The following is a 113,564-nucleotide window of genomic DNA, read 5'->3' as shown; positions in this document are numbered from 1 at the left end:
ACGCGTACGCCGAGGACGAGGCGCCCAACGCGAAGGGCAAGCTGGAGAAGCGCGTCGTGATGCGCCTCGACCCGCGCCTGGCCCCCGTCAAGGCCGCCGTCCTGCCGCTCTCGCGCAACTCGGACCTCTCGCCGAAGGCCAAGAGCCTCGCGGCCGCGCTCCGTCAGCACTGGAACATCGACTTCGACGACGCCGGCGCCATCGGCCGCCGCTACCGCCGCCAGGACGAGATCGGCACGCCGTTCTGCGTCACCGTCGACTTCGACACGCTCGACGACAACGCGGTCACCGTGCGTGAGCGCGACACGATGAAGCAGGAGCGGGTCTCGCTCGACCAGATCGAGAGCTACCTCGCGGCGCGCCTCATCGGCTGCTGAGCCCCGCGGTCAGGGCCGCGCCTCTCCCCCCGCGTACGGGAGAGGCGCGGCCCGCCGTCGTTCGTACGCCCTCCGGAAGGCAGCCCGTGCCCGGCGAACCCCCGCCCCTGACCCCCGACTGCGGCTCCTGCGCGGGGCTGTGCTGCGTCGCGCTCCCGTTCGCGAAGTCGGCTGACTTCGCCGCGAGCAAACCGGCCGGTACCCCGTGCACGCACCTCGCCGCCGACTTCCGCTGCGAGATCCACGAGCACCTGCGTCCCTCGGGCTGGACCGGCTGCACGGTCTTCGACTGCCACGGCGCGGGCCAGCACCTCACGCAGCACACCTTCGGCGGCCGCGACTGGCGCACCGAACCCGCCCTGCGCGCCCCCATGTTCCGCGCCTTCCCGGTCCTCCTCCACCTCCACGAACTCCTCCGCTACCTGACGGAGGCGGCCGAGCGCGCCCCGAAGAGCCTGCACGAGGACACGGAGGCGGCCCGCGCGCGCGTGGCAGCCCTGACCACCTCCACCCCCGACGCGCTCGCCGCCGTCGACGTGGCGGCCGAACGCGCCCGCGCCAACCCGGCCCTGACCCGCGTGAGCGAGGCCGTCCGCGCGACCCTCCCAGGGCCCCGCCCCGACCACCGCGGCGCCGCCCTCCTGGGCGCCCGCCTTCGCGGAGCGGACCTCCGCGCGGCCAGCCTGCGGGGAGCCCTCCTGATCGGCGCGGACCTCCGCGGGGCCGACCTCCGCGGAGCGGACGTCACGGGAGCGGACTTCAGGGGAGCGGACCTGCGGGGGGCGGACGTGCGGGGCGCGCTCTTCCTGCTGCCCGGACAGCTGAAGGCGGCCCGCACGGACCTCGCCACGCGGCTCAGCCCCGCCGGAGCCTGAGGAACCCGGACACGCGGCCGCCCTTCAGGCCCCGTGCTCCCCGGCCCGCACCTCCTGCTCCTCGCGCGGCCGCGCCACCGTGGGCGCACCGGGCAGCGCGCCGCCCGCGTGGGCCGCCGGGGCCGGGGTGCGTGCGGCGAGGGGGAGAGGAGCGGGGACCCGCTCCTCGCCGAGGAAGAGCCTGCGCACGACGCGTTCGGCCGCGTGCCCGTCGTCGTAGGGGCAGAAGCGCCGGCGGAAGGCGGCGCGGAGGGCGTGGGCCTCGGCGCGAGGGACAGGTCCCAGCGGTCCACGCGGGCGAGGAGGTTGGGGAAGCTCAGCGCGCTGCCGACCTCGGGGGCGCGGGTGATGTCCGCCTCGCGGACGACCCACACCCCCGCGCACCTCGGGCGCCAGCCCTGCCGTGCGACGGCACCTGATCAGCCGATCATCGTTTCTTCAGGGTCGCGCTTCTTCGGGCGGGGGACCTTGAGGAGCGACACCCGGGGGCGGAGGTCCTGGAGCGCGGGGGGCGCGCCGTGGGCGCAGGCCGCCTTCGCCGGGCGGGTCACCTCGTCCAGTACGGCGTAGTACGCCGAAGGGCGTGCCGCGAGAGCGTGCCGATCGGCCGGGCCGGCGGGGACGGTGCCGCGTACGAGGTCCGCCGAGGTGTGCGTGAAGACGTGGAGGGCGTTGCCGTCCACCGTGGCGAGGACCTCCCGGAGGTGGCGCTTCGCCGCCGACCGCGTCCGCGGGTCCACGCCTCCGGGCGCGGCCGTCACGGTCGCGAAGACGTCCGGGGTGAGCCGCGCCGCCACGTCGGCGGCCCAGGCGACCGCGCCGCCCGCCTTCGGGCCCGCCGCGACCAGCACCCGCAGGGCGCCGAGCAGAGCGGCCGGCTCCGCGCCGGGGCGGTCCCCCTCCAGCCGTACCACCGCCCGCGCGCAGGCCCGCGCGGTGACCGGGGCGAGCGCGGTGAGCACCTCGGCGCCCGCCGCCGGGTCGAGCCCGGCGAGCCCCCCGGGCGTCCGCGCGACCGCCTCCCGTACGTCGTCGGCGGAGAGGAGCCCTGCGGCGTGCAGCGCCTCGGCGTGCGGGAAGCTCTGTGCGGGTACGGAGCGGAGCACGGCCCGTACGGCCTCCTCGTGCAGCGGGGCCCAGGCCGTGCGGACGGCGGCCGTCGCGCGTTCGTGGTCGGCGAGCAGCCGTGCGGCGGCGGTCGCCAGGTCCCGTGCGCGGCGCAGCGTGCGCTGGCTCAGCCGCCGCGCCGCGTTCACCGCGGCCCAGACGAGACCGGTGAGGGTCACAGCGAGGGAGACGAGCAGCACCTTGTCGCTCGCGTCGGTGAGCGGGCCGCCCTCCAGGAGGTCGTCGGGGGGAATGAGTTCGCCCCTGTGGCCGCTGCCGGCGTAGACCCAGGCGTAGTCCGTGCCGTACGGGCTGACGCCGTCCTTCGCGTGCGGCTTCAGGCTCGCGTCGCGGTCCGGGTCGCACCGGTAGTGGCCCGAGCGGTACTCGTTCGTGAAGGGGTCCGTCCAGCGGACGTCGCAGGCGCCGTCCTTCTTCTCGCTGAAGACGGTCAACTCCACCTGCTGGGAAGGCGACTCGTCCGGTGCCACCGCGTACAGCACGGCCGACAGCGCGAACAGCGCCACCCCCACAACGATCAGCCAGCGCGCCGCGAGCCGTCCACGCACTCCACCCACCCCTTCCACGATTTCCCCACAGCATCCCTTACGGGTACGGGCCAAGAGAGGGCGGGCCCCACCCCCTGACCAGGGACCTCACGCACCGCTCGCGCAGGGGGCGCCCGGCTCCCGAGCCGCCCGGAGGCGGCGCCACGGGCCGGGGCCCGAGCCCTCAGCCGCTCTCGCGCCCCCTCCGGAGGAGCAGCACCTCTTCCCCCGCCCGGAACCGCCCCCACCCGCCCTCCCAGCCCAGTACGAGGACGAGGGCGGCGACTTTGACGAAGGCGGCGCTCAGCCCGGGGACGCGGAGGGGGAGTCCGGGCCGACGCAGGACCAGTCGTTCGCTTCCATGAACGAGACGTTAGGGAAACGAGGTTGAGGTGGCGTAGGCTGTTTTCCCAGTTTTTCTCGGGTGCTTGTGTATATGGCTCGCTTTTTCGCGTGAAAGTGGGCGGAGTTCGTGGTGCAGCCGTCACAGCTGGGCAGGGCTGAGGCTGTCAGCTTCGGCGAAAGGATCTGCGATGGCCCGACGACTGCGGTTCAACGGGACGGGAAGCGGCGGGGTTCGTGCCCAGCCGTACACGAGGACCTCGACACGGGTGAGGTCATCGTGCACGGCCCGCGTCTCACCGACCCGGAAACCCTCGCGCAGCTCCAGCACCTCGGCGAGGACGAGGTCCCGATCGTGGTGCCGCGCAACACGTTGATCGACTTCGGTCCGAAGGACCGCGACACCGAGCCCCGCATCCTCGCCCCGGAGACGTTCGCGGGGATGTTCCAGAACTTCCGGCACAGTGCCTGGCACTTGGAGATGCGCCGGGGATACGCGGTCGACCAGAAGGAGAGCACCTACGCCCAGTTCCTGCGTGGCGAGACGCCCACGTGGAACATGGACTCCTCCTGGGCCCGCACGATCAGCGCCAAGACCCGTGACGGAGCCTATGTGGGACGCGTCCGGATCGTTGACAACCCGCCGACGGAGGGGCAGCGCTACCTTCTCGCGCACGCGGAGCACAACGCTGCGCTGGGCGAGGAAGTGCGCAACATGTGGCGTGGGGACGCCGAACGCATCAACCTGCCGGACGAGGACTTCTGGATCTTCGACTCGCACATCGTTGTTTTGTGCCTGTTCGACGACGACGATGTCCTGACGGGAGCCGAGTTGATCACCGAGCCGGCCCGTGTCAACCAGTACAACCGCGTCAGGGACGTGGCCCAGCACTACGCCACGCCGTTCAGGGAGTTCGTGGCGGAGCTGGCCGCGAAGGAGTAACGCAGGGATGTGCCGGTGAGTACCGACTACCAGCAGGCCCGCGAAGCGCTCGGGACACGGCTCCGGGAACTTCGTCTGTCCTGCCCCGACGGCCGGCTCACCGGCACCGCGCTGGCCCGCAGACTCGGGTGGTCCAACTCCAAGGTCTCGAAGCTGGAGCTGGGGAAGCAGACCGCGACACCGGAGGATCTGCACGCGTGGGCGCAGGCGTGCGGGCAGGCCGGAGCAGCCGATGAACTCCGTTCCCGGCTGGCCGGGTTCGAGTCGCACATCCGCTCGTGGCGGAGACAGCTCGTAGGCGGCCACAAGCCTGTGCAGGACGCGCACAACGAGGCGCAGACGCGGGCGAGGGTGCTCCGGTCCTGGGAATCGTCGTGGATCGTAGGGGTGCTCCAGACTCCCGACTACGCGCGCGCCATGCTGAGCGGGGCGGCGGCGCTGCACAGGTCCCCGCGTGATGTGGACGCGGCCGTGCGAGCCCGGATGAAGCGTCAGGAGCTGCTGTACGGCGGAGGCAGGCGCTACCACATCATCCTCTGGGAGCCCGTACTGCGCTCCCTTGTCTGTCCGCCCTCGGTTCTCGCGGCCCAGCTCGAACGCCTCATGGGCGTGGTCGGTATGGACACGGTCGAGCTGGGGATCGTACCCGTCAAGGCCCGGCTCAAGGTGCCGCCCGGCCTCGGCTTCTGGATCTACGGCGACGAGCAGGTCGTCACGGAGACATGGCACGCCGAACTCTGGCTCGACGACGCCGACACCGTCGCCCTCTACCTGCGCACCTGGCAGACCCTCCGCGAGTCCGCCGTCCACGGCCCCGAGGCCCACCGCCTCATCCGCGCCGCCCGCCGCGCGCTCGACGCGGGGTGACGGGGGGCCCGGTCCGTGCGTACGCGGGCGGGGCCCGCTCTCCCGAGGGAGAGCGGGCCCCGCCGCTGAGCGTTCCTGATCACTCAGGGAACGATGTTGATCTTGAAGGTCGATGTCGTGTTCCTGATGTCCTGCGCGTTGCCCGACATCTTGAGGTTCTTGAAGGTCGCCTCGCCCACAGCCGGGCCCTGGCCCGGTTCGGGGAGTTCGTTGGCCCAGATGCCCCAGCCGGACTTCGCGTCGAACTCGTCGCCGCTCTTCTTCGATCCGGAGATGCTGATGTCGGTGAAGATCGTGTCCTTGACCGGGAACTCGGGCTGTCCGCCCACGTAGTTGGTCTGGAACATCACGCCGCCGTACGTCGAGTCGCTGATGTCGACGTTGTTGACCCGGATGCCCTGGAAGACCTTCGACGCGGAGAACATCCAGATCGCCGGGAAGACCTGCGAGCCCCAGAAGTGGCCACCGGTGCGTTCCAGCGTCACGTTCTCGACGGTCGTGGGCTCGGTCCCGAAGCCGTTCATCGGGTAGCCGAAGTCGAGCGAGGAGATCGTGATCCCGGAGTACACGAGGGTGTCGGCGATCCGGATGTTGCGGAAGGTGTTGTCGTAGCCGCCGTAGACCGCGAGGCCCGCCGCACGCCAGGTGAGCGTGGAGGTCAGGTTCTCGTAGACGTTGTTCTTCTCGTCGGCCCCGCCCGCGTCGATCGCCGAGAACAGCGCGAAGCTGTCGTCGCCGGTGGCCCGGGCGTCGTTGTTGACGACGTGGTTGTCGGTCGATCCGTTGGTCATGTTGATGCCGTCGGCGAACATGTCACGGATGCGGGAGTTCTTGATGGTCATGTTGTCGGTGTTCGCGCCCCAGTAGAGGCACACCATGTGCTCGACCCAGATGTTGTCGATGGTGATGTCGGAGACGTTCGAGAAGTCGAACACCTTGCCGGGGCCGTCGATCCGGGACGTGTAGTTGCCGAAGTAGGCGAACCCGGCGAACGAGGAGCCCTTGGCGCTCGCCTCGGCGCGGAAGCCGATGTCGGTGTTCTCCTGCGAGGAGGGCGCGTGGAAGCGGGTGAACCAGGGCCCGGCGCCGATGACCTGGACGGCCTTGCCGTAGACCTGGAACTTGCTCGACGTCTCGTAGTCACCGGCCGGCAGGTAGACGCCGACGAGCGTGCCCGTCGTGTCCATGCGCACCTTGTCGAGCGCGTTCTGCACGTCCTGGTGCGAGAAGCCGGCGGGGACGGTGTACGCGGCCGGGTCCGGGTTGGCGGCCGCGGTCGCCAGCTCGGTGTTGATGAAGTCGATCGCGTACTTCGAGGTGTTCGCCGCGTCCTTCTGGAGGCGGATCTTGGCACCGGCCGGCACGGTCTTGCCGAGCTGGAGGTTCGCCTCGTCGTAGATGTGGCGCGGAGCCCCGGAGCCCGAGTCGTTGCCCGGCGCGGTCTCGTTGCCGTACAGCCACGCGTACTTGGCGGTGAGGTCGATGGCCTTGAGGAACTGGCCGTCGACGTACACGTTGAGGGTGGTGTTGGTGCCGTCCGGGATCGAGAAGCGGGTCACGAGGGTGTTGGTCGCCGCGCGCGTCGTCCACTCGACGTACTCACCGGTGTTGTTGAGGGTCACGGCCTTGCGGCCGCTCGCCTCCCCCGCGAGGTCGCCGATGGTGCGGTTGGGGCCGACGACCTTCGCGCCGCCGCCGACGGTGCCGTCCTCGGCCTCGTACATGTCGTACGGCATGTTCGCGCCGCGCCCGATGAAGAGCGCCTGCTCGGTGGTGTTGTTGTCCCGCTTGACCGGCAGCTCGTTGGCGTCGGCGGCGATGACGGTCTTGACGGTGAACTTGCCGTTCGCCGCCGTCCAGGAGCCGAGGTCCACCGCTGAGGTCGTGGACCCGGCGGCGATCGAGCCGTTGTAGGCGCCGGTGAGCGTCTTGACGGTGTCGCCGGAGGCGTCCTGGATCGTCAGCGTCACGTTGTGGGCGCCCGAAGCAGAGGCCTCGGTGCCCTGGTTCTTGATCGCGACGCTGAAGTTGACGTTCTGCCCCGCGGTGGCGCTGGAGGGCGACCATGAGACGGGCGAGGCGACGAGGTCGGAGCTGGCGACCGGCTTGACCACGAGCGCGTCGGCACGCGTGAAGGTGTTGTTCGACTCGTTCTGCTCGATGACCTTGTTCGACGGGTCGACCTCGGCGCTCAGCGGGTAACTGCCCGCGTCCCGGGCGCCGATGCTCGCCGTGACCGTCTTCGACTCACCGGCCGCGAGCGCGGGGACGTCCGCGGTGCCCGCCTTGGTCCCGCCGAGCGAGAAGTCCAGGTCGGTCGCCTTGGCGTCCTTCGTGCCGCTGTTGGTGACGGTCGCGCTCAGGCTGATCGCGTCCGACTCGACAGGCGCGGCGGGCGAGTTGGTGATCCCGGTGACCTGGAGGTCGGGGTTGGCCGCCGGGGCGCCGATGACCTGGAACTCGGCGACCTGCGCGCCCGGGGCGCCCGTGTTCTTGGTGAACTTGAGCTGCACGTCGGCGGCGGAGCCGGTCACGGGGATGGTGACGGTGTTGCCGCTGCCCGGGTCGAAGGTGTAGTCCTTCGCGGCCGCGAGGCTCGTGAAGGAGGTGGCGTCCTGGTCGCGGCCGAGCACCTGGATGTTCTGGGTGCGCGAGGACCAGGACGAGTCGGGGTTGAGCTTCACGACGACCTCGTTGAGGTCGGCGTTCGCGCCGAGCTTCGTGGTCAGCGTCGCCGGGTACGAGCCGCCCGCGCTCTCCCAGTAGGTGCTGGTGAGCCCGTCGTTGGCGTTCGCGGCGACGAAGGTGAAGGTGCTCGACGAAGCCTCGATGGGCTTGCCCTGGGCCAGGTTCGAGCCGGGGCCGTTCGTGGAGCCGGGGCGCGTGACGCTGTTGCTCGCGGTGGAGACGTTGCCCGCCGCGTCCTTCGCCTTGACGTAGTACGTGACGGTCGCGGCGGCCGAGGGCGTGTCGGTGTACGTGAGGACGTCACCGGCGACCGTCTTGACGAGCTTGTCGTTCGCGTAGACGTCGTACCCGGTGACCTTGACGTTGTCGCTCGCGGCCTGCCACGTGAGCTTCACGTCGGAACCTGACTGCGTCCAGGCGAGGTTGCCGGGCGCGGTAGGGGCCTGGGTGTCGCCGCCCTGTCCCTTGCGCGTGACGCTGTCGCTGTTCGCGGAGACGTTGCCCGCCGCGTCCTTGGCGCGCACGTAGTACGTGACGTCCGTCGCCGCGGGCTGCGTGTCGGTGTACGTCAGGACGTTGCCCGCGACGCTCGCGCGGAGCTGGCCGTTGGCGTAGATGTCGTAGCCGGTGACCCCGGTGTCGTCGCTCGCGGCCTTCCAGTCGAGCTTGATCTGCCCGGAGGCGGGCTCGGTGTAGGCGAGGCCCGAGGGGGCGGTGGGCGCTTGCGTGTCGCCGGTGGCGGGACCGTATACCTCGACCTCGGAGAACTGGGCCGCCGGCCACTCGGAGTTGGCGGTGACGAGGACCCGTACGTATCGCGTCGTCGTCGAGTCGAACGCGATGTCCACCGACTGGTCGTTGCCCGCGTCGAAGGTGTACGCCTTCGACGCGGACAGGTCGGTGAAGTTCTGGTTGTCCGTCGAACCCTGGATCTTCAGCGTCTGCGAACGGCTCGGCCAGCCGCTCGGCAGCCGCAGGGTCACCTGGTTGACCTTGACGGAGGAGCCGAGGTCGACCTGCACCCACTGCGGGAAGGCGTTGTTCCCGCTCTCCCAGTAGGTGTTCCGGTTGCCGTCGCCGGCGTTGGCGGCGCCGTAGACGTCGGAGTGGCCCGATGCGGTGAAGGTCCTGCCCTGCGCGAGGTTGGGGCTCGCGGCGGCGGTCGTGAGGACCTGCATCTCGGCGAGCTGGCCGGTCCCGGTCACCGAGTTGCCGCTGAACTCGGCCCGTACGTACCGGGCGAGCGTCGCGGGCACGGAGACCTTGACGGTGTTGCCGTTGGCCGGGCCGAAGGCGTACTCGGCGGAGGTCTTGAGCGTCGCCCAGCTCGTGCCGTCCGCGCTGCCCTGGAGGGCGAGCGTCTGCGTGCGGCTCTCCCACCCTGCGGGGAGTTTCAGCACGACCTGCTTGACGCGCTTGGCCTTGCCGAGGTCGGTCTGCACCCACTGTGCCGACTTCTTGCCGGCCTGCCAGTAGGTCGAGGTGTCGCCGTCGGTCACGGCGGACGCGGAGTGCTTGCCGAAGGTGCTGCCTGCCTTGGTCGTGGCGTTCGCGGCGGCGTCGGGTCCTCCGGCCGCCTGGGCGCCGAGGGCGGGCAGCCCGAGCACCATGACGCCGGAGGCGAGTACGGCGGCAGCCGTACGGCGTCTCCAGCGCCTGGACGCGGATCTGGACATGCGGGGGTCCCTCTCTGCGGGGGCCTCGCACGCGGGGGCGCGCGAGGGCGGCTCATGGAACAGGGGCAGAGCGGCGGCCACCGGTCCCGAGGGAGGGAACAGCGGCCCCCGAGCGCGCAAACTCATGTTCTTGCGCTCGATTATTGGAATATTGCAGAGAGTTGTAAGACGGTCTACGGGTCGGGACGAAGAATTTTCCCTGACCGGTCGTCAAGAGGGCCTGGGCGTACGGAGGTCGCTCCCCGTCGGTAACACTCCTGGGCCGTTCTTTTGCACACGGCATTGACAAATTCACGCCCCGCTGGCGACGATTCCGAAGCTGTTAACACCACGTGAAACCCTTGTGGAATCACGGCAGTTGATGACCAGGAAGCGCGGCCGGCGCGCGCCTTGCCTGACGACCCCCACTTCGGTCAGGAAGGAACTCCCTCCTCATGTCACCCCACTCACGCTCCGGGCCCCGCAGACGCGGACTCCGGGTGCTCACGACTCTCGCGCTGCTCCTCGCGCCCACCGCCGCGCTCGGCACGGCGACAAGCGCGGGCGCGGCGGCGCAGGACATCCCCGCAGGGGACTACCAGCAGGTCGCACTCGCGCGTGGAGCGGCCGAGATCGGCGGCGAGGGCATGTCGCTCTCGGTCCTGCCTGACAAGTCCGTGCTGCACACCTCGCGGGACGGCACGGTCCGTATCACCGACGCGAACGGCACGACGAAGCAGGCCGCCAAGCTCGACGTGTACGACCACGACGAGGAAGGGCTTCAAGGCGTCGCCGCCGACCCGGACTTCGCGCAGAACCGGTGGGTCTACCTCTACTACTCGCCGAAGCTCGACACCGCCCCGGGCGACGCCCCGACGACGGGTACCGAGGCCGACTTCGACAAGTTCAAGGGCCACCTGAACCTCTCGCGCTTCACGCTCAAGACGGACAACACCCTCGACCTCGCGAGCGAGAAGGTCGTCCTGGAGGTCGACAACGACCGCGGCCAGTGCTGCCACGTCGGCGGCGACCTCGCCTTCGACAGCAAGGGCAACCTGCTCCTGACGACCGGGGACGACACCAACCCCTTCGAGTCGGACGCCTACAGCCCGGCCGACGAACGCACCGACCGCAACCCGCAGTTCGACGCCCAGCGCTCGGCGGGCAACACCAACGACCTGCGCGGCAAGCTGCTCCGCATCACGCCGCAGGACGACGGCAGCTACACGATCCCCGACGGCAACCTCTTCCCGCCCGGGACCGACAAGACCCGCCCCGAGATCTACGGCATGGGCTTCCGCAATCCCTTCCGGATGAGCGTCGACAAGGCGACCGACACCGTCTGGCTCGGCGACTACGGCCCCGACGCGGGCGTCACCGACCCCAACAGGGGACCGGGCGGGCAGGTCGAGTTCAACCGCATCACGAAGGCGGGCAACTTCGGCTGGCCCTACTGCACGGGCACCAACACCGAGACCGAGTCGTACAACGCGTACACCTTCCCCGACGGACCCTCGGGCCCCAAGGCGGACTGCGCGAACGGTCCCACCAACAACTCCCCGCGCAACACCGGCCTCGCCAAGCTCCCCCCGGCGCAGCCCGCGTGGATCAAGTACGGCGGTGACGAGGGCAGCCCGCCCGAGTTCGGCGGCGGCTCCGAGTCCCCGATGGGCGGCCCCGTCTACCGCTACGACGCGAACCTCGACTCGCCCGTGAAGTTCCCCGAGAGCCTCGACGGGCGCTTCTTCGCCGGGGAGTACGGCCGCCAGTGGATCAAGGCCATCGAGGTCGAGGACGACGGCTCCCCGGGTGCCATCGAGGACTTCCCGTGGAGCGGCACGCAGGTCATGGACATGGAGTTCGGCCCCGACGGCGCGCTCTACGTGCTCGACTACGGCACCGGCAGCGACAACCAGGCGCTCTACCGCATCGAGTACCTGGCGGGCAGCAACCGCAGCCCCGTCGCCAAGGTGAGCGCCGACAAGACCTCGGGCGCCCTCCCGCTCGACGTGACGTTCTCCTCGGAGGGCAGCAGCGATCCCGAGGGCGGCGCGATCACGTACCAGTGGGACTTCGGTGACGGCGCCACATCGACCGACGCCAACCCGAGCCACACCTACACCGAGGCAGGGACCTACTCGCCGACCCTCACCGTCACCGACCCCGAGGGCCTGACCGGCACGGCGAGCACCGTCGTCACCGCGGGCAACACCGCGCCGACCGTCGATCTGACGGCTCCCACCGACGGCCAGCTCTTCTCCTTCGGCGACACCGTGCCCTTCACCGTCACCGGGTCCGACCCCGAGGACGGCCCGCTCGACTGCGCGAAGGTCAAGGTCACGTACTCGCTCGGCCACGACAGCCACACCCACTCGATCACCTCCAAGAACGGTTGCTCGGGCGAGATCAACGTCCCCACCGACGGTGAGCACGACGCGGCGGCGAACCTCTTCGGGGTCTTCGACGCCGAGTACACCGACAGCGCCGGCCTCACGACGCACAGCATCCGCAAGCTCCAGCCGCGCCACCGCCAGGCCGAGCACTACAGCGACATGTCCGGCGTCGAGAAGGCCAACCACGGCAGCGCCGAGGGCGGTTCCACGGTCGGCTTCACCGACGACGGCGACTGGATCGCGTTCACGCCGTACACGCTGTCCACCGCCACGACCCTGACGGCGCGCGTCTCCTCCGCGGGTCCCGGCGGCAGCCTGGAGGTACGGGCGGGGTCCGAGACCGGCACCCTGCTCGGCACGGCGGACGTGAGCCCCACCGGCGACTGGGAGACCTTCGTGGACGTGGAGGCCGAGCTGTCCAACGCCCCCGCGGGGACGACGCAGCTCTACCTCGTCTTCACCGGGCCCACCGGGCAGGGCAACCTGTTCGACCTCGACTCCTTCACCCTCGGGGAGTGAGCGCGATGCGCAAGCACACCGGCAGACTCGCGGCCCTCGCCGCCCTCGTCCTGGGCGGCGCCCTCCTCACGGGCCCCGTCGCCCAGGCGGGCGCGGCCGAACCGTACGACGTGCTCGTCTTCTCGAAGACCGCCGGGTTCCGGCACGACTCGATCCCCACCGGGATCGCGACCTTCCAGGAACTCGGCACCGAGCACGGCTTCACCGTCACGGCCACCGAGGACGCGAGCGCCTTCACCCCGGCGAACCTCGCCGGGTACGACGCCGTCGTCTTCCTCAGCACGACGGGCGACGTGCTCGACGACACCCAGCAGGACGCCCTCCAGGAGTACGTCGACGAAGGCGGCGGCTTCATGGGCGTCCACGCCGCCGCCGACACCGAGTACGACTGGCCCTACTACCAGCAGCTCGTCGGCGCGTGGTTCAAGAGCCACCCCGCCATCCAGGACGCCGTGGTCGAGACCGAGGACCACGAGCACCCGGCCACCGCGCACTTCGGCCCGACCTGGCTCCACAACGACGAGCTGTACAACTACCGCACCGACCCACGCGGTCAGGTCCACGTCCTCCAGACCCTGGACGAGTCCAGCTACACGGGCGGCGAGATGGGCGACGACCACCCGATCACGTGGTGCCACCCGCAGGAGACGGGCCGGTCCTTCTACACGGGGCTCGGGCACACCGACGAGTCCTACGCCGACCCCGACTTCCGCCAGTTGCTCCTCGGGGGACTGGAGTACGCGGCCGGGCAGAAGGACGCCGACTGCACGCCGAGCGGGGTGCCGGGCGGCACGCCCGTCGAGGCCGAGTCCTACACGGACGGGCAGGGCGTGGAGCCCGCGGGGCACGGCGCGGCGAGCGGCGGCCAGACCCTCGGCTTCATCGAGGACGGCGACTGGGCGGGCTACGCGCACGTCCCCGTCGACGGCGCGAGCACCTTCACCGCGCAGGTCTCCTCGGCGGGGGCGCGCGGCACGATCCACGTGCGCGCCGGAGCACCCGACGGCCCCGAACTCGGCACGGCCGACGTCCCGAACACGGGCTCCTGGGAGACCTTCCAGTCCGTGACCACGCCGCTCACGGCAGGCGGCACGGGCCCGCTCTACCTGAGCTTCACGGGCGGCGCGGGCTCCCTCTTCGACATCGACAGCTTCACGCTGACGGGGGCGGGGGAGGAGGACTGACGGACGCGTGAACGGGCGGGCGGCCCCCTGAGCGGGGCCGCCCGCCCCGCCGTCCCACCCGGAATGAGCACGCGGCCCGGGGACGTTCCCCCTGGCATGAAGGCCATGTCACTACCGCAGTACGGAACCGCCGACGACCTGCGCGCGACCGACCTCCCCGAACCCAGGGTCGCCCCGGGCGAGGTCCTGATCCGCGTCCGCGCCGCCGGGGTCAACCCCGTCGACTGGAAACACGCGGCGGGCGGGCTCGACGCGATCTTCGAGACGCGCTTCCCGCTCGTCCCCGGCTGGGACGTCGCGGGCGTCGTCGAGCGCGTCGGCTTCGACGTCCCCGAGTACGCCCCGGGCGACGAGGTCTTCGGGTACGTCCGCAAGGACTGGGTGCAGAACGGCGCCTACGCGGAGTACGTCTCCGCGTCCGTCCGCATGCTCGCGCCCAAGCCGGCGGCGCTGAGCTTCACCGAGGCGGCGGGCGTGCCGCTCGCGGGACTCACCGCGTACCAGAGCCTCCAGCGCATCGGCGCCGGCGCGGGCGACACCGTCCTCGTGCACGCGGCGGCGGGCGGCGTCGGCGCCTTCGCCGTGCAGATCGCCGTCGCGCACGGCGCCCGCGTGATCGGTACGGCGAGCGAACGCAACCACGACTTCCTGCGCTCCCTCGGCGCCGAGCCCGTCCGTTACGGCGAAGGGCTCACCGACCGGGTACGGGCCCTCGCCCCCGAAGGCGTCGACGCGGCGCTCGACTGCGTGGGCGGCGACGCGGTGGACGCCTCGTTCGCCCTCGTCCCGAAGCCGGAACGCGTCGCGTCGATCACTTCCGACGAGGCGGCGGCGCGCGGCGGCCACACGGTCTGGGTGCGCCCCGACGCCGCCGACCTCCGGGCACTCGCCGACCTCGCCGAAGCGGGCGGGCTTCGCGTCCACGTCGCCGCCGAGTTCCCCCTCGACCGGGCACCGGAGGCCTGGCGGCTGAGCGCGGAGGGGCGCACACGCGGAAAGATCGTCCTGACGGTGTGAGCGGAGGCACGGGGCGGGGCGGCCGCGTGCCCCGTCGCGCCCGTACGGCCGCCCCGCCCCGTGCCCCGTCGCGCCCGTACGGCCGCCCCGCCCCGTGCCCCGTCGCGCCCGTACGGTCGCCCCGCCCCGTGCCCCGTCGCGCCCGTACGGTCGCCCCGCCCCGTGCCCCGTCGCGCCCGTACGGTCGCCCCGCCCCGTGCCCCGTCGCGCCCGTACGGTCGCCCCGCGTACCGCCGCCCCCGCGCGCCTCAGCGCAGCGCCGACACCCCCGTCAGCGCCTGCCCGATCATGAGGGTGTGCATCTCTGCCGTGCCCTCGTAGGTGAGGACCGACTCCAGGTTCGCCATGTGGCGCATGACCGGGAATTCGAGCGAGATGCCGTTCGCGCCGAGGATCGTGCGGGCCGAACGGGCGATCTCCAGCGCCTTGTTGACGTTGTTGAGCTTGCCGATGCTCACCTGCTCGGGGCGCAGGCCCACCGCGTCCTTGCGGCGGCCCAGGTGCAGGGCGAGCAGGGTTCCGTTGGTCAACTCGACGGCCATGTCGGCGAGTTTGGCCTGCGTGAGCTGGAATCCGGCGAGGGGCCTGCCGAACTGCTCGCGCTCCTTCGCGTACGAGAGCGCGGTGCGGAAGCAGCTGCGCGCCGCGCCCAGGGCGCCCCAGAGAATCCCGTACCGCGCCTCGTTGAGGCATGACAACGGGCCCCGCAGTCCCGTCACTTCGGGCAGTACCGCGTCCCCGGGCAGCCGCACTCCGTCGAGCAGCAGTTCACTCGTCACCGAGGCCCGCAACGAGCCCTTGTGCGTGATGAGCGGCGCGGAGAAACCGGGCGTGTCCGTCGGTACGACGAAGCCGCGCACCCCCTCGTCCGTCCGCGCCCACACGACGGCGACCGAGGCGACCGAACCGTTCGTGATCCACATCTTGCGCCCGTCCAGCACCCAGTCCCCGCCCTCGCGACGCGCCCGCGTGCGCATCCCGCCCGGGTCGGAGCCGTGGTCGGGCTCGGTGAGGCCGAAGCAGCCGATCGCCTCGCCCGAGGCCATTCGCGGCAGCCACTCCCGCTTCTGCTCCTCGCTCCCGAAGCGGTGGATCGCGTACATCGCGAGCGAGCCCTGCACGCTCACGAGCGAGCGGAGGCCCGAGTCCGTCGCCTCCAGCTCCAGACACGCGAGCCCGTACGCGACGGCGCTCGTCCCGGCGCAGCCGTAGCCCTCCAGGTGCATCCCGAGCAGCCCCAAGGACCCCAGCTCCTTGGCGAGTTCGCGCACGGAGGGCAGCTCGCCGCTCTCGTACCACCCGGCGATGTACGGCTCCACGGAGGCGTCGCACACCTGCCGCACCGCCTGCCGCACCGCCTTCTCCTCGGGGCTCAGCAGGTCGTCGATCCCGGCGAGATCCAGCGGGTCGGACTTCGGGGCGGTCCTCTTGCTCATACGTCGTCCTCCTGATCCGGATACGTGCGTCCGCCATCCTCGCGCGCCGGGCCGCCGCGGGGCAGGCCCGGGAAACGTGGTGCGCGGCACGCCCCGGGTCCGCTACCGTCTTCCCCATGTTCTTCATGACGCCGATCTACGAGTGAGCGCGCGCGGGTCACGCCCGCCCCCCACCCCACCTTCCACACGATCGGAGTCGAGTCATGGCCAAGAGCCGTAACAATCTGCTGGGCGTAGGCGGTCAGCGCGGTCACCTGCCGAGGAACGGCGGCCCGGGTTCGGGCGGCCCGCACGGCGCGGGCGACCGGCAGGCCGCCGAGACCCGCAAGCAGGAGCTGGCCCGCCGGATGCGCGAGCGCCTGACGGGCACGGAACAGGAAACGCGCACGGAACAGGAAGCGGGCACGGAGCGGGAAGCGGGCGAGTCCTCGGCGGCCGGTACGGACCGGGGTGCCGCGGAGCCGCGCGCCTGACCCGCGCCCCACCCCCGCACGCACGCCCGAGGCGCCCCGCACCCTGTGCGGGGCGCCTCGCCGCGTGCTCAGCCCTCGTGCAGCGGCTGATCACCCTGCGGGGTGAAGACCTGCATCCCGTAGCCCTCCAGGAGCAGCCCGTGGTTCAGCTCCGCCACCACCGCCTTGCGGAAGGGCTGGGTCAGCAGGTGCCGTGTGAAGCGGCGGGTCGTGACCGGCTTGGCGAGGAACTTCTCGGCGAGCGCGTACGCGCGCGGCAGAACCTCCTCGCGCGCGACGACCTCGTTGACCGCGCCCCACTCGCGCGCCTCCCGTGCCGTGAGGACGTGGTCGGTCGTGAGGAGGTACCTCGCCCGGTTCTGCCCGACGACCAGCGGCCACACCACGTGCACGCCGTCCCCGGGGACGACCCCCTGCGTGAAGTGTGCGCGGTCCCTGATCGTGGCGTCCTCGGAGGCGATCACGACATCGCACAGCAGGGCGAGTTCGGAGTGCACCTCGATCGGCCCGTTGACGGCGGCGACGCACGGGACCTGGATGTCGAGGAAGTTGCTGATGAGCTGGTAGCCGGACCAGCCGAGCCGTTCCAGGAAGGCGGGCGGGACCGGCTCGCCGCTGTCCCCGTAGCTGTAGTCCGCGATGAAGTCGGCGCCCGCGCCCGTCAGGACGAAGACCTCCACCTCCGGATCGCCCGCGACGTCCGCGAAGGCGAAGGCCACCTCGTCGTGCGCGGTCCCCGGCGCCCACACGATGCTGTCGCCGTGCGTGTGCAGCGTCATCGTGACGACGCCGGACGGGGTGCGGTCGAACCGCACGTTCTCGTATCGGTCCCGGTAGTCCTCGAAGCGGGTGAGTCGCGCCATCGCGGGTGCTCTCCGATCGTTGTGCTGGGGGCGTGGGGCGTGGGGCGTGGGGCGTGGGGCGTGGGGCGTGGGGCGTGTGGACGGGTGCGGGGGCGGGCCGGTGGGCTCGCGGGGGCCAGTCGTCCGCGGGGTCAGCCGAAGCCGAGGACGAAGCGGCCCCGGACGCCGCCCGCCGCGAGCGCCTCGTGGGCGCGGGGGACGTCCTCGGGGGTGATGACCTCGGCGATCCTGGGCGTCAGCCGCCCGGCCCCGGCGGCCTCGGCGAGGCGGCCGAGCGCGGCGGTGGGGTCGGCGATCTCGTAGAACTGGAGGGACCGGTACGCGAGGCCGCGCGGCGCCGGGTCGGGGAGCGGGCGGGTGCCGGGCTCGCCGGGGGTGCGCAGGCTCGTGTACGTACCGCCGTCGGCCACCGCGTCGAGGACCGGGGTGCCGAGGAGCGCGCCGTCCGCGAGGCCGTAGACGCCGCCGGGGGCCGCGTCGAGGACGTCGGCGACGTAGGCCGCGCCGCGCCGTGCGACGACGTCGGCGCCGAGCGCCCGGACAAGGGCCTCGTCGGCGGGTGCGGCGTCGGCGACGACGCGGATGCCCGCGAGGACGCACAGCTCGGTGAAGTAGCCGCCGAAGGCCCCGGCGGCGCCCGTGACGGCGGCCGTCGTCCCGGCTCCGAGGCCGAGGACCTCGATCGCGCGCAGCGCGGTGAGCCCGTTCATCGGGAGCGTCGCCGCCTCGGTGAGGGTGAGCCCCGCCGGGGCGCGCACCGCGTGGGGCTCGGGGAGGACGACGTACTCGGCGTAGCCGCCGCGGTGCGGGCGCAGCGGGAGCGTCAGCGCCATGACGGGGTCCCCGGCGGCGAGGCGCGTCACGCCCTCGCCGGTCGCGTCCACGACCCCGGCGACCTCCAGGCCCGGCACGTGCGGGCCCGGCAACCCGCGCGGACCGGCGGCCCCGGCCCGTACGAGCGTGTCGGCCGGGTTGACGGTCGCGCCGTGCACCCGGACCCTGACCTCGCCTGGACCCGGCTCGGGGACGGGCAGGTCGAGCACCCGCAGGACCCCGGGACCTCCCGGGGCGTCGAAACCGACGGCTTTCATGACTCTCTCCCGTATGCGTGAGGTTCTCCCGCGCGCCGGACGGCCGCGGGGTTCCGGCCGCGACATCACGCGGCTTTCGCCGCGCGGGCGCTCTTCTTCGGAGCCCGCCACAAACGGCCCGTGAGAAGCGCGTTGATACCGAGACCTTTCCGGCCGGGAAGCACGACGACTTCGGGGGATTTGCGGGCGCGCGCGAATTCCCAGGCGATATCCGCGATACGGTCGGGATCGAGCAGGAACTTCGCGTCGGCCGCGCCCGCTTCGGCCATCGCACCGTGAATGTCGCTGTTCCGGATGAGACCGCCGATCACGAGCGCCCCCGCGAAGACGCCCTCCTTGGCGAGCGCCGCGTGCAGGGTCACGGCGTAGCCCCGGGAAGCGGCGGCCGGGACGGCCATCGCGCCCAGTTCCGGCACCGGCAGGAGTGCGCTGATCGCGCTCGCGAAGAGCAGCGTCCCGGTGCCGCGCTCCCGCATCCCCGGCAGCACCTTCGCGACCACGTCCACCGCCGGGTACACGGAGCCCATCGCGTCCGCGACCTCGGTGCCCGTGATCTCCGTGACGGGCGCCGCCCGCTCGGACGCCTGGTGCGGCGACGGCCCGTAATAGACGAAGTCGGCGGGCCCGAACGCCCGCTCCGCCGCGTCGAGCGCTTCGCCGAGGGCCCGCGGGTCCCGTACGTCGGCGGCGAAGGCGGCGGCCTTGATCCCGGCGGCCTTCAGCTCCTCCAGGTACGGGGCGTGGCGCCCGGGATTCCGGGAGACGAGTGCCACGTCGTAGTTCTCCCGGCCCAGACGCCGCGCCATCGAAAGGCCGAGACCGGGACCGGCGCCGATGATGACAGCAGAGGGCATTTCTTTTTCCTTTTCGGGTGGGGTTTCGCCTGACCGGCGCGGCTACAGTAAGCAGACGGATTCCGGAAAAGCGGTCCTGTGCCGGGAAGTGAGAGCAGCGGGTGTGAACGGGTCTCGGAAAGGCGGCGGGGGGAATGCGGCGGGGGACTCCGCCGAAGTGCCGCTGCGCGCCGACGCCCGGGAGAACCGGCGGCGCATTCTCGACGTCGCCCGGGTGCTCTTCGCTGAGCGCGGCATCGACGTACCGCTCAAGGTCGTCGCGCGCCGCGCGGGGGTCGCCCCCGCGACCCTCTTCCGTCGTTTCCCCACCCGCCAGGACCTCTTGGCCGAGGTCTTCGCCGACCAGTTCGCGCGGTGCGCGGCGCTCGTCGAGACGGCCCTCGCCGAGCCCGACCCGTGGACGGGCCTGAGCACGGCGGTGCACGGGCTCGCGGAGCTACAGGCGGCGGACCACGGCTTCGGCGCGGCCTTCGTCAGCGAACTCCCGGACGCGGGAACGGTCGAGGCCAAGTTCCGGCAGGGCATGGAGGGGTTCGGGGAACTGCTGCGCCGGGCGAAGGCGGCGGGCCAGGTCCGTGAGGAGGTGGTCCTCGCCGACCTGGCCCTGGCCCTCCTGGCCAACAGCGGCGTCCTCGCGGTCGGCGGTGAGGCGGCGTCCCCGGCCTCCCGCCGCCTCACCGCCCTCCTCCTCGACTCCTTCCGCCCCCGCCCCGGGGCCCCCGGCCCCCCTCTGCCGCCCCCGGCCCCGTTGAGCATCCCGCGAGTGGTCTTCCCGGCGGGCGGGGACGGCTGACGGGCGGGGACGGCTGACGGGCGGGTGTGCCTGGCGGGGACCGGGGCGCCTGAAGGGGCGTGCGGTCGCGGGGCGGAGCGGGGCGGGGCCTCGGCAGGCGCCCGTACGTGCCGCCGTGCCGCTTCGTACGTGCCGCCCCGCCGCTTCGTACGTGCCGCCCCGCCGCTTCGTACGTGCCGCCCTGCCGCCCCGTGCGTGCCGCCCTGCCGCCCCGTACGTGCCGCCCCGTACCGCCGTCCCGCTCAGTCCAGTTGGCGCGGCAGGCGCAGGCTCGCCGCCGCCATCACCACGACCAGGCCCAGCTGCGCGAGGAGGGCCACACCGAAGGCGTCGCCCGTGCCGAGGTGCGGGGTCAGGGAGAGGAAGAGGGTGCCCAGCGTCGCGACGCCGAGGGACATGAAGGTCTGCTGCGTCGTCGTCATCACCCCGCCGCCGACCCCGGCCCGCTCGGCGGGGACGTCCGTGAGGATCGTCCTGAGCAGGACGGGGAGCTGGAGCGACTGGCCGAAGCCGCCGAGGATCATGCCGGGCGCGAGCCGCCACACGTCGAGGCCGGGCCAGCCGCGGAAGACCGCCACCGCGAGGAGGGTGAGCCCGAGACCCTGGATCAGCGACCCGGCCGTCACGACCCGCCCGCCCCAGCGCCGTACCAGGCGCGGACCTGCGAGGGCCCCGGCGAAGAAGGCCACCGCCATCGGTGCCAGGGCCAGGCCCGCGGCGACGGGCGACAGGCGCAGCCCCTCCTGGAGGGCGATCGCCACGACGAACATGAAGCCGCCGAAGCCGACGCAGAACGGCAGGAGCAGCGGCAGCCCGCGCCGCATCGACGGCAGCCGCAGCAGGCTCGGCGGCACGAGCGGCACCCCGCCCCGCGACTCCTTGGACCGCTCCACGGCGACGAACGCGGCGAGCGCGAAGGGGAAGACGCCGAGCAGCAGCCACGTCCACAGCGGCCAGCCCGCCGCCCTGCCCTCCGTGAGCGGCAGGAGGAGCGTCGTGAGGGTCAGCGCGAGCAGGCCCGTACCGGTGCCGTCGACCGGGGCGGGGGCCGTCGCACGGGTCTCGGGCAGCGCGCGTCCCGCGCACACGAGGCCGATGACGACGACCGGCACGTTGACGAGGAAGACGGTCCGCCAGCCGAGCCCGGCCACGTCCGCGGTGACGAGGACACCGCCCAGAATCTGGCCCGCGACCATCGACAGGCCCGCCGTGGCCCCGTACAGGCTCATCGCGCGTGCCCTGCGCGGCCCCTTCGTCGTCGCCTGGATCGTCGCGAGCACCTGCGGCAGCATGAGCGCCGCCGCCGCGCCCTGCGCGACCCGCGCGGCGACGAGCGCGCCCGCGCCGGGGGCGAGCCCGCAGAGCAGCGAGGTGACGCCGAAGGCCGCCATGCCCCACAGGAAGAGCCTGCGGCGCCCGAAGAGATCGCCGAGCCGCCCGCCGAGCACGAGCAGCACCGCGTACGCGACGCCGTAGCCCGCGACGACGAGTTCGAGCATCGCCTCGCTCGCGCGCAGGTCGCGGCCCATGTCGGGCAGGGCGACGTTGACGATGAAGAAGTCCACGAGCGGGAGCGCGGCGCCGAGGAGCACCGAGAACAGCCCGAACGCGCCGAGCACCGCGCCGTGCGGGTGGAGCCGGCCGTGGGGCGCGGGGGTGGTGGGGGAGAGGGTGGGCGGAGTCATGCGAGGTGTCACGCTGTCTGTCACGTTTCCTACCGTGCGGGTACTCCCAGACAGGTACCAGAGCCTGTTTATACGGGTACTGGGCGCACCAGGCTCCGGATGCGGGTGCCCTGGCGGTACGTCCCCCGGCTGCGGCACCCTTGCGGTATGCGGACGGTCGAGACGATGAGCACCAGGGCGACGGGGCGCGACGCGGGCACCGGAGCCGCGGGCACGGCGGGTGGCGGCCCGGGCGCGGCGGGTGGCGGCGCGGGTACGGCGGGTGGCGGCGCGGGTACGACGCGTGGCGCGGCGCCGGGGAGCGCCCCCGCGGGTGACGCGCTCGCCGGGCGCGATGCCGCCGCCGAGCGCCGCCGCGAACTCGCCGCCTTCCTGCGCAGCCGCCGCGAGCGCATCACGCCCGAACAGGTCGGCCTCGCGCGCGGCCCCAGGCGCCGCACCCCCGGGCTGCGCCGCGAGGAGGTCGCCTCCCTCGCCGCCGTCGGCGTCACCTGGTACACGTGGCTGGAGCAGGCCCGCGACATCCAGGTCTCCGCGCAGGTGCTCGACGCGGTCGCCCGCGCCCTCCTCCTCGACCCGCACGAGCGCCGCCACGTCTTCGGCCTCGCGCACGTCACGGACCCCGCCCCCGGTACCGCCTGCCCGGTCGTCACCGACGCGGTCCGCGCCATGCTCGACCAGCTCGAACCCATCGCCGCCTGCGTGCAGAACAGCCGGTACGACATCCTGGCCCACAACCGCGTCTACGGGCTCATGCTGTGCGACCTCGAAGAAGTGGCCCCCGAGGACCGCAACTGCATGGTGCTGTCCTGCCTGAACGAGGAGTGGCGCGACTCCTTCGCCGACGGCGAGGGCTCCCTGCGCATCATGGCCGCCAAGTTCCGCTCCGCGATGGCCGATCACCTCGACGAGCCCGCCTACCGCGCCCTGCACGCCCGGCTCATGCGGCACCCGCAGTTCCGCGCGCACTGGGAGCGGCAGGAGATCATCGACTCCACCTCGCGCACCAAGCACTTCCGCAACCGGCACGTCGGCCTGCTCACCGTCGTCCACACCGATCTGTGGCTCGGTCCCCTGCGCGGGCCCCGGCTCGTCACGTACACCCCGGCGGACGCGGAGACGCGGCGGCGCATGGAGCGGCTGCGGGAGAGGGCGGTGGAGCGGGAGGAACGGCGCGCCGCCGCACGGGCGGCGTGAGGCGCGGGCGGTGACGTGAGCGCCTGCCAGGACCCGCCCCGCCCGCTCTCAGGGGCAGCGCACGTCCCGCGCGGGCCGCTCGCCCGTCACCAGGAACCGTGACACCAGCGCGTCCCCGCACGCGTTGCCCGTTCCGAGGTACGAGCCGTGCCCGCCGCTGTCCACGGACACGAGCCGCGCCTTGCGGCCCAGCGCCGCGCGCATCCGCAGGGCGCCCGAGTACGGCGTCGCGGGGTCCCGCAGGTTCTGCACCATGAGGATGTTCGCCGGACCCTCGTCGGTGATCCGCGTGGGCGGCTCGGCGGGCTCCGTCTTCCAGTACGAGCACGGCGTGATGTTCACCGGCATGCCCCCGGTGAGCGGATGGCGGACGCGGTCCTTCGCGACGGCGCGCGCGTGCGCGGCGACCGAGCCGGGCCACTCCACGTCGTTGCAGATCACGCCGATCGTGACGGCCGCGTCCTGCTGGGACATGGGCTGTGCGAGCGCGGGAGGGAGGACGACCGGCCCCGGCGCGGTGCCGCCCGCCGCCGCGCCGCCCCGCACCGCCTCGTCGGCCGCCAGGACGAGCCGCGCGAACTCGGGGAAGGCGGCGTCGTCGTAGAGCGCGGTCTGGAGTGCCTGGAGCAGCATGCCCCCGGTGAGGGGGAGCCCCGGGGTCGTGGTGGGGCGCGGGCGCGCGTCGAGTTCCCTGGCGAGGGCGAGGACGCGGGGACGGACCTGGGCGGGCCGCTCGGCGAGCCGCTCCGCTCCGCGCGCCGGGTCCGCCGCCCAGGCGGCGAAATCGGGGAAGCGGTCATCGGCGCCGCGCGCCATGTTCGCGAGCCAGCCGCGCTCGACGCGCGCGGGGTCGGGGTCGCCGTTGCTGTCGAGGACGAGGCGGGCGGTGCGTTCCGGGTGCAGCTGGGCGTACACGGCGGTCACGTACGTGCCGTACGACGTCGCCCACACGGACAGCTTCTCCGTGCCGAGCGCGGCCCGGAAGCGGTCGAGGTCGCGGACCTCGTTGGCGGTCGTGAAGCTCGCGAGCGTCGCGCCGCCGTTCCCGGCACAGGCTTCGGCGGTACGGCGCGAGCGCGCCGCGTTCTCCGCGATGTCGCCCCCGGCCCCCGGCCAGGACCTGACCGTCGCGAGCCGCCGGTCCGCCTCGGGCAGCGCGCACTCGGCCGTCGTGCTGCCGCCGACTCCGCGCGGGTCGAAGCTCACGAGGTCGTACCGGCCCCCGGTCGCCGCCATGAGCGCGGGCCCCTTGCTCGTGAGCCGCTGCACCCCGGAGCTGCCCGGCCCGCCGGGGATCACGGCGAGGGTCCCGCTTCTCCTCCCCTCGGCGCGGATGCGGCTGACGGCGAGGCGGACGCTGGGGCCGTTCGGGCGGGCGTAGTCGAGCGGGACGGTGAGGGTGGCGCACTCCTGGCGGGCGGTACCGCAGGGGGTCCAGCCGAGGGAACCCGCGGCGGGCGGGGGAGAGGCGTGGGCGACGGCCGGGAGGGCGAGAGCGGTGGCGGCTGTCGCCAGGGTCAGGGCGAGGGCGCGGCGGCGGGTACGGGGCCGAGCGGTGCGTGTCTGCGTCATGGCCCCGAGTTTTCCGCGCCCGAAGGCCCGCGCCCATGTGGCGGGCGGGCCTCCCCGGGGTGGGGAAGTCCCCCTGGGTGAGGGGTGGTTGACCGGACGCCGGGGGCTGACCGGACGCCAGGGGGGGGCGGGCGCCGGGTGGTGGGCCGGACGTCGGGGTGGGCCGGGCGCCGGGTGCCGGGTGCCCGGGGGCGCCGGTGGTGGGCCGGGCGCCGGAGGTGGGCCCGTACCGCTGTCCCTGCTCAGCCGACCGCCGCGCCCTTGCCGCTCCGTGTCGCCGCCGTCGCCTCTTCGAGCCGCGCGGCGGTGCGCCGCGCACTCTCCGCGGCGCGCCGCCCCGACGTCACGATGCCCAGGACCAGCACGGCGGCCCCGCACCCGGTCAGGACCCACCACGCGGGTCGTGCCGCCCCCGTGAAGGTCGCCTCGTACCGCTCCGGTGTGATGCCCGAGGCGAGGATCGCGCCGAGGAGCGCGACACCGAGGGCCGAGCCCGTCTGGCGGCTCGTCGAGGCGACGGCGGCGGCGACCCCGGCCTGGGCACGGGGCATCCCCGAGACGGCCGTGTTGGTGATGGGCGCGTTGACGAAGCCGAAGCCGAGGCCGAAGAGGACGAAGGCGATGACCAGGGTCACGGTGTGCGTCTGTCCGTCGAAGCCCGCGAAGATCACCCCGCTCGCGGTCATCCCGACCCCGGCGATCAGCAGCGGGACCCGCGTGCCGCGTGCGCCGACCAGCCGCCCCGACAGCGGCGCGCACACGAAGGTGACGGCGGCCATCGGGAGCATCCACAGCCCGGCGTGCAGGGCGCTGTAGTGGCGCACGTTCTGGAGGTAGAGCGTGGACAGGAAGAGGAAGCCGCCGAGCCCGGCGAAGCCGCACACGGCGATCGCGGTCGCGCCGCTGAAGGGCAGGCTGCGGAAGAAGCGCGGGTCGATGAGCGGTTCGGGCCTGCGCAGCTCGTACGGGACGAGCAGCGCGACAGCGGCGACGGCGAGCACCGCGCAGCCGAGCACGAGCGGCGAGGCCAGGCCCGCGTCGGGTGCCTCGATGATGCCGAACGTGAGCGCGGCGAGCAGCACGATCACGAGGACCTGGCCGACCGGGTCGGGGCGGCGCCCGTGCGGGGCGCGCGACTCGGGCACGTACAGCGTCATGAGGATCAGCGCGGCGATGCCGATGGGGAGGTTGAGCCAGAAGATCGAGCGCCAGCCGACGGAGTCGACGAGCAGCCCGCCGACGAGCGGCCCCGCCGCCATCGACAGGCCCACGACGCCGCCCCACACGCCGATCGCGCGGGCGCGCTCGCGCGGGTCGGTGAAGGTGTTCGTGATGATCGACATCGCGACCGGGTTGAGCATCGAGCCGCCGACCGCCTGCACCATGCGGAAGACGACGAGCAGCCCCAGGTTCGGGGCGATGGAGCACAGCGCCGAACCGACCGTGAAGATGATCAGGCCGATGCGGAAGACACGACGGCGGCCCACGCGGTCCGCCGTCGAACCCGAGAGCATGAGCAGCGAGGCGATGACGAGCGTGTACGCGTCGATCGTCCACTGAAGCCCCGAGACGCTCGCGTCGAACTCTTTTTGCAGGTCGGGAAGGGCGACATTCAGGACGGTGTTGTCCAGGGAGACGATCAGCAGGCTCATGCAGCAGATGGCGAGGACGGCCATGCGCCGCCGGTGACTCAACTCGGGCATGAGCGATATCGTAAATCATTAGTACGCTTTACTAACTAATGACCGAGCCTGTGGACAACCGGCTTGGCCTCTTCGCGCGGTACGTGACAATGGAGCCATGTCCTCCGCAGTCCCCCTCGCCACCGCGCCCGCCTCCGCCGCAGCGCCGACCGTTCCCGCCGGGTCCCCGGCGGCCGCGCCCCTCGCCATCGGCCCGCACACGGTCACCCCACCCGTCGTGCTCGCCCCGATGGCCGGGATCACCAACGCGCCCTTCCGCACCCTGTGCAGGGAGTTCAGCGGCGGCAAGGGCCTCTTCGTGAGCGAGATGATCACGACCCGCGCCCTCGTCGAGCGCAACGAGAAGACGATGCGGCTCGTCCGGTTCGGCCCCACCGAGACGCCCCGCTCGATCCAGCTCTACGGAGTCGACCCGGCCACTGTCGGCAAGGCGGCCCGCATGATCCGCGAGGAGGACCTCGCCGACCACATCGACCTCAATTTCGGCTGCCCCGTGCCGAAGGTCACCCGCAAGGGCGGCGGCTCGGCCCTCCCGTACAAGCGGCACCTGCTGCGCGCGATCCTGCGCGAGGCCGTCGCGGGAGCGGACGGCCTCCCGGTCACGATGAAGATGCGCAAGGGCATCGACGAGGACCACCTCACCGCGCTCGACGCGGGCCGCATCGCCGTCGACGAGGGCATCACCGCGATCGCCCTGCACGGCCGCACCACGGCCCAGCACTACGGCGGCACCGCCGACTGGGACGCCATCGCCCGCCTCAAGGAGCACGTCCCCGAGCTGCCCGTCCTCGGCAACGGCGACATCTGGACCGCCCAGGACGCCCTGCGCATGGTCCGCGAGACCGGCTGCGACGGCGTCGTCGTCGGGCGCGGCTGCCTCGGCCGCCCGTGGCTCTTCGCCGACCTCGTCGCCGCCTTCGACGGCGCCCCGCGCCCGACCCCGCCGGGCCTGCGCGAGGTCGCCGCCGTCATGCTGCGCCACGCGACGCTGCTCGGCGAGTGGCTGGAGGACGAGGAGCGCGGCGTGATCGACTTCCGCAAGCACGTCGCCTGGTACCTCAAGGGCTTCTCGGTCGGCTCCGAGAAGCGCCGTGCCCTCGCCACGACCTCGACCCTCGCCGAGCTGGAGGAGGGGCTGCACGGCCTCGACCTCGACCAGCCCTGGCCCGCGGCGGCCGAGGGCCCGCGCGGTCGCACCTCGGGCAACAACAGGGTCGCCCTCCCCGACGGCTGGCTCGACGATCCCTGGGACTGCGCGGCACTCGGCGAGGACGCCGAGTCGGAGACCTCGGGGGGCTGAGCGGGGACTTCGGCGGCCGAAAGGGCGCCGCGCCTGCCCGAACAGGTGCGATCATGAAGTGACACGGGATCAACGCGACCTCGTGGGACTTGAGTTGCAGAGGAAGGCACGCCGATGAGTTCTCCCCTCGACGACCGTATGCAGCGCCTTGAACAGGAACTCAACACGAGCGTGCCCCACTCCGCACGCATGTGGAACTACTGGCTCGGCGGCAAGGACAACTACGAGGCCGACCGCAAGCTCGGCCAGTACATGGCCGAGACGTACCCGCAGATCAAGGAGATAGCCCGGGCCTCGCGCGCCTTCCAGGCCAGGGCCGTGCGCCACCTCGCGGGCGAGGCCGGTATCCGCCAGTTCCTCGACCTCGGCACCGGCCTGCCCACGGCCAACGCGACGCACGAGGTCGCCCAGTCCGTCGCCCCCACCGCGCGGGTCGTCTACGTCGACCACGACCCGATCGTCCTCGCCCACGCCCGCGCCCTGCTCACGAGCGGCCCCGAGGGCGCGACCGACTACGTGCACGGCGACCTCGCCGACGCCCCCGCCGTACTCGCCGAGGCGGCGAAGACCCTCGACCTGAGCCGGCCCGTCGCCGTCCTCATCCTCTCCACCCTCGGCCACGTCCCCGACAGCGAGGCGGCCCTGGCGCTGCTCCGCTCCTATCTCGACGCCCTCCCCTCCGGCAGCTACCTCGTCCAGTGCGACACCATCGAGACGCCCGAGTCGAAGGCGGCGTCCGAGGACTACGAGGAGGGCGGCGCGATGGCGTACCGCTCCCGGCCGCGCGAGGAGATGGAGCGCTTCTCGGAGGGCCTGGAGGTCCTGGAGCCCGGCTTCGGCTCCATCGACCTGTGGCAGCCCGAGGTCCCGCTCGACCGCGAGCCCATCGAGCAGTGGGGCTTCGTGGCGCGCAAGCCCTGAGCGGGGGCGCCGGGCGGGCGGCCGCCGTGGGTGGTCCGTGGCACGCTGGCGGAATGAGCACCGCACCGCGAACGGCCGGAGGGGACGGCGGGGCCGGGGCGCGCAGGCTGCGCGACCTCGCCGTCCTGCGCCGGGTCAGGGACCGCATCGACCGCGAGTACGCCCGCCCGCTCGACGTCGAGGCACTGGCCCGGGGCGCCCACATGTCGGCCGGGCACCTGAGCCGGCAGTTCCGCCTCGCGTACGGGGAGCCCCCGTACGCGTACCTCATGACGCGCCGCGTCGAGCGCGCGATGGCGCTCCTGCGCCGTGGCGACCTCAGCGTGACCGAGGTGTGCTTCGCGGTCGGCTGCGCCTCGCTGGGCACCTTCAGCACCCGGTTCACCGAGCTGGTCGGGATGCCGCCGAGCGTCTACAAGGAGCGGGCCGCAGGACCGGGCGAGGGCGTCCCCGCCTGCCTCGCGAAGCAGGTCACCCGACCGGTCAGGATTCGAGAAGCGCCCGGCGCGGGGCCCGCCTAACGTCGGGTGCATGGACCTCACCCTGCACACCACCGTTCTCCCGCACACCGACCCCGAGGCGTCCCTGCGCTTCTACCGCGACATCCTCGGCTTCGAGGTGCGCACCGACGTCGGCCGGGGCACGATGCGCTGGCTCACGGTCGGACCCGTGGGCCAGGACAGCATCTCCCTCCTCCTCGCCCCGCCCGCCGTGGACCCGGGCATCACGGAGGAGGAGCGCCGCACCGTCACCGAGATGATGGCGAAGGGCACGTACGGCTGGCTCCTGCTCGCGACGAAGAACCTCGACGACACCTTCGCGCAGCTCGAAGCGGCGGGCGCCGAGGTCGTCCAGGAACCGGTCGAGCAGCCCTACGGCATCCGCGACTGCGCCTTCCGCGACCCGGCGGGCAACCTGATCCGCGTCCAGGAGGTGGCCTGACACCCGCCCGGCCGGGCCGGCCACGGCGACGGGGCCCCGGCGGCCGGGCTGACCGGCCACGGCGACGGGGCCCCGCGGCGACCGCGGGCCAGGAAAGCAGGACCGGGCACGAGCGCGAGAGCCTGGCGCCGACGGCCTCCGGACGGCTGCGTTTCTGGAAGCGGACATTCCGCACGGAGCTTCCGGGGCTCCGCACCCGCAGGCGTCATCCTGGCCCACAGCCTGCCCCACAGCGTGAACGAGCAGGGAGTGGGCGTCGTCCTGACCCGCTACCCGGCCGAGGACCCGGCCGCGCGCGGCATCCGCGTCGAGGCCGTGGCCCGGGGGCGGCGCGCCCCCGTTCCGCCGGTGCGGCCTTCGCCAAGAACCCCGGGATCGGCCCGGAACCGGCCGAGACCTTCGCGCGGGGACGTATCGGCGAGCCCGCTGACACCGGCATGATCGTCGCCGTCCTCGCCCGGAGCGGCGAGCGGCTCGCCCCGGAGGAGCGGCTCGCCCCGGAGGAGCGGCTCTGCGCGTATGACCCCGGCGAGTACCTCGTCCCGTCCGTCGGCCTCCCCCTCACCGGCGACGCCCTCGACAGGGGAGCACCCACGTCCGGCATCGGGATGACCCGCGATCCCGCCGAGATCGCGGCGCTCCTCCCCAAGGCCGAGTCCGCGGCCTGCCCGCCCTGCCGCGCCCCGCCCCGCCCGGTATCGCGGTCACGCGGGCCCCGGTGGGACTCCTGGACGCCCTCTGCGGCTCCTGCGGCTCCTCGGCCCGCCCGCCGACCGCGAGATCCTCGCCCCGATGGCCGAACGGGAGGCCCCGTGGCACCTCCTGCGCGGCGAACAGGGCCCCGCCGTCCGAGGAGCACTACGCGGAGTCCTTCCGCGTCGAGGACCTCGCTTCCCTCGCGGGCATGAGCGGCTGGGCGTTCCACCGCGACGTCCTCGTGGTGACCGGCACGAGCCCCGTCCGGTTCCGGAAGAACCATCCGCCTTCGGAAGGCCATCCGTCCCCAGGAAGCGGGACTCCTGCTCGTGTCCCGCACCCCGGACATCACCGGCGTCGGCCGGGCCGTCGGCTACGAGGGCCCCTCGCCGTTCGGCCGCGCGTACCGCCGCCTCTTCGGCACCCCGCCCGGCACGGACACGAAGGCCCGGCCCGGGCGGGGCAGCGTGCCACGCTCTTGTGGTCCCCTAGCGCCCCGAACTCCGCGCCAGTTCCGCCTCGATGAGGTCGGCGGCCCGCGAAGTCCCGCCCTCCGTACGGCACCCCTCCCGAATACGGGCCGAACGCACCGCGACCTCCGGGTCGTTGACGAGCGCGAGCAGCGCTTCCCGCAGCCGTTCGGCCGTCGCCTCCGCCGTGTCGATCCGGCGGGCGATGCCGAGTTCGACGAGGCGGTCCGCGTTCGCGAACTGGTCGACGGCCTGCGGGACGGCGATCATCGGAACGCCCGCGAGCAGCGCTTCGCCGCAGCCGCCCATGCCCGCATGCGTCACGAAGGCGTCCGACCGGGCGAGGATCGCGCGCTGCGGGACCCAGGAGTGGACCTCGACGTTCCCTGGTACGGGGCCGAGTTCGGCCGGATCGACGTACGTGCCGATCTGGAGGACCACGTGCCACCCCGGCAGCTCGCCGAAGGCCCCGACGCACGCACGGTAGAAGGCGGGCTGCCGCGTGTACGCGGAGCCGAGCGAGACGAGCAGGACGCGCTCGGCGTCCGCGGGCCGCTCCCACGTCTCCTCGGCCGCGTCGAAACACGGCCCCACGAACGTCACGACATCCGTGTCCACCCGGTCCGCGTGCGGCTGCATCACGCGCGGCACGAGGGCCAGCGACCGCGCGGGCGGCCCCATGAACGCGTCGACGTCCCCCGTCGTCGCCCCGCACTCCGCGAGCCACTCGGAGAAGCGCGCCTGGTACGCGTCCGCACCGGGCAACGCCTTGATGTGCGCGCCGACTTCCTCCGCGTACCCCTCCCACCCGACGAACGCGGGCGAGAGCTGCACGAGCGGCCTACCCTGCGCCTCGGCGAGCGCGCGGGCGTGGTAGGCGCCGATGTCGTAGAGGTACAGATCGGCCGGATCGCTCTCGTACGCGGCGCGGAGCTGCGGCAGCGACTGGACGCCGTCGTCCAGGAAGAGCCCCATCGCGCCGATGGGGTCCTCGGGCCACTCGTGGTCGGTGTGCGGCAACACCGTGGTGACGGGCACGAGTTGGGCCCCGGTCGGCTCGACGAGATGAGCGACGGCGGGATCGGTCGCGTACGTCACCCGATGACCGCGGGCGACCAGCTCGCGGACGATGTCGAGGCTCGGCCGCATATGGCTGACGAGCGGCGCGCACACCATCGCGATGTGGGAAGGGGTAACTGGCATGCGCATCAGCGTAGTTCGTGTGCTGCCGAGCAGCCCTGACCGCGGGGCGGGTGGGGGCTATTCCTGCCGCAGGACCGCCAGGGCGAACGCCAGCCGACGATCCAGCCAACTCGCCCGCGGCACATAGATCCTGAGGCCCTGCGTGTGCCCGGCTGTCAAAGCGACCTCGTCGTCCGCACGCCAGGTGACGGGCTTCGCCGGGGCCGCGGAGCTGTCCCTGGGGCCCGCCGAGTCTCCGTAGACCAGGGAGTCGACGAAACTGCCCGCGAGCGAGCCCGCACCCCGCACCGCGGCGTCCGCCCCGCGGCCCGCGATCTCCCGGGCGGTGCCCTTGGCCCAGTGGTAGCGGGCTATGACGTCGGGATGCCCCGGCTGCCGCAGCCACCAGCCGTGCTGCACCGCGCGCTTGGCCGCCGGGGTGCGGAACACCGTTCCCAGTTCCTGCCCGGCCCGGTCCCGCACCTGATAGCGCTCGCCGCCCCTGCCACCGCTCGCGGGCTCGACGGTGCACAGCGGTCCTTCGGCCTCCGTGGCGTCGTGCAGCTCGTACGAGCGGGCCTCCGGGTCCCGCTGTACGACGAACGCGGCGGGGGCGAAGTAGCGCTCCCCGTCGAGGGTCACCGGCATACGCACCGCACGGCGCCCGACCAGCCCCTTCTTCCGGCGGGCGGACAGGCGCACCACCTCGCCGACCACGAAACCGCCCTCGGTGTCCCAGCGCACCGGGACGACCGGCGGGTCCGTCTTCTTCTTGCCGAACACTCTGGTCTCCTCCCCGGCCCCGCACCAGCGGAGCGCTCAGTTCACAGCCCCGTGGAGCAGGGCGATACCGGCGAGCACCCCGACGGCCACCAGCGTGACAAGACCGGCGTACAGCGCGCACACCCAGCCCGTCACGATCGAGGCGAGTGCCCCCCACCGGCCGGGCAGCCGCTCGCGCGTGGCCCGTCGTCGGGCCACGTGGCCCGAGACGATCGCGGTCAGCGAGACCGACTCCACCAGCACGAACCAGCCGATCGTCGCGGGCGTGTAGAAAGCCACTGGCGTCGCCCACAGACTGCCGCTCGCCACGATGGCCGCCGTCAGCGCGGCGCCCATGCTGATCACGGCGGCCCGATTCTCCGGCTGCGTCCGTACCTGCTCTCCCCTGTCAGTCACGGCGGGAATCCTAGCCGCGATGACGGAACACGCGCCGGGAACGCTGCCCCCCGCTCAGCCCGGGGAGGTGCGCGGCGGGCGCACTCCCGCCGGCCGGGGGACTCCCGCGCGCGCCCTCCCGCACACCCGCAACTCCCGTCCCCCGCAGCCCCCTTCCCCCGTAGCCCACATCCCCCGCAGCCCCCTTCCCCGGCTCCTCGCTACCCCCCGCTCACCGCCGTCAGGAGCGCCAGCGGGGTCGCCGCCGAGCGGGACTCGCGCACGCACGCGTACGGTGCCGCCACCGGCAGCGGGTGCCGGGCGCGCTCGTAGCCCGCGAGGACCTCCGGAAGGCGGTGGTCCTCGGGGGAGGCGGCCTCGGTGAGGGCGTGGGCGATGCGGAGGGCCTCGTCATGGAGGCCGTAGCGGGCGAGGCCGAGCGTGAGCAGGGCGTTGTCGTGCGGCCAGACCGCGCCGCGGTGGTAGGCGAGCGGGTGGTAGGCGGGCTGCCCGGCGGCCAGGGTGCGGACGCCCCAGCCGGAGAAGAAGTCGGGGGCGAGCAGGCGGCGGCCCACCGACTCGCCCCACTCCTTGTCGAGCAGCCCCGACCACAGCAGGTGCCCCGCGTCCGAAGCGAGCGCGTCGAGACGGCGGCCGTCCTCGTCGAGCGCGAGCGCGGGGAAGGAGTGCTCGGGCATCCAGAAGTCGCGCTGGAAGCGGTCGCGCAGGTCGGTCGCCGCCTGGTCGAGCAGGTCCGCGTACACCTGGTCGTCCCACACCTGCCGGGACAGCTGCGCGGTACGGCGCAGGGCGTCGTACGCGTACCCCTGCGTGCCCGCCGTCAGGACCGGGCCGCTCGGGCGTGTCCCGTCGGCGGCGCAGAGGGCGCCCGGCGTGTCGCGCCAGTTCTGGTGCGCGAGCCCGCCCTCATCGGCGCGGTGCACGAGGTAGCCGCGCGAGGTGAGCCCGCCGTGGTCGAGCATCCACGTCACGGCGGCGCGCGCGTGCTTCTCCAGGCGCCGCGCGGGCGTCTTGTCGCCGGTCCGCTCGGTGTACGCGCCGAGCAGGACGAGGAAGAGCGGCGTCGCGTCGACCGAGCCGTAGTAGCGGCCGAAGGGGACCTGCCCGAAGTGGGCGAGTTCGCCGTCCCGCACCTCGTGGACGATCTTCCCCGGCTGCGCGACGCGCGCCGCCGTCTCCTCGGTGGCCTGCGCGGCGGCGAGCGCGGCGAGCGTCGCGGCGGCCGGTTCGGGGCGGTACGGGAGGAGGAAGAGCGAGGTGAAGAGCGCGTCGCGGCCCAGCAGCGTCTGGAACCAGGGGGCTCCTGCGGCCGGGACCCGCAACGGCTCCCCGTCCGGGCCTGCCGCCGGGACCCGGAGCGCGGCGAGATCGGCGAGCCCCCGCGTGCACGCGGCGCCCAGCTCGGGCCAGCCCGCGGCGAGCGCCACGCCCTCCGCGTAGTCCGCCGCCTCCTCGGCGAGCAGCCGCGCCGCCTCGCGCGGCGAATCGGGCACGACGAGCGGCGCGGGGCCACCGTTCCCCAAGGCCCGTACGATCAAGGTCACTTCGCTGCCGCCGCCCGGCTCGCACTCCAGCTGCCACACGAGCCGCCGCGCCCCCGTGCCCGTCTCCTCGACGGCGTCGGGGGCCGGTTCGGCGGTCACGGCGGTACGGGCCTGCCAGTCGCCGCGCCGGTACCGGAACTCCAGCGCCCCGTCCTCGGTCAGCTCCCTGCCCCGTACCGCCCCGGGTTTGCTGTACGTGCGGTGGTCGGCGCGCAGCTCGAACTGGTCGCTGAAATCCGCGTCCACGGTGAGCGCGAGCCGCACAGTGAGCGGGCCCTGGCGGTTGCTCAGGACCCGTACCGTCTCCACGAACGAGCCGTCCACGACGGCCTGTTCGCGAAAGAGCGTGCACGCGGGCGGCTCGGTGCGGCTCCCGTGCGGGCTCAGCACACTGCGCAGCGTCCCGCTGCCCGCGGCCGGGGCGAGCACCTGCGGCACCCGCCCGTCCACCGTGAGCTGCCAGCGGCTCAGGTGCCGGGCGTCCCGTACGAAGAGCCCGTCGGGCGCCGTGCCCCGCGCCCCCGTGATGTCCCCCGCCGCGTCGACGGCGGCGAAGCTCGCCCCGTGCACGAGCGTCCGCCTGCCGGTGTCTTCCCTGGTCACTCCCCAACCCCTTCCTCGGCCAGCAGGTCGAGGCAGAGCGCGGCCGTCCAGCCGAACTCGCGCGCCCCGAGCCCCCGCCCCGTGGCCGGATCGACGTACTCGGCGAACGCCGTCGCCCCCGCCGTCCGGAGGAACGCGTCCCGCAGCGCCGCCGCACCGCTCGGGTCGCCGTGCTGCCTGAGCCCGCGCAGCAGCAGCCAGTTGACGTTGAACCAGGCGGGCCCACGCCAGTAACGACGCGGGTCGTGCACGGGTGACGTCAGGTCGTGGCTCGGTACGAGCAGGCTGCGTGTGCCGAGTCCGAAGCGCGGCCCGCGCAGCGTCGCCCGCAGTGCCCAGGCGATGCCCTCGGGCAGCCAGGGCAGCAGCAGCGGGAGCAGCCCCGCGGCTCCGTGCTCGGGCGGCTCCGCCCCCTTTCCCTCCAGGTCGCGGCTCAGGAACAGCCCGGCCCCCGGCTCCCACAGCCGCTCGACCAGGGCCTCCGTGAGCCGCCGCGCCCGCCGGGTGCGCGGGCCCGGGTCCTCGCCCAGCTCCGCCCCGATCGCGGCGAGCGCGTACTCCGAGGCGATGAGGAGCGCGTTGAAGCCCGGGTCCTCGACCGCGAACCGCGCCCCGTCGGGCCGCTCCGCCCGGTCGGCGTAACCGCTGTCCCTGTAGGCCGCGGCGAGCCGCACGTACCGCCCGTAGTCCAGGTCCGTCGGCCGGTCCTCCGGGCTGCCGTGGTCGAGGTCGGCGCGCCGGTACGCGTCGGGCGGGGCCGGGACGACGCGTGCGAGGGGCGCGTCCCAGCACGGGCTGTTGTCCATGCCCGATTCCCACGGATGGAGGAGCGCGGCGAGTCCCGCGCCGCCCAGGTCGCGGGACCCGGCGAGGTAGTCGTGCCAGGCCACGAGGCGCGGGTACATCCGCGCGAGGAAGGCCAGGGAGGCGGGCTCGCGCGGGGCCGCGCGGTGCACGAGCCACACCGCGAGCGCGTGCACGGGAGGCTGCACGATCCCCGAGGTCTCCGGGGCCCGGGGCGCCTGCCGCGCGCGCGAGGAGCGCCAGAAGTCCGGGCTCGGGAAGTACGCGTCGAGCGGGACCGCCGGGTTGAAGACGATGTGCGGCACGCGCCCGTCCGCCCACTGCGCGGCGAACAGGGTCTCGATCTCGCGGCGCGCTCGGGCCGGGTCGAGCCGCCGCAGGCCGATCGCGATGAAGGCCGAGTCCCAGGACCACTGGTGCGGGTACAGCGCGCGCGAGGGCACGGTCGACGCGCCCGTCCGGTTCGCTTCGAGCACGGCGGCCGCGCCGCGCCACAGGTGGCGCAGCTCACGCGGACGAAGCGGGGATTCACCCGTACGAGGACGCGGATGGGATGCGATCCGCGGCGCGGGCACGAGGGGCGCGGCGGAGTGCGCGGGAGGGGCGGAACCCGGGGGAGCGGCCGTCGTGGGACCGGGCGCACCCTGGTGGGGAAGCTCAACGGGCCCTGCCTGCCGCGTGATACGGCCGGGACGGCTGGTGACTCGGGATGTGGGTTCCACGTAGCGCTCCCCGGGGAGGTCCTGGGACAGTCCGGGCACACGACGGCCCGGGCCCGCGGTACCGGGTACCGTAGGGTTACGTCTATTTAACACGCAGAACTTACTGTGTAATGCGAACTCGGCGAACGCAAGGGGGTAGGGCACGGTGGCTAACCAGGCGAGCGCGGGGGATCTGCTCCAGTTGGTGCGTACGGGCTCCGCCACGACCCGTGGGGACCTCCAGCGCGTCACCGGGCTCTCGCGCGCGACCGTCGGGCAACGCCTCGACCGGCTCTTCCGCGCCGGATGGCTCCGCGAGGGCGACGCCGCGCCGAGCGCGCCCTCACCGCAGGGGGGACGCCCCTCGGTCCGTCTGGAGTTCGACGACAGGCACGCGATCGTCCTCGCCGCCGACCTGGAGACCCGTCACTCCCGCGCCGCCGTGCTCAGCCTCACGGGGGACGTCCTCGCCGAGACAAGCTGGCCGCTCCTCCTCTCGGACGGACCCGAACACGTCCTCGGCGAACTCGGCGCCCGCTTCGCCCGCCTCCTCAAGGACGCGGGACTCGCACCCGCCTCGGTGTGCGGCATCGGCCTCGCCGTGCCGGGGCCCGTGGACAGCGCGAGCGGCACCCTCGTCGACCCGCCGATCATGCCCGGCTGGGGCGGCTTCGACCTCGGCGGCCGCCTCGCCCGCGCCTTCGCCGAGGCGGGCGGGGACGCGGGGGGCACCGGCGCGCCCGTCCCCGTACTCGTCGAGAACGACGCCAACCTCATGGCGTACGGGGAACAGCGCACCGGCTGGCCGGAGTGCCGCGCCTTCGCCCTCGTCAAGGTGTCCACGGGGATAGGCGCCGGGGTCGTCGTGGACGGCACCGTGTACCGGGGCGTGGACGGGGGCGCGGGTGACATCGGGCACATCAGGGTGCCCGCGGGCGAAGGGCTCGACTGCATGTGCGGCGCGCAGGGCTGCCTCGCCGCCGTCGCGAGCGGCCGCGCCCTGGCCGCGAGACTCCGGGCAGCCGGCGTCCCCGCCGCCTCGGGGTCCGACGTGCGCGCCCTCCTCGCCGACGGCCACCCCGAGGCCGCCGGGCTGGCCCGCCAGGCGGGCCGCCAGGTCGGCGAGGTCCTCGCGACCGTCGTGACCCTCCTCAACCCCGGCGTCCTCATGATCGCCGGAGACCTCGCCGGCACCCCCTTCCTCACCGGCGTCCGCGAACTCCTCTACCAGCGCGCCCTGCCCCGCTGCACCGCGCACCTCGACGTCGTCACCTCACGCCTCGGCGACCGCGCGGCCCTCGTCGGCGCGGCCCACCTCGTGGTGGAACACCTCTACGCCCCGGGAAGGGCGGAGGAACGCCTGACGGCACTGGGCGTGTAGGACGTACGCGCGGCGGAGGCCGTCCGTACGGGCCCCGGCGGCCCGCCCGCCCGCGCCCCGCTCACTCCCCGCGCCCCTCCCACGACCCCTCCCTGTCCCGCCGTGCCAAGTGCCGCTGGAGGCGGCTCAGGACCTTGGGCGGGAAGTGCCCCCGCACCGCGGCGCGTGCCGCGTTCGCGCCGGGCGCGCCGTGGACACCGCCGCCGGGGTGCGCGGAGGCCGAGGCGAGATAGAGGCCCTTGACCGGGGTCTCGGGGCGCCCGCTGCCCGGCAGCGGGCGGAAGAAGAGTTCCTGGTGGAGCGCCGCCGTACCGCCGTTGATCGCGCCGCCCCGCAGGTTCGCGTCGAGCGCCTGGAGCGTGGGCGGGGCGAGGACGCGGCGGGCCCTGATCCGCGCGCGAAAGCCCGGCGCCCAGCGCTCCACCTCGCGCTCGATCCTGTCCGCCATCTCCTCGGCCTGCCCCGGCGTCCACCGGCCGTCCAGGCCCGCTTCGCCCGCGTCGCCCTTCACCGTGTGCGGGACATGCGTATAGGCCCAGGCCGACTGCGTACCCGCGGGGGAGCGCGCGGGGTCGGCCGTGGTCATCTGGCCGAAGAGGAGGAAGGGGTGGTCGGGCACGTGCCCCGTGGCGAGCTGCGCCGCGAAGCGCGTGAGCCCGTCCACGCCGTCCGCCAGGTGCACCGTGCCCGCACCCCCCGCCGCTTCGCCCGCGCTCCACGGCACCGGCCCGCCGAGCGCCCAGTCGACCTTGAACGTCGCGAAGTCCCACTGGAAGCTCTCCAGATCGGCGAGGACCCGGCCAGGCAGGTCCCGCGCCCCGACCAGCTCCCCGTACAGCGCGGGTGCCGACACGTCCGCGAGGACGGCCCGCCCGGCGGGGACCGTCTCGCCACCCGCCGTGCCCACCCCCACGGCCCGCCCGGCGCGCACGAGCACCCGTGTCACGCGCTCCCCGCAGCGCACCGCGCCCCCGCGCTCCTCCAGGCGCCGCACCAGCGCCGCCGTGAGCGCGCCCGCCCCGCCCACGGGGACGGGGAAGCCGTAGGTCTGCCCGAGCATCGACATGAGCCAGCCGTAGCCGCCGCTGCCCGCCGCCTCGGGGGCGAGGTCGGCGTGCAGCGCGTTGCCGGCGAGCAGCACCCGGCCCGCCTCGCCCCGGAACTCCTCCGCACCCAGCCGCCGCACCGGCAGGACGAGCGAGCGCGCGAGCCTGAGCCCGCCGCCCGCGCGCACCATGCGCGCGAGCCGCAGGCCCTCGCGCACCGGCGGGAACGGGGTGAACAGCGCGCCGACGAGCCCGGGCCCGACCCGCTCCCACGTCCGGTACAGGCCGAGCCACGCCTCGCCGTCGCCCGGGGCCGCCGCCTCCAGCCGGGCCGCCGTGTCCTCGGGCCGCCGCTCCAGGACGGCGCAGCTCCCGTCGGGGAAGGGGTGCGCGAGCACGCGCGGGGCGTGGCTCCAGCGCAGCCCGTACCGCTCCAGGCGCAGCCCGGCGAGGACGGGCGAAGCGGCGGCCAGCGGGTAGAAGGAGCTGCCGAGGTCGGAGACGAAGGCGGGATCGACCGCGCGGTCGGAGCGCACGGCGCCGCCCGGCTCCGCGTTCGCCTCCAGGACCTCCACGCTCCACCCGGCGTCGGCGAGCACGTTCGCGGCGACGAGCCCGTTGGGCCCGGCGCCGATCACCACCGCGTCCGGCATCAGCCCGCTCCTTGCGCGCGCGGGTACGCGGCCGCGACGGTCTTCGCGAGCCGCGACAGCATGAGGCGGTTGCGCAGCTGGCTCAGCGCGTCCGCGAGCGGGTTGTGCAGCAGCCCGGCCGCCCCGCGCAGGGGGTGCTCGTCGAGGACGACGAGCGTGTCCGCGCCCCACTCCCGTACGTCGAGCGCGATGCGGGCGGTCCCGAGGCGGCCGCTGTCCACCTCCAGCTCCAGGATCGCGGGGGGCTCGCAGCGCCGTACGTACGTGCGCCCCGACAGCGCCCAGACGCCGAGCACCACGGTGTACCCGATGCTCGATCCCGCCTCGGGCCAGTCCCCCTCCTCGGCCCACGACCTGTCGGTGCCCACGACCCAGTCGCCGTAGCGCGCGCCGTCCGCGAGGACCGCCCACACCTCGTCCCTGGGGCGCTCGATGAGTTTGTGCCTGACCGCCATGAGGGGCTCCCGTCGTCTCGGTTCCGGCGTCCGTCCTCGTACGGTTCGTCAGCGCGCGCCCGGGACGTCCCTGAGCGCCGAACGGCCCTCGCGCCACGCCCCCAGCAGGTGCGCCGCCAGGTGGTCCTCCAGCAGGACCGTCGCCTCCGCGCCGAGGGCCACGTCGGCCGCGAGGTGCGGTTCCTCGGCGAGGAGGCCGCCGATCACCTCGCGCCGCACGACCTGCTCGTGCACCGCGTCCGCCTCGACGTGCTCGGTGTAGAAGCGCACGGCGGCGGGCCCCGCCCCGGTGCGCCGCATCGCCGCGGCGATACGGCGCGAGCTGGGCGACGACGTGACCTCGACGCCCGCGAAGTGGCCGACGAGCGCGCCGCGCAGGGAACGGCGCAGGCCGAAGAGCGTCATCATGTTGACGAGGGCGAGCGCGGGGGCGGGAGCGGCGTCCACGTAGTGCCCGTAGCGCGTCTCCAGCCCCAGGTCCTTCATGAGGCCGGCGAAGAGCCGCGCGTGCATGTCCTCGGCGCGCCCGGCCCCGTACTCGTCGTACTGGACCGCGACCATGCCCGCTTTGGCGCGCCCGGTCAGCCGCGGGATCACCCACGTGTGCGGGTCGCCCTCCTTGAGGTGGTAGAGCGAGCGCAGTATCGCGTACTCGCGCAACTGCTCGCAGGTGCCCGCGTGTTCGAGGTGGTACGCGACGCTGCCCGTGTGGTCGGCGGGCTCGACGAGCAGTTCGGCGAAGGTCTCGTCCACGGTGCGCCCGACGGGCACGTCGGCGCGCAGGGCGCCGAGGAAGCGTTCCTCCAGGGCCTGCCGCAGCGGCATCAGGGCGGGGTCCCACTCGCGCTCGTCGGGCACCCCCGCGAAGCCCCGGTAGTGCAGCTCGTGGAGCGTGTGGAGCGCGAGGTGCAGGTCCTCGCCGTACGGGTCGGCCGCCGCGACGCCCGCCGTGTCCAGGACCGTCGCCGCGGGCGCGGCGAGCGCGGCGCGGACCCGTGCCGAGAGGGGGCCGCGGGCGAGCGGGAGCGGGGGGCCCGTACGGGTGGCGCGGTCGGCGAGCGCGGTCATGTCCCTCCCGCCTCCTTCGCGTGCTTCTTCGTGGCGTCGCCCTTGTCGTCCTCGTCGCTCCCGGCCCCCGGGTCCTCCGGGGCCGCGGGCCCGGTCCCGCGGCGCGCGGGGCGGCGGTGTGCCCGGTGGCTCGTGTCGCACCACGGGTACGTACGGCTGCGGCGGCACGTGCAGACCGCGACGACGAAGCGGTCCGAGACCGACACCGTGCCGTCGTCCGCGACCACTTCCACGGGACCTTCGACCAGCAGCGGTCCCTCACGGTCCACGACGATCCTGCGGGGCCGCCCGGACTCGTTCCCCGGCCGCTGCTCACGCGCGTGCGGCACGGTGCACCACCCGTCCCTCCGTCCTCGCCCCCGCGCCGAGGAGCGGTCCTCCCGCGCGCGGGAGGACCGCCGCGCGCGGCCATGCGCGCCGGGCGCGGGTCGCCGGGCCGGGCCGCACGCCGCACCGCTCGGTGACCTTCCCGCGCGGCGGGAGGACGTCGCCCGCGCGGGCGCTGCCCCAGTGCCCGGTGCCTACCGCGTCGACCCGTGCGGCGACCACCGCCCGCCAGGGCGTGCCCGTCCCAGGGACCCGCGCACCGCGTCGCGCGGCGAGCAGGGCGGGCGCCCCGCCGCCTGGGGGGAGGCCGAGCCGGTCGGGGAAGGCGAGCCGGTCGGGGAAGGCGAGCCGGTCGGGGAAGGGAGGAGCAACCGCCATCACGCGTACCTCCGGGGAGTGGACCTTCGCCACCACCGCTCCAGCCTCCGTGCCCCGGCAGCTTCCCGCCACCCGGCCCGCAGATCGCGACTCTCCGTGATCGGCGACGCCTCCGGGGCCGTCCGCGGTCCGTTTCCCGGCACTCGATGTCGTTCACGGCCCGCCGCGCCACTCGCGACCCGCACCGCCGCCCTCTTCTTTCGTACATCCGTCCGCATGAGGGCCCTCCGAGCCCCGTATTCCGCGTGATTCGCGCCACGCTTGAGAGGGGTTTAACTCAAATGAGCGTCAGAGGGGGGTTTTCGGCTCCCGAAGAATGGCACCCTGTGCCAGGAGAGATGGCTTCAGGAGGTGAACGCATATGACGACAGCCCCCGCTCACTTGAGCGGAATTTACCGGAATTACATCTTCCGTTTTCAGGGCTTGAAGTGCGTGCCGTCCCGCCCCTGCCCCCGCCGACACTTTCGATCTCCTGGCAGGCGGCGCGTTGTGCCCGCATGACCCCCAGGTCCAGGTGCCGGACCGCCTTGGATCTGGGTATGTTCCTCGCCGTCAGGGCAGTCAGCCGCGAGGAGTCAGTCCCGTGTCGTCCACACAGCAGCAGCACCCCGAGGCCGCAGGCCGTTCCGGTGCGGGCACGTCCGTCGCGTCCGCCCCCGAGACGCCGCGCGTGCCGCAGGAGACGCCGAAATTCGTCTACGACTTCACGGAGGGCAACCGCCACCTGAAGGACCTCCTCGGCGGCAAGGGCGCGAACCTCGCCGAGATGACGAACCTGGGCCTGCCCGTGCCGCCCGGATTCACCATCACCACGGAGGCGTGCAAGACGTACCTGGAGAGCGGCAAGGAGCCCGCGGCCCTGCGCGAGGAGGTCAGTGCGCATCTCGAAGCCCTTGAGGCCGCGATGGGCAAGAAGCTCGGCCAGGCCGATGACCCGCTGCTCGTCTCCGTCCGCTCCGGCGCGAAGTTCTCGATGCCCGGGATGATGGACACCGTCCTGAACATCGGCCTCTCGGACGCCTCCGTGCCCGGACTCGCCGCGCAGGCGGGCGACGAGCGCTTCGCCTGGGACTCGTACCGGCGCCTGATCCAGATGTTCGGCAAGACGGTCCTCGGCGTCGACGGCGAACTCTTCGAAGAGGCCCTGGAGTCGGCGAAGAGGGCGAAGAAGGCCGCGACCGACGTCGACCTCGACGCCGCCGACCTCAAGAAGCTCGTCAAGAGCTACAAGAAGCTCGTCGAGCGCGAGGCGGGCCGCCCCTTCCCGCAGGACCCGCGCGAGCAGATGGACCTGGCCATCCACGCCGTCTTCGACTCGTGGAACACGGACCGTGCCAAGCTCTACCGCCGCCAGGAGCGCATCCCGCACGACCTCGGCACGGCCGTCAACGTCTGCTCGATGGTCTTCGGCAACCTCGGCCCCGACTCCGGCACCGGCGTCGCCTTCACGCGTGACCCCGCCAGCGGCCACCAGGGCGTCTACGGCGACTACTTGCAGAACGCGCAGGGCGAGGACGTCGTCGCCGGCATCCGCAACACCGTGCCGCTCGCCGACCTGGAGGGCATCGACAAGCCCTCGTACGACGCGCTGATGCGCATCATGGAGACCCTGGAGAACCACTACAGGGACCTGTGCGACATCGAGTTCACGATCGAGCGCGGCAAGCTGTGGATGCTCCAGACCCGCGTCGGCAAGCGCACGGCGGCCGCCGCCTTCCGCATCGCGACGCAGCTCGTCGACCAGGGCCTCATCAGCGAGGCCGAGGCCCTCCAGCGCGTCAACGGCAACCAGCTCGCGCAGCTCATGTTCCCGCGCTTCGACGAGAAGGCGAGCGCCGAGGCCGTCGCGTGCGGCATCGCCGCCTCGCCGGGCGCCGCCGTCGGCAAGGCCGTCTTCGACTCGTACACCGCCGTCAAGTGGTCCCGCTCGGGCGAGAAGGTCATCCTCATCCGCCGCGAGACCAACCCCGACGACCTCGACGGCATGATCGCCGCCGAAGGCATCCTCACCTCGCGCGGCGGCAAGACCTCGCACGCCGCCGTCGTCGCGCGCGGCATGGGCAAGACCTGTGTGTGCGGCGCCGAGGAACTGGAGGTCGACACCAAGCGGCGCCGTCTCACGACGAGCGGGGGCACGGTCGTCGAGGAGGGCGACCTCGTCTCGATCGACGGCTCGAACGGGCGCGTGTACCTCGGCGAAGTACCCGTCGTACCGTCCCCCGTCGTCGAGTACTTCGAGGGCCGCATGCACGCGGGCGCCGACGAGGCCGACGAACTCGTCGCCGCCGTGCACCGCGTCATGGCCTACGCCGACCGCACCCGCCGCCTGCGCGTGCGCGCCAACGCCGACAACGCCACCGACGCGCTGCGTGCCCGCCGCTTCGGCGCCCAGGGCATCGGTCTGTGCCGCACCGAGCACATGTTCCTCGGCGAACGCCGCACCCTCGTCGAGTCGTTGATCCTCGCCGACACCGACAAGGAGCGCGAGGCGGCGCTCAGGGAACTGCTCCCGCTCCAGAAGCAGGACTTCATCGAGCTGTTCGAGGCGATGGACGGACTCCCCGTCACCGTCCGCCTCCTGGACCCGCCCCTGCACGAATTCCTGCCGGACATCACGGAGTTGTCCGTACGGGTCGCGCTCGCCGAGTCCCGCGAGGACGCCAACGAGAATGACCTGCGCCTCCTCCAGGCCGTCCACCGCCTCCACGAGCAGAACCCCATGCTCGGCCTGCGCGGGGTACGCCTCGGCCTCGTCATCCCCGGCCTGTTCACGATGCAGGTACGGGCCATCGCCGAGGCGGCCGCGCACCGCCGCGAGAACGGCGGCGACCCGCGCGCCGAGATCATGATCCCGCTCGTCGGCACGGTCCAGGAACTCGAACTCGTCCGCGAGGAGGCCGAGGAGGTCATCGCGTCGATCGAGTCCGGGACCGGTACCGACCTCGGCATCTCGCTCGGCACGATGATCGAGCTGCCGCGCGCCGCGCTCACCGCCGGGCAGATCGCCGAGGCCGCGCAGTTCTTCTCCTTCGGCACCAACGACCTCACGCAGACGGTCTGGGGCTTCTCGCGCGACGACGTCGAGGCGAGCTTCTTCACCGCGTACCTGGAGAAGGGCATCTTCGGGGTCTCGCCCTTCGAGACCATCGACCGCGACGGCGTCGGCAAACTCGTCGCCGACGCGGCCCGCGCGGGCCGCGCGACCCGCCCCGACCTCAAGCTCGGCGTCTGCGGCGAGCACGGCGGCGACCCGGAGTCGGTCCACTTCTTCCATGAGGTCGGCCTCGACTACGTCTCCTGCTCGCCCTTCCGCATCCCGGTCGCCCGCCTGGAGGCTGCCCGCGCCGCCGCCAAGCCGGAGGCCGACACGACGGCCTGAGCCACCGGCCGCACGAACCACCCCTTCGGGGTCCCCGCCCCGGGCCGCCCGCCCCCGCCTGTCCCACCCTCACCGGGGCGGGGCGCGGGACGCACCCGGAGCACGAAGAAGGAGCGGCACCCTGTGCGGGGGTGCCGCTCCTTCGCCGTCAGGGGCCGCGGGCGGCAGGGGGTTTCGGGCGGTACGGGGCTTCGGTCCGTACCGGGCTTCGGGCCGTACCGGGGTTCGGTCCGTACCGGGCTTCGGGCCGTACCCGGGTTCGGTCCGTACCGGGCTTCGGGCCGTCCGGGCCCCGGGCGCTCAGCCCGTCCCGGTGCCCCGGTGTCCGGCCGCGCGCCGCCGTGCCACCAGCTCGCGCGCGGCGTCCGCCCACTCCGGGTGTGTGAAGGAGAAGCCCGCTTCCGTCAGGCGGCCGGGGACGACGCGGCGGCTCTTGAGGAGAAGCTCGGTGTCGGAGCGCAGGGCCCAGGCGCCCAGCTCCGCCATCGCGCGGGTCGCGGGGAGACCGAACGGCACGTGCCAGGCGGAGCGGAGTCCGCGCATGAAGGCGCGCTGGGGGAGGGGGCGCGGGGAGGAGAGGTTGACGGGGCCCGTGAGGTCCTCGCGGGCGCGCAGGAAGTCGAGCGCGCGGACGAAGTCGGCGCCGTGTATCCACGAGACGTACTGGCGGCCACCGGCGACAGGGCCGCCCAGGCCCGCGCGGGCCAGCCGGGACAGGACGTCGAAGACGCTGCCGCGCTCGGTGCTCATCACCATCGCCGCGCGCAGCGCCACCTTGCGCGTCGCCGGTGTCGCCGCCTCGCGCTGCGCCGCCTCCCAGGCCCGGGCGATCTCGACGCTGTACGCCCAGTACGCGGGCACCCCCGGCTCCGTACCGCCGAGCGCGCCGCTCGCCTCGTCGTTCGGGGCGTCGAAGCGGTGGGCGTAGAGCGTCGCCGTACTCATCTGGAACCACACGCGCGGCGGGCGCCGTGCCGCGGCGATCGCCTCGCCCACCACGCGCGCCGAGTCCACCCGCGAATCCGTCATGGCCCGCAGGTTCTCCGGCGTGTACCGGCAACTCACGCTCCGCCCCGCGAGGTTGACCACCATGTCGCAGCCCTCGACCTCGCGCGTCCACGCCCCCGCGCTCCGCCCGTCCCAGCCGACGACGCGAGACCCGTCACCGTACGGGTGCGGGCGGCGGCTCAGCACGACCACCTCGTGCCCCTCGCGCAGCCACGCGCGGCGCAGCAGCTGACCGATATGCCCGGTGCCCCCGGGAAGCAGGATCTTCACGAGGGTGAGCGTAGCGCCTTTGTTTGAACGTGTTCAAAAAAATGGGAATCCCTGGCTGGTGCTCACGCCTCAGGCAGTGCGTACCGCACCCCCGTCAGTTCCTCCGAGGCCGACCAGAGCCGCCGCGCCGACGCGTCGTCGCGCGTCCAGGGGGCGCGCCAGGACGGGGCCGGGGCGCCGCGCCACATCAGGAAACGCGGGCCGATGAAGGAGTCCTGCCCGACGCCCGGGGCCGTCGCCGCGTACAGCGAGGGCAGCGCGCCCGCTTCGGCGGGCTGCCCGACGAGCCGGGTGCCGAGCGCGGCGAGCCGTTCCGCGGCCTTGCGGCCCTCCATCCGCACGCCCGCTGTCTGGAGGTTCGTGCGCGCGTACCCGGGGTGCGCCGCGGCCGCCACGGTGTCGGCCCCGGCCGCTTCCAGGCGGCGGGCGAGTGCGTGCGTGAAGAGCAGGTTGGCCGTCTTGGAGCGACCGTAGGCGAGCCAACGGCGGTAGTGGTGCTCGCTGTTGAGGTCACGCGGGTCGATGTTGCCGAGCAGGTGCAGGCCGCTCGACACCGTCACGACCCGGCTCGCGCGGGCGCTGAGGAGCGCGGGCAGGAGGAGCCCCGTGAGGGCGAAGTGCCCCAGGTGGTTGACGCCGAACTGCCGCTCGAAGCCGTCGGCCGTGCGCCCGTACGGGAGCGCCATGACGCCCGCGTTGTTGAGCAGCACGTCGACGGGCCGCCGTACGTGCCGGTCCGCGAAATCGCGTACCGAGGCCAGGTCCCCGAGGTCGAGCCGCGAGAACTCCGCGTGCGCGCCCGGCACCTCCGAGAGCAGCCGCGCGACCGCGTCGGCCCCGCGCTTCTCGCTGCGGCAGGCGAGTACGACGTGCGCCCCGTGCCGGGCGAGTTCACGCGCGGCGACGTACCCGATGCCGCTGTTGGCGCCCGTGACGACGGCCGTCCTGCCCTCCTGGGCGGGGACGCGGGCGGCACTCCAGCCGCGCGTCCGTGTCCCGCGTGCTCCTCCTGCGTCGGCGGCCATCGCGCCCGCTCCCTTCCCTGTCCCGCGGCGCGGCCCCGGCCGGCCCGCCGCCTGGCCCTCTTCTACCCCGTGCGGCGCACACGTCCCGCCCGCGCGCCGCACGTGTCCCGCCCGCGGTGCCCGGCGCCGGGGGACACGCGTGCGGACGCCGTACAGGCGTACGCATAGGGTCATGCTCATGCCCGACATACCCCTGACCACGGTTCTTGTGCTGTGCCTCGCCGCGCTCGCGGCGGGCTGGATCGACGCCGTCGTGGGCGGCGGGGGACTGCTCCTGCTGCCCGCGCTGCTCCTCGGCGTCCCGCACGTACCCGCCGCGCACATCCTCGGCACCAACAAGGCCGTCGCGATCGTCGGGACGGGAGGTGCCGCGTACACCTACGTGCGCAGGGGCGCACCCGTCACGGTACGGATCGCGGTGGGGATCGGGGGCGCGGCGCTGCTCGGCTCGACGATCGGGGCGCTCTTCGCCGCGGGCATCTCCAGCGACGTGCTGCGGCCGATGATCATGGTGGTGCTGCTCGCCGTGCTCGCCTTCGTCATGCTGCGGCCCGCGTTCGGCACGCAGGCGGCGGGGCCCGCCCCCGGGCGCGGCCGTGTCGTCGCGGCCGTCCTGCTCGCGGGGCTCGGGATCGGCGCGTACGACGGCTTCTTCGGGCCGGGCACGGGAACGTTCCTCGTCCTCGCGCTGACCGCCGTGCTGCGCCTCGACCTCGTCTCGGCATCGGCGACGGCGAAGATCGTCAACACGTGCACGAATCTCGGCGCCCTCGTCACGTTCGCCGTGCAGGGCAACGTGATGTGGGCTCTCGCGCTCCCGCTCGCTGCGTGCAACCTGGTCGGCGGCATGACGGGTGCCCGCACGGCGCTCAAGCGGGGGAGCGGTTTCGTCAGGACGGTGCTCGTGGTGGTCGTGCTGGGCCTGGTGGCGAAGCTCGCGTACGACCAGTGGCTGGGCTGAGGGGGCTTCGGCGGCCCTCGGCCGCGGTTCCCCGGCCATCCCGGAAGGGGAGCGGGACCGGGCCGGAGGCCCGTGCTCCGGCGAGGCCCGCACCGGTGAGGCCCGGCCCGCGGACGGAGGGGACGGCGGAGGGCCGGGCCGCGGACGGGCGGGACGGCGGAGGGCCGGGCCGCGGGGCCGACCCCCCCGTGCGGACGGACCGCTACACGGTGCCGCGTGTGCGCCGGTGCAGGAGCCATGTCCCGCACACCGTCGCGAAGGCCAGCACGCCCACGCCGCAGGCGACCCGCACCGGATCGCGCCCGAGCGGCCCCGGCCCGCCCGCCAGCTCGCTCCCGTGCCCCGCTGCCGCCTCCGCCTCGCCCGCGGCGACCCCCGAGGGCCCGTACGCGCCGCTCATCCCCACGCGCAGGTCGGCTCGCGTCTCCGCGCCCCCCGTCCCGCACCGCACCACCACTTCGTACGTGCCCGGGTTCGCCTCCCCTGGCACGCGGAAGCTGCCCACCGCTTCGGGCGCCTCCGCGCCGCCGCTGAGCGCGAAGCCGCCCGAGCGCAGCGCGGGCGCCGTGCCGGTCGCAGCGTGCCCGGGACAGCCCGTCACATGCGCCGTCACCTTCGCCCCTGGTGCCCCGGCGGCCGGAGCCAGCCGCAGCGCCGGGGCCGGGGCGGGCTCCGCCGCGGCGGCGGCGACGGGGAGCGCGCACCCCCCGGCCAGGACAAGGGCGGCCAACGCACCGGTCCGCGTACGCCTCGCGGGCATGGTCCTCCTTCCGCGGGGGCCCGCTCGCGACCTCTGCGTGCCGCGAAGCCGAACGCGCCCCGCCTACGAGGTAAGCCCGCCCCGCCCCCGCCCGCGCGCTCAGCGCGGGTGAACGGGTGACGGGCCATCAGGGCGCCCCCGGCTCAGACCTCCTCCCAGGGCACCGCCTCGTACACCGCGCGCAGCCGCGCGAGCAGCGGCTCATCCACCTCGTAGGCGTGCTCGTCGATCTCGGCCACGGGCACGATGCCGCGCGAGTTCGTGAGGAACACCGAGCGGAAACCGGCCAGATCCGTGAGCCGTACGGGCCGCCGTACGAGCGCGAGTCCCGCGGCGGGCAGCCCCCGTTCCAGGAGCGTGAGCGTCGTGCCGGCGAGCGCGGGCGCCGTGGGCAGCACGAGCCGCTCGCCGTCCCCGAAGAGGACATTGGTGATCCCGCCCTCGGCGACCTCGCCGTCGGGCCCGGTGAGCAGGATCTCGTCGTACCCGTCCCGCCCGGCGAGCCGCCCGTGGTGCGCCTGCGCGAAGCCGCCGAGGTGCTTGACGTGCGCGAAGGGCCGTACGTACGGGACCGAGCGGACCCGCAGCGGGGTCTCCTGGACCCCGCCGGGCGCGGCGAGGGTCACCATGAGCGAGAGGGCCCCGGCGGGCCGGTGCACGTACACGCGCAGCGCGGCGTCGCGCGCCCCGCCCCCGAGCGCGTGCCGCACCCGCTCCCGCACGAGGGCCGGATCGAGTACGTCCCCCCACAACTCCCGCGAGGCGGCGCACAACCGCTCCAGGTGCACCTCCATCCCCCGCACCTTCCCGCCCCGCACCTGCGCGGCGGTGAAGTGCCCGTCGCTCCGCACGGCCCGCCACAGCAGATCGTCGGCGGTGGCCGCCCGCCCGTCGACCTCGACGGTGTCGATCCCGAGTGCTGAGGCGAGGGGCCCGAGCCCGTCGTCCCCTGTTCCCGCGCCGTCCTCGTTCGTCATGGGCTCACGCTGGGCCACGGCCTCCCCGGCCCCGGTGAGCGCCTTGGCCATCCGCACCTCCCCCGCCCGCTCGTCCACCACCACGAAGCCCTTGCGCCGGTACACCTCCCGCGCCTGCGTGTTCGCCGCCAGGACCCCGAGCCGAAGCCGCTCCGCCCCCGCCGCGCGCGCCCACCGCTCCACCGCGTCGAGCAGCAGGCCGCCGACGCCGCGTCCCCGTACCGCCGTCGCCACCCACACCGAGTGCAGCTCCACCGTGCCGTCCCCGGCGGGGAGGCCGCTCGTCGTCCCCACCGCGTGCCCGTCGTGGAAGGCGGCCAGGTGGTACGCGCCCGGCAGCGCGAGCCTGGTCCGCCACCGGCGCTCCTCGCCCGGCCCCCACGCGTCGAGGCGCGCCCGGAACGCGTGCGGCGCGTCCGCGAGCGCGGCGCGCCGCAGCTCCCGCCACAACGGCCAGTCCGCGGGCCCGAGAACCCGCACGTCGACCCCGGCGACGGGTGTCCGGGTCACGAGCCCGCCCCGGCCCGCTCCGCGCCCTGCGGGTCCGCCTCGCGTGCCGCCCGCTCGACCTTCTCGCGGTGTGCCGACCAGGTCCCGCGGTCCCACTCGGGGAGATTCGTGTCCTCGCGGCCCGCGCCCGCGCGTCCGTCGAGCAGTTCACGGGTGATGTCCGCGTGGCCCGCGTGGCGCTGGGTCTCGGCGAGGACCCGGACGAGGACGTGGTGCAGCGTCGTCGTGGCGCGGTGCTCCGGCCACCAGGGCACCCGTCCCTCCGTGTCGAGCGGAAGCTCCGCGAGGATCGCGTCCGTGTGCGCCCACGCGGCCCGGTACAGGCCGGTGAGTGCCTCCGCCGACTCCTCGGGGCGCGCCCACAGGTCGCCCTCGGGTTCGCGCGTCCAGTGGAAGTCGGGCTCCTCGCCCTTCGCGAAGTACGGCCGCCCGAACGTGTCCCCGAAGTACCCCAGCTCCACGGCGGCCAGGTGTTTCACGAGCCCGAGAAGATTCGTCCCCGTCGGCGTCAGCGGCCGCCGCGCGTCGTACTCCGACAGGCCCTCCGCCTTCCAGAGCACGGCGTCCCGCGCCTCCTGCAGATACCGGTGCATATCGGCCACAGGCCCACTGAACGACATGATCGCCCCCACTCCCGTACGTACGTACATCCCCTACGTCCCGCCGAGTCTCGCACCCCCCACCGACACCACCCCACCTCCCCGCCACCCACCCGGCCTCCCCCTTCACACCCGGCCGCCCCCCTGCCCCCCACCCCGCCTGCCCCCCGCCTCGTCCGGCCCCCCGCCTCGCGCCCGGTCCACCCGCCTCACGGCCCACCCCGTTCGGTGCCCGGCCCGGCTCTGCGATCGCCCTGCGCCCAGTGCGGCCGCTGCCTCGTCCCGCCCAGCCGGCGGCCCCGGCCCCGGCCCGGCCCTCCCGCGCCCCCGCGATCGGCCCTCGTGATGACCCCCCGCCCCGCCCCCGTACATCTGTCCGGGATGTCCCCCCTTCCGTTTAGGCTCTGTCGTATGGCAGCGACTTCCAGGCGGGCCGAGGGCGAGGCGTATCGGCTGCGTCATGAGACGGCGGACTACGTTCCGGCGGACACCGAGCGCTGGGCGCCCGAGCCCGACAAGCGCCCGGGGCGTACCGCCTTCCAGCGCGACCGGGCCCGGGTCCTGCACTCCTCCGCGCTGCGCAGGCTCGCGGGGAAGACCCAGGTCGTCACGCTCGGCGCACGCTCCCCCGCCTGGGACGCGAGCCCCCGTACCCGCCTCACCCACTCCCTGGAGTGCGCGCAGGTCGGCCGTGACCTCGGTGGCGCGCTCGGCTGCGATCCCGACCTCGTCGAGGCCGCCTGTCTCTCGCACGACCTCGGCCATCCGCCCTTCGGGCACAACGGCGAGCAGGTGCTCGACGAACTCGCCCGCGACATCGGCGGTTTCGAGGGCAACGCGCAGTCCCTGCGCCTCCTCACCCGCATCGAGCCCAAGCGTTTCGTGCCCGGCCCCGACGGCACCCGGGCAGGCGTCGGTCTCAACCTCACCCGCGCCGCGCTCGACGCCGCCACCAAGTACCCCTGGCCCCGGGGCGCGCACCCGCGGGACCCCGCGCACGCGAAGTTCGGCGTGTACGAGGACGACCTTCCCGTCTTCCGCTGGCTCCGCGCCGAAGCGCCGCGGGACCGCACGTGCTTCGAGGCCCAGGTCATGGACTGGTCCGACGACGTCGCGTACTCCGTGCACGACCTGGAGGACGGCCTGCACGCGGGCCACATCGACCCCAACGCGCTGCTCTCGGAGCCCGAGCGGGCCGAGATCCACCGCGTGGCGCTCGACCGCGGCCACGTACCGCCCGACGCGGAGCGCGCCGAACTCGACGCGGCGCTCGACCGCCTCCTCGCCGAGGAGTGGTGGCCCCACCACTACGACGGCTCCGCCACGGCCCAGGCCCGCCTGAAGGACGCCACGAGCGAACTCATCGGCCGCTTCTGCCTCGCCGCCGAGACCGCGACCCGCGCGGCCCACGGACCGGGTCCGCTCAGCCGCTACGCGGCCCGCCTCGTCGTCCCGCGCACCGCGCGTCTGGAGTGCGGGCTCCTCAAGGCCGTCGCCGACCTGTACGTGATCCAGCGCGCGGAACAGGAACAGATCCGTGCCGCCCAGCGCGTCCTGCTCACCGAACTCGCCGCCGCGCTCGCCGCCCGCGCACCGCACGGCCTCGATCCCCAGTTCCGTGCCCTCTTCCACGAGGCCGGTACCGACCCCACCCGCCACCGCGTCCTGATCGACCAGATCGCCTCGCTGACGGACGAGGCGGCACGCGCACTGCACGCCGAACTGACACGGCAACCAGGATTCGGCCACTCCGGCGATTGAGGAAGTGAGGGCGGGCGGCCCCCGCAAGGGCACGGCCCCCACAAGCGCACGGCCCCCGCAAGCGCATGGCCCCCGCAAGCGCACGGCCCCCGCAAGGGCACCACGGCGCGAGGAGGAACCCTCGCATCCAGCCCCCCACCTGAGCTGCGGTACCGTCAGGAACCCCCCGCACCAAGGCAACAGGGACGCAGGACCTCGATCACCCCCCCCGATCGAGTCACCCCCCTTCCCCCCACCCGCCCCCGTGCGGGACGCTCGCAGGGGACCGCCGCCCCGTCCGTGCCCGCCGCAAGGGCGGTGCGCGGCGGGCTCGGGTACTGAGGAGGCAGCACGTGGTCGACGCGGATCAGACGTTCGTCATTGTCGGAGGGGGCCTGGCCGGCGCCAAAGCGGCGGAGACGCTGCGCGCGGAAGGCTTCACCGGGCGGGTGATCCTCGTCTGCGACGAGCGGGAGCACCCGTACGAGCGCCCCGCGCTCTCCAAGGGCTACCTGCTCGGCAAGGACGCCCGCGAAAGCGTCTTCGTGCACGAGCCCGGCTGGTACGCGGGCGCCGACGTCGAACTCCACCTCGGCCAGCCCGCCGTCTCGCTCGACGCCGCGAACCACACCCTCACGCTCGGCGACGGCACGCCCCTCCACTATGACAAGCTGCTCCTCGCCACCGGCTCGGAGCCGCGCCGCCTGGAGATCCCCGGCACCGACCTCGCAGGCGTCCACCACCTGCGGCGGCTCGCGCACGCCGAGCGGTTGCGCCGCACCCTCGCGAACCTCGGCCGTGACAACGGTCACCTGCTCATCGCGGGCGCGGGCTGGATCGGCCTGGAGGTCGCCGCGGCGGCGCGCGAGTACGGGGCCGAAGTCACCGTCGTCGACGCGGCGCCGACCCCGCTGCACCACGTGCTCGGGCCCGAGGTCGGCAGGCTCTTCACCGACCTGCACGCCGAGCGCGGCGTCCGCTTCCACTTCGGCGCCCGCCTCACCGAGATCATCGGCCAGGACGGCATGGTCCTCGCCGCGCTCACCGACGACGGCGAGGAGCACCCCGCGCACGACGTCCTCGCGGCCGTCGGCGCCGCGCCCCGTACGGCACTCGCCGAGTCCGCGGGACTCGCGCTCGCCGCGCCCGAGCACGGCGGCGGCGTCGCGGTCGACGCGGGACTGCGCACCTCGGACCCCGACATCTACGCGGCGGGCGACGTCGCCTCCGTACCGCTCGGCCTCTTCCCGGGCGCGCCCCTGCGCGTCGAGCACTGGGCCAACGCGCTCAACGGCGGCCCGCTCGCCGCCCGCGCGATGCTCGGCAAGGACGTCACGTACGACCGCGTCCCGTACTTCTTCTCGGACCAGTACGACCTGGGCCTGGAGTACTCGGGCTGGGCACCGCCCGGACAGTACGACCAGGTGCTGGTACGGGGTGACGCGGCCAAGCGCCGCTTCCTCGCCTTCTGGTTGCTCGACGGGCAGGTGCGGGCCGCGATGAACGTCAACATCTGGGACGTGACCGAACCGCTCCAGAAGCTCATCCGCTCGGGCAGCCGTCCCGATCCCGAGGCGCTCGCCGACCCGAACGTGCCCCTGGAGTCGTTCCTGCCGTCCTCGTGAAAAAACTCTGTGCGCATGTGTTCGCACACGGGGCGGAGCGCTGCCCCGGTCCGTAGGGTCGCCGGGTGAACACGACACGGGGTATCAAACTGATCGCGATGGCGGCGATAACGGTCCTCGCCCTGACGGGATTCTCGACAGGGCGGGGCCACGGCTCCTCGCACAGCAGGCACGGGAGCGGGCACGGCGGCGGGTGCAGCAGCTCCGCGCAGCGCCAGAACGGCTCCCGCGCGTCCGGCGACGATGACGACGACTCCTACGGCTCGGGCTACCGCAACGGCTACACCAGCGCGAACCGGCGCCACGCCCCCACGTCGGGCGCCACCCCGGCCGCGTCCGAGCCCGCCGGGGGCACCCGCTCCCGGGCCGTCGAGGCGACCCTCATCTCCTGCGTGACCGCCGGCAGACCCTGGTCCACGGTGCGCCTGAGGAACACCGGTACCAGGGCGGAGACCTACACGGGCACGGTCACCTTCTACGACGAGGACGGCGGCTTCGTCGACCTCCAGGGGATCGTCAACGAGCGCGTCGCCAAGGGGAGGACGAAGACGGTGAAGGTCAAGCCCGTCGATCCCCGGGGCGTCAAGAGGTGCGAGCTGACGGACGAAGAGGACTACTGAGGCCCGTCCCGGACGACTCGCGTCCGGGACGGTGGCCGGTGGCGGGCGGTCGGTGGCGGGCGGCGGCGGACGGGCCGGGGCCAGGGCCCCGCCCGTCACGCGGCGGGCCGCTCCTCCCCGGCCGCCCGCGGGCGGCCGAAGAGCAGGTCGTATCCCGGCGGGAGCTGGAGCAGGACGCGGCCCGTCAGTTCCTCGCCCGCCGCGTCCGCCGCGACGCTGAGCACCGCGCTCACGTCCCAGGCGGCGGTCGTCTCGGTGGCCCCCTCGATCCACGCGGCCGCGGCCCGTACGAACCGCTCGGGGGAGAGGGGCTCGGCGGCCTGGAGCGGGTTGAGCAGGATCAGGGCGAAGACCTCCGGGAGCCGGGCCGCCAGCTCGGCCCGCACCTCGCCGACCAGATGCGCGCCCAGCAGCGCCAGTACGGTGCGGGCCGCCCGGTCGGCCTCGCTCCGGCTCGGGTACTCGCCGCGTTCCCGCACCTGCTCCAGGAACACTTCCGTTCGCATCGTCACGACTGTGCCCCCTTCTGTCCGTGGCGTCCCGCTTTCCGTGGCGTCCCGCGGGCGGATCAGCGGCGCGCCGGGGGAGGGGCGGTGCGCGGAGGACGGGTACGGGAGGGCGGTCCCGTCCTCCGCCGCGCGCCCCGGCCCGGTCCCGGGCGTCCCCGGCCGCCGGTCCCCTCGCGTCAGCCGCTGATCTCCTTGCGGCCCGCGCTCGTACCGATGGCGATCTTGCGGGGCTTGGCGCGCTCCGCGATCGGGATGCGCACGGTCAGCACGCCCGCCTCGTAGTCGGCCTGGATGCGCTCGGTGTCGAGCGTGTCGGCGAGCATCACCTGCCGCGAGAAGACGCCCAGCGGGCGCTCGGAGAGCTCGACCTGCGCCTCCTTGCTGCGGTTGGCCGGACGGCGCTCGGCCTTCACGGTCAGCATGTTCCGCTCGACGTCGATATCGATCGCGTCCGGGTCGACGCCCGGCAGGTCCAGCGCGAGCACGTACTCCCCGCCGTCGCGGTAGGCGTCCATCGGCATCAGGGACGGACGCGACCACGTGCCGGACGCGGAGTTGCCGAAGAACTGCTGGGTGATGCGGTCCAGCTCACGGAAGGGGTCGGTGCGCATCAGCATGGGGAAAGACACCTCCATGATCGAGTGCGGGCCCTCGATGCGAGGCCCGTGCGTTGTTGCCTGTCTCTGTTATAGCGTGTCATCCAAGAGATGACAAGTGAGAGTGTCGCCCAATGGATGACACGTGGAGTGGAGGTGGCTCATGGCCGTGGACGGACATTCCGAGCGGCGCCAGGACCCGGGCTCCCCCGGCGCGCCCCTGCCCGCCGTGACGGCGGCCCTGGAGACGATCGCCGAAGCGGTCCGTACGGCCCAGACGACCCCGCCCGCCGCGCCCCCCGCGCCGGGCGGCGGCGCCGAACAGGCACTCGCCGCGCTGCTCCTGCTGCGGCAGCTGCGCGAGCAGCTCGGCGGCTGGGAGACCGGCCTGATCGAGGACGCGCGGGAGGCCGGGGCGAGCTGGGCGGAGCTGGCGGGCCCGCTCGGCGTCGCGAACAGGCAGTCGGCCGAGCGCCGCTACCTCAGGCGGCGCCCCGGCACCCCCGGCAGCACGGGCGAGGAGCGCATCCGGGCCACCCGCGACCGCCGCGCCGTCGACCGCGCGCTGGCCGCCTGGGCCAGGGAGCACGCGGCGTCGCTGCGCGGCCTCGCGGCCGAGGTCGTCGCGCTGGACGGGCTGCCCGCCCCGGCCCGTACCCCCCTCGCCCGGGCCCTCGGCGACCAGGACCCGGCCCGCCTGCTCGCGCCCCTGGAGGCGGCCCGCCCCCACTTGGCCGCCCATCACCCCGGCCTCGCCGCGCGCGTCGACGACCTGGCCCCCCGCCCGGGTGCCGCTCCGCCCGGCGAAGGGACCCCCTCGGCCCACTGAGGCCCGGGGGCCGGGGCGCGGCGCCCGCCCGCGCCGCGGCCTCCCGGACGGCCCCGGCCCCGCCCGCCCCTCCTCCCGTCCGGGCACCCCGCCGAGCCCCGTAGACTTCCCTCGTGGCTGGCAGGATCAAGGACGAGGACGTGAAGGCGGTCAGGGACGCGGTCCCGATCGACTCCGTTGTCGCTGAGTACCTCCAGCTCAAGAACGCGGGCGGCGGAAACCTGAAGGGCCTGTGCCCCTTCCACGACGAGAAGTCGCCGTCGTTCCAGGTCAGTCCGGCCAAGGGGCTCTTCCACTGCTTCGGCTGCCAAGAGGGCGGCGACACGATCACCTTCGTCATGAAGGTGGACCACCTCAGCTTCTCCGAGGCCGTCGAGCGCCTCGCCGGTCAGGCCGGCATCACCCTCCGCTACGAGGAGGGGGGCTACAACCCCACCCAGCAGCGCGGCGAGCGCATCCGCCTCATCGACGCCCACCGGGCCGCCGCGAAGTACTACGAGGAGCAGCTCGCCGGGCCCGAGGCCGAGATCGGCCGCAAGTTCCTCGCCGAGCGCGGCTTCGACCAGGCCGCCGCCGCGCACTTCGGCGTCGGCTACAGCCCGGCGGGCTGGGACCACCTCACGCGCTACCTGCGCGGCCAGGGCTTCACCGACCGCGAGCTGATCACCTCCGGGCTCGCGCAGGAGAGCCGCGGCGGCCGCCCCATCGACCGCTTCAGGGGCCGCCTCATGTGGCCCATCAAGGACATCGGCGGCGACATCGTCGGCTTCGGCGCCCGGCGCCTGCGCGAGGACGACAACGGCCCGAAGTACCTCAACACCCCCGAGACCCCCGTCTACCGCAAATCGCAGGTCCTCTACGGCATCGACCTCGCCAAGAAGGACATCGCCCGCTCCAGCCGCGCCGTCGTCGTCGAGGGCTACACCGACGTCATGGCCTGCCACCTCTCCGGCGTCACGACCGCCGTCGCGACCTGCGGCACCGCCTTCGGCACTGAGCACATCAAGATCCTGCGCCGCCTCCTCATGGACAACGGCAGCGCCCGCGTGATCTTCACCTTCGACGGCGACGCCGCCGGGCAGAAGGCCGCCCTGCGCGCCTTCGAGGACGACCAGAAGTTCGCCGCCGAGACGTACATCGCGATCGCGCCCGACAACATGGACCCCTGCGACCTGCGCCTCGCCAAGGGCGAGCAGGCGGTCGCCGAGCTGGTCGAGCCGCGCGTCCCGCTCTTCGAGTTCGCGCTGCGCCAGATCGTCTCGCGCTACGACCTGGAGACCCCGGCCGGTCGCGCCGCCGCGCTCGACGAGGCCGCGCCCGTCGTCGCGAGCGTCAAGAACGTCGCGCTGCGGCACACCGTCGCCGTCCAGCTCGCCGGGATGCTCGGCTACGGCGTCATGGACCAGCAGGAGGTCGTCCGCAGGGTCGCCCGCGTCGCCCGCTGGGCCCGTGAGCACCGCGGCGAACCGCTCCCCGGCGGCTCCAGGCCCCCCGCGACGGCCACCGCGGGTGCCCCCCAGCGCCCCGGCGGCTCGGGCCCCGCGCTCACTTTGCGCAACCCTGTGCACGTGACCGAGCGCGAACTGCTCAAACTCGCCCTCCAGCGCCCCGAACTGGTCTCGCCCGCCTTCGACGCCTACGAGATCGACGAGTTCACCGCCGAGCCGTACGCGGCCGTGCGCCAGGCCATCGCCGACGCGGGCGGCGCCGAGGAGGGCGTCCACGACGCGATGGCCTACCTCACCGCCGTACGCGAGGCGGCCCCCGACGACCGCGTCCGCGCGATGGTCACCGAACTCGCCGTCGAGCCGATCCGGCGACGCGTCGTCGACGAGGTCTACGCGAGCGAGCAGCTCGTACGGGTCAGGGTCCGCGCCGTCCAGCGCCGCGTCACCGAGCTTCAGGGCACCTTCACCCGCGTGTCGGCCCAGGGCGACCAGGCCCGGGCCGCCGAGGTCCAGAGCGAACTGTGGGTCCTGGAACAGTACGGCCGCGCCCTCCAGCACCAGGGCGCGGCAGCCCTCTGAGCGGACGCCCCCCGGCCTCCCGCTTCCGGGCCTCCCGCTCCCGGGCCTCCCGCCCCCCCGGCCTCCCGGCCCCGCCCGGCCTGCCCCGCCTGTCCCACCGCCCCCACGCGCCCCGCCCGCTGACCCCCCGTCACGTACCGGACGCAAAAAGTACCCGCACACCCCTCGTGGGCCGCCGTCGCCCTGTCCCACACTGAAAAACGGTGACCCGCGCATCCCGCGGACAGCGGCAGCGAACCCCCCAGGAGGCCGACTCCGTGCCCACGCAGCTTCGCGCCACGACGTCCACCCCGCAGGACGCCCCGCCCCTCCCCGGCGTCCCCACGCAGCGCACGCGCGAGCGCACACCCGCTCCCCCCGGCGGTCACGCGCCCGACCTCTTCCGCCAGTACCTGCGGGAGATCGGCCGCATCCCCCTCCTCACCGCCGCCGACGAGGTCGAACTCGCCCGGCGTGTCGAGGCCGGTCTCTTCGCCGAGGAGAAACTCGCCGGGCCCGGGCCGCTCGACACCCGCCTCGCCCTCGATCTGGACCGCCTCGTCGTCCTCGGCCGCGCCGCCAAACGCCGCCTCATCGAGGCCAACCTCCGCCTCGTCGTCTCCGTCGCCAAGCGCTACGCGGGGCGCGGCCTCACGATGCTCGACCTCGTCCAGGAGGGCAATCTCGGCCTCATCCGCGCGGTCGAGAAGTTCGACTACACGCGCGGCTTCAAGTTCTCCACGTACGCCACGTGGTGGATACGTCAGGCGATGTCCCGCGCCCTCGCCGACCAGGCCCGCACGATCCGCGTGCCCGTGCACGTCGTCGAGCTGATCAACCGCGTCGTACGGGTGCGGCGCGGGCTGCTCCAGGAGCGCGGCCACGAGCCGAGCGACGCGGAGGTCGCCGCCCTCCTCGGCCTCACGAAGGAACGCGTCGGCGAGGTCCTGCGCCTCGCGCAGGAGCCCGTCTCGCTCCACACCCCCGTCGGCGGCGAGGACGAGGTCGCGCTCGGCGACCTCATCGAGGACGGCGACGCCCCCTCGCCCCCCGAGTCCGCCGCGCTGCTCCTGCTGCGCCGCCACATCGAAGACGTCCTCGCGACCCTCGGCGAACGCGAACGCCAGGTCGTCCAGCTCCGCTACGGCCTCGACGACGGCCGCCCCCGCACCCTGGAGGAGATCGGCGCCCTCTTCGGCGTCACCCGCGAACGCATCCGCCAGATCGAGGCCAAGACCCTCGCCAAACTCCGCTCCCACGCCTTCGCCGACCAGCTCAGGGGCTACCTGGACTGAGGGCCGCGCGGCAGCCGCGGCAGGTACGGGCGAGGCCGCCCCCACGTCCGTACGTGGCGGCGGCCCCGTACCGCGGAAGGCCCCGCGGGGGCCCGGCTACTCGACCTCGGCCACCGCCTGCGCGAACTGCGCCGCGTACAGCCGCGCGTACGCGCCGCCCGCGGCCAGCAGCTCCTCGTGCGTCCCCTGCTCGACGATCGCGCCGTTCTCCATGACGAGGATCGTGTCCGCGTCGCGGATCGTGGAGAGGCGGTGCGCGATGACGAAGCTCGTGCGCCCGGCGGCCAGGCGCGCCATCGCCTTCTGGATCAGCACCTCGGTGCGCGTGTCCACGGAGCTGGTCGCCTCGTCGAGCACGAGGATCACCGGGTCCGAGAGGAAGGCGCGCGCGATCGTGATGAGCTGCTTCTCGCCCGCGCTCACCCCCGTGCCCTCGTCGTCGATGACCGTGTCGTAGCCCTCGGGGAGCGTGCGCACGAAGCGGTCGGCGTGCGCCGCCCTCGCGGCCTCCTCGATCTCCTCGCGCGTGACCTCGCGCGCGGCCCCGTACGCGATGTTCTCGGCGATCGTGCCGCCGAAGAGCCACGTGTCCTGGAGCACCATCCCTATCCCGGCGCGCAGGTCGTCGCGGCGCATCCGCGCGATGTCCACGCCGTCGAGCGTGATGCGCCCGCCCGTCACGTCGTAGAAGCGGAGCAGCAGGTTGACCAGCGTCGTCTTGCCCGCGCCCGTGGGCCCCACGATCGCGACCGTGTGGCCCGGGTCGACCTCCAGGGACAGGTCCTCGATGAGCGGCTTGTCCTCCTCGTAGCGGAAGGACACGTGCTCGAAGGCGACCCGCCCGCGCAACTCGGCGGGCCGCTCCGGGTGTTCGGGGTCCGTGCTCTGCTCCTCCGCGTCGAGCAGTTCGAAGATCCGCTCGGCCGAGGCGACCCCGGACTGGATGAGGTTCGCCATCGAGGCGACCTGCGTGAGCGGCATCGAGAACTGCCGCGAATACTGCACGAACGCCTGCACGTCACCGATCGACAGCGCGCCCGAGGCGACGCGCAGCCCGCCGACGACGGCGACGAGCACGTAGTTGATGTTCGACACGAACATCATCAGCGGCTGCATCGCGCCGCTCGTGAACTGCGCCTTGTTCGAGGCGTCGTAGAGCGCCTCGTTGTGCGCGCGGAAGACCTTCGCCGACTCCTCCTGGCGCCCGAAGACCTTCACGAGCGTGTGGCCCGTGTACATCTCCTCGATGTGCGCGTTGAGTTCGCCCGTCGTCTTCCACTGCCGCACGAACTGCGGCTGCGAGCGCTTGCCGACGCGCGTCGCGACGAGCGCCGAGAGCGGCACGGTCACGAGCGCGACGAGCGCGAGCAGCCACGAGATCCAGAACATGACGGCGAGGACCCCGATGATCGTCAGTACCGAGTTGACGAGCTGGCCGAGGGTCTGTTGCAGCGTCTGCTGGAGGTTGTCCATGTCGTTCGTCGCCCGGCTCAGCACCTCGCCGCGCTGACGGCGGTCGAAGTACGAGAGCGGCAGGCGCGACAGCTTCGTCTGCACGTCCTCGCGCAGCCGCCTCACCATGAGGTTGATCGCCCGGTTCGAGAGCCGTACCGAGATCGACATGAGCACGCCGCCGACCGCGAAGACGAGCGTCGCGATGAGCAGCACCTCACCGATCGCGCCGAAGTCGATGCCCTCGCCCGGCGTGAAGTGCACCCCCTTGAGGAGGTCGGCGAAGCCGCCGTCGCCGCGCTCGCGCGCCGCCTCGATGACCTGCTCCTTGGTCTGCCCGGCGCGCAACTGCCCGCCGATCACGCCGCCGAAGAGCAGGTCGGTCGCGTGCCCGAGGATCTTCGGCCCCGAGACCGAGGCGGCCACGCTGACGATCCCGAGCAGCAGCATCCCGGTCAGGAGCGCCTTGTACGGGGCGAAGCGGCGCGCGAGCCGCTTCGCCGTCCCCTTGAAGTCCTCAAGCCCCTGCGCTCCGGCCGCTCCGGCCGCCATCCGTCCACCGGGCCCGGCCATCACGCGGCCTCCGCTTCCGTCAGCTGGGAGAGCACGATCTCCCGGTACGTCTCATTGGTCTCCATCAGCTCGTGGTGCCGCCCCACGCCCACGATCCGCCCTTCGTCGAGCACGAGGATGCGGTCAGCGTCGCGGATCGTCGCGACGCGCTGCGCCACGATCACCACCGTCGCCCGCGCCGTCTCGTGGCCGAGCGCCGCACGCAGCGCCGCGTCGGTCGCGTAGTCGAGCGCCGAGAAGGAGTCGTCGAAGAGGTAGATCTCCGGGCGCTGCACGAGCGTGCGGGCGATGGCGAGCCGTTGCCGCTGCCCGCCCGAGAAGTTGGAGCCCCCCTGCGCCACCGGCGCGTCGAGGCGGTCCTCCAGGCGCTCCACGAAGTCCTTCGCCTGCGCGACCTCCAGGGCGTGCCACAGCTCCTCGTCGCTCGCCCCGGGGTTCCCGTAGCGCAGATTGCTCGCGACGGTCCCCGAGAAGAGGTACGGCTTCTGCGGGACGAGCCCGACCGTGCGCGCGAGCAGCGCCGGGTCGACCTCGCGCACGTCCACACCGTCGACCAGGACCTCGCCGTCGGTCGCGTCGAACAGGCGCGGTACGAGGCCGAGCAGCGTCGTCTTGCCGCTGCCCGTCGAGCCGATCACGGCCGTCGTCTCGCCCGGCAGCGCTTCGAGGTCGATCCCGCGCAGGACAGGCTCCTCGGCCCCGGGGAAGCGGAAGCCCGCGCCGCGCAGTTCGAGGCGCCCGTGCCTGCGCAGCTCGGTGACCCCGGCCTTCGGCGGCACGACGCTCGATTCGGTGCCGAGCACCTCCTCTATGCGCTCCGCGCACACCTCGGCGCGCGGCACCATCATGAACATGAAGGTGGCCATCATGACGGCCATCACGATCTGCATGAGGTACGAGAGGAACGCGGTCAGCGCGCCGATCTGCATCCCGCCGCTGTCGATGCGGTGCGCGCCGAACCACACGACGGCGACGCTGGAGAGGTTCACGACGGTCATGACGGTCGGGAACATGAGCGCGAAGAGCCGCCCGGTGCCGAGCGAGACCTCCGTCAGCTCCCCGTTCGCGCCGTCGAAGCGCGTGCCCTCGTACTCGTCGCGCACGAAGGCGCGGATGACGCGGTTCCCTGTGATCTGCTCGCGCAGCACCCGGTTCACGGTGTCCAGACGGGTCTGGAGCGTACGGAAGAGCGGGCGCAGCTTGCGCACGATGAGCCCGACCGAGCCGCCCAGCACGGGGATCACGACGAGCAGGATCGAGGAGAGCGGCACGTCCTGGCCGAGCGCGAGGATCACACCGCCGACGCACATGATCGGCGCCGAGACCATGAGCGTGAACGACATGAGCACGAGCATCTGCACCTGCTGCACGTCGTTCGTCGTCCGCGTGATGAGCGTCGGTGCGCCGAACTGGCCGACCTCGCGCGCCGAGAAGGACTGCACGCGGTCGAATATTCGCGCCCGCACGTCCCGCCCGAGCGCGGCGGCGGTACGGGCCCCGTAGAAGACCGCGCCGACGTTCCCCGCCATCTGCACGACGGCGACGAGCAGCATGAGGCCGCCGAACTCCATGATGTAGCCCGTGTCGCCCTTCACGACACCGTTGTCGATGATGTCGGCGTTGAGCGTGGGCAGGTAGAGCGCGGCGCACGTCTGGACGAACTGGAGCAGGACGAGAAGGGCGATGGGCCGTTTGTAGGGGGCCAGCGAGGCCCGCAGAAGTCGTATGAGCACACTGCGCCTGTCGAAGAGGGGTCGGAAGCCTCCCCATCCTGAGCGATACGCCTGCGCCCGGACCAACCGATTAATTCAAGGCCGGGTCAAATCCGCCCGCCCCCGGTTTGGGATCACAGCGGCTTCAGGTCCCCGAACGCCCCCGGATGCGTCTCCTCCCGTACGGCCGTGTACTGCTGCCGCACCGCGGCCCCCACGAGCCGCTCCTCCTCGTCCGCCTCGATGACCTGCGCCGCCGCCCCCTGCCACGCAGGCGGCCGCTCGGGACCGAGCCGTCCCTCGTGCACCCCGAGCGCCCACGCCGCCTGCCGCGCCGCGCCGAGCGCCGCGTAGTCGGCGGGCTGCGGCACGACGACGCGCGCCGCGAAGAGCGAGGCGGCGATGGCCCGTACCGCGGGCAGCTCGGCCGCCGGGCCGAGCAGGAAGACCCGCTCCACGTCGACGCCCCGCGCCCGCAGCACGCCGAGCGCGTCGGCGACCGAGCAGAGCATCCCCTCGAAGGCCGCGCGCGCCAGGTGCTCGGGCCGCATCGACTCGCGCCGCAGGCCGCTGAGCGTGCCCGCCGTGTACGGCAGGTCGGGCGTGCGCTCGCCCGCGAGGTACGGCAGCAGCACGAGGCCGTGCGCCCCCGGGGTCGACTCCAGCGCGAGCGTGGAGAGCCCGTCCAGGTCGGTGCCGAGCAGTTCCGCGGTGCCGCGCAGGACCCGTACGGCGTTGAGCAGCCGCACCACCGGCAGGTGCATCCCCGTCGCGTCGGCGAGCGCGGTCACCGCCGCGTCCCCGATCGCCTCGTGGTGGATCGCCATGACCGAGCCCGAGCCGCCGAGCGAGACGACCGCGTCGCCCGCGCGTACCCCGAGCCCGAAGGCCGCGGCCATCGTCTCGCCGGTCCCCGGCGCGATGAGCAGCCCCTCCGGCGTCGTCCCCGCGGCCGCCGAAGGGCCGAGCACCTCGGGCAGCGCGACCTGGTGCCCGAGCGCGAGTTCCGCGAGGTCGGGGCGCCACACGCCCTCGGACGCCGACCAGTAGCCGGTCCCCGAGGCACCGCCCCTGTCGGTCGTCCGGCGCGCGGGCCGCCCGAGGAGCTGCCACACGAGCCAGTCGTGGGCCTGGAGCACGGCGGCGGTCTTCGCCGCGTTCTCGGGCTCGTTCCTGGCGAGCCACCGCAGCTTCGTGACCTGGTGCGCGGGGCCCGGCACCGAGCCGACGGCGGCGGCCCAGGCGGCGCGGCCGCCTTCGAGCGCGTCGGCGAGGTCGGCGGCGGTCGCCTGCATCCGCTTGTCGGAGCCGATGAGCGCGGGCCGCACGGTCGCGCCCTGCGCGTCCAGCGGCACCAGCGCGTGCTGCTGCGCCGAGACGCCGATCGCCCGCACCCCTTCGAGCACCCCGCCCCCGGCCGCCTCACCGAGCGAGAGCAGCCAGGACTGCGGATCGGTCTCGTACGGCGTCTGCCCGTCCGCGCCCTCGGTGGGATGCGGGGCGTACCCCTGCTTGAGCACGGCGCCCGTGTCCGCGTCGCACACCACGATCCGGGTCGCCTCTGCCGAGCTGTCCAGTCCCGCGACTATCGCCATGACAGGGGATTGTGCCGCACGCGCGGCGCGGAGCCGCACTCGGCCGCACGGCGTAAGGGGCGGGGGCCTTTCGGTGTACGGGGGAGGGCGGCCTGCCACCCCCTCTCACGAGTGGGTGGCAGGCCGCCCTCGTCCTCCTCGGCGCTCCTCGGCGCTCCTCGGCGCTCCTCGGCGCTCCTCGGCTCAGACCGTGCCGGAGCCGAAGTCGTCGCCGTGGTCCTGGCCGGAGAAGGCCCGTACGCGCCGCGACACGGAGTCGGGCAGCCGGTCGCCGACCTTCACCGAGACGACGTGCACCGCCTTCCCCGCGGCGACCCGGCCCTGCTGCGCCGCGGTCTCGGTCACATTCCGTACCGCCGGATTGTGCGAGACCTGCCGGGCGTACTTCGCGAGCTGTTCGTAGCGTTCGCGCCCGGCCCTGGTCCCCAGGACGTAGCCCAGAGCCGCGCCCGCGGCGAATGCGATCCGGTAGCGCATGATGGCGGCCACCCTTTCCCTCGTGTTCGGTCTGCGTCGGTCTGCCCGTACGTGATCTTGCCCGATCATCGCCCGGCGCACCCGGCCTGTCCCGATGAGGGTTCCCCGTGCGCCGGGCGGCAGCCCCTACCGATTGGCAAAGCACCCCCCTGCTTGCGCTAATGTATGAGTCGCAGCGAGCGCGCACCGCACACAGCGGGTCCGTGTCCGCTGCGGCAGGTCGATCCCCTGTAGCTCAATTGGCAGAGCAGCCGGCTGTTAACCGGCAGGTTACTGGTTCGAGTCCAGTCGGGGGAGCACGGTCTCCTGTAGCTCAATTGGCAGAGCAGCCGGCTGTTAACCGGCAGGTTACTGGTTCGAGTCCAGTCGGGAGAGCACAGCGAAGGACCCCGGTTCGCCGGGGTCCTTCTGCGTGTCACAGCAGGTCGGCCCCATCCGAGGCGAGAGATCGTATGACCGGCTATGCTGCGGCAGAAGGCGCACGAGGGGTCCACCCGACGCGCCGCTACGGGGCGGTAGCTCAGCCGGTTAGAGCAGCGGACTCATAATCCGTCGGTCCTGGGTTCGAGTCCCAGCCGCCCCACCTTGTGGTCACTCGCCCGCCGCTCACCCGAAGCGCCTGCCCGCGCCCGGCCGGTCCTTCACGGGCCACGCCCGAAGCGGCGTCCCGGTCGGAACGACGACTTTCCTCCCTCATGAAGCCGGTCGGGACGACGCCCGTTCTCCCTCACGAAGGACGGGCTACGCGGCTTCGGGGCGAGGGGACGGGATTGCTCCCCGCGGCACGCGACGGCGATCCCGGTGGCCCGTACTACGCGCGGGCCAGGACGACGGCCTTGGAGCGGGTCAGGACCACGGTGGCGAGGGCCGCGGCCCAGCAGACCAGGACCAGGACGGGCCGCAGTACGGGTGCGCCGTCGCCGCCCGGGACGACCCAGGTTGCGAGTTCGTCGAGCGTACGGGGCGGCCCTGCGGAACGCGTTTCCCGGACTCGGCGGCGAACTCCTGGAGGCGACGATCGAGTGCAGCCCGGAGACCCTGGAACGCGAGAAGCTCGCGGCGTTCCGCGCGATCGGCTTCCGCAGGCTCAGCAGCGCCGTGCGGTCCTTCGACGACAAGCGCCTGCGCACCCTGGGCCGCAGCCATGACGCCCGCCAGGCCCGCGTCATCGTCCGCGAGGCGGAGGACGCCGGGTTCGAGGACAGCGGCGTCGACCTGATCCGCGGCTTCCCGGGCAGCCGAGCGCCGAGACCCGTGAGGCCGTACGGATCGCGCTCGACCCGCCCCCTGACGCACGTCGCGCTCCGCCCCTACCGGCCCGCGCACGGCGCCGTGATGCGCCGCCAGTTGGGGCGTGGCAACCGCCGCCTCGACCGCGACGAGCAGAGCGCGGATACGCGGAAGGCGCGGAGCTGCTGACCGGGGGCGGGTGCGGCGAGTACGCGATGAGCCACTTCGGCACCAGGGGCCTGTACTGCCACGGCGCTCTCGCGTACTTCCCGCCGCGCTGCGACTGGGCCGGGTTCGGCTCGGGAGGACGTCCGTGCTCGGCGTGCCGTCGTCCCGTGTCGTCGTCGCGTCGAGGACGCGGGGGCTGAGCGTGGCGCGGGGGCGTGGGCCGGGTGGGAAGGGAGGCGCGGTGAGGGCGGGGTCCGGCGGCTGTCGCCACCAGGTGAGGTGAAGGGCGGCGCAATTCGCCTGCGGGGAGGGCGTGTTGGGTCGCGTGCAGCCGTCCGGGCGTAGGGTCCCGGCTGTTCCTGAGCCGTCGGGCGTCGCCTACTATCGCGGCGTAGTTCCGTGCCACGTGTCGGGAGGGGCGAGGTGACACACCGTGCGCGATGCCGTCCGCCCGGCCCGGGCCGCCATGACGGTTGATCCCCCGAGAGCCCGGGTGCCCGGGTTCACCCGCGGTGTCACCACCTGTTGCCTCGTGGTGCTCGTCCTGCCCGTCGTGCTGCTCGGCTGGTTCTGGTTCTCCCTCTGGCACGACGGCCACGTCAACGAGCGGCGCGAGCGGGCGGCCGAGGCGTCCGTGCTGCGGCTGGCCTCGCGTGCCGCGCGGGACACGCGGCGCGCGCTCGCGGGGAGCGGCCCGACAGGTCCCGAGGCGGTGACCGGTGTCCTCTGGCGGCACACGAAGGCCCCCGTGATCACCTACGACGCCCCGCACGGCACCTACACCGCCGCCAGGTCGTGGGCGGTCACGTACGACAGGAAGGGATTCCTGTCCGCGGGGCCCACCCAGGTGGAGTGGTGCTTCACCCTCGTCGCCCACCACGCCCCCGGTACGGGCTGGACGACGCGGCTGACGAAACGCACGCGCGCCGACTGCCTCGCGAGCCGTCTCGTGGACCGCGACGTGGTCAGGGCGCGAGACGTCCTCGCGAGTCTGCCGGACGAACTGCTCACGCGGGCCGGGGTGTCGCGGGAGCTGGCGGCGCGCGGCGGGCAGGGGCAGGACGTCTTCGCCGTGCGGAAGGTGGCACGGGAACGGGACCGCGTGAGCGTCACGGTCCGCGTACGGGCCGGGGCCGGGTCCGACGGTCCGGTCGCCCGGCAGTGCTACCGCTTCACGCGGCCCCTCGCCCGGGGCGAGGCGCCGGTGGCGGAGCCCCTGGCCCGGTGCTGAGGGGGAGCACGCGCCGCAGCGGCGGGCCCCGCGGCCTGCCACGGGCGGGCCGCGGCGAACGGCGGCGGCGAGGCGCGTGCGTGCGGCCTTCGGAGCGGCGGGGGCTCGCGGTCGACCGTCTCGCATCACCCGAAGAAGCCGCGCGAGGCCGGGTTCCTCGCCTCCGAGCGACGTGCGCTGCGGGTCCGGACCGTGTGTCAGCTGTGTTTTCCGCGGGAGCCGGGCGCGACCGTGCCGCGCGGGGCGGGAGCCACGCGGACGAGGCCCATCAGGAGGGGGACTTCGATAACTCGACAGGGGGGCGGCGACTCCCGGCAGGGCCCGGGCCGCAGGCGAGACCGAGGCCCTTGCCGAGGGCTCAGGCGCCGGGGAACCCGACCGCGAAGGAGGCCGGGAGCGGCAGCGCGCGCTGTCGAGCGGCCGCGACGTGCTCGCCCGTCCCGGCAAGCGCGGCCTGGACCGGAAGCCCGCGGAGATCGCCCCCGGATGGTGCCGGGGGCCGAAGGCGCGGAAACGGGGTCCGGCAGTGGCACGTTCCTGGAATGCTGCCTGTATGACGGTGCGACTGCTTCTCGTGGACGATCAGGAGATGGTGCGGCGGGGGATGCGGGCCATCTTCGACAGTCAGCCGGACATGGAGGTGGCCGGGGAGGCCGCCGACGGGATCGAGGCGGTGGCGGAGGCGGAACGGCTGCGCCCCGACGTGGTCCTGGCCGACATCCGGATGCCGCGCATGGACGGCCTGGAGGTGGTCCGCAGGCTCGCCGGGCCCCGGGCGGCGGAGCCACGGCCCAAGGTCGTCGTGGTCACGACCTTCGACCTCGACGAGTACGTGTACCCGGCGCTGCGCAACGGGGCCTCCGGCTTCCTGCTCAAGCGCTCGGGACCCGCGCTGCTCGTGGAGGCGGTGCGTGCCGCGATGGCCGGGGACAGCCTCATCAGCCCGGCCATCACGGTACGGCTGCTGCGGCACGTCACGGGGACACGGGCCCCTGGCGACCCGGCGCCCGCCGGTGAGGCGCTGACCGAGCGCGAGGGCGAGATCGCCGCGCTCGTCGCCGAGGGCGGCACCAACGCGGACATCGCCGCCGAACTCTTCATCTCGCCGGGCACGGTCAAGACGCATGTGGCCAGCATTCAGCGCAAGTTCGGGGTGCGGAACCGGGTGGGGATCGCCGTCCGCGCCTTCGAGCAGGGGTACACCTTCGGGCGTCGGCAGGGGTGAGGGGCGGTGAGGGGCGCCCGGCCCGCTCTCTGCCGATCGGCGGATCCCCGCGCCGTCCCACGTGCGTACCCTCGCCCCCATGCGGACTGCCCCGACGCGTGCCACGAATCGCCGGTACCCGGCCTTCGCCCTGGTCACCTGCCTGCTCGTCCTGCCCGCCCTCGCGGCGCCCGCCGAAGCCCTCTTCGCCGTGGTGCCCGCCGTCCTCGCGGCGCTCGCGGCCCTGGCGCGCTACCCGGTGGGGCCGCTCACGCTGGTCAGGGCGGCGGCGATCGTCGCGGGCGCCTCGCTCCTGGGCGATCTCGGCTTCCTGCTGACCAGGGAAGGGCTCGCCGAGGTCAAGTGGGCGCTGCCCTGGCTCCCGTTCGAACTGCTCGCGCTCCTCGTACTGCTGCCGCGAGTGGTGCGCGGGGTGCCGCCGCGGCAGGCCGCCGTCCTCGGGACACTGACCGGCTTCGCCGCCGTCGTCCTGCCGCTGCGGTTCTCGCTGCGGAACTCCCACGGCGTGCTCGAACAATCGGTCCTGGGCGTCATGTCCGCCGCCTTCCTGGTCCTGGTCGCCGGGGGTTTCGGGCTGCGGCAGCGCGTCCAGGACGACCGCAGGGCCGAGGCGATCGAGCGGGCACGCAGGGAGCAGCGCCTCCAAGTCGCCAGGGACCTGCACGACTTCGTCGCGCACGAGGTCACGGGCATCCTCCTGGAGACCCAGGCGGCCCGCCTCGTCGAGTACGACGAGACGCGGACCAAGGAGCTGCTCGCCCGCCTGGAGGCCGCCGGGCAGCGCGCCCTGTCATCGATGGACGACACACTGCGGGTCCTGCGTGAGCCGGAGACGCGCACGGAGCCGCCGTCCACGCGGGTACGCGGCCTCGCCGACCTCCCCGTGCTGCTCCGGCGTTTCGAGGGGGCAGGGCACCCGCGGACCGCGCTCGACCTGGAACGGGGGCTCGCGGGCACGCTGCCCCCCGAGGCGGAGGACGCCGCGTACCGCCTCGTCGTGGAGGCGCTGACCAACATCCGCCGACACGCCCCGGGGGCCGGGCTGGTGACGGTCACGGCCTCCCGGACCGAAGCCGGCCTCCGGATCGCCGTCTCCGACGACGCGGCCCCCCCGACCGCCCCGGCGACACCCCCGCGCACCGCGGGCGGCACCGGCCTGCCCGCACTGACCGAGCGCTTCGAAAGCCTGCGGGGGAGTCTCGTCGCAGGGCCCGGAGCGGCGGGCTGGACCGTCGTCGGCGTGCTGCCGCTGGAGGAGACGGCTCGCTGAGCGGCGCGGCGGGGCGGGTGGCGCGGCGAGGGCGGGTGGCGCGGCGAGGATGCGTGGCGCCGCGGAGGGGGAGCGGCGTGACGCGGGGCGCGAGCGGGGGCCGCGTGGTGCGGGGCTGGGCGGTGGCGCGGGGCCGAGTGGTGCGGCGTGGCGGGGTGCGGGGCCGCGCGGTGCGGTGCGGGACTGGGGGGTGGCGTAGGGCTGAGCGCTGTGGCGTGGGTGGCGTGGGGCCGTGCGGGCTGCGGGGTGTCGGGGAGGTCACGGGCCGGGGCGTGGATATCTGCCGAACGGCAGATGGCAGGCGGGCCGGGGGCGCGGAGTGTGGGGGCATCGCCACCTCACCGAAGACGGAGCAGCCCATGCGTACCCCCAGCCGAGCCCGCGTCACGCGCGGCAGGACCGCCACCGCCCTGGTCGCCCTCGCCACGGGCCTCCTGCTCACCGTGAGCGCGTGCGCCGACGCGAAGAAGGCCGAACCGAAGCGGAAGACCTTCGAGTTCAGCGGCGAGAAGCTCGACGTGCGGGCCCACGGCAACCCGACCGACCTCGTCGAGAGCGACACCGAGAACGTCCGCGTCACCCTCTGGTTCGACGAGGGCATGTCGATCGGCAGCAGCAGCACCACATGGGAGCTGAAGGGCGACACGCTCGAACTGGACGCCTCGTGCAGCGGGTTCGCCGACTGCGACACCAAGTTCCGCGTCGAGGTCCCGCGCCACACGACCGTGCTGCGCGACGGCAGACCCACGAACCTCAAGGGCTGAGCCCGGGCCGCCCCCCGGACCCGTACCCCACCCGTACCCCACCCGTACTGAGAACAAGGCGGAGACATGCTGGAACTGATCGACATCACCAAGGTGTACAAGGGAGGCAAACGCGCGGTCGACGGGCTCACGCTCACCCTGGGCAAGGGAATGGTGGGACTCCTCGGGCCCAACGGGGCGGGGAAGTCCTCGCTCATGCGGATCATCGCCACCGTCACCAGGCCCACCAGCGGCAGCATCCGCTACGAGGGCACCGACCTCACCGCCGACCCCGACGCGCTCCGTCGCCGGCTCGGCTATCTGCCCCAGGACTTCGGCGTCTACCCGCACCTGACCTCGCGCGAGTTCCTGGCCTACCTCGCCGCCGCGAAGGGCCTCTCCGCCCGCCCGGCCCGCGCCCGTATCGAGGAACTGCTCGAACTGGTCAACCTGACCGAGGCCGTGAAGCGCCCGCTCGGCGCGTACTCGGGCGGCATGCTGCGCCGTGTCGGCATCGCGCAGGCGCTCCTCGGCGACCCGCGCGTGATCGTCGTCGACGAGCCCACGGCCGGGCTCGACCCCGAGGAACGCGTCCGCTTCCGCAACCTGCTCAGCGACCTGTCCGCCGAGCGGGCCGTACTCCTGTCGACGCACATCGTCTCCGACGTCGAGTCCGTCGCTTCCGACATCGCCGTCATGGCCGGAGGGCGCCTGCTGCGCCGCGGCGCGCCCGGGCAGCTGGCCGGGGAACTGGCGGGCAGGGCCTGGGAGATGGTGGTCGATCCCGCCGCCCTTCCCGCCGTACGCGACCACTACGTCGTCAGCCGGATGATCCGCACGGCCGACGGGGTCCGCCTCCGGGTCCTCGCGGAGCGTCCCCCCGTCGCGAGCGCCGTCCCTGTCGCCCCCGACCTGGAGGACGCCTACCTCGGCATCACGCGCGGCCTCCCCGAGGCGGTGCGGCGATGAGCCCGAGCGCCCTGACCGGCCTCACCGCGGGGGATTTCAGGGAGCGCGTGCGCCGCCCCGTCTATCTCGTCGTCCTGCTCGCCGCCGTCGGCCTCGGCGCGCTCGCCGTGCCCCCGGTGGACGGCCACTGGGTGATCCTCGCGATCGGCGACTACCGGGGTACGTACAACAGCGCCTACGTCGGGGTCGCGACCGCGCTCGCCGGCTCGCTGTGGCTCACGCTCGGCGGCTTCTACGTCGTCCGCAAGGGCATCGCGCGGGACGAGGAGACCCGGGTGGGGCAGATCCTCGCCGCGACCCCCGTCCGTACCCCGGTCTTCCTCGCCTCCAAGTTCCTCAGCGGCTTCCTCGTGCTCGCCTCGATGCTCGCTGTGCTCGCGCTGACCGCGCTCGCGATGCAACTCGTGCGCGGCGAGGACAGGTCCGTCGACCCTGTCGCGCTGCTCAAGCCGTTCCTCGTGGTCGCGCTGCCGCTGCTCGCGCTGACCGCGGCAGCGGCCGTCTTCTTCGAGACCGTGCCGCTGCTGCGGGGCGGGCTCGGCAACGTGCTCTGGTTCCTCGTGGCCCTGGTGGTGGGCCTGGGCGGGCAGTCGGCGGACGCGCCGCTCGGCGGGCTCGGCATCGGCGAGGCCAACGCGTCGATGGAGGCCGCGCTGACAGCGGCGGTCGGGCCGGGCGGCAACCGCGAGTACAGCCTCGGGTTCACGCAGGTCGACGAGCCCCTGAAGCCCTTCCCCTGGGACGGTTTCGACGTCGAAGGCGCTCTCCTTCTGAGCCGCCTCCTCGTCGTCGTGATCGCCGTGCTCCTCGCCCTGCTCCCCGCCCTCTGGTTCGGGCGCTTCGACCCCTCGCGGGGCGGCGCCGCGACGGCGGGCGAGGGCGAGGGCATACGGAACGGGGCGCCCCTCGCGGCAGTACGGGAGCCCGGGGCGGTTCGTGCGGGGGTACGGGAGCCCGGGGCGGTCCACGGGGCGCCGCCCACCGCCGCGCTGACGCTCCCGAAGACTGCCGTCGGGACGAGGAGGGGCGGCGCTCTGCCCGGCCGTCTCCTCGCCGGTGAAGTGCGCATCCTCGTCGGCGGGTTGTCCCCGTGGTGGTGGCTCGTGGCCGCCGTGCTCACCGTGGCGGGCCTCGTCGTCCCGATCGGCCTCGTGACCGGCCTCGTCCTCCCCGCGGTCTGGATCTGGCCCGTCCTCGTCTGGTCGCGCCTGGGCACCCAGCAGGTCGAGAACGACGTGGAAGGGCTGCTCGGGGCCTACCCCGCGGTCCGCCGCAGGCTCCTCGCCGAGTGGGCCTCGGGCGTCGTGCTCACGGCGGTGGTCGGCGTGGCGCCCCTGGCCCGTATGATCGCCGCCGCCGACGGCCCGGGGATCGCCGCCTGGCTGGCAGGGGCGTTCTTCGTCCCCTCGCTCGCCACGTTCCTGGGGGTCGTGTGCCGCACCCACCGCGTCTTCCAGGCGCTCTACCTGCCCCTGTGGTACCTCGTGATGAACGGCGTCGCGGGGCTCGACTTCATGGGCAGGGTGCGCACGGACGGGGTCCCCGCAGGCCCGACGGGGGCTTTCTACGGCGCCGCGGCGCTCCTGCTGGGGCTGACCTTCCTGGCGGCGGGGACGAGGCGCAGGCTCACGGCGTGAGACGACGGCGACTCGCGCCGCACGGCCCGCACGCCCGTACCCCCGTACGCGCGCACCCCCGCACCCCCGCACCCCCGCACCCCCGCACGCCCGCACGCCCGTACGCGCGCACCGGTCTGCCGCCGCTCAGGAGCGCTCCGGGACGCACGCGCAGGCGTGGTGGCCGCCGGGAAGTCGCTTCCTCGCGCACAGGGCGAGGCGCGCGTCGGCGGGCAGCCGCGGCGGGTCCTCCTCCGGCGGTGGCGTGGGGCCGGGCACGGCCTTCTCTCGTGCGCACGTGCGAGAGGTCGCCCGGATCGCTGAACCCGGGGGGCCGCCCGGAGTGCCCGTCCCCGACCGGGGCAGGCTTAGCAGTCCGGCGGGCGTCTCCGAGGGCCGCCCGCCGGGCCCCACCGGAGAGCGGGCCCGCGACAGGGAGAGTACGCATGGCCGTCAAAGGGATCGATGTCAGCAGCCATCAGGAGTCGTTCGACGCGGACGGCATGGCCTTCGTCTTCGTGAAGGCCACCGAAGGGCGCACCTACACCAGCCCGCGTCAGCGGGCGCAGGCGAAGCGGGCGAGGGACGCCGGCTGCGTCGTCGGCTTCTACCACTTCCTGTGGCCGGGCAACATCCAGGCGCAGGCCGAGTACTTCGTCGAGCAGTGCGCGAGCGTCCCGTACGACCTGCTCGCCTGCGACTGGGAGTACACGGGCGACGGAACGGCCGCGAGCAACAAGGAGAAGGACCAGTTCCTCAAGGCGGTGCAGAAGCTGCGCGGCTCCAACCACCGCGTACTCCTCTACTGCAACCGCGACTTCTGGCTCAACAGGGACACGACGTCCTTCGCGGCGGACGGCCTCTGGATCGCCGACTACAACGGAAAACCGGGCAAGCCGGGGATCAAGGCGCCCTGGCGCATCCACCAGTACACCTCCCAGCCCATCGACACGAACATCGGCAACTGGGAGGACAAGGCGGCCCTGAAGAAGTGGGCGAAGGACTGAGCCGGGGGACGGAAGGGCCCTCGTCCCGCTGACCGGACCGGCCGCTCGTCCAGGGCCGGTCGCCGACCGCGGGACGCCGACCGCGGGACGCCGACCGCGGGACGCCGACCGCGGGTCGCCGACCGCGGGCCCGCGCGCCGGGACACCGGCAGGGGAGGGTTCGCCCGGCCCGGCGGTCCTGGAAGACGGCCGGGCGGTCCTGGAAGACGGCCGGGCGGTACCGGAACGGCCTCGCCGGTCCGCCGGCGGTCTCGGCGGAGCCCGAACCGCCTCAGCGGGCCGGGAGCGGGCTCAGGGTCATGGGGCCCACGCGGCCCTCCAGCATCGCGCCGAGGCCCTCGACCGCGCACATGCCGGGGTTCTCCGCGATGCGGATGGGCATCCCCGTGGCCTCCTTGAGCATGCGGTCGAGGCCGGGCAGGAGCGCGCTGCCGCCGACCGTCGTGAGTCCGCCCTCGGCGAGGTCGGCGACGAGGTCGGGCGGGCAGGAGCGCAGGACGCGCCCGATGCCGTCGAGGATCGTCGTGAACGGGGCGCTGATCGCCTCGCGCAGCGCCGCCGTGTCCACCGTGACCGAGCGGGCCAGGCCGGTCCCCGCGTCGCGGCCGTGGATCTCGGTGGTCCCCGTGCGCGGATCGGCCGCGTCGATCGCGAGTTGCAGCGGCCGCACCGACTGCGCGGGCAGCAGCAGGTCGTGACGGTGGCGCAGGTGCGAGACGATCGCGTGGTCGATCGCGTCGCCCCCGACGGGGAGCCGCTGCGCCGTGACGATCGCGCCGAGCGAGAGCACCGCGATCTGCGTCGTCGCCGCGCCGCACGCCATGATCATCGTCGCTTCGGGCCGCTCCACGGGCAGCCCGCAGCCCACCGCGGCCGCGATGAGCGTGTCGACCAGCTCGACGCGCCGCGCGCCGAGCCCGACGAGGGTCTCGACGGTCGCGCGGCGCGCGAGCGGGTCGGACTCGTGCGGGGTGCACGCGGCGGCGCGCAGCCGTGGCTTGCGGCGCAGCGCCCTGCGCAGCTTGTCGCCGAGCAGGTGCCGCAGCATCCGCTGCGCCATGTCCACATCGACCACCGTGCCGCCCGACACCGGCCGCACGACGCGGATGTACTCGGGGGTGCGGCCCGTCATCTGCTGGGCGAAGGTGCCGACCGCGATGAGCCCCCCGGTCCGCGTGTTGACGGCCGCGACGCTCGGCTCGTCGACCACGACGCCCTGGCCCTTCACGAACACCCTCGTCCGGGCGGCGCCCAGATCGACGGCGATGTGGCAGCGGCGCAATTGCTCCAGGCTGACGGTCACGGCCTTGCCTCCCGAGGTACGGACCGGAAGGAGCCACCGGTCGGCGCCCCTGCCCATGAGCGTGGTCGCCCGCCGCGCGGGGTGCCTGCCGGACTGCGCCAACCGGGTCGCGGCGAAACGGGTGACGCACCTCGGCTTGCGCCGGACGAGGGGTGCGGTAAGGGATGACTGACGGAAAAGAGTCTTACGTGAGGGTGCCGGGGCCGGTGTCAAGAACGCCTCGGCGGTACGGGCCCCGCGTGGCGTGATCTCTGCGCTTCCCCGCCCATCCGCCCCCTGCCCCACGCGTCCCTCCTGCCGCTGCCGCGCCAGGTATGGCCGAAAGTCGTATGCCGTGAACGGCTCGCCCCCTGGCGGCAATGTGCCACGGCCGTTTTCCGCCAGTGCTGTGCAACTCTCCCGCAACAGAGCGCACTTCACACTCTTCCTCAGCGCGTCCCACCCCCTGGTCGCGCTGATGACGAGAGGGCTTTCATGACCAGATCTGCTCCCCTGTGGCGCAGAGCCGGGCTGTTGCCGGCCGGGCTCGCGCTCGCCCTGCTCCCCGGCACCGCGCTCGCCCATGCCTCCGGCCAGGCGACGGCGGACCCCACCCCCCGTACCGCCGCCCAGACCCGTACCGCCCAGGCCACGGCGACCGTCACGCTCGTGACCGGCGACCGGGTGACCCTCACCCCGCTCCCCGGCGGCAAGCAGACCGTGACCGTCGACCGGGCCCCCGGGCTGACCGGCGGCGTCCGCACCGAGGACGTCAACGGGCACGTCAGGGTCGTCCCCGCCGAGGCGGAACCGTACCTCGCGAAGGGGACGCTCGACCCCCGGCTCTTCGACGTCACCGAGCTGGTCGCCCAAGGGCTCGCCGGCAAGGGCGGCAAGGCGGCGCCGCCGCTGCCGCTCATCGTCACGGGGACGGCGGCGAAGGCGAAGTCCCGTACCGCGCCCACGTCTGTGGCGGGCGCCACGCGCGTGCGCGCGCTGCCGAGCATCGGCGCGACCGCCGTGACGGCGAAGAAGCCGGCGGCCTTCTGGGCGAGCCTGACCGAGGACGCGCGGCGGAGCGGGAACGGACGCGCCTTCGCGGCGGGCAGCGGCATCGGCAAGGTGTGGCTCGACGCGAAGGTCACGGCCGACATGGCCGAGTCCAACGCGCAGATCGGCACCCCGCAGGCCTGGGAGGCCGGGCTCACGGGCAAGGGCGTCAAGGTCGCCGTGCTCGACACGGGCATCGACGCGGAGCACCCCGACCTCAAGGGCCGCGTCGTCGCGAGCAAGAGCTTCATCGAGGGCCAGGAGGTCGCCGACCGCAACGGCCACGGCACGCACACCGCGTCGACCGTCGGCGGCAGCGGCGCGGCCTCCGACGGTCAGGAGAAGGGCGTGGCCCCGGACGCCGACCTCGCGATCGGCAAGGTGCTCAGCGACGAGGGCTCGGGCAGCGAGTCGCAGATCATCGCGGGCATGGAGTGGGCGGCGAAGGACCTCGACGCCAAGGTCGTCTCGATGAGCCTCGGCTCCACCGAGCCCAGCGACGGCACCGACCCGATGGCCCAGGCCGTCAACACGCTCACCGAGGAGACCGGCGCCCTCTTCGTCATCGCCGCGGGCAACGCGGGCGGCGCGGGCACGATCGGTTCGCCGGGCGCGGCCGACGACGCCCTCACCGTCGGCGCCGTCGACTCCGACGACCAGGCCGCGTACTTCACGAGCAAGGGCCCGCGCTACCTCGACAACGGGCTCAAGCCCGACGTCTCGGCGCCCGGCGTCGACATCCTCGCCGCCCGCTCCTCGCTCGTCGCGGGCGAGGGCGCGTACACGACGATGAGCGGTACGTCGATGGCGACGCCGCACGTCGCTGGCGTCGCCGCGCTGCTCGCGCAGCAGCACCCCGACTGGGACGCCGCCCAGCTCAAGAACGCGCTCATGTCCACGTCGAAGACCCTCGACGCCTCCGCGTACGACCTCGGCGCCGGCCGTGTCAGCGTCCCCGGGGCGACCACGAGCCCGCTCACCGCGACAGGGAGCGCCGACCTCGGCTTCTACGCCTGGCCGTACGAGGGCAACGAGCCCGTCACGAAGACCCTCACGTACACGAACGACTCCGCGACGCCGCTCACCGTGCGCCTCTCCACGAGCGACGTCCCCGCGGGGACCGTCACGCTCGCCGACACCGAACTGACCGTCCCCGCGCACGGCACCGCGCGGACGACCGTCACGGGTGACGGCACGGACGCCCCCGTCGGGCAGCTCTCCGGGCAGGTCCTCGCGCAGGACGCGGACGGCAAGGTCCTCGCGCACACCGCCTTCGGCCTCGTCAAGGAGGAGGAGCGCTACACCCTCACGGTCCACGTCAAGGACCGCGAAGGCGCGGCGACGCCCGCGAACCTCGCCCTCCAGTCGCTCAGCCAGGGCGGCAGCACGGTGCCCGCCGCCGTCGGCGAGTCCGGCACCGTCAAGCTCCGCCTCAAGCCCGGCAGTTACGCGCTGAGCACCTTCCTCGACGTGCGCGGCTCGCACGGCGAGGACTCGCTCGGTCTCGGCTACCTCACCGCCCCCGAGATCACCCTCGACCACGACCGCGAGGTCACGCTCGACGGGCGCACGCTGCGCGAGATCAGCACCAAGCTCCCGCGCGCGACCGAGACCAGGCAGCTCATCATGGAGGCGACGCGCTCGGCGAACGGCTCCGCCTACACCACGCAGGCGCAGGTGCCGCTCACGTACGACAGCGTCTTCGCGGCGCCCAGCACGAAGCCGAAGACCGGCACCTTCGAGTACCGCACGGTGTGGCGCCTCGGCAAGCCGCCGCTCACCGGCAAGGCGAACGGCAAGGCCGTCTCGGAGCTGACGCTCCAGTCGGGGTCCGGCGTGCTCGACGGCACGCTGAACGCGAAGCTCTTCGACGCGGGCGACGGCTCGGCCGCCGCGTACGAGGGCAAGGACGTCAAGGGCAAGGTGGTCCTCGTCCACGCGGACCAGAGCATCGCTCCCACCGACCTCGCGCAGTACGCCGAGGACGCGGGCGCGGCCGCGCTGCTCGTGACCGACGACGACCCCGGGCGCCTCATGGCGTACTTCGGCACCGCGGCGTACACCGACCGTTCCTTCCCCGTCGCGACGGCGAACGCCGCCGACGGGCAGGTGCTCGCGCGGGCGGCGAAGGGCGGCAAGAAGGTGAAGCTCACGGGGACCGCCCGGACCCCGTACGTCTACGACCTCTCGGTCGGTCACCCCGGCGCGATCCCCGCCGCCGACCTCACGATCGCCCCGCGCCCGAAGGACCTCGGGACCGTGGACACGACGTACTACGGTGCGAAGGCCCTGACGGGCAGCGAGTTCCGCTACTCGATCGCCGACGCCTTCCCGATCGGCTCGGGCTTCCCCGAGCGGGCCGCGTTCCCCGGCACGCGCACCGACTACGTCTCGACGGGCAAGGACCTGCGCTGGCACGAGTCCGTGCAGGCCGGAGCCGGGCTGAGCCTGGAGGAGCGCGGCGGGCGCGTCGCCTACCCGGCGGGCAAGACCACGCGGCTGGACTGGTTCAAGCCGGTCCTGCACCCCTACCTCGGCACCGGTCTCGGCTGGGGCCAGACCCGCAGGGGCAACGACCTCGCCTTCAACACGCCGGGCTGGGGCGACGCGGGTCCCGACCACACCGGCTTCGGCGACGTGTGGAACGACGACTCGCTGACGCAGACCACGCAGGTCCAGGTCGACGGCGAGACCGTCACGAAGGCCACGAGTTCCGGCATCAACATCTGGGACGTGGACCCCGCCGAGCACACCTACAAGATCATCACCGACACGACGACCGACCCCGGCGTGTGGGGCACCGGCGTCAAGGGGCACTCCGCCTGGGAGGTCCGCTCCGCCGAGACCCCGGCCGACCGGGACACGACGCTGCCGATCATCAACCTGAACTACGACGTCGACACCGCGCTCGACGGCTCGGTACGGGCGGGCAAGCGGCTGCCGATCACCCTCGGGGGCGAGTACGTGGCGGGCGCGAGCGGCACGGGGAGGCTCACGACCGGCGCGCTCTCCGTCTCGTACGACGCGGGCAGGACCTGGGAGCAGGTCGACCTCGCGAAGAAGGGCGACACCTGGAAGGGCAGGCTGAGCGTGCCGCGCGACGCGAAGACCGTCTCGCTGCGGGCCTCGGTCCGCGACGACAAGGGCGGCGCGGCGACGCAGGTCCTCACGGACGCGCTCGACGTGAAGTGAGGCCCTGACCCGCACAACGCGGCGGCGCCGCCTCCCCGTGGGACCGGGGGAGACGGCGCCGCGCTGTGCCTGGTGGCCGACGTCAGACGAGCCAGCCCACGACGTGGACGAGGCCGGCGAGGATGTCGGTGAGGAAGTTCATCGTGTTGCTGCCTTCTCTTTCGGTACTGCTCGGGACTTCCGGGCCCCCGTGGATCAGGGGCCCTTGGGACGCGAACTCCCCAGTGCGCAAAGGGACATGTCCTCCGGGGAATCCGGCGCTCGCTCACGGTATGCATCCCGTCGCTCGCGCCCCGTAAGCATCCGACGTACCGGTAGCCCGAGGCAACTTGAACGGGATCGACCACCTTTACGGGCGAGTGTCCGTCCCTGCGTTCGAATGCGCCGGGTCCGGTGTCAGGGGCTCCGCGGTCTGGAGCAGCCCCCAGGTGAAATCGGCGAGGTACGGGACCGTGGCGCCCTGACCGGGTACCTCGATGAGGAGCCGCGTCCGCGTCGGCGCCGTGCCCTCCAGCGGGCGCGCGGGCGGGAACGCGGCGGCGACCTCGTCGACGGTCGCGGCCCACGGCGCGAGGTCGGCGGCGTTCCCGAGGGCGGGCGCGGGGTGTCCGGGGGCCCGTACGAGCCACGCGTTCCAGGCCCGCCCGTCCGGGCCGAGCAGCACCTCGAAGCGCAGGTCGGGCCAGAGCGGGAGCGGCCAGCGCAGCGCCTCGCACTCCAGGTCGCCGATACGCACCCGCGCACGGGACCCGGGCTCCCCGAGCGCGGCGCGGTAGCGCGCGGCCTCGCCCCGCCCGTACCGCCCGTGCGCGCTCGCCTGCCAGCGCCGGTTGGCGTCCCGCATCCGCGCGGCGTCGGCGCCGAGCGCGCGGCGGGCGCGCTCGACGCGCGCGGGGTGGAAGTCCTGCATGCGGCGCAGCAGGACGAGGGTGAGGTCGAGCGGCGTGAAGGACGGCACGGGGCCTCCGTCGTCTGAGGGGAGCGGTGGCGGGGGAGCCGGTGCGGGGGGTGGCGGGCGGTGCGGGGGCGTACGGGGGTGGGCTCAGTCTTCCCGCGCCGCCCCGCCCGCGCTCTCGCTTTCGGTCGCGTCCCCGCTCTCGCCCGCGTCCCCGTCCGCGCTCTGGCCTGCGTCCTGTGTCTCCGTCGCCTCCTCGCCCAGCATCCGCCGCAGCAGCCCGCGCAGGACGAGCCGTTCCTCCCTGCTCAGGTCCGCGAGCGGCTCCCGCGCGAAATCGAGCCCGTCGCGCAGGCTGCGCGCGAGCCGCCGTCCTTCGTCCGTCGACGCGGCGAGCTTGACGCGGCGGTCGTCGGGGTCGGCGCGGCGCTCGACGAGCCCGCGCGTCTCCAGGCGGTCGATGATCCCCGTCACGTTCGACGGCTCGCACTTCAGTGTCCGCGCGAGGCGGCGCATGGGAAGCGGGCCGAGGGACAGGAGACTCAGTACGCGGGCCTGCGCCCCCGTGAGCGCGTGCGCCGCGGCGGCCCGCTCGTACTCCTCGTGGTAGCGCCCGACGACCGCGCCGATGAGCTGGACGACCTCCAGCGTGAGGGGGTCGCGTGGCGCGGTGGCGAGAGGTGTCATGCCGTCCATCGTACCGATGTGCTTGACATGCTGAAATGTTCATGCGCATGTTTGTTTCAGCTCATGAAACAAATCCCGGCCCACGGGATTCCCGCAGGATTCCCCAGGACCCCCGCCCGCAGGAGGCACCCCGCATGACCACCCTTCCCGAGTCCGGCCGCGCCTGGCACCTCGTCCGCCGTCCGCAGGGCTGGCCGGTGCCGGAGGACTTCGCGCTGCGCGAGGCCCCCGTACCGGCCCCCGCCGAAGGCCGGGTGCTCGTGCGCAACCTCTACTTCTCGGTCGACCCGTACATGCGCGGCCGCATGAACGACGTGAAGTCGTACACGCCGCCCTTCGCGCTCGACGAGCCCATGAGCGGCGGCGCGCTCGGCCAGGTCATCGCCTCCGAGGCGGAGGGCTTCTCCGAGGGCGACTACGTGCTGCACTTCGCGGGCTGGCGCGAGTACGCCTCCGTCCCCGCCCAGCACGCCACGAAGGTCGACCCGGACGCCGCGCCGCTCTCCGCGTACCTCGGCGTCCTCGGCATGACGGGCCTGACCGCCTACGCCGGGCTGCTGCGCGTCGCCGCCTTCAAGGAGGGCGACGCGGTCTTCGTCTCCGGCGCCGCGGGCGCGGTCGGCAGCGAGGTCGGCCAGATCGCGAAGCTCAAGGGCGCCTCGCGCGTCATCGGCTCGGCCGGCTCGGACGAGAAGGTCGCGTGGCTCGTCGACGAACTCGGCTTCGACGCCGCCTTCAACTACAAGAACGGCCCGGTCGCCGAGCAGCTCAAGCAGGCGGCGCCCGACGGCATCGACGTCTACTTCGACAACGTCGGCGCCGAGCACCTCGAAGCCGCCCTCAGCCGCGCCAACGTGCACGCCCGCTTCGCGATCTGCGGCATGATCGCGCAGTACAACGTCACCGAGCCCCCGGTGGCCCCGCGCAACCTCGCGATGCTCATCGGCAAGCGCATCCGCATGGAGGGGATGCTCGTGCAGGACCACGCCGATCTTCAGGGCGAGTTCGTCAAGGAGGTCTCCGCCTGGGTCCGCGACGGCAGCCTCAAGTACCGCGAGACCTTCGCCCACGGCATCGACAACGGCGTCGACGCCTTCCTCGGCATGCTGCGCGGCGAGAACACGGGGAAGATGATCGTCGACCTGACGTGAGACCGGCGCGGGGGCGACCTCGCGGCGGGGGCGGAACGCGTGCGTGCGCGGCGCGGTGGTACGCGTGCGCGGTGCGGCGGTACGAGGGTGACGCGGCGGTACGAGGGTGGCGCGGCGTCCGCGCGCCCCCGTACCGCCCCCGCGCGTCAGCACGTCGTACCCCGTCGCGACCGTCCCCGCGTCCGTCGTGAGCCGCCACGTGAAGAGCGCCCGCCCGTGGTGCGCCCCGAGCACCTCGCCGCGCGCGAACCGCGCGCCGCCCACGGCGCCCCGCACGCGGCCGATCACCGCCGAGAGCCCCGCGTGGCCCCGTACCGCGCCGTCGTCCGGGTCGCTGTACGCGACGTCCTCGGCGAGCAGTCCCCGCATCGCCCGCGGCCGCGCCTCCGCCTCCGGCTCGTTCCACAGTCCGAGGCAGCCCTCGATCAGCTCCGGCGTGGTCATTCCGTGACTCCTTCGAGGCGGGCGGAGGTCTCCGCGGAGGGCGTGCCGCCGGGTAGGGGCGCGGGGCGGGGCAGCGCGAGGGCGAGCACGCCGCCGAGCGCGGTGACCGCGGCGATCGCCCGGCCCGCCGTGCGACGCGGCCCGTCGAGCGGCGCGCCGTGCCCCGTGGCCACGGCGACGAGGACGGCGGGACCGAGCGCCCCGCCGACCTCCTTCGTGCTGCTCGCGAGCCCGGACGCGATGCCCTGTTCGTGCGCGGCCACGCCCACGCCCGCGGAGGCGAACACCGCGACGAACGTGACCCCGCCGCAGAAGCCCCACATGAGGCTCCCGGCACCAGCGTCCAGAAGCCGCCCCCCGCCGCGGCCCCCGCGACGAGGACCGCGATCCCGGCACCCGCGCCGAACAGCGGGACGGAGAGCGTCCACCGCACGCCCCGACGCCCCAGCAGCGGCGGAGCCGCCCTCAGCGCGGCGAGCATGCACACGGGCGTGAGCGGCAGGAAGCTCAGCCCCGCCTCCAACGCGCTGTATCCGCGCACCGGTTGCAGGTAGGACGTGAGCACGTAGTACGCGCCGTTCGGCGTCGCCCGGAAGACGGCGATCAGGAGCATCGTCGGCGCGACACTCCGGCCGCGCGCGAGCCGCAGCGGGACGAGCGGCTCGCGGGTGCGGGACGCGACGAGGAGGAAGGCGGCGAGCAGGACCACGCCCGCGCCGAGCGCCCCCGCGCCGAGCGCCCCCGCGCCGCGCCAGGACGCCCACCCCGTCTCCGTACCGCCCGCGAGGCCCAGGACCAGGAGCGCGGAACCCGCGCTCGCGAGTACCGCGCCGGGGATGTCGAAGGCACCGGGGGAGCGGGGCGGGCCGGGGACGAGGAGGATGCGCGCGGCGAGGGCGCAGCCGAGCGCGAGCGGCACGTTGACGAAGAACACCCCCTCCCAGCCGAGGGATTCGGTGAGGACCCCGCCGAGCAGCCCGGCGGCGACCCCGGCGGCCGCGTCCTGGCCCGGGCGCGCGCCGTACGGGCCTGGGCGCTCGCGCACCCGGCCGGCTCCCGCCTGGTGTACGGCGACCCGGTCCCCGGCTACCGCGCCCCGGAGCAAGGCCCGGGCAAGGAGGCCGAACGGCGCGCCTGCGCCGGGCTCCTGGCCCTCGTCGCCGACACCTGGCCCGGCGCGGCACCGGGTGCGACGCCCGACACCTCCTACGCCTGGGACGACTTCGCCCCGGGCTTCGTCCGCCACGCCCGCGAGGACTTCCCCGGCCCCCCCGCGGCGCTCGCCCTGACCCTGCGCGTCCGGGGCCGCATGCACGGACTGCTCGCGCTGGAGCTCTACGGGCATCTCGGGGGACTCGTGCGCGATCCCGGGAAGGTCTGCGAGGAGGAAATGCGCGCGCTCGTCGCCTCCCGGGGACTCGGTGCCCCGCCGGGGCTCGGCGGCTGAGGCCGCGCGGGCCCCCGGTAGGGTCTGCGCATGCGTGAACTCGCCCTCGGATTCCGGTACCTGCTCGAAGGTCAGCGCTGGGTCGGCAGGCACGGCAAGCGGTACGGCGTGGCCCTGCTCCCCGGGCTCCTCACGCTCGTCCTGTACGCGGCCGTGCTCGTCGCGCTCGTGCTGTGGGGCGGTGATCTCGTCGCGTGGGCCACGCCGTTCGCCGACGACTGGGGCTCGCCCTGGCAGGGGCTCTTCCGCGGCGCGCTCACCGCCGTGCTCTTCGCGCTCGTGCTCCTCGGCTGCGTGCTCGGCTTCACCGCCGTCACGCTCCTCATCGGGCAGTTCTTCTACGACCCGCTCTCCGAGGAGGTCGACCGCGAGATCGACGGCTTCACGACCGAGTCCGGGCTCTCGCTGGGACGCGAGACGTGGATCTCCGTACGGGACGGCGTCCGTATCCTCGTGCGCGCCGCGACCTGGGGCGTGTGCCTCTTCGCCGCCGGGTTCCTGCCCTTCGTCGGGCAGACCGTCGTCCCGGTCGTCGGCTTCTTCGTCACGGGCTTCTTCCTCACCGAGGAACTGACCTCGATCGCGCTCGCCCGCCGCCGCGTCGAACTGCGCGAACGGCTCGCCCTGCTCCGTACCCGCAAGCGTCTGGCCTGGGGCTTCGGCGTGCCGCTCGGCCTCGTCTTCCTCGTCCCCGTCGTCGCGGTCTTCCTCATGCCCGGGGCCGTCGCGGGGGCCACGCTGCTCGCGCGGGACCTGCGCGGGGAGCCGCTGGAGACCGCGGGCGAGGAGAGGGAGGACGCGGACGAGGAGGCCCCGGATCACCGGAGGTCCCTCCACTAGGACGTGCCCCGTCGGTCGTGGCGCCCCGGGCCGGCCGGGAGCGACCGCACCCCCCCTCGCGCATACTGCTCGGGCGCCGCCCGGTACGCACGACGGGCGGCCGTCACGGCGAAGGGCGGAACCCCACATGACCACCACCACGGCAGCAGCGTCCGGTACCTGGCGGATAGGCGGCGAACTCCCCGTGCACCGCATGGGCTTCGGCGCGATGCGACTCACGGGCACCCAGCCCTTCCACCAGGGCGTCCCGCGCGAGCGCGAGCAGTCGCTCCGCGTCCTGCGCCGCGCGGTGGAACTCGGCGTCGACCACATCGACACGGCCGCCTTCTACTTCTCGCGCACCCGCTCGGCGAACGAGCTGATCAACACCGCGCTCGCGCCGTACAGGGACGGCCTCGTCCTCGCGACGAAGGTCGGCCCGGTACGGGACGCGAGCGGCGCGTGGGCCGAGCCCGCGCGCCCCGACGAGCTGCGCGGCCACGTCGAGGAGAACCTGCGTCAGCTCGGGCGCGACCACATGGACCTCGTCTACCTGCGCCGCATGGGCCAGGAGTCCATCGCCGAGCACGTCGGCGCGCTCGCCGCCCTGCGCGACGCGGGCCTCGTGCGCCACATCGGGATCTCCCACGTGGGGCCCTCGCACCTCGAAGAGGCCCTGGCGATCGCCCCCGTCGCCGCCGTGCAGAACCCGTACGGGATCGACCGGCGCGAGGACGAGATGCTCACGCTCTGCGCCGGGCGCGGGATCGCCTTCGTGCCGTTCTTCTCGAACGCGAGGCCGGGCAGCGAGACCGGGGGCGGCGGCGAGGAGCACGCCGCCGTGCTCGACGTGGCGCGGGCGCACGGGGCCTCGGCCGCGCAGGTGCGGCACGCGTGGGTGCTCGGTCGCGGGGAGCACGTCCTCGCCATCGCGGGGACCGGGGACGTGGGGCACCTGGAGGAGAACGTGGCCGCGGGCGGACTGCGCCTCACCGAGGACGAGGTGCGGCGGCTGGACGCGGTGGCCGCCTGAGGCTCACGGACGGGCGGGACCCCCCGCCTCCGTCTCCGTGCCCGTCTCGCCTTCCGCCTCCTGCACCCCCTCCAGGAGGTGCAGGAAGTCGCGGAAGGCCGCGCTCATGTCGACGGCCTCCGGGTCCAGGAGCCACTGGTACTGGAGGCCGTCCATGACCGCGACCATCAGCGTCCCCGCCTGCTCGGGCGTCAGGCCGCTCGGCAGCCGCTCGCCGTACGCCGTGCGCAGGACCGAGGCCATGTTGCCCCGTACCACCACGTACCGCCGCGTGAAGAAGTCCCGCGCCGGGTGCGCCTCCGTGACGCTCTCGCCGAGCAGCGCGCTGAAGGTCTGCACGACCCCGGGGCGCATCGCGTTGTAGTCCACGAGCGAGGAGAGCAGGTCCAGGCGCCAGGAGTCGCCGGGGATCGCGTCCCACTGGTCCCGCTCGGCGAGCAGCGCGACAAGCAGCGCCTCCTTCGTCGGGAAGTAGTGCAGCAGCCCCTGCTGCGTCAGCCCCACGCGCTCGGCCACCGCGCCGAGCGTCGCGCCGCGGTAGCCGCGCTCCGCGATCACCTCCAGCGTCGCCCGCAGGATCTCCGCGCGCCGCTCCTCGCCCTTGGCTCTGCCCATCCGCCGTGCACCCCTCTCGCCCGCCGGGCCCGTGACGGGACCGGGAACCCCCGCTCCCGCAGGACCGTACGGCATCGCTATGTCACGTAAAAATAACGTCCCCTACCGGACTACAGGGCGGCGGGTGCAAGATGAGTGCGCGCTCCCACCCACCCGGGGGCGCGGCCCCCGCAGCCGGCAGACAGCGACCACGAGGAGTACGGCCGTGACAGGTGCGTCCACCCCACCCGAGCCCCAGGTCACCCCTGAGCAGCAAGCCGCCCACGAGGCCGCGGTCGAGACCGCCCTCGCCCGGCTCGACCTCGACACGAAGACCCGGCTGCTCGCCGGGCAGGACTTCTGGTCGCTGCCCGCGATCCCGGAGATCGGCCTCGACTCGCTCGTCGTCTCGGACGGCCCCATCGGCGTACGCGGCGTGCGCTCCACGAGCGAGGACCCCTCGCTCGCGCTCCCGTCCCCGACCGCGCTCGGCGCCACCTGGTCGCCCGAGATCGCCGTCCGCGCCGGGCAGGTGCTCGCCCAGGAGGCCCGCCGCAAGGGCGTCCACGTCCTGCTCGCGCCCACCGTCAACCTGCACCGCTCCCCGCTCGGCGGCCGCCACTTCGAGGCGTACAGCGAGGACCCGTACCTCACCGGGGCCATCGGCACCGGCTACGTGAGCGGCGTGCAGTCCGGCGGCGTCGGCACGACCGTCAAGCACTTCGTCGGCAACGACGCGGAGACCGACCGCTTCACCGTCGACAACCGCATCGCCCCGCGCCCGCTGCGCGAGCTGTACCTCGCCCCCTTCGAGGCGATCGTCGCGAACGCCCACCCCTGGGGCATCATGACCGCGTACAACACGGTCAACGGCACGACGATGACCGAGCACCGCTACCTCGTCAACGAGGTCCTGCGCGGCGAGTGGCACTTCGACGGCATCAACGTCTCGGACTGGACCGCCGCGCGCGACACCGTCGCCGACGCCAACGGCGGCCTCGACCTCGCGATGCCCGGCCCGAAGACCGTCTACGGCGAGAACCTGGCCGCTGCCGTGCGCGCGGGCGACGTCGAGGAGAGCGTCGTCGACGCCGCCGTACGCCGCGTCCTGCTCCTCGCCGCCCGCACCGGAGCCCTCAAGACCACCGAGCCCGTCGTCCCCGCCGACGCGCTCCCCGCCGAGATCGACGGCGAGGCCTTCGCCCGCGAACTCGCCACGCGCTCCTTCGTCCTCGTCCGCAACGAGGCGGGCGGCGCGGCAGGCGGCGCGGCCGATGGCGCGGCAGGCGAGGCGACCCCCGCCCTCCCGCTCGCCCCCGGCACCCGCGTCGCCCTCAGCGGTGCCGCCGCCCGCGAGGCCCGCGTCCTCGGCGGCGGCTCCGCGACCGTCTTCCCCGCGCACGTCGTCTCGCCGCTCGACGGGCTGCGCGCCGCGCTCCCCGAGGGCACCCTCTCGTACGAGGTCGGCGCCGACCCGAACAACGAACTCGACGTCGCGGGCCAGGGCTTCGCGCTGCGCGCCGTGTGCCGCGACGAGGCGGGCGAGGTCCTGGCCGACGTCCCGCTCGCGGGCGGCCACATCCAGTGGATGGGCAGCGACCTGCCCGAGGGCGTCACGTACGACACCCTGCACTCCATCGAGGTCAGCGGGACCTTCACGCCGCGCGAGAGCGGTGAGCACGTCTTCGGCACGCGCGGCATCGGCGGCTTCAGGGTCGTCATCGCCGGTCGCGAACTCTTCGAGGGCTCCGTCGAGATGGGCGCCGCGAGCGACCCCTTCGAGGCGTTCTTCGGCCAGCCCACCGAGCGCGGCCGCCTCGAACTCGCCGCCGGGGAGCCCGTCGAGCTGAGCGTCTTCCACACCGTCGCCAAGCCCGAGGGCCTCCCCATCCAGGCCGTCGGCTTCACGGTCCTGCACCAGAACCCCGTGCACGACCCCGACGAACTGATCGCCCGCGCCGCCGAGGCCGCGCGCGCGGCCGACACCGCCGTCGTGGTCGTCGCGACGACCGAGCGCGTCGAGTCCGAGGGCTTCGACCGCGCCGACCTCAAGCTCCCCGGGCGCCAGGACGACCTCGTCCGCGCGGTCGCCGCCGCCAACCCGCGCACCGTCGTCGTCGTCAACGCGGGCTCGCCCGTCGAGATGCCGTGGCGCGACGACGTCGCCGCCGTGCTCCTGAGCTGGTTCCCCGGGCAGGAGGGCGGCGCCGCGCTCGCCGACGTCCTCACGGGGGCCGCCGAGCCCGGCGGCCGCCTGCCCACGACGTGGCCGGCCGTGCTGGAGGACGCCCCCGTCGTCAACACGACCCCGACCGAAGGGAAGCTGGAGTACACCGAGGGCGTCCTCATCGGCTACCGCGCCTGGGAGCGCGCGGACCGCACCCCCGCGTACCCCTTCGGGCACGGCCTCGGCTACACCGACTGGACGTACGAGTCCGTCACCGTCGAGCCCGCCGGTGACGGGCTCACCGTGACCGTCCGCGTCCGCAACAGCGGCAGCCGCCAGGGCCGCGAGACCGTGCAGGTCTACCTCGCCCCCGCCGAGCCGGGCACGACCCCGGGGACCGAGCGCCCCGCGCGCTGGCTCGCGGGCTTCGCGCAGGTCGAGGCGGCCCCCGGCGAGAGCGTCGACGCCGTCGTACGGGTCGCGCGCCGCGCCTTCGAGATCTGGGACGAGGCCGAGGACGCCTGGCGCCTCGTCCCCGGGGACTACGGCGTCGAGGCCGGGCGGTCCGTACGCGACCTGCGCGTCGCGGCAGCCGTACGGCGCTGAGCGCACCCCCGTGACCGGGAGCCCCCGGCGGTGCCTGACCACCGCCGGGGGCTCCCCGCGCCCCTACTTCGCCGTGATCCGCTCGTACGCGATCCGCGCCAGCGTCGCCTGGCCCTCGCGGCTCGGGTGGAACCAGTCCCAGCGGCTCAGCTGGCTCGCCGTGAAGCGCGTCGCGTTCGCCGCGCCGCCGTCGTCCCGGCACAGCCTGTCCTTCGCGCAGATCTCCTGGACGGTCCTGTTGTACTCGGCGACGCGCTGCTCGACCTTGTCCCTGCGCTCCGTCGCCGCCTTGTCCAGCGCGTCGGGGTCGCTCAGCATCGAGGGGCAGATCCCGAGCTTCCACACCTCCTTGCCGAGGTCGCTGGTCCGCCCCAGCTCCCACAGCCGCTTCAGGTCCGGGATGCTGGAGAAGTACACCCGCGCCGTCGGCGCCTGCTCGTGCAGCACGTCGAGCGCCTTCTCGACGTCCTCGCGGTACTCCTTCACCGGCGTCATCGCGTCCACACTGGAGCGGCACGCGTCGTTCGCTCCGATGAGGACCGTCACCAGGTCCGGGTCGTGCCCGGCGGCCGCCTTCATCTGGTCGGGCAGCGCCTCGACCCGCGCCCCCGACTTCGCGAGGTTCCACGCGTGGTCCTCGACGTTCTTGCCGCCGAGCAGCCGCAGCGCCAGCGAGTCCACGTCCTTCTCCGTCCCCGTCGACCACGACACGGCCGGGCAGTCGGCGAGCACGGAGCAGGCGTCGAAACCGCGCGTGATCGAATCGCCCACCGCCGCGACCGACGAGGGAGCGCGGTCCCAGCCCGTCGCCGCCTTCGTGCTCGCCACCTCGCCGGGCGGGCCGGGGTTCCCCGAGGAGCCGGAACAGGCCGGGAGCAGGGCGAGCAGCGCGGCCGCGCCCGCGGCCCCGAGACCCCGGCGCAGGCGCGCGCCGGGAAGCGCCGGGCGTACGGGAGAGCGCCCGCGCAGGACTCGTACCGCCTTGACCGCCTTCCGCATACGCGGGCTCCTTCCTCGGCACGCCGGACCCGGGGGCGTGCGCCCCGGCGCCTCGCGGGGCGCCCTGGCGGGTGAAAAGCCGGGTGCTCGTACCGCTGGGGTCGACGGTACGTCACACCGGGGGCGTTCCCGCAGGGTAGTTTTGCCCGAGGCGGCGCATGTCACGCCCCGGCGGGTTCCGGCGGGGCCGACACGGCGACCGCCCCGGCCCGGTGACGGCCCGCTGTCCCCGGTCGGTTACATTGCAACACGTCACTTCTGTCCCATTTGGGAAGAATGCTCGGCACGGGCGCGAGGGGTCCTGGCACCTCGTCCCTCACAGGAGGTACCGGTGACGACGACACGTGGAGTCCTGTACGTGCACTCCGCACCGCGCGCGCTGTGCCCGCACGTCGAATGGGCCGTGGCGAACGTGCTCGGCGTGCGGGTCAGTCTCGACTGGATCAGGCAGCCCGCCGCGCCCGGCACCTGGCGCGCCGAGTTCTCCTGGCAGGCCGAGACCGGCACGGCCTCCAAGCTCGCCTCCGCGCTGCGCGGCTGGCAGCTCCTGCGCTTCGAGGTGACGTCGGAGCCGTCCCCCGGCGTCGAGGGCGAGCGGTACAGCGCGACGCCCGAACTGGGGATCTTCCACGCGGTCACCGGGGTGCACGGGGACATCCTCATCCCCGAGGACCGGCTGCGGGCCGCCGTCACGCGGGCGGGCGCGGGCGAGAGCGTCCTCGCCGACGAGATCCAGAAACTGCTCGGGAAGCCGTGGGACGACGAGCTGGAACCGTTCCGCTACGCGGGCGAGGGCGCCCCTGTGCGGTGGCTGCACCAGGTCGTGTGAGCGCTCACGGGGCGCGGCCGCGCGAGGCGCCGCCCGCCACCCCGCCCCTCGCACGCCGCGGGGACTGAGAAACGCCTGTGGGCCGGCACCGAAGGGGTGCCGGCCCACAGGCGTTCACTCACGCGCCGCCGCTCTCACGCGCCGCCGCTCTCACGCGCCGCGGAACTCACACGCTGCGGAACGCCAGGACGACGTTGTGGCCGCCGAAGCCGAAGGAGTCGTTGAGGGCGACGACGGGGCCATCGGCCGGGAGCGCGCGGGGCTCGTCGCGGATGATGTCCGCGCCGATCTCCGGGTCCAGCTCGGCGACGTTGATCGTCGGCGGGGCCGTCCGGTTCTTCACCGCGAGGATCGTGGCGACCGACTCGATGCCGCCCGCGCCACCGAGCAGGTGCCCGGTCATCGACTTGGTCGAGGAGATCGCCACGTGGTCCAGCTCGGGGCCGAAGACCTTCGAGAGGGCCTTGATCTCGCCGACGTCGCCCAGCGGTGTCGAGGTCGCGTGCGCGTTGGCGTACACGATCTCGGCGGGGTCGAGGCCGGTCGAGGCGAGCAGGTTCTCCAGAGCGCGGGCGATGCCCTCGCCGGAGGGCTCGGGGGCCGTGATGTGGTGGCTGTCGGCCGAGATGCCCTGGCCCAGCGCCTCCGCGTAGACCGTGGCACCGCGCTTCGCGGCGTGCTCGGCGGACTCCAGGACCACGACACCGGCGCCCTCGCCGAGCACGAAGCCGTCCCGGCCCGTGTCGAAGGGACGCGAGGCGCCCTCGGGGTCCTCGTTGTTCTTCGACATCGCCATCATGTTCGCGAAGGCGGCGATGGGCAGCGGGTGGATCGCCGCCTCGGTGCCGCCGGCGACGACGACGTCGGCACGGCCGGTACGGATCATCTCGATCCCGTAGCCGATCGCCTCGGCGCCCGAGGCGCAGGCAGAGACGGGGGTGTGGACCCCGGCGCGGGCGTTGATGGCGAGACCGACGTTGGCGGCGGGCCCGTTGGGCATGAGCATCGGCACGGTGTGCGGGGAGACGCGGCGTACGCCCTTCTCCTTCAGCACGTCGTACTGGTCCAGGAGGGTCGTCACGCCGCCGATGCCGGAGGCGATCACGGCGCCGACGCGGTCGGGGTCGACGGAGGCGTCCTCACCGGCCTTGGCGGTGAAACCGGCGTCCTTCCAGGCCTCGTCGGCCGCGATCAGCGCGAACTGGGCCGAGCGGTCCAGTTTCCGCGCCTGCGGGCGGGGCAGGATCTCGCCGGGCTCGACGGCGACCCGGGCGGCGATCTTGACCGGCAGCTGCTCGGCCCACTCCTCGGTGAGGGTGCGGACACCGGAGCGGCCGGCGAGCAGGCCGTCCCAGGTCGACTTCGCGTCGCCACCCAGCGGTGTGGTTGCGCCGATACCGGTGACGACCACGGTGCGATTGGTCGGGCTCACAGGAATTCCTTCTCCACGGATACGAGGGATTGCGGCGCCACCGCCGGGCGGCGGCAGTCACACAGGGCGGGCCACCGCGGCACGCGGGTGCGTGCCGCGGGTGTCCCGGGCGCCGAGCGACCGGCCCCGGTCCCGGCCCGCGCCGGGGGCACGGACCGGGACCGGAGCGCGGGATCAGCTCTGGTGCTTGAGGATGTAATCGGCGGCGTCGCCGACGGTCTTGAGGTTCTTGACGTCGTCGTCGGGAATCTTGACGTCGAAGCGCTCCTCGGCGGCGACGACGACCTCGACCATCGACAGCGAGTCGACATCCAGGTCATCGGTGAAGGACTTGTCCAGCTGGACGTCCTCCTCCGGGATGCCGGCGATCTCGTTCACGATCTCGGCGAGACCCTTGACGATCTCTTCCTGAGTGGCGGCCATGTCGGCGCTCCATTCGTTGAGGGGAATTGTTACGGGGATTCCAGCTGTGGCGCCCCTCCGGCCGGCCCGTGTCGCGCCCCGTCGCCCTGGTTGAGCAGCGGGAACACGCGCGGACGCGGCCGGATGACGTACCTAGGGGAGGGTAACGACCGTCGCGGCGAACACGAGACCCGCCCCGAAGCCGATGAGAAGCGCGGTGTCGCCGCTCTTCGCCTGGCCGGTCGCCAGCATCCGCTCCATAGCGAGCGGAATGGAGGCGGCCGAGGTGTTGCCGGTGGTCGCGACGTCGCGTGCGACCTGGACGTGCTCCGGCAGCTTCAGGGTCTTCACCATCGAGTCGATGATCCGCATATTGGCCTGGTGCGGGATGAAGACATCCAGGTCCTCCGGGGTGAGCCCGGCCGCGTCCAGCGCCTGCTGGGCGACCTTCGCCATCTCGAAGACAGCCCAGCGGAAGACCGCCTGGCCCTCCTGGGTGATGGCCGGGAACCGCGCGACCTCGCCGGAACGGTAGTCCGTCCACGGCACGGTCTGCTTGATGACCTCGGCCTTGTCACCCTCGGAGCCCCAGACGGTCGGGCCTATCGCGACCTCCTGCGAGGGCCCCACGACGACCGCGCCCGCACCGTCGCCGAAGAGGAAGGCCGTCGCCCGGTCCTCCAGGTCGGTGAGGTCCGAGAGCCGCTCCACGCCGAGGACGAGCACGTACTCCGCGCTGCCCTCGACGACCATGCCCTTGGCCAGCGTGAGCCCGTAGCCGAAGCCCGCGCAGCCCGCCGAGATGTCGAAGGCGGCGGGCTTGCCGCAACCGAGCTTGTCGGCGATCTCCGTGGCGACGGCCGGGGTCTGCTTGAAGTGCGAGACGGTCGAGACGACGACGGCACCGATCTGCTCCGGTGCGATCCCGGCGTCGGCGAGTGCCTTGCCGCCCGCCTCCACCGACATCGCGGTCACGGTCTCCTCGGGGCCCGCCCAGTGCCGGCTCTCGATGCCCGAGCGCGAACGAATCCACTCGTCCGAGGAGTCGATCGTCTCCAGGATGACCTCGTTGGGGACGACCCGGTCGGGCCGGTAACCGCCGACGCCCAGGATGCGCGCGTACGGGGCACCCTTGGCGGGCTTTATCTTCGACATCTGACGGGGCTCCTCGTCGTCCGGGCGGTTCGGTGCGGGCGGGCGGGCGGGCGGTGGGGGCTTACGGGATTCAGGCGGCGTGCTCGGCGAGGAGCGCGCGCGCGGCTTCCAGGTCCTCGGGGGACTTCAGCGCGAGCGTCGCGACACCCGGCAGCCCGCGCTTGGCGAGACCGGTGAGCGTGCCGCCGGGGCAGACCTCGATCAGGGCGCTCGCGCCCTGCTCCTTGAAGGTCTCCATGCACAGGTCCCAGCGGACCGGGTTCGCGACCTGGCCCACGAGCCTGTCGAGCACCTCGCCGCCGGTGCCGACGACGGCCCCGTCCTTGTTCGACACGTACGCGAGCGCCGGGTCCGCCGGGCTCAGCCCGGCCGCGGCCTTCGCGAGCACGTCGACCGCGGGGGCCATGTGCGCGGTGTGGAAGGCACCCGCGACCTTGAGCGGCACGACACGGCGGACGCCCTCGGGCTTGTCCTCGGCGAGCGCCGCGAGCTGAGCGGCCGTGCCCGCGGCGACGACCTGGCCGCCGCCGTTGACGTTCGCCGGGGTCAGGCCCAGCTTCTCCAGGTGCGGAGCGACGGTCGCGAGATCCCCGCCGAGCAGCGCGGCCATGCCCGTCTCGGCGACCGCGGCGGCCTCGGCCATCGCGAGCCCCCGGGTCCGTACGAGCGTGAGCGCCGCCTCGGCGTCGAGGACCCCGGCGAAGGCCGCGGCCGTCAGCTCACCGACGCTGTGCCCGGCGACAGCGCCGGGGCGCAGCGAGCCGAGCACGGGGGCGCCCCGGTCCTCCAGGGTCCCGGCGAGCGCGGCGGCCGAGAGCAGCCCGGCGGCCACCAGCAGCGGCTGGGCGACGGCGGTGTCCCTGATCGCGTCGGCGTCGGCCTTCGTCCCGTAGTGGACGAGGTCGAGTCCGATCGTCTCGGACCAGGCGGCGAGCCGCTCGGCCGCGCCGGGCAGTTCGAGCCAAGGGATCAGGAAGCCGGGCGTCTGGGCGCCCTGGCCGGGAGCGACGAGTACAAGCACGCTCACACTCTCTCTTGTGAAGGGTCCGGTTCACCGGTGGGGACAAGGACGAATAACCGACAGGGTAATTGTCGGGATCGTACAAAAGACTAGGATCGCTGCTCAGCCGCGGCCAGGCGCCCCAGGATCAGCGCGATCCGCAGCGTGAACGCGGAGCGTACATCCGAGGGTGACCAGCCGGTGACGTCAGTCACACGTCGGAGCCGGTAGCGCACGGTGTTCGGGTGCACGAAGAGCATCCGAGCGGCCCCCTCCAGGCTGCTCGCCTGCTCCAGATAGACGCTCAGTGTTTCCAGCAGCGCCGAGCCCGCCTCCTGGAGCGGTCTGTAGATCTCCTCCACCAGCTGCTGCCGCGCGGCGGGGTCGGACGCCATCGCGCGCTCGGGCAGCAGGTCGTCCGCGAGCACCGGGCGCGGCGCGTCCTGCCACGCCGCCGAGGCGCGCAGACCGGCCGCCGCCGCAGCGGCTGAGCGGGTCGCGGCGAGCAGGTCGGGGACCACGGGCCCCGCGACGACGGGACCCGCCGCGTACGGTCCGATCAGGGATTTCGCCACGGCGAGCGGATTGTCGCTGCCCCCCGCGATCACGACGAGACGGCTGCCGAGCACCCCGGTGAGGACCTGGAGCTTGGCGTGCCTGGCCGCGCGCCTGATCGCCTCGACGGTCAGCTCGCTGTCCCCGTCGGGTGCGGTGCCGAGCAGGACGCAGACGTCATCGGGCGCGTTCCAGCCGAGCGCGGCGGCGCGCGAGACAGTGCCCTCGTCGGCCTCGCCCGAGAGCACCGCGTTGACCACGAGGGACTCCAGGCGCGCGTCCCAGGCGCCGCGCGCCTCGGCGGCCTGCGCGTAGACCTGCGCCGTCGCGAAGGCGATCTCGCGGGCGTACCGCAGCAGCGCCTCGCGCAGCACGGCCTCGTCGCCGGGGGCCGCGACGTCGTCGATCGCGGTCTCCATGACCTCGATCGTCGTGCGGACCATCTCGACGGTCTGCCGCAGCGTGACCGCCCGCGTCAGCTCGCGCGGCGCCGTGCCGAAGACGTCCGTGGAGATCGCCTGCGGGGCCTCCGGGTGCCGGAACCACTCCGTGAAGGCCGCGATGCCCGCCTGCGCCACGAGCCCGATCCACGAGCGGTGCTCGGGAGGCATCGCCCGGTACCAGGGCAGCGTCTCGTCCATCCGCTGGATGGCGCGGGCGGCGAGCCGTCCCGAGGAGTGCTCCAGCCGCTTGAGGGTCGCCGCGTGCGGGTGCGCGGGGGCCGGGGATGCGGGCGAGGCGGCGGGGCGGGATACGGAGTCGGGCACGAGACCAAGACTGCCCTATCGCGCCGACGAACGGGGCGGCCGGGGTCCGTCACGTCCCGTGCGGGAAGCGTCACGATGGGTGCGGCCCGCTACGGTGGGCGCCGTGATCGACGTACGACGCGGCGCTGACCGCTACCCGGGCGGGGAGCCGGACGCGGGCATCACGACCCGGCACGCCTTCTCCTTCGGCCCGCACTACGACCCGGACAACGTCCGCGTCGGGCCGCTCACCGCCTGCAATGAGGAGCACCTCGCGGTGGGCGCGGGCTTCGCCGAACACCGCCACAGCGACACGGAACTGCTCACCTGGGTGGTCTCGGGGGAGCTGAGCCACCGGGACGCGCAGGGCCGCTCCACCCTCGTACGCCCCGGCGACCTCCAGCACCTCGGCGCGGGCGCGGGCGTCCACCACGTCGAGCGCAACGACGGGGCCGGGCCCCTCGTCTTCCTGCAACTCTGGCTCGCGGCACGCACCCCCGCGCTCCCGCCCCGCTACACCGTCGTCCGGGGCCTCTCGCGGCCGTACGCGATCCCCGAGGCGGGCGCGGTGCTCCGCGTCGCGCGCCCGGACCCGGGCGGGACGCTGCCGCTGCCCGCGGGGCCGTACGGGTACGCGCATGTCGTGCGCGGCGACGCCGAGTTGCCGGGCGGGGCGCGGCTCGGCGCGGGCGATTCCGTACGCCTACGGGCCGGGGCGGACACGGAGGGCGCGGTGCTGCGGGCGCGCACGGCGTGCGAAGTGCTGCTCCTGGAGCTGGCGGACCCGTTCGCGTAGGGCGGCCCGGGCCTTGTCGGCGGCCGGGCCGCGCGGGGCGGACCGGCTTGGCCGCTCCGGGCCGCTCAGGCCGTGCGCAGCTCGGCGAGCACCGCGTCGGTGAAGGGCGGCCACGCCTCGATCGCCCAGGGACCGAAGGCGCGCTCAGCGAGGGCGACGCAGGCCGCGCCCGCTTCCGGGTCGACCCACAGGAAGGTCCCCGACTGCCCGAAGTGGCCGAAAGTGCGCGGTGAGGAGTGGGCCCCTGTCCAGTGCGGGGACTTGCTGTCGCGGATCTCGAAACCGAGGCCCCAGTCATTCGGCTTCTGCTGTCCGTAGCCGGGAAGCACCCCGTTGAGCCCGGGGAAGACGACGCCCGTCGCCTCGGCGAGGGTCCCGGCGTCGAGCAGGCGCGGGGCCTGGAGTTCGGCGGCGAACAGGAGCAGGTCGTCCACCGTCGAGTGGCCGTCCTTGGCGGGGGAGCCCTCAAGCGCTGTCGCGTGCATCCCGAGCGGCGCGAAGACCCCTTCGCGCAGGTACTCGGCGAAGGGGATGCCCGTCGCCCGCGCGACGTGCGCGCCGAGCGCCTCGAAACCGGCGTTGGAGTAGATGCGACGGGTGCCCGGCGCGGCCTGGACACGGTCCTCGTCGAAGGCGAGACCGCTCGTGTGCGCGAGGAGGTGGCGCACGGTCGCGCCCTCGGGCCCCGCGGGCTCGTCGAGTTCGACCGCCCCTTCCTCGTACGCGAGCAGGAAGCCGTACGCGGCGAGCGGCTTGGTCACGGACGCGAGCCAGAAGCGGCGGTCCGTGGGGCCGTGCCGCCCGAGGACGGTGCCGTCGCCGCGGACGACCCCCGCGGCGGCGGCCGGAACGGGCCAGGCTTCGATCGACTTCAGGCTCTCAAGGCTCTCCGGGCTCTCCATGCGGGCGAGTCTAGGCGGCGTCTTCCGGCCACCGGTGGGCACGTATTGCCTGGAGTGCGCTCAAGGGTTTTACGGTGGGTGCGGTCCGCCTCACCCGAAGGGACACCCATGACCCTCGCCCAGCCCGCCGCCCCAGGAAGGCCGGTCAACGGCCGCGATCTGTGCCTCGCGAAGCTCGCCGACTACCCGCGCCCGGACGGCAGGGACCACTACACGATCAGCGAGGTCGTCACGCTCACCGGGCTCAGCGCCCACACGTTGCGCTGGTACGAGCGCATCGGGCTGCTCGAAGAGGTGGACCGCTCGCACACCGGGCAGCGCAGGTACAACAACCGCGACCTCGAATGGCTCTCGTTCGTCAACAAGTTGCGTCTGACGGGGATGTCGGTGGCCGACATGGTGCGGTACGGGGAGCTGTCGCGGGCGGGGGAGCACACGGTCGCCGAGCGCCGCGAACTCCTGGAGGCGACGCGGGACGAGGTCCGCTCACGGATCGCGGCGCTCCAGGACACGCTGGGCGTCCTCGACCACAAGATCGGGATCTACTCCGGCGGTGCGTGAGGGGAGCGCGGGGCAGGGTGTGAGGGGCGCGGGGCGTGTGGGGCGGGGCGTGAGGGGCGCGGGGCGCGAGGGGCAGGGCGTGACGGGCGCGTGAGCGGCGGGGGCGTGAGGGGCGGTGCGGGGGTGTGAGGGAGCGGAAAAGGCGCTGAGCACCCCACCGTCGCCCCCGCCCCCTCACAGCTGCGCCAGCAGCTCCTTCTTCTTCGTCGTGAACTCCTCATCCGTGAGCAGCCCCGCGAGGTGGAGTTCCCCCAGGTGCCGGATGCGTTCCGCGATGTCCGCCGGGTCGGAGCGGAGCGCGGCGACGGGCGGTGCGGCCTCGCCCGGAGCGCTTCTCGCCGCGCTGCTCCTGGTGGCGGCGAGGACGGCGGCGGCGAAGGGCAGCGACTCGTGCACCGGGCCGTAGCCGAGACCGAAGACGACGGCCGCCGGGTCGTGGTCGGCGGCGAGCCCCGTGTCCGCGGCCGCGCCCGCTCCCGGGCCCGCGCCTCTGACCGGGGCAGGGACGCGGGGCAGCAGGCGCAGGTAGCCGTCGAGTATCTCGGGCGAGCGCCACTCCACCCCGCTCAGCGCCGTGACGGGGAAGGACTGGTCGCCCGCCTTCCACTTCGTGCTCGACGCGCCCGTGCGCGACCAGCGGAAGGAGACGACCGAGCCGTCGAAGCTCGCCTTGCCGTCGTACGCCTTGAACTGCTGCGGTCCCTCGGGCGCGGCGACCAGGAAGCTCTCGGCGGGCTCGGCCGCGCCCGGGCCGAGGCGCTCGCGGACCTGCGCCGCGTGGAACTCGGCCAGCTCCTCGCGCTCGGCGGGCAGCACCAGGCGGTACGGGTCGCAGTTCTCCTTGAGCTGCCCCGCCGCCGCCTCCATCAGCGGGTCAGCGCCCGCGCGCGGCACGGCGCGCAGCACGACGGTGCCGCGCCGCCCCGGGACGAGTGTCACCGTGTCGATCGCCGCGAGCGGCACCCGGCGCTCCCCAAGGACCTGGAGCAGCTTCGGTGTCCGGATTCCCCGTTCGTAGCGGATGAGCACGGAGTCCTCCGCGAACTCCCAGGTGGCATGGAAACCGGCCAATACATCACCCATGCGGCTCATCGTATGCGGCACGCGCGCCTCCGTCCCCTCTCCTGCGGTCCACCGGTCCGCTTGACCGGCGTCTTTCTTCCCGGCCCCGGCCTCTTGCTTCTCTCCCGTCCCGCCCGGTGTACGCGGTGGCGGGTACGGACGTTCCGTCTCCGGTACGGGTTCCCGGACGGGCCGTCTCCGGTACGGGTTCCGGACGGGCCGTCTCCGGTACGGGTGCGCGGTCGCCGCTCAGGCCAGGCTCGTGCCCCGCGCGGGCACCCCCGCTCTGCACCCCGCGCCGCCCGGCGCGCAGCCGACGTCCCCCACATCCCCCGTACCGATGCGTGCCAGGTTGCGCAGGCTCGCCGTGCCGGGCACGAAGTAGCCACCGTGCCCCACCGCCCCGGTCGAGGAGAAGACCCGCGCGCCGAAGTCCTTGCCGACCGGGTCGGCGCCGTGCCCGAGCGCCCCCAGCTCGACGTGCGGCACGTCCCTGATCCAGTCGCCCGCGTCCCGCGTCGCCCACACCCGCGCCTTCGTGCCGAGCCCGGCCGCGTTCCCGCTGCGCATCCCCGGGCTCCCCGCGACCGCGATGTCCGTGACCGCGCGCGGCAGCCGGTCGGCGGCGACCCCGCAGACCACCGAGCCGTAGCTGTGGCAGACGAGCGCGATCTTCAGGCCGCCGGGCAGCCCCCGCACGAACGCGTCGAGCCGCCCCGCGCCCTCCTGCGCGCGGCTCGCCGTCGCCGCCTCGATTCCGATCCCGCCCGGCGCCGTGTAATCGGCCCAGGCGATCACCGCGGTACGGGCCCGGGGCGCCGCCGCGCGCTCGGCGGCGTAGAGCGAGCGGCCCATCCCGGAGGGCGCGGTGAAGGGCCGGTTGGTGCGCTCGAAGGTCATGAGCGCCGTGTCGACCCCCGGGACGACGACCGAGACGCGGCGCGCGTGCGCGAGATCGCCGAAGACCTCCGCCGCGCGGCCCGAGCCGTTCGGGTCGAAGGCGAGGAAGTCGCGGTCGGGCCGGAGCATCGACGTGTAGCGCGCCGCACGGTCCGCCGCCTCCTCGCGCCCGTCGGGCGACAGGCGCGGATCGTGGGTGCGGCGTACCTCGTGGTCGCGGGCCTGCGTGAGCGCGATCCTGTTGGCGGCGTAGCGCAGCGTGAGCGGGGCGCCGTTCATATTGCCCACGGCGAGCGGATAGCGGTGAGCGAGGCGCTCGCGCTGGGCGGGGCGCAGCGCGGCGAAGAACTCGCGCAGGCGCTCCGGTGGCGAGGCGGCGTCCGGCAGGGCGCGGTGATCGATGCGCGCGTGGTTCCAGGCCCGTACCGACAACTGGAGCGGGCCGCCCGGTTCGTGCCGGGCCCTGACCGCCGTCCAGCCGGTCGTGGCGAGCATGACGAAGACGACCGCCACCGCGAGCAGCGCTCGCCAGGCGTTGAGTTGGGGGGACGAGTCGAAGGAAGTCACTGCGGCACACCCTAGGAGACGGCAAGTGCCCGAGACCAAACCGGTGAGCCACGTCACCCTGCCGCCTCCCCGATCGGGGCCGATCGGCCCGCACCCGTACGGGCAAGGAGGGACCGTCCGGCCCTTCCCCTCAGGACCTCAGGACCTCAGGACCGGACGGCCTCCTCGCCGCCGGCGCCGGAAGAGGAAGAGGCGGAGGGGGAGGCGGTGGAGACAGCGGGGGCGGTGGCAGAGGTGGCAGGAGGGGCAGGGGCGCTGGCAGGGCTGGTGACGGGGGCGGCAGAGGTGGCGACGGGGGCGGCTGTCGCCGACTGGCGCGGTACGAGGCCCGTACGGTCGCCCGGTTCCGTACCCGTAGCCGCGCCCGGCTCCGTACCGCGCGACCCGTCCAAGTCGTCGCCCCCCTCGCCCCACTCCCGCGCCAGCGAGGGGGCCAGCTGGTCCAGGTGCCGCACGGCGAGTGCGCGCAGCGCCTCGACGCTGCCGTCCTGGCCCGCGCCCCAGCGGTGCTCGGTGAGCCGCATGACGCCGCCGAACGCCGCGACCACGACGCGCGGCCGCAGGTCCCGCTCCGGGTCGACGCCCTCGCGCGCGGCGATCACGCGCGCCATCTCCTCCTCGCTCTCGCTCGCCCTCCGCAGCCGCGCGGCGAGCAGCGCGGGGGTACGGGCGACGAGCCGGCACGTGCGCAGGTGCAGGTCCACGGGGACGGAGAGCCCCGCCACCTCGGGCAGTTCGCCCCAGGACTCCAGGACGGCGCGGCGCAGCGCGAGCACAGGCGGCTCACCGGCGGGTCGGGCGCGCAGCGCCTGGAGGAACCAGCGCTCGATCAGCTCCTGGGTCGCGAGGGCCACGTGCTCCTTGGTGGCGAAGTAGCGGAAGAAGGTGCGGGTCGAGACCTCGGCGCGGGCGGCGATCTCGTCGACCGTCGTACCCTCGTAGCCGCGTTCGGCGAAGAGTTCGAGCGCCGTGCGCAGGAGCCGCTCCCGGGTCCGCGTCTTCTTGCGCTCGCGCAGACCGCCGTGTTCGCGCGGACCGCCGTGTTCGCGCGGGTCCCCGTGTTCGTGCGGACCCCCGTGTTCGTGCGGGCCGCTCCGCTCGCGCACCACGGCCGCCGCGCGGTCCCGCTTCTGCTCCGTCACCTTGCTCCTCACTCCTCGCTCCACCGCCCGGGCCCGCGCCCGTGAACTGGCCCTTTGCCCCCGGGCGGGGTTCTGTCAGTTACCGGCATATGAAATTGATTGTCAACTGTCATGCGGTGACAGTAATTTGACGCCCATGACTAGTCAGACCACCGTCGGACCGGAGGACGGGACGCCGCTCGCGCCCGTCGGCAAGGGAGCACGCGGCAGCCTGCGTGGCCGTCCTTGGTTGACACTCTTCGGAGTCGCTATCGGCGTCATGATGGTCGCCCTTGACGGCACCATCGTCGCCATCGCCAACCCGGCCATCGCGGACGACCTGAACACGAGCCTCGCCGGGGTGCAGTGGATCACCAACGGCTACCTCCTGGCCCTCGCGGTGGCGCTCATCACGGCGGGCAAGCTCGGCGACCGCTTCGGCCACCGCCAGACCTTCCTGATAGGCGTGGCGGGCTTCGCGCTCGCCTCCGGCATCATCGGGCTCTCCTCCAGCGTTTCGCTCGTCGTCGCCTTCCGTGTCCTGCAAGGGCTCTTCGGCGCGCTCCTGATGCCTGCCGCGCTCGGCCTGCTGCGCGCGACCTTCCCCGCCGAGAAGCTCAACATGGCCATCGGCATCTGGGGCATGGTGATCGGCGCTTCCACGGCGGGCGGCCCGATCGTCGGCGGGCTCCTCGTCGAGCACGTCTCCTGGCAGTCCGTGTTCTTCGTCAACGTGCCGGTCGGCGTCGCCGCCCTCGTCCTCGGCCTCTTCATCCTCAAGGACCACCGCGCCGAGAACGCCCCGCGCTCCTTCGACGTCCCCGGCATCGTGCTGCTCTCGGGAGCCATGTGCTCCCTGATCTTCGCGATCATCAAAACGGGTGACGGCTGGAGCTGGAGCGACGGGCGTACGTGGGGGCTCCTGGCCCTCTCCCTCGTGTGCTTCGCCGGCTTCGCCTACTGGCAGACCCGTGCGAAGGAACCGCTCGTGCCGCTCGCCATGTTCCGCTCGGTGGCGCTCTCGGCGGGCACCGTGCTCATGGTGCTCATGGCGATCGCCTTCCTCGGCGGCATCTTCTTCGTCACCTTCTACCTCCAGGGCGTGCACCGGCTCAGCGCCGTCGACAGCGGGCTGCACCTGCTGCCGCTCACCGCCATGATGATCATCGCCTCGCCGATCGCCGGTGTGCTCATCACGCGCTTCGGGCCGCGCGTGCCGCTCGTCGGCGGGATGCTCGCCACCGCCGCCTCGATGTTCGGGCTCTCGACCCTGGAGGCGGACACGGGCACCGTCACGATGTCGCTGTGGTTCGCGCTCCTCGGCCTCGGTCTCGCCCCCGTCATGGTCGGCGCCACGGAGGTCATCGTCGGCAACGCGCCGCTCGAACTCTCCGGCGTGGCCGGCGGTCTCCAGCAGTCGGCGATGCAGGTGGGCGGCGCGCTCGGCACGGCCGTGCTCGGCGCCGTGATGGCCGCGCGCGTCACCAAGGACCTCCCCGGCAACTGGACCGACGCCGGCCTGCCGAAGCTCCAGGGCGCCCAGCTCGACCAGGCGTCCCAGGCCGTCCAGCTCGGCGTCCCGCCCATCCCGCCGGACACCCCGAAGGAGGTCGCCGCGCAGATCACCACGGTCGCCCACGACACCTTCATGTCCGGCATGGGCCTCGCCTGCACCGTCGCCGGCATCGTCGCGCTCGTCGCCGCCGCCGTCGCCACGCTCACGAAGAGGGGCGACAACGCGGCCGAGGGAGCGGGCGCCGCGCACATCTGACACGCGTCAATCCAGGGCCCCACCGACTCACCCGGTGGGGCCCTTCGCGCGCTCCGGGGCGCTTTTCCCCTATCAGTGCGGACCCGCTCGTGGCGGCTTCCCCGGCGGACGCGCGGCGGCCCAGAGTGCGCGTCAGAACAGGCGCCCAACGAAAGGACCCGCCGCCCCATGCGTACGCCCCTCATGACGCTCGCCTGCGCCCTCTCCATCGGCGCGACACTCCTCACCCCGGCGCAGGCCGCCGCCCCGGTACGAAGCGCCACCCCGGCGCAGGCCGCCGCCCCGGAACCGGCAGCCGCCCCGGTACGGGCCGCCGGGTCCTCCGGCGCGTGCGGCCAGGGCGAGCTGTGCCTGTGGCCCCGCGCGGACTACGGGGGCAGGCGCACGGCGTACGAACTCTCCGGCACCGACATCGAGAGCTGCGTCCCGCTCGGCGGCACGGCGGGAGCCCTCTCGCTCGCCAACCGCACGGGCCGCCCGGTCACGACGTACCAGTCGGCGGAGTGCGCGGAGACGGGGGAATTCGAGACGTATCCCGGCGGCGGCACGTGGCTCCCGGAATCCTCGTACCGGGTGAGGGCTTTCAAGATCTGGGAGAGGTGACGCGCGAGGGCGGAGCCGGCCGGGGCCCCGGGCCGCGCCCCGCGAGGGCCGCACGCGCGGGAGGGCTCCGCCCCGCGGGAGGGCTACGCGTCGCCTCCCGCCGCCCCCGGATCGGCCGCCGCCACGTCGAGCAGCTGGTACCGGTCGATGGCCCGCCGCAGCACGCCGTGGTCGAGCGAACCGTCCCGGACCAGCTCCGTCAGGACACCCAGCACGATCGACGGCGCGTCGATGTGGAAGAACCGCCGCGCGGCGCCCCGCGTATCGGCGAAGCCGAAGCCGTCGGCGCCCAGCGAGCCGTACCGCCCCGGCACCCACCGCGCGATCTGGTCCGGCACACTCCGCATCCAGTCCGAGACCGCCACGTACGGGCCGCCCGCGTCCGCCAGCTTCCGCGTCACGTACGGCACGCGCGTCTCCTCCTCCGGGTGGAGAAGGTTGTGCTCATCGGCCGCGACCGCCTCGCGCCGCAGCTCGTTCCACGACGTCGCCGACCACACGTCCGCGCGCACGTCCCAGTCCTCGGCGAGCAGCCGCTGCGCCTCCAGCGCCCACGGCACCGCCACGCCCGAGGCGAGGATCTGCGCGCGCAGGCTCCCCGCCGCGCCGCGCCGCAGCAGGTGCAGACCCTTGAGGATGCCCTCGACGTCCACGCCGTCCGGCTCGGCCGGGTGCTGGATCGGCTCGTTGTAGACCGTCAGGTAGTAGAAGACGTCCTCCGCTTCCGGCCCGTACATGCGGCGCAGGCCCTCGCGGACGATGTGCGCGATCTCGTAGCCGTACGCGGGGTCGTAGGCGACGCACGCCGGGTTCGTCGAGGCGAGCAGCTGGGACTGCCCGTCCGCGTGCTGAAGCCCCTCGCCGGTCAGGGTCGTGCGCCCGGCGGTCGCGCCGAGGACGAAACCGCGCGCCATCTGGTCGCCCATCTGCCAGAACTGGTCGCCGGTGCGCTGGAAACCGAACATCGAGTAGAAGACGTAGACCGGGACGAGCGGCTCGCCGTGCGTCGCGTACGCGGAACCGGCCGCGATGAGCGAGGCGACGCAGCCGGCCTCCGAGATGCCGTCGTGCAGCATCTGACCGGTCGGCGACTCCTTGTAGGCGAGCAGGAGTTCACGGTCGACCGACTCGTACTGCTGGCCGAGCGGGTTGTAGATCTTCGCGCTCGGGAAGAAGGAGTCCATCCCGAAGGTGCGGTACTCGTCCGGCGCGATGAGCACGAAGCGCCGCCCGATCCCCTTGTCCCGCATGAGGTCCTTGAGCAGCCGCACGAAGGCCATCGTCGTGGCGATCGACTGCTGCCCCGTGCCCTTCTTGACCGTCGCGTACGCCGTGTCCCCGGGCAGGTCGAGCGGCTTCGCGCGCACGATCCGCGTCGGCACGTACCCGCCGAGCGCCTGCCGCCGCTCGTGCATGTACTGGATCTCCTCGGAGTCCCTGCCCGGGTGGAAGTACGGCGGCAGGCCGCCCTCCAGGTCCTTGTCAGGGATCGGCAGGTGGAGGCGGTCGCGGAAGCCCTTGAGGTCGGCGACCGTGAGCTTCTTCATCTGGTGCGTCGCGTTGCGGCCCTCGAAGTTGGGCCCGAGCGTCCAGCCCTTGACGGTCTGCGCGAGGATCACCGTCGGCTGGCCCTTGTGCTCCTTCGCCGCCGAGAAGGCCGCGTACACCTTGCGGTGGTCGTGGCCGCCGCGCCCCAGGTGCAGGATCTGGTCGTCGCTCATGCCCTCGACCATCGAGCGCAGCCGCTGGTCACCGCCGAAGAAGTGCTCCCTGATGTACGCGCCCGTCTCCGTCGCGTACGTCTGGAACTGGCCGTCGGGGGTCGTATTCAGCTTGTTGACGAGGAGACCGTCGCGGTCCTGCGCGAGCAGCGGGTCCCAGCTCCTGTCCCAGATCAGTTTGATCACGTTCCAGCCCGCGCCCCGGAACTGCGATTCCAGCTCCTGGATGATCTTGCCGTTGCCGCGCACCGGGCCGTCGAGGCGCTGGAGGTTGCAGTTGACGACGAAGGTCAGGTTGTCGAGGTTCTCGCGCGCGGCGATCGAGAGCTGCCCGAGCGACTCGACCTCGTCCATCTCGCCGTCGCCGAGGAAGGCCCACACGTGCGAGCGCGAGGTGTCGGCGATGCCGCGCGCCTCCATGTAGCGGTTCATCCGCGCCTGGTAGATCGCCGAGAGCGGGCCGAGGCCCATCGAGACGGTCGGGAACTCCCAGAAGTCCGGCATCGAGCGCGGGTGCGGATAGCTCGGCAGGCCGTTGGGCGCTTTCGACTTCTCCTGCCGGAATCCGTCGAGCTGGGCCTCCGTGAGGCGGTCCAGGAGGAAGGCGCGGGCGTAGATGCCGGGCGAGGCGTGGCCCTGGAAGAAGATCTGGTCGCCGCCGTCGCCCTCGTCCTTGCCCCGGAAGAAGTGGTTGAAGCCGACGTCGTAGAGGCTCGCGGATGACGCGAAGGTCGCGATGTGCCCGCCGACCCCGATCCCGGGCCGCTGCGCGCGCGAGACCATGACGGCCGCGTTCCAGCGCGTGGCGTTGAGTACCTTGCGCTCGATCTCCTCGTTGCCGGGGAAGTAGGGCTCGTCCTTCGTCGCGATCGTGTTGACGTAGTCCGTGCCGCGCGCCTCGGGCACGGCGACACGTTTCTCGCGGGCCCGCTCGATGAGGCGCAGCATCAGGTAGCGGGCGCGCTCGCTGCCGCGCGCGTCGATCGCCGCGTCGAGCGAGTCGAGCCACTCCTGGGTCTCCTCGGGATCGAAGTCGGGGACCTGGCTGGGAAGACCGCCGATGATGATCGGGGTGGGGTCCTGTGGCACGGGGTTCCCTTCGGGGGCGGGATGCGGGCTTGCCACGATATGTGGGGGTACGCGTGCGCGCGGTGAACCCGGCGCGCGGGGTTCGCCCTCCCTGTCGGCTTCCCTCGGCGCCCCGCCCCGAACCCCGCTCCTCGATCGCGGGAGGGGCTGGACAGCCCCGGGTACGGGGACTCGGCCCCTCCGGCGTCTGGGGAGCGGGGTCCGGGGCGGGGCTCCAGGAGGGGGCCCGGGGTGCCGGGCGGGAGATTTGGGGAACAATGGGTTCATGGGGCGGGTGCACGAAGCGGGGCGCAAAGGTGTCCGAAGTTGGAGGACACCGCCCGGAAAGTCACCGTTTCGGCGGTCTCGGCTGCCGGGTACTTGCGCGATCGGTCCCGCCCGTGTGGACTACGCCCCATGCCCCCGCGCCCGCGGGGGCGCAGCACATCCCGAAACGATCAGGAGGCAATCCGTGAGCGCGACCGCGGACCACGCGGAGGAGCGGACCAGCCCTGCCGTACGGCTGGGTTTCCAGCCCGAGCAGGTGGTCCAGGAGATCGGCTACGACGAGGACGTCGACCAGGAACTCCGCGAGGCCATCGAAGAAGTCACCGGCACGGAGCTGGTGGACGAGGACTACGAGGACCTCGTCGACGCCGTGGCCCTGTGGTTCCGCGACGACGACGGCGACCTGACGGACGCGCTGGTCGACGCCTCGCAGCTGGTCGACGACGGTGACCTCGTCCTGCTTCTGACCCCGAAGACGGGCCGGGACGGGTACGTCGAGCCGAGCGACATCAACGACGCGGCGCGGACCGCCGGATTCACCCAGACCAAGAGCACGAGTGTCGGCAAGGACTGGATCGGCACCCGCCTGGTCACCCCGAAGGGCAACTCGAAGACCAAGCGCTGAACCACGCGGCGCCCACCGGGCCCCCGCCGTTGTCCGGAGACTCCTCCGGTGCGGCGGGGGCCCGGTGCGTAGGGTGGGGGCGGCGCCGGGCCGCAGGGCCCGGGGCGCCGCTTTCCGTACGTATCAGCGCGAAGGATCGGTACCCACATGGCGATCGAGGCCGGCACCAAGGCCCCCGAGTTCGAGCTCAAGGACAATCACGGCCGCACCGTGCGCCTCTCGGACTTCCGCGGCGAGAAGAACGTGGTACTCCTCTTCTTCCCGTTCGCCTTCACCGGGGTGTGCACCGGTGAGCTGTGCGCCCTGCGCGACGAACTGCCGAAGTTCGAGAACGACGACACCCAGCTGCTCGCCGTCTCCAACGACTCCGTCCACACCCTGCGCGTCTTCGCCGAGCAGGAGGGGCTGGAGTACCCGCTCCTCTCCGACTTCTGGCCGCACGGCGAGGTCTCCCGCGCCTACGGCGTCTTCGCCGATGACAAGGGCTGCGCGGTGCGCGGCACCTTCATCATCGACAAGGAGGGCGTCGTGCGCTGGACGGTCGTCAACGACCTCCCGGACGCCCGTGACCTCAACGAGTACCTCAAGGCACTCGACACGCTCTGACCCGGCTCGTCCCCCGGGCCCGACACGCTCCGCGGGACCCGGGGCGAAAGAGCCCGTTTCCGGCGGGAACCGGTCACTACTATCCGTACGTTGTCCCGGATGACGACGTACGAAAGGTGGCGAGCGGCACGCGCCACCACCCCCGACATCATTGGAGGACCCGTGGGAGTCAGCCTCAGCAAGGGCGGCAACGTATCCCTGACCAAGGAGGCCCCCGGTCTCACCGCCGTGACCGTGGGTCTCGGCTGGGACGTGCGCACGACGACCGGCACCGACTTCGACCTCGATGCCAGCGCGATCCTCACCAACGCCGAGGGCAAGGTCTCCGGCGACGGGGACTTCGTCTTCTTCAACAACCTCAAGAGCTCCGACGGCTCCGTCGAGCACACCGGTGACAACACCACCGGTGAGGGCGAGGGCGACGACGAGCAGATCAAGGTCAATCTCGCCGCCGTCCCGCAGACCGTCGACAAGATCGTCTTCCCGGTCTCGATCTACGACGCCGAGAACCGCCAGCAGTCCTTCGGCCAGGTCCGCAATGCCTTCATCCGCGTCGTGAACCAGGCCGGCGACACCGAGATCGCCCGCTACGACCTCTCCGAGGACGCCTCGACCGAGACCGCGATGGTCTTCGGCGAGCTGTACCGCAACGGTGCGGAGTGGAAGTTCCGCGCCATCGGCCAGGGCTACGCCTCGGGCCTGCGCGGGATCGCCCAGGACTTCGGCGTCAACGTCTGAGCCGTACCAGGCAGGCACCGGCCGCGCGCCCCTTCGTCCACCGCCCCGCAGCGGGGTACCGGACGGCGGCGCGCGGCCCGTTCCGTACCGCCTCCGCTTTCCAGCAGGTTCACCAGGGGAGGAAACACATGGGTGTCACGCTCGCCAAGGGAGGCAATGTCTCCCTCTCCAAAGCCGCGCCGAACCTGAGCAACGTCCTCGTCGGCCTCGGCTGGGACGCCCGCTCGACCACAGGCGCCCCCTTCGACCTCGACGCCAGCGCGCTGCTGTGCGCGAACGGGCGGGTGCTCGGCGACGAGTGGTTCGTCTTCTACAACCAGCTCACCAGTCCCGACGGCTCCGTCGAGCACACCGGGGACAACCTCACGGGTGAGGGCGAGGGCGATGACGAATCGCTCCTCGTCGACCTGAACAAGGTCCCCGCGCACTGCGACAAGATCGTCTTCGCCGTCTCCATCCACGAGGCCGAGGCCCGCAGGCAGAGCTTCGGGCAGGTGTCCAACGCCTTCATCCGCGTGGTCAACCAGGCCGACGGGCAGGAACTCGCCCGGTACGACCTCTCCGAGGACGCGTCGACGGAGACGGCGATGATCTTCGGCGAGGTCTACCGCTACGGGCAGGAATGGAAGTTCCGTGCGGTCGGTCAGGGGTACGCGTCCGGACTGAGGGGCATCGCTCTAGACTTCGGGGTCAACGTTTCGTAAAGCCGGACACGGCGCGGAGGGAGTGCTCCTCCAGACAGGTCCGGAGGGGCCCTCCAACGATGAGGAATACGCAGTGCTGTTGAAAACCTTCGGCTGGTCCTTCGGGATCACCGTGCTCGGGCTGATCGCGGCCGCTTTCTACGGCGGCTGGACCGCTTTCGGCGTCGTGGCGATCCTGGCGGTCCTGGAGATCTCGCTCTCCTTCGACAACGCGGTGATCAACGCCGGCATCCTGAAGAAGATGAATGCCTTCTGGCAGAAGATCTTCCTCACCATCGGCGTCCTGATCGCCGTCTTCGGTATGCGGCTCGTCTTCCCCGTGCTGATCGTGGCGGTCACCGCCAAGATCAACCCGGTCGACGCCGTCGATCTCGCGATCAACAACAAGAACCACTACCAGGAACTCGTCACCGACGCCCACCCCGCCATCGCGGCCTTCGGCGGGATGTTCCTGATGATGATCTTCCTCGACTTCATCTTCGAGGACCGTGACATCAAGTGGCTCGGCTGGCTGGAGCGGCCGCTCGCCAGGCTCGGCAAGGTCGACATGCTGTCGGTCTGCGTCGCCCTGATCCTGCTCCTCATCGCCTCCATGACGGTCGCCACGCACGCGCACGTGCACGGCGGCGGTCACGTCGACAAGGCGCAGACGGTCCTGCTCTCGGGGATCGCGGGGCTCATCACGTACCTCATCGTCGGCGGGCTCTCCGGGTTCTTCGAGGACAAACTCGAAGAGGAGGAGGAACGCGAGGAGGAGGCCGAGGAGAAGGCCGTCAAGAGCGGCAAGCCACGCTCGGCCGTCGCGCTCGCGGGCAAGGGCGCCTTCTTCATGTTCCTCTACCTCGAAGTCATCGACGCCTCCTTCTCCTTCGACGGGGTCATCGGCGCCTTCGCGATCACGAACGACATCATCCTGATGGCGCTCGGCCTCGGCATCGGCGCGATGTACATCCGTTCGCTCACGGTCTACCTCGTCCGCCAGGGCACCCTGGACGACTACGTCTACCTGGAGCACGGCGCGCACTACGCGATCGGCGCCCTCTCCGTCCTCCTCCTCGTCACCATCAGGTACGAGATCCCCGAGGTCGTCACCGGGCTCATCGGCGTCGTCCTGATCGCCGCCTCCTTCTGGTCCTCGGTACGGCGCAACAAGCGCATCGAGGCGGAGACGGAGCACGCGCCGGAGAAGGTCTCCGTCTGAGCCCTCGCGGGGCCCGGGTGACAGCGGGGCCGCGC

94 protein-coding genes, 3 tRNA genes and 2 pseudogenes (1 of these 99 running past the window's edge) are annotated in these 113,564 nt (G+C 73.4%); 51 read left to right on the top strand and 48 right to left on the bottom strand.

What is annotated here, in order from left to right; translation table 11 throughout:
• Together ACQYWQ_RS08180 and ACQYWQ_RS08175 are read left to right on the top strand one after the other, a co-directional pair.
• A protein-coding gene (locus ACQYWQ_RS08180; protein WP_431033309.1) for a glycine--tRNA ligase crosses the window boundary here: on the top strand, window positions 1-377 show its final stretch. It extends 1,006 nt beyond the left edge of the window; 377 of the gene's 1,383 nt are visible here — the last part of the coding sequence; its start codon lies beyond the left edge, outside the window; its stop codon occupies window positions 375-377.
• A gap of 86 nt (window positions 378-463) precedes the next feature.
• A complete protein-coding gene (locus ACQYWQ_RS08175) occupies window positions 464-1,252 on the top strand; it encodes a pentapeptide repeat-containing protein (protein WP_431033307.1) in 789 nt (262 codons plus the stop codon).
• A 24-nt stretch (window positions 1,253-1,276) separates the two neighbouring features.
• Here the strand turns inward: ACQYWQ_RS08175 and ACQYWQ_RS08170 are convergent.
• A pseudogene (locus ACQYWQ_RS08170) lies at window positions 1,277-1,519 on the bottom strand (CDP-glycerol glycerophosphotransferase family protein); the annotation flags it as partial.
• A 152-nt stretch (window positions 1,520-1,671) separates the two neighbouring features.
• The gene (locus tag ACQYWQ_RS08165; protein ID WP_431033305.1) at window positions 1,672-2,928 is read right to left on the bottom strand and encodes a hypothetical protein; all 1,257 of its coding nucleotides are present in this window, start codon (window positions 2,926-2,928) and stop codon (window positions 1,672-1,674) included.
• 601 nt (window positions 2,929-3,529) lie between these two features.
• Between ACQYWQ_RS08165 and ACQYWQ_RS08160 the strand changes: the two genes are divergently transcribed.
• Together ACQYWQ_RS08160 and ACQYWQ_RS08155 are read left to right on the top strand one after the other, a co-directional pair.
• On the top strand, window positions 3,530-4,192 hold the full coding sequence (locus tag ACQYWQ_RS08160; RefSeq protein WP_431033303.1) for a DUF6879 family protein: 663 nt from the start codon (window positions 3,530-3,532) through the stop codon (window positions 4,190-4,192).
• 15 nt (window positions 4,193-4,207) lie between these two features.
• Window positions 4,208-5,059, top strand: coding sequence for a helix-turn-helix domain-containing protein (locus ACQYWQ_RS08155; RefSeq protein WP_431039109.1), 852 nt, complete (start codon window positions 4,208-4,210; stop codon window positions 5,057-5,059).
• Between the two features lie 83 nt (window positions 5,060-5,142).
• Here the strand turns inward: ACQYWQ_RS08155 and ACQYWQ_RS08150 are convergent, their stop codons facing one another.
• Window positions 5,143-9,423, bottom strand: coding sequence for a discoidin domain-containing protein (locus ACQYWQ_RS08150; protein WP_431033301.1), 4,281 nt, complete (start codon window positions 9,421-9,423; stop codon window positions 5,143-5,145).
• Window positions 9,424-9,857: 434 nt separating this feature from the next.
• Between ACQYWQ_RS08150 and ACQYWQ_RS08145 the strand changes: the two genes are divergently transcribed.
• From ACQYWQ_RS08145 to ACQYWQ_RS08135, 3 genes are all read left to right on the top strand, one after another.
• Window positions 9,858-12,314 (top strand): PQQ-dependent sugar dehydrogenase, encoded by a 2,457-nt coding sequence (locus tag ACQYWQ_RS08145; protein ID WP_431033299.1) that lies wholly within the window; start codon window positions 9,858-9,860, stop codon window positions 12,312-12,314.
• Window positions 12,315-12,319: 5 nt separating this feature from the next.
• On the top strand, window positions 12,320-13,498 hold the full coding sequence (locus ACQYWQ_RS08140) for a ThuA domain-containing protein (protein WP_431033297.1): 1,179 nt from the start codon (window positions 12,320-12,322) through the stop codon (window positions 13,496-13,498).
• Window positions 13,499-13,594: 96 nt separating this feature from the next.
• A complete protein-coding gene (locus ACQYWQ_RS08135) occupies window positions 13,595-14,515 on the top strand; it encodes an NADP-dependent oxidoreductase (RefSeq protein ID WP_431033294.1) in 921 nt (306 codons plus the stop codon).
• Window positions 14,516-14,763: 248 nt separating this feature from the next.
• Here ACQYWQ_RS08135 and ACQYWQ_RS08130 read toward each other — a convergent pair whose 3' ends face one another.
• The gene (locus ACQYWQ_RS08130) at window positions 14,764-15,951 is read right to left on the bottom strand and encodes an acyl-CoA dehydrogenase family protein (RefSeq protein ID WP_431033292.1); all 1,188 of its coding nucleotides are present in this window, start codon (window positions 15,949-15,951) and stop codon (window positions 14,764-14,766) included.
• A 203-nt stretch (window positions 15,952-16,154) separates the two neighbouring features.
• Here ACQYWQ_RS08130 and ACQYWQ_RS08125 point away from each other — a divergent pair, with 203 nt between their 5' ends.
• Window positions 16,155-16,424, top strand: coding sequence for a DUF6243 family protein (locus ACQYWQ_RS08125; RefSeq protein ID WP_431033290.1), 270 nt, complete (start codon window positions 16,155-16,157; stop codon window positions 16,422-16,424).
• Window positions 16,425-16,492: 68 nt separating this feature from the next.
• Here the strand turns inward: ACQYWQ_RS08125 and ACQYWQ_RS08120 are convergent, their stop codons facing one another.
• The 3 genes from ACQYWQ_RS08120 to ACQYWQ_RS08110 all read right to left on the bottom strand — a co-directional run bounded on the left by ACQYWQ_RS08120 (window position 16,493) and on the right by ACQYWQ_RS08110 (window position 19,232).
• Window positions 16,493-17,287, bottom strand: coding sequence for an enoyl-CoA hydratase/isomerase family protein (locus tag ACQYWQ_RS08120; protein ID WP_431033288.1), 795 nt, complete (start codon window positions 17,285-17,287; stop codon window positions 16,493-16,495).
• A 131-nt stretch (window positions 17,288-17,418) separates the two neighbouring features.
• Window positions 17,419-18,378, bottom strand: coding sequence for a quinone oxidoreductase family protein (locus tag ACQYWQ_RS08115; RefSeq protein ID WP_431033286.1), 960 nt, complete (start codon window positions 18,376-18,378; stop codon window positions 17,419-17,421).
• Window positions 18,379-18,443: 65 nt separating this feature from the next.
• Window positions 18,444-19,232 (bottom strand): SDR family NAD(P)-dependent oxidoreductase, encoded by a 789-nt coding sequence (locus ACQYWQ_RS08110; protein WP_431033284.1) that lies wholly within the window; start codon window positions 19,230-19,232, stop codon window positions 18,444-18,446.
• A gap of 157 nt (window positions 19,233-19,389) precedes the next feature.
• On the opposite strand from ACQYWQ_RS08110, the gene ACQYWQ_RS08105 reads away from it, so the two are divergent.
• Entirely contained in the window at window positions 19,390-20,025 is a 636-nt protein-coding gene (locus ACQYWQ_RS08105) for a TetR/AcrR family transcriptional regulator (RefSeq protein WP_431033282.1), read from the top strand.
• A 242-nt stretch (window positions 20,026-20,267) separates the two neighbouring features.
• On the opposite strand, the gene ACQYWQ_RS08100 is transcribed toward ACQYWQ_RS08105, so the two are convergent.
• Window positions 20,268-21,710: an MFS transporter gene (locus tag ACQYWQ_RS08100; RefSeq protein ID WP_431033278.1), complete on the bottom strand. Its 1,443-nt coding sequence runs from the start codon at window positions 21,708-21,710 to the stop codon at window positions 20,268-20,270.
• A 147-nt stretch (window positions 21,711-21,857) separates the two neighbouring features.
• Here ACQYWQ_RS08100 and ACQYWQ_RS08095 point away from each other — a divergent pair, with 147 nt between their 5' ends.
• Window positions 21,858-22,907: a helix-turn-helix transcriptional regulator gene (locus ACQYWQ_RS08095; protein ID WP_431033276.1), complete on the top strand. Its 1,050-nt coding sequence runs from the start codon at window positions 21,858-21,860 to the stop codon at window positions 22,905-22,907.
• A 48-nt stretch (window positions 22,908-22,955) separates the two neighbouring features.
• Here ACQYWQ_RS08095 and ACQYWQ_RS08090 read toward each other — a convergent pair whose 3' ends face one another.
• Together ACQYWQ_RS08090 and ACQYWQ_RS08085 are read right to left on the bottom strand one after the other, a co-directional pair.
• On the bottom strand, window positions 22,956-24,479 hold the full coding sequence (locus ACQYWQ_RS08090; protein WP_431033274.1) for an alpha/beta hydrolase: 1,524 nt from the start codon (window positions 24,477-24,479) through the stop codon (window positions 22,956-22,958).
• Between the two features lie 242 nt (window positions 24,480-24,721).
• On the bottom strand, window positions 24,722-26,182 hold the full coding sequence (locus ACQYWQ_RS08085) for an MFS transporter (protein WP_431033272.1): 1,461 nt from the start codon (window positions 26,180-26,182) through the stop codon (window positions 24,722-24,724).
• Window positions 26,183-26,279: 97 nt separating this feature from the next.
• Here ACQYWQ_RS08085 and dusB point away from each other — a divergent pair, with 97 nt between their 5' ends.
• The 5 genes from dusB to ACQYWQ_RS08060 all read left to right on the top strand — a co-directional run bounded on the left by dusB (window position 26,280) and on the right by ACQYWQ_RS08060 (window position 30,533).
• Window positions 26,280-27,482, top strand: coding sequence for a tRNA dihydrouridine synthase DusB (gene dusB, locus ACQYWQ_RS08080; protein WP_431033270.1), 1,203 nt, complete (start codon window positions 26,280-26,282; stop codon window positions 27,480-27,482).
• A gap of 138 nt (window positions 27,483-27,620) precedes the next feature.
• Entirely contained in the window at window positions 27,621-28,403 is a 783-nt protein-coding gene (locus ACQYWQ_RS08075; RefSeq protein WP_431039108.1) for an SAM-dependent methyltransferase, read from the top strand.
• Between the two features lie 53 nt (window positions 28,404-28,456).
• Window positions 28,457-28,924 (top strand): helix-turn-helix transcriptional regulator, encoded by a 468-nt coding sequence (locus ACQYWQ_RS08070; RefSeq protein WP_431033268.1) that lies wholly within the window; start codon window positions 28,457-28,459, stop codon window positions 28,922-28,924.
• Between the two features lie 10 nt (window positions 28,925-28,934).
• The gene (locus ACQYWQ_RS08065; RefSeq protein WP_431033266.1) at window positions 28,935-29,345 is read left to right on the top strand and encodes a VOC family protein; all 411 of its coding nucleotides are present in this window, start codon (window positions 28,935-28,937) and stop codon (window positions 29,343-29,345) included.
• A gap of 618 nt (window positions 29,346-29,963) precedes the next feature.
• Window positions 29,964-30,533 carry an AraC family transcriptional regulator N-terminal domain-containing protein gene (locus tag ACQYWQ_RS08060; RefSeq protein WP_431039107.1) on the top strand — a complete coding sequence of 190 codons (570 nt, stop codon included), beginning with the start codon at window positions 29,964-29,966 and terminating at the stop codon, window positions 30,531-30,533.
• Here ACQYWQ_RS08060 and ACQYWQ_RS08055 read toward each other — a convergent pair.
• The 5 genes from ACQYWQ_RS08055 to ACQYWQ_RS08035 all read right to left on the bottom strand — a co-directional run bounded on the left by ACQYWQ_RS08055 (window position 30,530) and on the right by ACQYWQ_RS08035 (window position 36,299).
• Window positions 30,530-31,720, bottom strand: coding sequence for a macrolide family glycosyltransferase (locus tag ACQYWQ_RS08055; RefSeq protein WP_431033264.1), 1,191 nt, complete (start codon window positions 31,718-31,720; stop codon window positions 30,530-30,532). The genes ACQYWQ_RS08060 and ACQYWQ_RS08055 overlap by 4 nt on opposite strands.
• Before the next feature lie 51 nt (window positions 31,721-31,771).
• Window positions 31,772-32,476 (bottom strand): hypothetical protein, encoded by a 705-nt coding sequence (locus ACQYWQ_RS08050; RefSeq protein WP_431033261.1) that lies wholly within the window; start codon window positions 32,474-32,476, stop codon window positions 31,772-31,774.
• 36 nt (window positions 32,477-32,512) lie between these two features.
• A complete protein-coding gene (locus ACQYWQ_RS08045) occupies window positions 32,513-32,872 on the bottom strand; it encodes a DUF4190 domain-containing protein (RefSeq protein ID WP_431033259.1) in 360 nt (119 codons plus the stop codon).
• A 200-nt stretch (window positions 32,873-33,072) separates the two neighbouring features.
• On the bottom strand, window positions 33,073-35,019 hold the full coding sequence (locus tag ACQYWQ_RS08040; RefSeq protein ID WP_431033257.1) for an amylo-alpha-1,6-glucosidase: 1,947 nt from the start codon (window positions 35,017-35,019) through the stop codon (window positions 33,073-33,075).
• A complete protein-coding gene (locus tag ACQYWQ_RS08035; RefSeq protein WP_431033255.1) occupies window positions 35,016-36,299 on the bottom strand; it encodes an MGH1-like glycoside hydrolase domain-containing protein in 1,284 nt (427 codons plus the stop codon). Before ACQYWQ_RS08035 ends, ACQYWQ_RS08040 begins: the two co-directional genes overlap by 4 nt.
• Window positions 36,300-36,690: 391 nt before the next feature.
• Between ACQYWQ_RS08035 and ACQYWQ_RS08030 the strand changes: the two genes are divergently transcribed.
• Window positions 36,691-37,905, top strand: a complete 1,215-nt coding sequence (locus ACQYWQ_RS08030; protein ID WP_431033253.1) for an ROK family protein — start codon at window positions 36,691-36,693, stop codon at window positions 37,903-37,905.
• Window positions 37,906-37,966: 61 nt separating this feature from the next.
• Here ACQYWQ_RS08030 and ACQYWQ_RS08025 read toward each other — a convergent pair whose 3' ends face one another.
• From ACQYWQ_RS08025 to ACQYWQ_RS08005, 5 genes are read right to left on the bottom strand one after another with little or no spacing between them, the layout of a single operon-like run.
• Window positions 37,967-39,604, bottom strand: coding sequence for a phytoene desaturase family protein (locus ACQYWQ_RS08025; RefSeq protein ID WP_431033251.1), 1,638 nt, complete (start codon window positions 39,602-39,604; stop codon window positions 37,967-37,969).
• Entirely contained in the window at window positions 39,604-40,059 is a 456-nt protein-coding gene (locus tag ACQYWQ_RS08020) for an SRPBCC family protein (RefSeq protein ID WP_431033249.1), read from the bottom strand. Before ACQYWQ_RS08020 ends, ACQYWQ_RS08025 begins: the two co-directional genes overlap by 1 nt.
• Before the next feature lie 48 nt (window positions 40,060-40,107).
• Entirely contained in the window at window positions 40,108-41,127 is a 1,020-nt protein-coding gene (locus tag ACQYWQ_RS08015) for an iron-containing redox enzyme family protein (RefSeq protein ID WP_431033247.1), read from the bottom strand.
• Window positions 41,124-41,456 (bottom strand): CDGSH iron-sulfur domain-containing protein, encoded by a 333-nt coding sequence (locus ACQYWQ_RS08010; RefSeq protein WP_431033245.1) that lies wholly within the window; start codon window positions 41,454-41,456, stop codon window positions 41,124-41,126. The genes ACQYWQ_RS08015 and ACQYWQ_RS08010 overlap by 4 nt, the downstream gene beginning before the upstream one ends.
• Complete coding sequence (locus tag ACQYWQ_RS08005; protein ID WP_431033243.1) at window positions 41,440-41,832, bottom strand: hypothetical protein; 393 nt, start codon at window positions 41,830-41,832, stop codon at window positions 41,440-41,442. Before ACQYWQ_RS08005 ends, ACQYWQ_RS08010 begins: the two co-directional genes overlap by 17 nt.
• A gap of 671 nt (window positions 41,833-42,503) precedes the next feature.
• Between ACQYWQ_RS08005 and ppdK the strand changes: the two genes are divergently transcribed.
• The gene (ppdK, locus tag ACQYWQ_RS08000; RefSeq protein ID WP_431039106.1) at window positions 42,504-45,212 is read left to right on the top strand and encodes a pyruvate, phosphate dikinase; all 2,709 of its coding nucleotides are present in this window, start codon (window positions 42,504-42,506) and stop codon (window positions 45,210-45,212) included.
• 300 nt (window positions 45,213-45,512) lie between these two features.
• Here ppdK and ACQYWQ_RS07995 read toward each other — a convergent pair whose 3' ends face one another.
• A complete protein-coding gene (locus ACQYWQ_RS07995) occupies window positions 45,513-46,490 on the bottom strand; it encodes an epimerase (RefSeq protein WP_431033241.1) in 978 nt (325 codons plus the stop codon).
• Window positions 46,491-46,552: 62 nt separating this feature from the next.
• Complete coding sequence (locus ACQYWQ_RS07990) at window positions 46,553-47,515, bottom strand: oxidoreductase (RefSeq protein ID WP_431033239.1); 963 nt, start codon at window positions 47,513-47,515, stop codon at window positions 46,553-46,555.
• Window positions 47,516-47,693: 178 nt separating this feature from the next.
• Between ACQYWQ_RS07990 and ACQYWQ_RS07985 the strand changes: the two genes are divergently transcribed.
• On the top strand, window positions 47,694-48,476 hold the full coding sequence (locus ACQYWQ_RS07985) for a sulfite exporter TauE/SafE family protein (protein ID WP_431033237.1): 783 nt from the start codon (window positions 47,694-47,696) through the stop codon (window positions 48,474-48,476).
• Window positions 48,477-48,678: 202 nt separating this feature from the next.
• Here ACQYWQ_RS07985 and ACQYWQ_RS07980 read toward each other — a convergent pair whose 3' ends face one another.
• The 3 genes from ACQYWQ_RS07980 to ACQYWQ_RS07970 form a co-directional block, all read right to left on the bottom strand.
• Window positions 48,679-49,236, bottom strand: coding sequence for a hypothetical protein (locus ACQYWQ_RS07980; protein WP_431033235.1), 558 nt, complete (start codon window positions 49,234-49,236; stop codon window positions 48,679-48,681).
• Window positions 49,237-49,379: 143 nt separating this feature from the next.
• Window positions 49,380-50,723, bottom strand: coding sequence for a GNAT family N-acetyltransferase (locus tag ACQYWQ_RS07975; protein ID WP_431033233.1), 1,344 nt, complete (start codon window positions 50,721-50,723; stop codon window positions 49,380-49,382).
• Window positions 50,720-51,343, bottom strand: a complete 624-nt coding sequence (locus ACQYWQ_RS07970) for a DinB family protein (RefSeq protein ID WP_431033231.1) — start codon at window positions 51,341-51,343, stop codon at window positions 50,720-50,722. Before ACQYWQ_RS07970 ends, ACQYWQ_RS07975 begins: the two co-directional genes overlap by 4 nt.
• A 390-nt stretch (window positions 51,344-51,733) precedes the next feature.
• On the opposite strand from ACQYWQ_RS07970, the gene ACQYWQ_RS07965 reads away from it, so the two are divergent.
• The 3 genes from ACQYWQ_RS07965 to ACQYWQ_RS07955 all read left to right on the top strand — a co-directional run bounded on the left by ACQYWQ_RS07965 (window position 51,734) and on the right by ACQYWQ_RS07955 (window position 55,307).
• A complete protein-coding gene (locus ACQYWQ_RS07965; RefSeq protein WP_431033228.1) occupies window positions 51,734-53,083 on the top strand; it encodes a deoxyguanosinetriphosphate triphosphohydrolase in 1,350 nt (449 codons plus the stop codon).
• Between the two features lie 332 nt (window positions 53,084-53,415).
• Window positions 53,416-54,687: an NAD(P)/FAD-dependent oxidoreductase gene (locus ACQYWQ_RS07960; RefSeq protein WP_431033226.1), complete on the top strand. Its 1,272-nt coding sequence runs from the start codon at window positions 53,416-53,418 to the stop codon at window positions 54,685-54,687.
• A 65-nt stretch (window positions 54,688-54,752) separates the two neighbouring features.
• On the top strand, window positions 54,753-55,307 hold the full coding sequence (locus ACQYWQ_RS07955; RefSeq protein ID WP_431033224.1) for a hypothetical protein: 555 nt from the start codon (window positions 54,753-54,755) through the stop codon (window positions 55,305-55,307).
• Between the two features lie 95 nt (window positions 55,308-55,402).
• Here the strand turns inward: ACQYWQ_RS07955 and ACQYWQ_RS07950 are convergent, their stop codons facing one another.
• Together ACQYWQ_RS07950 and ACQYWQ_RS07945 are read right to left on the bottom strand one after the other, a co-directional pair.
• A complete protein-coding gene (locus ACQYWQ_RS07950) occupies window positions 55,403-55,813 on the bottom strand; it encodes a DUF2267 domain-containing protein (RefSeq protein WP_431033222.1) in 411 nt (136 codons plus the stop codon).
• A gap of 179 nt (window positions 55,814-55,992) precedes the next feature.
• A complete protein-coding gene (locus ACQYWQ_RS07945) occupies window positions 55,993-56,433 on the bottom strand; it encodes an Hsp20/alpha crystallin family protein (protein WP_431033220.1) in 441 nt (146 codons plus the stop codon).
• Window positions 56,434-56,575: 142 nt separating this feature from the next.
• On the opposite strand from ACQYWQ_RS07945, the gene ACQYWQ_RS07940 reads away from it, so the two are divergent.
• The 3 genes from ACQYWQ_RS07940 (at window position 56,576) to ACQYWQ_RS07930 (ending at window position 60,542) form a co-directional block, all read left to right on the top strand.
• Window positions 56,576-57,241: a type III effector protein gene (locus ACQYWQ_RS07940; RefSeq protein WP_431033217.1), complete on the top strand. Its 666-nt coding sequence runs from the start codon at window positions 56,576-56,578 to the stop codon at window positions 57,239-57,241.
• Between the two features lie 113 nt (window positions 57,242-57,354).
• The gene (dnaG, locus tag ACQYWQ_RS07935; protein ID WP_431033215.1) at window positions 57,355-59,268 is read left to right on the top strand and encodes a DNA primase; all 1,914 of its coding nucleotides are present in this window, start codon (window positions 57,355-57,357) and stop codon (window positions 59,266-59,268) included.
• A 257-nt stretch (window positions 59,269-59,525) separates the two neighbouring features.
• Window positions 59,526-60,542: an RNA polymerase sigma factor gene (locus ACQYWQ_RS07930; RefSeq protein ID WP_431033213.1), complete on the top strand. Its 1,017-nt coding sequence runs from the start codon at window positions 59,526-59,528 to the stop codon at window positions 60,540-60,542.
• Window positions 60,543-60,638: 96 nt separating this feature from the next.
• Here ACQYWQ_RS07930 and ACQYWQ_RS07925 read toward each other — a convergent pair whose 3' ends face one another.
• From ACQYWQ_RS07925 to ACQYWQ_RS07910, 4 genes are all read right to left on the bottom strand, one after another.
• Window positions 60,639-62,567 carry an ABC transporter ATP-binding protein gene (locus ACQYWQ_RS07925; protein WP_431033211.1) on the bottom strand — a complete coding sequence of 643 codons (1,929 nt, stop codon included), beginning with the start codon at window positions 62,565-62,567 and terminating at the stop codon, window positions 60,639-60,641.
• Complete coding sequence (locus tag ACQYWQ_RS07920; RefSeq protein ID WP_431033209.1) at window positions 62,567-64,300, bottom strand: ABC transporter ATP-binding protein; 1,734 nt, start codon at window positions 64,298-64,300, stop codon at window positions 62,567-62,569. Before ACQYWQ_RS07920 ends, ACQYWQ_RS07925 begins: the two co-directional genes overlap by 1 nt.
• A 113-nt stretch (window positions 64,301-64,413) precedes the next feature.
• Window positions 64,414-65,874, bottom strand: a complete 1,461-nt coding sequence (locus tag ACQYWQ_RS07915; RefSeq protein ID WP_431033207.1) for an FGGY family carbohydrate kinase — start codon at window positions 65,872-65,874, stop codon at window positions 64,414-64,416.
• A gap of 183 nt (window positions 65,875-66,057) precedes the next feature.
• Window positions 66,058-66,351, bottom strand: coding sequence for a hypothetical protein (locus ACQYWQ_RS07910; protein WP_431039105.1), 294 nt, complete (start codon window positions 66,349-66,351; stop codon window positions 66,058-66,060).
• 224 nt (window positions 66,352-66,575) lie between these two features.
• Between ACQYWQ_RS07910 and ACQYWQ_RS07905 the strand changes: the two genes are divergently transcribed.
• The 11 genes from ACQYWQ_RS07905 to ACQYWQ_RS07855 all read left to right on the top strand — a co-directional run bounded on the left by ACQYWQ_RS07905 (window position 66,576) and on the right by ACQYWQ_RS07855 (window position 75,810).
• A tRNA-Asn gene (locus tag ACQYWQ_RS07905) sits at window positions 66,576-66,648 on the top strand.
• Window positions 66,649-66,653: 5 nt separating this feature from the next.
• Window positions 66,654-66,726: transfer RNA gene (locus tag ACQYWQ_RS07900), tRNA-Asn, on the top strand.
• Between the two features lie 134 nt (window positions 66,727-66,860).
• Window positions 66,861-66,934: transfer RNA gene (locus tag ACQYWQ_RS07895), tRNA-Ile, on the top strand.
• A gap of 356 nt (window positions 66,935-67,290) precedes the next feature.
• On the top strand, window positions 67,291-67,770 hold the full coding sequence (locus ACQYWQ_RS07890) for a hypothetical protein (RefSeq protein WP_431033205.1): 480 nt from the start codon (window positions 67,291-67,293) through the stop codon (window positions 67,768-67,770).
• A 472-nt stretch (window positions 67,771-68,242) separates the two neighbouring features.
• Window positions 68,243-68,980 (top strand): hypothetical protein, encoded by a 738-nt coding sequence (locus ACQYWQ_RS07885; RefSeq protein WP_431033202.1) that lies wholly within the window; start codon window positions 68,243-68,245, stop codon window positions 68,978-68,980.
• 553 nt (window positions 68,981-69,533) lie between these two features.
• Window positions 69,534-70,205, top strand: coding sequence for a response regulator (locus ACQYWQ_RS07880; RefSeq protein WP_431033200.1), 672 nt, complete (start codon window positions 69,534-69,536; stop codon window positions 70,203-70,205).
• Between the two features lie 79 nt (window positions 70,206-70,284).
• Window positions 70,285-71,475 carry a sensor histidine kinase gene (locus ACQYWQ_RS07875; RefSeq protein ID WP_431033198.1) on the top strand — a complete coding sequence of 397 codons (1,191 nt, stop codon included), beginning with the start codon at window positions 70,285-70,287 and terminating at the stop codon, window positions 71,473-71,475.
• Window positions 71,476-71,834: 359 nt separating this feature from the next.
• On the top strand, window positions 71,835-72,239 hold the full coding sequence (locus tag ACQYWQ_RS07870; RefSeq protein ID WP_431033196.1) for a hypothetical protein: 405 nt from the start codon (window positions 71,835-71,837) through the stop codon (window positions 72,237-72,239).
• A gap of 66 nt (window positions 72,240-72,305) precedes the next feature.
• A complete protein-coding gene (locus ACQYWQ_RS07865; RefSeq protein WP_431033195.1) occupies window positions 72,306-73,187 on the top strand; it encodes an ABC transporter ATP-binding protein in 882 nt (293 codons plus the stop codon).
• Window positions 73,184-74,824, top strand: a complete 1,641-nt coding sequence (locus ACQYWQ_RS07860; protein ID WP_431033194.1) for a hypothetical protein — start codon at window positions 73,184-73,186, stop codon at window positions 74,822-74,824. The genes ACQYWQ_RS07865 and ACQYWQ_RS07860 overlap by 4 nt, the downstream gene beginning before the upstream one ends.
• Before the next feature lie 425 nt (window positions 74,825-75,249).
• Window positions 75,250-75,810: a glycoside hydrolase family 25 protein gene (locus tag ACQYWQ_RS07855; RefSeq protein WP_431033193.1), complete on the top strand. Its 561-nt coding sequence runs from the start codon at window positions 75,250-75,252 to the stop codon at window positions 75,808-75,810.
• A 271-nt stretch (window positions 75,811-76,081) separates the two neighbouring features.
• On the opposite strand, the gene ACQYWQ_RS07850 is transcribed toward ACQYWQ_RS07855, so the two are convergent.
• Window positions 76,082-77,113, bottom strand: a complete 1,032-nt coding sequence (locus ACQYWQ_RS07850) for a rod shape-determining protein (RefSeq protein ID WP_431033192.1) — start codon at window positions 77,111-77,113, stop codon at window positions 76,082-76,084.
• Between the two features lie 474 nt (window positions 77,114-77,587).
• Between ACQYWQ_RS07850 and ACQYWQ_RS07845 the strand changes: the two genes are divergently transcribed.
• A complete protein-coding gene (locus tag ACQYWQ_RS07845; RefSeq protein WP_431033190.1) occupies window positions 77,588-81,334 on the top strand; it encodes a S8 family serine peptidase in 3,747 nt (1,248 codons plus the stop codon).
• 82 nt (window positions 81,335-81,416) lie between these two features.
• On the opposite strand, the gene ACQYWQ_RS07840 is transcribed toward ACQYWQ_RS07845, so the two are convergent.
• The 3 genes and pseudogenes from ACQYWQ_RS07840 to ACQYWQ_RS07830 all read right to left on the bottom strand — a co-directional run.
• Window positions 81,417-81,566, bottom strand: coding sequence for a hypothetical protein (locus tag ACQYWQ_RS07840; RefSeq protein ID WP_431033188.1), 150 nt, complete (start codon window positions 81,564-81,566; stop codon window positions 81,417-81,419).
• Between the two features lie 117 nt (window positions 81,567-81,683).
• Entirely contained in the window at window positions 81,684-82,292 is a 609-nt protein-coding gene (locus ACQYWQ_RS07835; RefSeq protein WP_431033187.1) for a hypothetical protein, read from the bottom strand.
• 189 nt (window positions 82,293-82,481) lie between these two features.
• Window positions 82,482-82,916: pseudogene (locus ACQYWQ_RS07830) on the bottom strand (MarR family winged helix-turn-helix transcriptional regulator); the annotation flags it as partial.
• Between the two features lie 134 nt (window positions 82,917-83,050).
• On the opposite strand from ACQYWQ_RS07830, the gene ACQYWQ_RS07825 reads away from it, so the two are divergent.
• Complete coding sequence (locus tag ACQYWQ_RS07825; protein ID WP_431033186.1) at window positions 83,051-84,067, top strand: NADP-dependent oxidoreductase; 1,017 nt, start codon at window positions 83,051-83,053, stop codon at window positions 84,065-84,067.
• 440 nt (window positions 84,068-84,507) lie between these two features.
• On the opposite strand, the gene ACQYWQ_RS07820 is transcribed toward ACQYWQ_RS07825, so the two are convergent.
• A complete protein-coding gene (locus ACQYWQ_RS07820; protein WP_431033185.1) occupies window positions 84,508-84,834 on the bottom strand; it encodes a hypothetical protein in 327 nt (108 codons plus the stop codon).
• 221 nt (window positions 84,835-85,055) lie between these two features.
• Here ACQYWQ_RS07820 and ACQYWQ_RS07815 point away from each other — a divergent pair, with 221 nt between their 5' ends.
• The 3 genes from ACQYWQ_RS07815 (at window position 85,056) to ACQYWQ_RS07805 (ending at window position 87,810) form a co-directional block, all read left to right on the top strand.
• Window positions 85,056-85,958 (top strand): WHG domain-containing protein, encoded by a 903-nt coding sequence (locus ACQYWQ_RS07815; RefSeq protein WP_431033183.1) that lies wholly within the window; start codon window positions 85,056-85,058, stop codon window positions 85,956-85,958.
• Between the two features lie 30 nt (window positions 85,959-85,988).
• Window positions 85,989-86,798 carry an EI24 domain-containing protein gene (locus ACQYWQ_RS07810; protein ID WP_431033182.1) on the top strand — a complete coding sequence of 270 codons (810 nt, stop codon included), beginning with the start codon at window positions 85,989-85,991 and terminating at the stop codon, window positions 86,796-86,798.
• Window positions 86,799-86,925: 127 nt separating this feature from the next.
• A complete protein-coding gene (locus ACQYWQ_RS07805; protein ID WP_431033181.1) occupies window positions 86,926-87,810 on the top strand; it encodes an aldo/keto reductase in 885 nt (294 codons plus the stop codon).
• A 3-nt stretch (window positions 87,811-87,813) separates the two neighbouring features.
• Here the strand turns inward: ACQYWQ_RS07805 and ACQYWQ_RS07800 are convergent, their stop codons facing one another.
• Window positions 87,814-88,425 carry a TetR/AcrR family transcriptional regulator gene (locus tag ACQYWQ_RS07800; protein ID WP_431033180.1) on the bottom strand — a complete coding sequence of 204 codons (612 nt, stop codon included), beginning with the start codon at window positions 88,423-88,425 and terminating at the stop codon, window positions 87,814-87,816.
• A gap of 205 nt (window positions 88,426-88,630) precedes the next feature.
• Between ACQYWQ_RS07800 and ACQYWQ_RS07795 the strand changes: the two genes are divergently transcribed.
• Window positions 88,631-91,177: a glycoside hydrolase family 3 protein gene (locus ACQYWQ_RS07795; RefSeq protein WP_431033178.1), complete on the top strand. Its 2,547-nt coding sequence runs from the start codon at window positions 88,631-88,633 to the stop codon at window positions 91,175-91,177.
• 63 nt (window positions 91,178-91,240) lie between these two features.
• Here ACQYWQ_RS07795 and ACQYWQ_RS07790 read toward each other — a convergent pair whose 3' ends face one another.
• Window positions 91,241-92,176 carry an SGNH/GDSL hydrolase family protein gene (locus ACQYWQ_RS07790; RefSeq protein WP_431033177.1) on the bottom strand — a complete coding sequence of 312 codons (936 nt, stop codon included), beginning with the start codon at window positions 92,174-92,176 and terminating at the stop codon, window positions 91,241-91,243.
• Window positions 92,177-92,507: 331 nt separating this feature from the next.
• On the opposite strand from ACQYWQ_RS07790, the gene ACQYWQ_RS07785 reads away from it, so the two are divergent.
• Complete coding sequence (locus tag ACQYWQ_RS07785) at window positions 92,508-93,005, top strand: DUF3145 domain-containing protein (RefSeq protein ID WP_431033176.1); 498 nt, start codon at window positions 92,508-92,510, stop codon at window positions 93,003-93,005.
• A gap of 166 nt (window positions 93,006-93,171) precedes the next feature.
• Here ACQYWQ_RS07785 and fabF read toward each other — a convergent pair whose 3' ends face one another.
• The 5 genes from fabF to ACQYWQ_RS07760 all read right to left on the bottom strand — a co-directional run bounded on the left by fabF (window position 93,172) and on the right by ACQYWQ_RS07760 (window position 98,316).
• Window positions 93,172-94,437, bottom strand: coding sequence for a beta-ketoacyl-ACP synthase II (fabF, locus tag ACQYWQ_RS07780; protein WP_431033175.1), 1,266 nt, complete (start codon window positions 94,435-94,437; stop codon window positions 93,172-93,174).
• A 174-nt stretch (window positions 94,438-94,611) separates the two neighbouring features.
• The gene (locus ACQYWQ_RS07775; protein ID WP_164284061.1) at window positions 94,612-94,860 is read right to left on the bottom strand and encodes an acyl carrier protein; all 249 of its coding nucleotides are present in this window, start codon (window positions 94,858-94,860) and stop codon (window positions 94,612-94,614) included.
• 132 nt (window positions 94,861-94,992) lie between these two features.
• Window positions 94,993-95,994 carry a ketoacyl-ACP synthase III gene (locus ACQYWQ_RS07770; RefSeq protein WP_431033174.1) on the bottom strand — a complete coding sequence of 334 codons (1,002 nt, stop codon included), beginning with the start codon at window positions 95,992-95,994 and terminating at the stop codon, window positions 94,993-94,995.
• Between the two features lie 70 nt (window positions 95,995-96,064).
• On the bottom strand, window positions 96,065-97,015 hold the full coding sequence (locus ACQYWQ_RS07765) for an ACP S-malonyltransferase (RefSeq protein WP_431039104.1): 951 nt from the start codon (window positions 97,013-97,015) through the stop codon (window positions 96,065-96,067).
• A gap of 89 nt (window positions 97,016-97,104) precedes the next feature.
• On the bottom strand, window positions 97,105-98,316 hold the full coding sequence (locus tag ACQYWQ_RS07760; protein WP_431033173.1) for a PucR family transcriptional regulator: 1,212 nt from the start codon (window positions 98,314-98,316) through the stop codon (window positions 97,105-97,107).
• 94 nt (window positions 98,317-98,410) lie between these two features.
• Here ACQYWQ_RS07760 and ACQYWQ_RS07755 point away from each other — a divergent pair, with 94 nt between their 5' ends.
• Window positions 98,411-99,091, top strand: a complete 681-nt coding sequence (locus tag ACQYWQ_RS07755) for a pirin family protein (protein ID WP_431039103.1) — start codon at window positions 98,411-98,413, stop codon at window positions 99,089-99,091.
• A 65-nt stretch (window positions 99,092-99,156) separates the two neighbouring features.
• Here ACQYWQ_RS07755 and ACQYWQ_RS07750 read toward each other — a convergent pair whose 3' ends face one another.
• Window positions 99,157-99,993, bottom strand: coding sequence for a serine hydrolase domain-containing protein (locus ACQYWQ_RS07750; RefSeq protein WP_431033172.1), 837 nt, complete (start codon window positions 99,991-99,993; stop codon window positions 99,157-99,159).
• 108 nt (window positions 99,994-100,101) lie between these two features.
• Between ACQYWQ_RS07750 and ACQYWQ_RS07745 the strand changes: the two genes are divergently transcribed.
• Complete coding sequence (locus ACQYWQ_RS07745; protein WP_431033171.1) at window positions 100,102-100,554, top strand: MerR family transcriptional regulator; 453 nt, start codon at window positions 100,102-100,104, stop codon at window positions 100,552-100,554.
• Between the two features lie 174 nt (window positions 100,555-100,728).
• Here the strand turns inward: ACQYWQ_RS07745 and ACQYWQ_RS07740 are convergent, their stop codons facing one another.
• The 3 genes from ACQYWQ_RS07740 to ACQYWQ_RS07730 form a co-directional block, all read right to left on the bottom strand.
• Window positions 100,729-101,637, bottom strand: coding sequence for a DUF4429 domain-containing protein (locus tag ACQYWQ_RS07740; RefSeq protein WP_431033170.1), 909 nt, complete (start codon window positions 101,635-101,637; stop codon window positions 100,729-100,731).
• Between the two features lie 228 nt (window positions 101,638-101,865).
• On the bottom strand, window positions 101,866-103,083 hold the full coding sequence (locus ACQYWQ_RS07735; RefSeq protein WP_431033169.1) for an alpha/beta hydrolase: 1,218 nt from the start codon (window positions 103,081-103,083) through the stop codon (window positions 101,866-101,868).
• Between the two features lie 146 nt (window positions 103,084-103,229).
• Window positions 103,230-104,225: a TetR/AcrR family transcriptional regulator gene (locus ACQYWQ_RS07730; protein ID WP_431033168.1), complete on the bottom strand. Its 996-nt coding sequence runs from the start codon at window positions 104,223-104,225 to the stop codon at window positions 103,230-103,232.
• Between the two features lie 136 nt (window positions 104,226-104,361).
• Between ACQYWQ_RS07730 and ACQYWQ_RS07725 the strand changes: the two genes are divergently transcribed.
• The gene (locus ACQYWQ_RS07725) at window positions 104,362-105,975 is read left to right on the top strand and encodes an MFS transporter (protein ID WP_431033167.1); all 1,614 of its coding nucleotides are present in this window, start codon (window positions 104,362-104,364) and stop codon (window positions 105,973-105,975) included.
• Between the two features lie 168 nt (window positions 105,976-106,143).
• On the top strand, window positions 106,144-106,578 hold the full coding sequence (locus tag ACQYWQ_RS07720; RefSeq protein ID WP_431033166.1) for a peptidase inhibitor family I36 protein: 435 nt from the start codon (window positions 106,144-106,146) through the stop codon (window positions 106,576-106,578).
• A gap of 83 nt (window positions 106,579-106,661) precedes the next feature.
• On the opposite strand, the gene aceE is transcribed toward ACQYWQ_RS07720, so the two are convergent.
• Window positions 106,662-109,388, bottom strand: a complete 2,727-nt coding sequence (aceE, locus tag ACQYWQ_RS07715; protein WP_431033165.1) for a pyruvate dehydrogenase (acetyl-transferring), homodimeric type — start codon at window positions 109,386-109,388, stop codon at window positions 106,662-106,664.
• A 451-nt stretch (window positions 109,389-109,839) separates the two neighbouring features.
• On the opposite strand from aceE, the gene ACQYWQ_RS07710 reads away from it, so the two are divergent.
• The 5 genes from ACQYWQ_RS07710 to ACQYWQ_RS07690 all read left to right on the top strand — a co-directional run bounded on the left by ACQYWQ_RS07710 (window position 109,840) and on the right by ACQYWQ_RS07690 (window position 113,529).
• Entirely contained in the window at window positions 109,840-110,280 is a 441-nt protein-coding gene (locus ACQYWQ_RS07710; protein ID WP_431033164.1) for a DUF3052 domain-containing protein, read from the top strand.
• Window positions 110,281-110,427: 147 nt separating this feature from the next.
• Window positions 110,428-110,886: a peroxiredoxin gene (locus tag ACQYWQ_RS07705; protein ID WP_431033163.1), complete on the top strand. Its 459-nt coding sequence runs from the start codon at window positions 110,428-110,430 to the stop codon at window positions 110,884-110,886.
• A gap of 162 nt (window positions 110,887-111,048) precedes the next feature.
• Entirely contained in the window at window positions 111,049-111,624 is a 576-nt protein-coding gene (locus ACQYWQ_RS07700) for a TerD family protein (RefSeq protein ID WP_431033162.1), read from the top strand.
• Window positions 111,625-111,752: 128 nt separating this feature from the next.
• A complete protein-coding gene (locus tag ACQYWQ_RS07695) occupies window positions 111,753-112,328 on the top strand; it encodes a TerD family protein (RefSeq protein ID WP_030995426.1) in 576 nt (191 codons plus the stop codon).
• A gap of 73 nt (window positions 112,329-112,401) precedes the next feature.
• A complete protein-coding gene (locus ACQYWQ_RS07690) occupies window positions 112,402-113,529 on the top strand; it encodes a DUF475 domain-containing protein (protein ID WP_431033161.1) in 1,128 nt (375 codons plus the stop codon).
• The last annotated feature ends 35 nt before the right edge of the window (window positions 113,530-113,564 follow it).

This window comes from Streptomyces sp. P6-2-1 (assembly GCF_050613165.1).
GTDB lineage: Bacteria > Actinomycetota > Actinomycetes > Streptomycetales > Streptomycetaceae > Streptomyces.
Note: the sequence above shows the minus strand (reverse complement) of the source record. Positions and strands in the feature narration are given on the sequence as shown.

What these genes read in the sequence shown, in the direction of transcription:
- ACQYWQ_RS07865 (WP_431033195.1), top strand. Translation starts at nt 72,306, where the DNA reads ATGCTGGAACTGATCGACATCACCAAGGTGTACAAGGGAGGCAAACGC.
- ACQYWQ_RS08130 (WP_431033292.1), bottom strand. Translation starts at nt 15,951, where the DNA reads ATGAGCAAGAGGACCGCCCCGAAGTCCGACCCGCTGGATCTCGCCGGG.
- ACQYWQ_RS07810 (WP_431033182.1), top strand. Translation starts at nt 85,989, where the DNA reads ATGCGTGAACTCGCCCTCGGATTCCGGTACCTGCTCGAAGGTCAGCGC.
- ACQYWQ_RS08140 (WP_431033297.1), top strand. Translation starts at nt 12,320, where the DNA reads ATGCGCAAGCACACCGGCAGACTCGCGGCCCTCGCCGCCCTCGTCCTG.
- ACQYWQ_RS07965 (WP_431033228.1), top strand. Translation starts at nt 51,734, where the DNA reads ATGGCAGCGACTTCCAGGCGGGCCGAGGGCGAGGCGTATCGGCTGCGT.
- ACQYWQ_RS08120 (WP_431033288.1), bottom strand. Translation starts at nt 17,287, where the DNA reads ATGGCGCGACTCACCCGCTTCGAGGACTACCGGGACCGATACGAGAAC.
- ACQYWQ_RS08075 (WP_431039108.1), top strand. Translation starts at nt 27,621, where the DNA reads ATGCAGCGCCTTGAACAGGAACTCAACACGAGCGTGCCCCACTCCGCA.
- ACQYWQ_RS08005 (WP_431033243.1), bottom strand. Translation starts at nt 41,832, where the DNA reads ATGGCGGTTGCTCCTCCCTTCCCCGACCGGCTCGCCTTCCCCGACCGG.
- ACQYWQ_RS07745 (WP_431033171.1), top strand. Translation starts at nt 100,102, where the DNA reads ATGACCCTCGCCCAGCCCGCCGCCCCAGGAAGGCCGGTCAACGGCCGC.
- ACQYWQ_RS07750 (WP_431033172.1), bottom strand. Translation starts at nt 99,993, where the DNA reads ATGGAGAGCCCGGAGAGCCTTGAGAGCCTGAAGTCGATCGAAGCCTGG.
- ACQYWQ_RS07845 (WP_431033190.1), top strand. Translation starts at nt 77,588, where the DNA reads ATGACCAGATCTGCTCCCCTGTGGCGCAGAGCCGGGCTGTTGCCGGCC.
- ACQYWQ_RS07950 (WP_431033222.1), bottom strand. Translation starts at nt 55,813, where the DNA reads ATGCGAACGGAAGTGTTCCTGGAGCAGGTGCGGGAACGCGGCGAGTAC.
- ACQYWQ_RS07875 (WP_431033198.1), top strand. Translation starts at nt 70,285, where the DNA reads ATGCGGACTGCCCCGACGCGTGCCACGAATCGCCGGTACCCGGCCTTC.
- ACQYWQ_RS08100 (WP_431033278.1), bottom strand. Translation starts at nt 21,710, where the DNA reads ATGACTCCGCCCACCCTCTCCCCCACCACCCCCGCGCCCCACGGCCGG.
- ACQYWQ_RS08015 (WP_431033247.1), bottom strand. Translation starts at nt 41,127, where the DNA reads ATGACCGCGCTCGCCGACCGCGCCACCCGTACGGGCCCCCCGCTCCCG.
- ACQYWQ_RS07740 (WP_431033170.1), bottom strand. Translation starts at nt 101,637, where the DNA reads ATGGGTGATGTATTGGCCGGTTTCCATGCCACCTGGGAGTTCGCGGAG.
- ACQYWQ_RS07970 (WP_431033231.1), bottom strand. Translation starts at nt 51,343, where the DNA reads ATGTCGTTCAGTGGGCCTGTGGCCGATATGCACCGGTATCTGCAGGAG.
- ACQYWQ_RS07945 (WP_431033220.1), bottom strand. Translation starts at nt 56,433, where the DNA reads ATGCTGATGCGCACCGACCCCTTCCGTGAGCTGGACCGCATCACCCAG.
- ACQYWQ_RS07940 (WP_431033217.1), top strand. Translation starts at nt 56,576, where the DNA reads ATGGCCGTGGACGGACATTCCGAGCGGCGCCAGGACCCGGGCTCCCCC.
- ACQYWQ_RS07775 (WP_164284061.1), bottom strand. Translation starts at nt 94,860, where the DNA reads ATGGCCGCCACTCAGGAAGAGATCGTCAAGGGTCTCGCCGAGATCGTG.
- ACQYWQ_RS07855 (WP_431033193.1), top strand. Translation starts at nt 75,250, where the DNA reads ATGGCCGTCAAAGGGATCGATGTCAGCAGCCATCAGGAGTCGTTCGAC.
- ACQYWQ_RS07860 (WP_431033194.1), top strand. Translation starts at nt 73,184, where the DNA reads ATGAGCCCGAGCGCCCTGACCGGCCTCACCGCGGGGGATTTCAGGGAG.
- ACQYWQ_RS07725 (WP_431033167.1), top strand. Translation starts at nt 104,362, where the DNA reads ATGACTAGTCAGACCACCGTCGGACCGGAGGACGGGACGCCGCTCGCG.
- ACQYWQ_RS07805 (WP_431033181.1), top strand. Translation starts at nt 86,926, where the DNA reads ATGACCACCACCACGGCAGCAGCGTCCGGTACCTGGCGGATAGGCGGC.
- dusB (WP_431033270.1), top strand. Translation starts at nt 26,280, where the DNA reads ATGTCCTCCGCAGTCCCCCTCGCCACCGCGCCCGCCTCCGCCGCAGCG.
- ACQYWQ_RS08085 (WP_431033272.1), bottom strand. Translation starts at nt 26,182, where the DNA reads ATGCCCGAGTTGAGTCACCGGCGGCGCATGGCCGTCCTCGCCATCTGC.
- ACQYWQ_RS08115 (WP_431033286.1), bottom strand. Translation starts at nt 18,378, where the DNA reads ATGAAAGCCGTCGGTTTCGACGCCCCGGGAGGTCCCGGGGTCCTGCGG.
- ACQYWQ_RS07925 (WP_431033211.1), bottom strand. Translation starts at nt 62,567, where the DNA reads ATGGCCGGGCCCGGTGGACGGATGGCGGCCGGAGCGGCCGGAGCGCAG.
- ACQYWQ_RS07695 (WP_030995426.1), top strand. Translation starts at nt 111,753, where the DNA reads ATGGGTGTCACGCTCGCCAAGGGAGGCAATGTCTCCCTCTCCAAAGCC.
- ACQYWQ_RS08020 (WP_431033249.1), bottom strand. Translation starts at nt 40,059, where the DNA reads ATGGCGGTCAGGCACAAACTCATCGAGCGCCCCAGGGACGAGGTGTGG.
- ACQYWQ_RS08070 (WP_431033268.1), top strand. Translation starts at nt 28,457, where the DNA reads ATGAGCACCGCACCGCGAACGGCCGGAGGGGACGGCGGGGCCGGGGCG.
- ACQYWQ_RS07870 (WP_431033196.1), top strand. Translation starts at nt 71,835, where the DNA reads ATGCGTACCCCCAGCCGAGCCCGCGTCACGCGCGGCAGGACCGCCACC.
- ACQYWQ_RS07705 (WP_431033163.1), top strand. Translation starts at nt 110,428, where the DNA reads ATGGCGATCGAGGCCGGCACCAAGGCCCCCGAGTTCGAGCTCAAGGAC.
- ACQYWQ_RS07790 (WP_431033177.1), bottom strand. Translation starts at nt 92,176, where the DNA reads ATGCGGAAGGCGGTCAAGGCGGTACGAGTCCTGCGCGGGCGCTCTCCC.
- ACQYWQ_RS07990 (WP_431033239.1), bottom strand. Translation starts at nt 47,515, where the DNA reads ATGGCCGCCGACGCAGGAGGAGCACGCGGGACACGGACGCGCGGCTGG.
- ACQYWQ_RS07880 (WP_431033200.1), top strand. Translation starts at nt 69,534, where the DNA reads ATGACGGTGCGACTGCTTCTCGTGGACGATCAGGAGATGGTGCGGCGG.
- ACQYWQ_RS08025 (WP_431033251.1), bottom strand. Translation starts at nt 39,604, where the DNA reads ATGCCGGACGCGGTGGTGATCGGCGCCGGGCCCAACGGGCTCGTCGCC.
- ACQYWQ_RS07915 (WP_431033207.1), bottom strand. Translation starts at nt 65,874, where the DNA reads ATGGCGATAGTCGCGGGACTGGACAGCTCGGCAGAGGCGACCCGGATC.
- ACQYWQ_RS07825 (WP_431033186.1), top strand. Translation starts at nt 83,051, where the DNA reads ATGACCACCCTTCCCGAGTCCGGCCGCGCCTGGCACCTCGTCCGCCGT.
- ACQYWQ_RS07800 (WP_431033180.1), bottom strand. Translation starts at nt 88,425, where the DNA reads ATGGGCAGAGCCAAGGGCGAGGAGCGGCGCGCGGAGATCCTGCGGGCG.
- ACQYWQ_RS08135 (WP_431033294.1), top strand. Translation starts at nt 13,595, where the DNA reads ATGAAGGCCATGTCACTACCGCAGTACGGAACCGCCGACGACCTGCGC.
- ACQYWQ_RS08095 (WP_431033276.1), top strand. Translation starts at nt 21,858, where the DNA reads ATGCGGACGGTCGAGACGATGAGCACCAGGGCGACGGGGCGCGACGCG.
- ACQYWQ_RS07720 (WP_431033166.1), top strand. Translation starts at nt 106,144, where the DNA reads ATGCGTACGCCCCTCATGACGCTCGCCTGCGCCCTCTCCATCGGCGCG.
- ACQYWQ_RS07985 (WP_431033237.1), top strand. Translation starts at nt 47,694, where the DNA reads ATGCCCGACATACCCCTGACCACGGTTCTTGTGCTGTGCCTCGCCGCG.
- ACQYWQ_RS08110 (WP_431033284.1), bottom strand. Translation starts at nt 19,232, where the DNA reads ATGCCCTCTGCTGTCATCATCGGCGCCGGTCCCGGTCTCGGCCTTTCG.
- ACQYWQ_RS08150 (WP_431033301.1), bottom strand. Translation starts at nt 9,423, where the DNA reads ATGTCCAGATCCGCGTCCAGGCGCTGGAGACGCCGTACGGCTGCCGCC.
- ACQYWQ_RS07910 (WP_431039105.1), bottom strand. Translation starts at nt 66,351, where the DNA reads ATGCGCTACCGGATCGCATTCGCCGCGGGCGCGGCTCTGGGCTACGTC.
- ACQYWQ_RS07820 (WP_431033185.1), bottom strand. Translation starts at nt 84,834, where the DNA reads ATGTGGGGCTTCTGCGGCGGGGTCACGTTCGTCGCGGTGTTCGCCTCC.
- ACQYWQ_RS07770 (WP_431033174.1), bottom strand. Translation starts at nt 95,994, where the DNA reads ATGTCGAAGATAAAGCCCGCCAAGGGTGCCCCGTACGCGCGCATCCTG.
- ACQYWQ_RS08125 (WP_431033290.1), top strand. Translation starts at nt 16,155, where the DNA reads ATGGCCAAGAGCCGTAACAATCTGCTGGGCGTAGGCGGTCAGCGCGGT.
- ACQYWQ_RS08055 (WP_431033264.1), bottom strand. Translation starts at nt 31,720, where the DNA reads ATGCGCATGCCAGTTACCCCTTCCCACATCGCGATGGTGTGCGCGCCG.
- ACQYWQ_RS08065 (WP_431033266.1), top strand. Translation starts at nt 28,935, where the DNA reads ATGGACCTCACCCTGCACACCACCGTTCTCCCGCACACCGACCCCGAG.
- ACQYWQ_RS07980 (WP_431033235.1), bottom strand. Translation starts at nt 49,236, where the DNA reads ATGCCCGCGAGGCGTACGCGGACCGGTGCGTTGGCCGCCCTTGTCCTG.
- ACQYWQ_RS08145 (WP_431033299.1), top strand. Translation starts at nt 9,858, where the DNA reads ATGTCACCCCACTCACGCTCCGGGCCCCGCAGACGCGGACTCCGGGTG.
- ACQYWQ_RS08090 (WP_431033274.1), bottom strand. Translation starts at nt 24,479, where the DNA reads ATGACGCAGACACGCACCGCTCGGCCCCGTACCCGCCGCCGCGCCCTC.